General features: G+C 60.9%; 100 protein-coding genes, 2 tRNA genes and 2 pseudogenes (2 of these 104 only partly in view). 62 read left to right on the forward strand and 42 right to left on the reverse strand.

Annotation, left to right across the window (positions count from 1 at the left end):
• The 15 genes from hscA to BFQ00_RS25435 all read left to right on the forward strand — a co-directional run.
• On the forward strand, positions 1-1,537 hold the 3' portion of the coding sequence (gene hscA / locus BFQ00_RS25365; protein ID WP_065935091.1) for a Fe-S protein assembly chaperone HscA. Its footprint begins 326 nt before the window's first position; only the last 1,537 of its 1,863 coding nucleotides appear in the window; the start codon falls outside the window, past its left edge; the stop codon is at positions 1,535-1,537.
• Positions 1,538-1,540: 3 nt separating this feature from the next.
• Entirely contained in the window at positions 1,541-1,882 is a 342-nt protein-coding gene (fdx, locus tag BFQ00_RS25370) for an ISC system 2Fe-2S type ferredoxin (RefSeq protein WP_057723961.1), read from the forward strand.
• A 14-nt stretch (positions 1,883-1,896) separates the two neighbouring features.
• Positions 1,897-2,097 (forward strand): Fe-S cluster assembly protein IscX, encoded by a 201-nt coding sequence (gene iscX, locus BFQ00_RS25375; RefSeq protein WP_003238461.1) that lies wholly within the window; start codon positions 1,897-1,899, stop codon positions 2,095-2,097.
• A 92-nt stretch (positions 2,098-2,189) separates the two neighbouring features.
• Complete coding sequence (gene ndk / locus BFQ00_RS25380) at positions 2,190-2,615, forward strand: nucleoside-diphosphate kinase (protein ID WP_003175956.1); 426 nt, start codon at positions 2,190-2,192, stop codon at positions 2,613-2,615.
• A 29-nt stretch (positions 2,616-2,644) separates the two neighbouring features.
• Positions 2,645-3,793 carry a 23S rRNA (adenine(2503)-C(2))-methyltransferase RlmN gene (rlmN, locus tag BFQ00_RS25385; protein WP_065887481.1) on the forward strand — a complete coding sequence of 383 codons (1,149 nt, stop codon included), beginning with the start codon at positions 2,645-2,647 and terminating at the stop codon, positions 3,791-3,793.
• Positions 3,794-3,805: 12 nt separating this feature from the next.
• The gene (gene pilW, locus BFQ00_RS25390; protein WP_065935092.1) at positions 3,806-4,564 is read left to right on the forward strand and encodes a type IV pilus biogenesis/stability protein PilW; all 759 of its coding nucleotides are present in this window, start codon (positions 3,806-3,808) and stop codon (positions 4,562-4,564) included.
• Positions 4,564-5,544 carry a RodZ domain-containing protein gene (locus BFQ00_RS25395; RefSeq protein WP_065935093.1) on the forward strand — a complete coding sequence of 327 codons (981 nt, stop codon included), beginning with the start codon at positions 4,564-4,566 and terminating at the stop codon, positions 5,542-5,544. Before pilW ends, BFQ00_RS25395 begins: the two co-directional genes overlap by 1 nt.
• Before the next feature lie 2 nt (positions 5,545-5,546).
• The gene (ispG, locus tag BFQ00_RS25400) at positions 5,547-6,656 is read left to right on the forward strand and encodes a flavodoxin-dependent (E)-4-hydroxy-3-methylbut-2-enyl-diphosphate synthase (protein ID WP_003175952.1); all 1,110 of its coding nucleotides are present in this window, start codon (positions 5,547-5,549) and stop codon (positions 6,654-6,656) included.
• Between the two features lie 23 nt (positions 6,657-6,679).
• Positions 6,680-7,969, forward strand: a complete 1,290-nt coding sequence (hisS, locus tag BFQ00_RS25405) for a histidine--tRNA ligase (protein WP_065935094.1) — start codon at positions 6,680-6,682, stop codon at positions 7,967-7,969.
• Between the two features lie 41 nt (positions 7,970-8,010).
• A complete protein-coding gene (locus BFQ00_RS25410) occupies positions 8,011-8,652 on the forward strand; it encodes a YfgM family protein (RefSeq protein ID WP_065935095.1) in 642 nt (213 codons plus the stop codon).
• Positions 8,645-9,796, forward strand: coding sequence for an outer membrane protein assembly factor BamB (bamB, locus tag BFQ00_RS25415; RefSeq protein WP_057723954.1), 1,152 nt, complete (start codon positions 8,645-8,647; stop codon positions 9,794-9,796). Before BFQ00_RS25410 ends, bamB begins: the two co-directional genes overlap by 8 nt.
• A 60-nt stretch (positions 9,797-9,856) precedes the next feature.
• The gene (locus BFQ00_RS29725; protein ID WP_165386114.1) at positions 9,857-10,063 is read left to right on the forward strand and encodes a hypothetical protein; all 207 of its coding nucleotides are present in this window, start codon (positions 9,857-9,859) and stop codon (positions 10,061-10,063) included.
• Positions 10,051-11,520 carry a ribosome biogenesis GTPase Der gene (der, locus tag BFQ00_RS25425; protein ID WP_057723953.1) on the forward strand — a complete coding sequence of 490 codons (1,470 nt, stop codon included), beginning with the start codon at positions 10,051-10,053 and terminating at the stop codon, positions 11,518-11,520. Before BFQ00_RS29725 ends, der begins: the two co-directional genes overlap by 13 nt.
• Before the next feature lie 135 nt (positions 11,521-11,655).
• Positions 11,656-12,804: a pyridoxal phosphate-dependent aminotransferase gene (locus BFQ00_RS25430; protein WP_065935096.1), complete on the forward strand. Its 1,149-nt coding sequence runs from the start codon at positions 11,656-11,658 to the stop codon at positions 12,802-12,804.
• Positions 12,792-13,583 (forward strand): amidohydrolase, encoded by a 792-nt coding sequence (locus tag BFQ00_RS25435; protein WP_065891512.1) that lies wholly within the window; start codon positions 12,792-12,794, stop codon positions 13,581-13,583. The genes BFQ00_RS25430 and BFQ00_RS25435 overlap by 13 nt, the downstream gene beginning before the upstream one ends.
• A 160-nt stretch (positions 13,584-13,743) precedes the next feature.
• On the opposite strand, the gene leuA is transcribed toward BFQ00_RS25435, so the two are convergent.
• From leuA to xseA, 3 genes are all read right to left on the reverse strand, one after another.
• A complete protein-coding gene (gene leuA / locus BFQ00_RS25440) occupies positions 13,744-15,423 on the reverse strand; it encodes a 2-isopropylmalate synthase (RefSeq protein ID WP_065935097.1) in 1,680 nt (559 codons plus the stop codon).
• A gap of 321 nt (positions 15,424-15,744) precedes the next feature.
• Entirely contained in the window at positions 15,745-16,566 is an 822-nt protein-coding gene (locus BFQ00_RS25445) for a M23 family metallopeptidase (RefSeq protein WP_065887491.1), read from the reverse strand.
• 3 nt (positions 16,567-16,569) lie between these two features.
• Positions 16,570-17,949, reverse strand: a complete 1,380-nt coding sequence (xseA, locus tag BFQ00_RS25450) for an exodeoxyribonuclease VII large subunit (protein ID WP_065935246.1) — start codon at positions 17,947-17,949, stop codon at positions 16,570-16,572.
• Between the two features lie 123 nt (positions 17,950-18,072).
• Here xseA and BFQ00_RS25455 point away from each other — a divergent pair, with 123 nt between their 5' ends.
• The 4 genes from BFQ00_RS25455 (at position 18,073) to guaA (ending at position 22,878) form a co-directional block, all read left to right on the forward strand.
• Entirely contained in the window at positions 18,073-18,840 is a 768-nt protein-coding gene (locus BFQ00_RS25455) for a sulfite exporter TauE/SafE family protein (protein WP_065935098.1), read from the forward strand.
• Positions 18,841-18,983: 143 nt separating this feature from the next.
• Positions 18,984-19,532 (forward strand): sugar ABC transporter ATPase, encoded by a 549-nt coding sequence (locus BFQ00_RS25460; RefSeq protein WP_065887493.1) that lies wholly within the window; start codon positions 18,984-18,986, stop codon positions 19,530-19,532.
• 217 nt (positions 19,533-19,749) lie between these two features.
• Positions 19,750-21,219: an IMP dehydrogenase gene (guaB, locus tag BFQ00_RS25465; RefSeq protein ID WP_057723945.1), complete on the forward strand. Its 1,470-nt coding sequence runs from the start codon at positions 19,750-19,752 to the stop codon at positions 21,217-21,219.
• 81 nt (positions 21,220-21,300) lie between these two features.
• Positions 21,301-22,878, forward strand: a complete 1,578-nt coding sequence (guaA, locus tag BFQ00_RS25470) for a glutamine-hydrolyzing GMP synthase (protein WP_065887494.1) — start codon at positions 21,301-21,303, stop codon at positions 22,876-22,878.
• Positions 22,879-23,267: 389 nt separating this feature from the next.
• Here guaA and BFQ00_RS30210 read toward each other — a convergent pair whose 3' ends face one another.
• On the reverse strand, positions 23,268-23,489 hold the full coding sequence (locus BFQ00_RS30210; protein ID WP_242527068.1) for a hypothetical protein: 222 nt from the start codon (positions 23,487-23,489) through the stop codon (positions 23,268-23,270).
• On the opposite strand from BFQ00_RS30210, the pseudogene BFQ00_RS30570 reads away from it, so the two are divergent.
• From BFQ00_RS30570 to BFQ00_RS25485, 4 genes and pseudogenes are all read left to right on the forward strand, one after another.
• Positions 23,490-24,377, forward strand: a pseudogene (locus BFQ00_RS30570) (cache domain-containing protein); the annotation flags it as partial.
• 87 nt (positions 24,378-24,464) lie between these two features.
• Positions 24,465-25,232, forward strand: coding sequence for a methyl-accepting chemotaxis protein (locus tag BFQ00_RS30575; protein WP_370671680.1), 768 nt, complete (start codon positions 24,465-24,467; stop codon positions 25,230-25,232).
• Between the two features lie 463 nt (positions 25,233-25,695).
• Positions 25,696-26,676 (forward strand): sterol desaturase family protein, encoded by a 981-nt coding sequence (locus BFQ00_RS25480; protein ID WP_139115008.1) that lies wholly within the window; start codon positions 25,696-25,698, stop codon positions 26,674-26,676.
• An 81-nt stretch (positions 26,677-26,757) separates the two neighbouring features.
• A complete protein-coding gene (locus BFQ00_RS25485) occupies positions 26,758-27,390 on the forward strand; it encodes an NAD(P)H-dependent oxidoreductase (RefSeq protein ID WP_065935100.1) in 633 nt (210 codons plus the stop codon).
• Between the two features lie 140 nt (positions 27,391-27,530).
• Here the strand turns inward: BFQ00_RS25485 and BFQ00_RS25490 are convergent, their stop codons facing one another.
• Positions 27,531-28,835 carry a hypothetical protein gene (locus tag BFQ00_RS25490; protein ID WP_065935101.1) on the reverse strand — a complete coding sequence of 435 codons (1,305 nt, stop codon included), beginning with the start codon at positions 28,833-28,835 and terminating at the stop codon, positions 27,531-27,533.
• Between the two features lie 176 nt (positions 28,836-29,011).
• A complete protein-coding gene (gene treR / locus BFQ00_RS25495; RefSeq protein ID WP_065935102.1) occupies positions 29,012-29,716 on the reverse strand; it encodes a trehalose operon repressor in 705 nt (234 codons plus the stop codon).
• 255 nt (positions 29,717-29,971) lie between these two features.
• Here treR and treP point away from each other — a divergent pair, with 255 nt between their 5' ends.
• The 5 genes from treP (at position 29,972) to BFQ00_RS25520 (ending at position 37,478) form a co-directional block, all read left to right on the forward strand.
• Positions 29,972-31,414: a PTS system trehalose-specific EIIBC component gene (gene treP, locus BFQ00_RS25500; RefSeq protein WP_065935103.1), complete on the forward strand. Its 1,443-nt coding sequence runs from the start codon at positions 29,972-29,974 to the stop codon at positions 31,412-31,414.
• 118 nt (positions 31,415-31,532) lie between these two features.
• On the forward strand, positions 31,533-33,179 hold the full coding sequence (gene treC, locus BFQ00_RS25505; protein WP_065935104.1) for an alpha,alpha-phosphotrehalase: 1,647 nt from the start codon (positions 31,533-31,535) through the stop codon (positions 33,177-33,179).
• Between the two features lie 164 nt (positions 33,180-33,343).
• Complete coding sequence (locus BFQ00_RS25510; protein ID WP_065935105.1) at positions 33,344-34,564, forward strand: maltoporin; 1,221 nt, start codon at positions 33,344-33,346, stop codon at positions 34,562-34,564.
• An 86-nt stretch (positions 34,565-34,650) separates the two neighbouring features.
• Positions 34,651-37,182 carry a phosphoenolpyruvate--protein phosphotransferase gene (ptsP, locus tag BFQ00_RS25515; protein WP_065935106.1) on the forward strand — a complete coding sequence of 844 codons (2,532 nt, stop codon included), beginning with the start codon at positions 34,651-34,653 and terminating at the stop codon, positions 37,180-37,182.
• 2 nt (positions 37,183-37,184) lie between these two features.
• Complete coding sequence (locus BFQ00_RS25520; protein WP_065935107.1) at positions 37,185-37,478, forward strand: PTS transporter subunit EIIB; 294 nt, start codon at positions 37,185-37,187, stop codon at positions 37,476-37,478.
• 130 nt (positions 37,479-37,608) lie between these two features.
• Here the strand turns inward: BFQ00_RS25520 and mltF are convergent, their stop codons facing one another.
• Entirely contained in the window at positions 37,609-39,069 is a 1,461-nt protein-coding gene (gene mltF, locus BFQ00_RS25525; RefSeq protein ID WP_065935108.1) for a membrane-bound lytic murein transglycosylase MltF, read from the reverse strand.
• Positions 39,070-39,355: 286 nt separating this feature from the next.
• Between mltF and purL the strand changes: the two genes are divergently transcribed.
• The 5 genes from purL to BFQ00_RS25550 all read left to right on the forward strand — a co-directional run bounded on the left by purL (position 39,356) and on the right by BFQ00_RS25550 (position 45,738).
• On the forward strand, positions 39,356-43,252 hold the full coding sequence (gene purL, locus BFQ00_RS25530; protein ID WP_065935109.1) for a phosphoribosylformylglycinamidine synthase: 3,897 nt from the start codon (positions 39,356-39,358) through the stop codon (positions 43,250-43,252).
• Between the two features lie 4 nt (positions 43,253-43,256).
• Positions 43,257-43,568, forward strand: a complete 312-nt coding sequence (locus tag BFQ00_RS25535) for an NGG1p interacting factor NIF3 (RefSeq protein ID WP_065887506.1) — start codon at positions 43,257-43,259, stop codon at positions 43,566-43,568.
• Positions 43,569-43,880: 312 nt separating this feature from the next.
• Positions 43,881-44,519: a DUF6036 family nucleotidyltransferase gene (locus tag BFQ00_RS25540; protein ID WP_065887507.1), complete on the forward strand. Its 639-nt coding sequence runs from the start codon at positions 43,881-43,883 to the stop codon at positions 44,517-44,519.
• Positions 44,503-44,949: a hypothetical protein gene (locus BFQ00_RS25545; RefSeq protein ID WP_065935110.1), complete on the forward strand. Its 447-nt coding sequence runs from the start codon at positions 44,503-44,505 to the stop codon at positions 44,947-44,949. The genes BFQ00_RS25540 and BFQ00_RS25545 overlap by 17 nt, the downstream gene beginning before the upstream one ends.
• Positions 44,950-45,474: 525 nt before the next feature.
• Positions 45,475-45,738, forward strand: coding sequence for a DUF6124 family protein (locus tag BFQ00_RS25550; RefSeq protein WP_065935111.1), 264 nt, complete (start codon positions 45,475-45,477; stop codon positions 45,736-45,738).
• A 127-nt stretch (positions 45,739-45,865) separates the two neighbouring features.
• On the opposite strand, the gene nagE is transcribed toward BFQ00_RS25550, so the two are convergent.
• The 7 genes from nagE to BFQ00_RS25585 all read right to left on the reverse strand — a co-directional run bounded on the left by nagE (position 45,866) and on the right by BFQ00_RS25585 (position 54,370).
• Positions 45,866-47,572, reverse strand: a complete 1,707-nt coding sequence (gene nagE, locus BFQ00_RS25555) for an N-acetylglucosamine-specific PTS transporter subunit IIBC (RefSeq protein WP_065935112.1) — start codon at positions 47,570-47,572, stop codon at positions 45,866-45,868.
• Between the two features lie 26 nt (positions 47,573-47,598).
• Positions 47,599-50,109 carry a phosphoenolpyruvate--protein phosphotransferase gene (gene ptsP / locus BFQ00_RS25560; protein ID WP_065935113.1) on the reverse strand — a complete coding sequence of 837 codons (2,511 nt, stop codon included), beginning with the start codon at positions 50,107-50,109 and terminating at the stop codon, positions 47,599-47,601.
• Between the two features lie 30 nt (positions 50,110-50,139).
• Positions 50,140-51,162, reverse strand: coding sequence for an SIS domain-containing protein (locus BFQ00_RS25565; protein WP_130183963.1), 1,023 nt, complete (start codon positions 51,160-51,162; stop codon positions 50,140-50,142).
• Entirely contained in the window at positions 51,143-52,249 is a 1,107-nt protein-coding gene (nagA, locus tag BFQ00_RS25570) for an N-acetylglucosamine-6-phosphate deacetylase (protein WP_065935115.1), read from the reverse strand. The genes BFQ00_RS25565 and nagA overlap by 20 nt, the downstream gene beginning before the upstream one ends.
• A gap of 10 nt (positions 52,250-52,259) precedes the next feature.
• Complete coding sequence (locus BFQ00_RS25575) at positions 52,260-53,018, reverse strand: GntR family transcriptional regulator (protein WP_065887514.1); 759 nt, start codon at positions 53,016-53,018, stop codon at positions 52,260-52,262.
• Positions 53,019-53,280: 262 nt separating this feature from the next.
• Positions 53,281-53,784, reverse strand: coding sequence for a L,D-transpeptidase family protein (locus BFQ00_RS25580; protein WP_065887515.1), 504 nt, complete (start codon positions 53,782-53,784; stop codon positions 53,281-53,283).
• Between the two features lie 37 nt (positions 53,785-53,821).
• The gene (locus BFQ00_RS25585) at positions 53,822-54,370 is read right to left on the reverse strand and encodes an NUDIX hydrolase (protein WP_065896363.1); all 549 of its coding nucleotides are present in this window, start codon (positions 54,368-54,370) and stop codon (positions 53,822-53,824) included.
• A gap of 147 nt (positions 54,371-54,517) precedes the next feature.
• On the opposite strand from BFQ00_RS25585, the gene BFQ00_RS25590 reads away from it, so the two are divergent.
• The 5 genes from BFQ00_RS25590 to purT all read left to right on the forward strand — a co-directional run bounded on the left by BFQ00_RS25590 (position 54,518) and on the right by purT (position 57,738).
• On the forward strand, positions 54,518-55,120 hold the full coding sequence (locus tag BFQ00_RS25590) for a CoA pyrophosphatase (RefSeq protein WP_065887517.1): 603 nt from the start codon (positions 54,518-54,520) through the stop codon (positions 55,118-55,120).
• 36 nt (positions 55,121-55,156) lie between these two features.
• The gene (locus BFQ00_RS25595; protein WP_065891539.1) at positions 55,157-55,681 is read left to right on the forward strand and encodes a gamma carbonic anhydrase family protein; all 525 of its coding nucleotides are present in this window, start codon (positions 55,157-55,159) and stop codon (positions 55,679-55,681) included.
• A complete protein-coding gene (locus tag BFQ00_RS28735; RefSeq protein ID WP_083227433.1) occupies positions 55,678-55,893 on the forward strand; it encodes a DUF1289 domain-containing protein in 216 nt (71 codons plus the stop codon). The genes BFQ00_RS25595 and BFQ00_RS28735 overlap by 4 nt, the downstream gene beginning before the upstream one ends.
• A gap of 125 nt (positions 55,894-56,018) precedes the next feature.
• Positions 56,019-56,486 carry a VUT family protein gene (locus BFQ00_RS25600; protein WP_065887519.1) on the forward strand — a complete coding sequence of 156 codons (468 nt, stop codon included), beginning with the start codon at positions 56,019-56,021 and terminating at the stop codon, positions 56,484-56,486.
• A gap of 70 nt (positions 56,487-56,556) precedes the next feature.
• Entirely contained in the window at positions 56,557-57,738 is a 1,182-nt protein-coding gene (gene purT, locus BFQ00_RS25605; RefSeq protein WP_054918313.1) for a formate-dependent phosphoribosylglycinamide formyltransferase, read from the forward strand.
• 85 nt (positions 57,739-57,823) lie between these two features.
• Here purT and BFQ00_RS25610 read toward each other — a convergent pair whose 3' ends face one another.
• From BFQ00_RS25610 to BFQ00_RS25620, 3 genes are all read right to left on the reverse strand, one after another.
• Positions 57,824-59,134, reverse strand: coding sequence for an MFS transporter (locus BFQ00_RS25610; RefSeq protein ID WP_065896365.1), 1,311 nt, complete (start codon positions 59,132-59,134; stop codon positions 57,824-57,826).
• A 182-nt stretch (positions 59,135-59,316) separates the two neighbouring features.
• On the reverse strand, positions 59,317-60,555 hold the full coding sequence (locus tag BFQ00_RS25615) for a transporter associated domain-containing protein (RefSeq protein WP_065935116.1): 1,239 nt from the start codon (positions 60,553-60,555) through the stop codon (positions 59,317-59,319).
• A gap of 12 nt (positions 60,556-60,567) precedes the next feature.
• Entirely contained in the window at positions 60,568-61,380 is an 813-nt protein-coding gene (locus tag BFQ00_RS25620) for a cytochrome C assembly family protein (protein ID WP_065935117.1), read from the reverse strand.
• 234 nt (positions 61,381-61,614) lie between these two features.
• Here BFQ00_RS25620 and ffh point away from each other — a divergent pair, with 234 nt between their 5' ends.
• From ffh to rplS, 5 genes are all read left to right on the forward strand, one after another.
• Positions 61,615-62,991 carry a signal recognition particle protein gene (ffh, locus tag BFQ00_RS25625; RefSeq protein ID WP_065887523.1) on the forward strand — a complete coding sequence of 459 codons (1,377 nt, stop codon included), beginning with the start codon at positions 61,615-61,617 and terminating at the stop codon, positions 62,989-62,991.
• 251 nt (positions 62,992-63,242) lie between these two features.
• Positions 63,243-63,494, forward strand: coding sequence for a 30S ribosomal protein S16 (gene rpsP, locus BFQ00_RS25630; RefSeq protein ID WP_003238923.1), 252 nt, complete (start codon positions 63,243-63,245; stop codon positions 63,492-63,494).
• 5 nt (positions 63,495-63,499) lie between these two features.
• Entirely contained in the window at positions 63,500-64,036 is a 537-nt protein-coding gene (gene rimM / locus BFQ00_RS25635) for a ribosome maturation factor RimM (protein WP_057723919.1), read from the forward strand.
• On the forward strand, positions 64,018-64,791 hold the full coding sequence (gene trmD / locus BFQ00_RS25640; protein ID WP_170827594.1) for a tRNA (guanosine(37)-N1)-methyltransferase TrmD: 774 nt from the start codon (positions 64,018-64,020) through the stop codon (positions 64,789-64,791). The genes rimM and trmD overlap by 19 nt, the downstream gene beginning before the upstream one ends.
• Before the next feature lie 45 nt (positions 64,792-64,836).
• On the forward strand, positions 64,837-65,187 hold the full coding sequence (gene rplS / locus BFQ00_RS25645; protein WP_003175895.1) for a 50S ribosomal protein L19: 351 nt from the start codon (positions 64,837-64,839) through the stop codon (positions 65,185-65,187).
• Positions 65,188-65,260: 73 nt separating this feature from the next.
• Here the strand turns inward: rplS and BFQ00_RS25650 are convergent, their stop codons facing one another.
• Positions 65,261-67,060 (reverse strand): cation:proton antiporter, encoded by a 1,800-nt coding sequence (locus BFQ00_RS25650; protein ID WP_065935118.1) that lies wholly within the window; start codon positions 67,058-67,060, stop codon positions 65,261-65,263.
• A 108-nt stretch (positions 67,061-67,168) separates the two neighbouring features.
• Between BFQ00_RS25650 and xerD the strand changes: the two genes are divergently transcribed.
• The 4 genes from xerD (at position 67,169) to thrC (ending at position 71,884) form a co-directional block, all read left to right on the forward strand.
• On the forward strand, positions 67,169-68,065 hold the full coding sequence (gene xerD, locus BFQ00_RS25655) for a site-specific tyrosine recombinase XerD (protein WP_065935119.1): 897 nt from the start codon (positions 67,169-67,171) through the stop codon (positions 68,063-68,065).
• A gap of 141 nt (positions 68,066-68,206) precedes the next feature.
• Positions 68,207-68,938 carry a thioredoxin fold domain-containing protein gene (locus BFQ00_RS25660; RefSeq protein ID WP_057723916.1) on the forward strand — a complete coding sequence of 244 codons (732 nt, stop codon included), beginning with the start codon at positions 68,207-68,209 and terminating at the stop codon, positions 68,936-68,938.
• A 128-nt stretch (positions 68,939-69,066) separates the two neighbouring features.
• A complete protein-coding gene (locus tag BFQ00_RS25665; RefSeq protein WP_065935120.1) occupies positions 69,067-70,371 on the forward strand; it encodes a homoserine dehydrogenase in 1,305 nt (434 codons plus the stop codon).
• A 103-nt stretch (positions 70,372-70,474) separates the two neighbouring features.
• Positions 70,475-71,884: a threonine synthase gene (gene thrC, locus BFQ00_RS25670; protein WP_065935121.1), complete on the forward strand. Its 1,410-nt coding sequence runs from the start codon at positions 70,475-70,477 to the stop codon at positions 71,882-71,884.
• Between the two features lie 85 nt (positions 71,885-71,969).
• On the opposite strand, the gene BFQ00_RS25675 is transcribed toward thrC, so the two are convergent.
• Positions 71,970-72,191 (reverse strand): hypothetical protein, encoded by a 222-nt coding sequence (locus BFQ00_RS25675; RefSeq protein WP_065887528.1) that lies wholly within the window; start codon positions 72,189-72,191, stop codon positions 71,970-71,972.
• Between the two features lie 312 nt (positions 72,192-72,503).
• Between BFQ00_RS25675 and BFQ00_RS25680 the strand changes: the two genes are divergently transcribed.
• Positions 72,504-72,788 (forward strand): DUF3509 domain-containing protein, encoded by a 285-nt coding sequence (locus BFQ00_RS25680; RefSeq protein ID WP_065896367.1) that lies wholly within the window; start codon positions 72,504-72,506, stop codon positions 72,786-72,788.
• 184 nt (positions 72,789-72,972) lie between these two features.
• Here BFQ00_RS25680 and BFQ00_RS25685 read toward each other — a convergent pair whose 3' ends face one another.
• Positions 72,973-74,172 carry a CaiB/BaiF CoA transferase family protein gene (locus tag BFQ00_RS25685; RefSeq protein WP_065895130.1) on the reverse strand — a complete coding sequence of 400 codons (1,200 nt, stop codon included), beginning with the start codon at positions 74,170-74,172 and terminating at the stop codon, positions 72,973-72,975.
• Between the two features lie 136 nt (positions 74,173-74,308).
• Here BFQ00_RS25685 and BFQ00_RS25690 point away from each other — a divergent pair, with 136 nt between their 5' ends.
• Both BFQ00_RS25690 and recJ read left to right on the forward strand, forming a co-directional pair.
• Positions 74,309-74,851: a YaeQ family protein gene (locus BFQ00_RS25690; protein ID WP_003238901.1), complete on the forward strand. Its 543-nt coding sequence runs from the start codon at positions 74,309-74,311 to the stop codon at positions 74,849-74,851.
• A gap of 174 nt (positions 74,852-75,025) precedes the next feature.
• Entirely contained in the window at positions 75,026-76,735 is a 1,710-nt protein-coding gene (gene recJ, locus BFQ00_RS25695) for a single-stranded-DNA-specific exonuclease RecJ (protein ID WP_065935122.1), read from the forward strand.
• Positions 76,736-76,887: 152 nt separating this feature from the next.
• On the opposite strand, the gene BFQ00_RS25700 is transcribed toward recJ, so the two are convergent.
• The 4 genes from BFQ00_RS25700 to BFQ00_RS25715 form a co-directional block, all read right to left on the reverse strand.
• The gene (locus BFQ00_RS25700; RefSeq protein WP_065935123.1) at positions 76,888-78,168 is read right to left on the reverse strand and encodes a virulence factor family protein; all 1,281 of its coding nucleotides are present in this window, start codon (positions 78,166-78,168) and stop codon (positions 76,888-76,890) included.
• On the reverse strand, positions 78,168-80,810 hold the full coding sequence (gene mprF, locus BFQ00_RS25705; protein ID WP_065935124.1) for a bifunctional lysylphosphatidylglycerol flippase/synthetase MprF: 2,643 nt from the start codon (positions 80,808-80,810) through the stop codon (positions 78,168-78,170). The genes BFQ00_RS25700 and mprF overlap by 1 nt, the downstream gene beginning before the upstream one ends.
• Positions 80,811-81,089: 279 nt before the next feature.
• A tRNA-Met gene (locus BFQ00_RS25710) sits at positions 81,090-81,166 on the reverse strand.
• A 270-nt stretch (positions 81,167-81,436) separates the two neighbouring features.
• Positions 81,437-81,513: transfer RNA gene (locus tag BFQ00_RS25715), tRNA-Met, on the reverse strand.
• Between the two features lie 278 nt (positions 81,514-81,791).
• Between BFQ00_RS25715 and dinB the strand changes: the two genes are divergently transcribed.
• Positions 81,792-82,850, forward strand: a complete 1,059-nt coding sequence (gene dinB / locus BFQ00_RS25720; protein ID WP_065895127.1) for a DNA polymerase IV — start codon at positions 81,792-81,794, stop codon at positions 82,848-82,850.
• A 129-nt stretch (positions 82,851-82,979) separates the two neighbouring features.
• Here the strand turns inward: dinB and BFQ00_RS25725 are convergent, their stop codons facing one another.
• The 4 genes from BFQ00_RS25725 to BFQ00_RS25740 all read right to left on the reverse strand — a co-directional run bounded on the left by BFQ00_RS25725 (position 82,980) and on the right by BFQ00_RS25740 (position 87,776).
• Positions 82,980-83,933, reverse strand: a complete 954-nt coding sequence (locus BFQ00_RS25725; RefSeq protein WP_065887536.1) for a hypothetical protein — start codon at positions 83,931-83,933, stop codon at positions 82,980-82,982.
• Positions 83,934-83,953: 20 nt separating this feature from the next.
• Positions 83,954-85,669, reverse strand: coding sequence for a proline--tRNA ligase (locus BFQ00_RS25730; RefSeq protein WP_065935125.1), 1,716 nt, complete (start codon positions 85,667-85,669; stop codon positions 83,954-83,956).
• A gap of 216 nt (positions 85,670-85,885) precedes the next feature.
• Positions 85,886-87,418, reverse strand: coding sequence for an AmpG family muropeptide MFS transporter (locus tag BFQ00_RS25735; protein ID WP_065935126.1), 1,533 nt, complete (start codon positions 87,416-87,418; stop codon positions 85,886-85,888).
• A gap of 43 nt (positions 87,419-87,461) precedes the next feature.
• A complete protein-coding gene (locus BFQ00_RS25740) occupies positions 87,462-87,776 on the reverse strand; it encodes an MGMT family protein (protein ID WP_240995416.1) in 315 nt (104 codons plus the stop codon).
• Between the two features lie 192 nt (positions 87,777-87,968).
• On the opposite strand from BFQ00_RS25740, the gene BFQ00_RS25745 reads away from it, so the two are divergent.
• The 5 genes from BFQ00_RS25745 (at position 87,969) to groL (ending at position 92,594) form a co-directional block, all read left to right on the forward strand.
• A complete protein-coding gene (locus BFQ00_RS25745; protein WP_065935127.1) occupies positions 87,969-88,976 on the forward strand; it encodes a DUF481 domain-containing protein in 1,008 nt (335 codons plus the stop codon).
• Positions 88,977-89,078: 102 nt separating this feature from the next.
• Positions 89,079-89,810, forward strand: a complete 732-nt coding sequence (locus BFQ00_RS25750; RefSeq protein ID WP_065935128.1) for a HugZ family pyridoxamine 5'-phosphate oxidase — start codon at positions 89,079-89,081, stop codon at positions 89,808-89,810.
• A 66-nt stretch (positions 89,811-89,876) separates the two neighbouring features.
• Entirely contained in the window at positions 89,877-90,353 is a 477-nt protein-coding gene (locus tag BFQ00_RS25755) for an FxsA family protein (protein WP_065887542.1), read from the forward strand.
• A gap of 248 nt (positions 90,354-90,601) precedes the next feature.
• A complete protein-coding gene (gene groES / locus BFQ00_RS25760) occupies positions 90,602-90,898 on the forward strand; it encodes a co-chaperone GroES (protein ID WP_017846112.1) in 297 nt (98 codons plus the stop codon).
• A gap of 49 nt (positions 90,899-90,947) precedes the next feature.
• Entirely contained in the window at positions 90,948-92,594 is a 1,647-nt protein-coding gene (groL, locus tag BFQ00_RS25765) for a chaperonin GroEL (protein ID WP_065887544.1), read from the forward strand.
• Positions 92,595-92,671: 77 nt separating this feature from the next.
• Here groL and BFQ00_RS25770 read toward each other — a convergent pair whose 3' ends face one another.
• The 4 genes from BFQ00_RS25770 to BFQ00_RS25785 all read right to left on the reverse strand — a co-directional run bounded on the left by BFQ00_RS25770 (position 92,672) and on the right by BFQ00_RS25785 (position 97,265).
• Complete coding sequence (locus BFQ00_RS25770) at positions 92,672-93,172, reverse strand: hypothetical protein (protein WP_065935129.1); 501 nt, start codon at positions 93,170-93,172, stop codon at positions 92,672-92,674.
• 81 nt (positions 93,173-93,253) lie between these two features.
• Positions 93,254-94,552 carry a sensor histidine kinase gene (locus BFQ00_RS25775; protein ID WP_065935130.1) on the reverse strand — a complete coding sequence of 433 codons (1,299 nt, stop codon included), beginning with the start codon at positions 94,550-94,552 and terminating at the stop codon, positions 93,254-93,256.
• Positions 94,542-95,240, reverse strand: a complete 699-nt coding sequence (locus tag BFQ00_RS25780; RefSeq protein ID WP_065887547.1) for a response regulator transcription factor — start codon at positions 95,238-95,240, stop codon at positions 94,542-94,544. Before BFQ00_RS25780 ends, BFQ00_RS25775 begins: the two co-directional genes overlap by 11 nt.
• Positions 95,241-95,315: 75 nt before the next feature.
• Positions 95,316-97,265, reverse strand: coding sequence for an LTA synthase family protein (locus BFQ00_RS25785; RefSeq protein WP_065935131.1), 1,950 nt, complete (start codon positions 97,263-97,265; stop codon positions 95,316-95,318).
• Positions 97,266-97,464: 199 nt separating this feature from the next.
• Between BFQ00_RS25785 and colR the strand changes: the two genes are divergently transcribed.
• From colR to BFQ00_RS25810, 5 genes are all read left to right on the forward strand, one after another.
• Positions 97,465-98,148: a two-component system response regulator ColR gene (colR, locus tag BFQ00_RS25790; RefSeq protein WP_003208587.1), complete on the forward strand. Its 684-nt coding sequence runs from the start codon at positions 97,465-97,467 to the stop codon at positions 98,146-98,148.
• Positions 98,138-99,418 carry a sensor histidine kinase gene (locus tag BFQ00_RS25795; RefSeq protein WP_065887549.1) on the forward strand — a complete coding sequence of 427 codons (1,281 nt, stop codon included), beginning with the start codon at positions 98,138-98,140 and terminating at the stop codon, positions 99,416-99,418. The genes colR and BFQ00_RS25795 overlap by 11 nt, the downstream gene beginning before the upstream one ends.
• 188 nt (positions 99,419-99,606) lie before the next feature.
• The gene (locus tag BFQ00_RS25800) at positions 99,607-100,287 is read left to right on the forward strand and encodes a class I SAM-dependent methyltransferase (RefSeq protein ID WP_065887550.1); all 681 of its coding nucleotides are present in this window, start codon (positions 99,607-99,609) and stop codon (positions 100,285-100,287) included.
• Positions 100,288-100,291: 4 nt separating this feature from the next.
• Positions 100,292-101,011 (forward strand): lipopolysaccharide kinase InaA family protein, encoded by a 720-nt coding sequence (locus BFQ00_RS25805; protein WP_065887551.1) that lies wholly within the window; start codon positions 100,292-100,294, stop codon positions 101,009-101,011.
• On the forward strand, positions 101,008-101,235 hold the full coding sequence (locus BFQ00_RS25810) for a hypothetical protein (RefSeq protein WP_065887552.1): 228 nt from the start codon (positions 101,008-101,010) through the stop codon (positions 101,233-101,235). Before BFQ00_RS25805 ends, BFQ00_RS25810 begins: the two co-directional genes overlap by 4 nt.
• Before the next feature lie 78 nt (positions 101,236-101,313).
• Here BFQ00_RS25810 and BFQ00_RS25815 read toward each other — a convergent pair whose 3' ends face one another.
• From BFQ00_RS25815 to BFQ00_RS25835, 5 genes are all read right to left on the reverse strand, one after another.
• A complete protein-coding gene (locus BFQ00_RS25815; protein ID WP_065935132.1) occupies positions 101,314-104,361 on the reverse strand; it encodes a multidrug efflux RND transporter permease subunit in 3,048 nt (1,015 codons plus the stop codon).
• Positions 104,358-105,515: an efflux RND transporter periplasmic adaptor subunit gene (locus BFQ00_RS25820; protein ID WP_065935247.1), complete on the reverse strand. Its 1,158-nt coding sequence runs from the start codon at positions 105,513-105,515 to the stop codon at positions 104,358-104,360. The genes BFQ00_RS25815 and BFQ00_RS25820 overlap by 4 nt, the downstream gene beginning before the upstream one ends.
• A 258-nt stretch (positions 105,516-105,773) precedes the next feature.
• Positions 105,774-106,874 (reverse strand): DUF1513 domain-containing protein, encoded by a 1,101-nt coding sequence (locus tag BFQ00_RS25825; protein WP_065935248.1) that lies wholly within the window; start codon positions 106,872-106,874, stop codon positions 105,774-105,776.
• 2 nt (positions 106,875-106,876) lie between these two features.
• Positions 106,877-107,941, reverse strand: coding sequence for an imelysin family protein (locus tag BFQ00_RS25830; RefSeq protein WP_065935133.1), 1,065 nt, complete (start codon positions 107,939-107,941; stop codon positions 106,877-106,879).
• A 31-nt stretch (positions 107,942-107,972) separates the two neighbouring features.
• Positions 107,973-109,412, reverse strand: a complete 1,440-nt coding sequence (locus BFQ00_RS25835; RefSeq protein WP_065935134.1) for a di-heme oxidoreductase family protein — start codon at positions 109,410-109,412, stop codon at positions 107,973-107,975.
• A 139-nt stretch (positions 109,413-109,551) separates the two neighbouring features.
• Here BFQ00_RS25835 and BFQ00_RS25840 point away from each other — a divergent pair, with 139 nt between their 5' ends.
• Positions 109,552-110,115, forward strand: coding sequence for an NAD(P)H nitroreductase (locus BFQ00_RS25840; RefSeq protein ID WP_065887556.1), 564 nt, complete (start codon positions 109,552-109,554; stop codon positions 110,113-110,115).
• 123 nt (positions 110,116-110,238) lie between these two features.
• Here BFQ00_RS25840 and BFQ00_RS30580 read toward each other — a convergent pair whose 3' ends face one another.
• From BFQ00_RS30580 to BFQ00_RS25860, 5 genes and pseudogenes are all read right to left on the reverse strand, one after another.
• On the reverse strand, positions 110,239-110,994 hold the full coding sequence (locus tag BFQ00_RS30580; RefSeq protein WP_371914214.1) for a methyl-accepting chemotaxis protein: 756 nt from the start codon (positions 110,992-110,994) through the stop codon (positions 110,239-110,241).
• Positions 110,995-111,096: 102 nt separating this feature from the next.
• Positions 111,097-112,368, reverse strand: a pseudogene (locus BFQ00_RS30585) (HAMP domain-containing protein); the annotation flags it as partial.
• 144 nt (positions 112,369-112,512) lie between these two features.
• A complete protein-coding gene (locus BFQ00_RS25850; protein ID WP_065935136.1) occupies positions 112,513-112,917 on the reverse strand; it encodes a YbaN family protein in 405 nt (134 codons plus the stop codon).
• A gap of 153 nt (positions 112,918-113,070) precedes the next feature.
• Positions 113,071-113,679 carry a biliverdin-producing heme oxygenase gene (locus tag BFQ00_RS25855; RefSeq protein WP_065935137.1) on the reverse strand — a complete coding sequence of 203 codons (609 nt, stop codon included), beginning with the start codon at positions 113,677-113,679 and terminating at the stop codon, positions 113,071-113,073.
• Between the two features lie 136 nt (positions 113,680-113,815).
• Positions 113,816-115,343, reverse strand: partial view of a TonB-dependent receptor gene (locus BFQ00_RS25860; protein WP_065935138.1) — the 3' portion only. The gene runs 1,037 nt beyond the window's last position; 1,528 of the gene's 2,565 nt are visible here — the last part of the coding sequence; its start codon lies beyond the right edge, outside the window; its stop codon occupies positions 113,816-113,818.

The following is a 115,343-nucleotide window of genomic DNA, read 5'->3' on the forward strand; positions in this document are numbered from 1 at the left end:
CGGTGAATCGCATATGCCGTTCATCGACACCGCCCAGGGCCCGAAAAGCCCGGTGGAAGTGTCGGCCGATATCCTCAAGGTGCTGCGCCAGCGTGCGGAAACCACCCTGGGCGGCGAGTTGGTTGGTGCGGTGATCACGGTTCCGGCGTATTTCGACGACGCGCAGCGCCAAGCCACCAAGGATGCGGCAAAGCTCGCCGGCCTGAACGTGTTGCGTTTGCTTAATGAGCCGACCGCTGCCGCCGTGGCTTACGGCCTGGACCAGCACGCCGAAGGCCTGGTCGCCATTTATGATCTGGGCGGCGGCACCTTTGATATTTCGATCCTGCGCCTGACCGGCGGTGTGTTCGAAGTGCTGGCCACCGGTGGCGACAGCGCCCTGGGTGGCGATGACTTCGACCATGCCATCGCGGGCTGGATCATCAGCAGTGCCGGCTTGTCTGCCGACCTGGACCCAGGCGCTCAGCGCAACCTGCTGCAAGCCGCCTGCGCTGCCAAGGAAGCGCTGACGGACGCTGCTACCGTTGAAGTTTCCTACGGTAGCTGGTCGGCCCAGCTGACCCGCGAAGCCTTCGATGCGTTGATCGAACCGATGGTTGCCCGCAGCCTCAAGGCCTGCCGCCGTGCGGTGCGTGATTCCGGTATCGAGCTGGAAGACGTGGGTGCCGTGGTCATGGTCGGCGGTTCCACCCGCGTTCCGCGCGTGCGTGACGCCGTCGCCGAAGCCTTTGGCCGCCAGCCGTTGACTGAAATCGACCCGGACCAGGTGGTCGCTATTGGCGCTGCGATCCAGGCCGATACCCTGGCCGGCAACAAGCGCGATGGCGGCGAACTGCTGCTGCTCGATGTGATTCCGTTGTCCCTGGGCCTGGAAACCATGGGCGGCCTGATGGAGAAAGTGATTCCGCGCAACACCACCATTCCCGTCGCCCGCGCCCAGGATTTCACCACCTACAAAGATGGCCAGACGGCCATGATGATTCATGTGCTGCAAGGCGAGCGCGAGCTGATCAGCGACTGCCGCTCCCTGGCGCGCTTTGAGTTGCGCGGTATCCCGGCGATGGTCGCGGGTGCGGCGAAGATTCGCGTGACCTTCCAGGTCGACGCCGACGGCCTGCTCAGCGTGGCGGCCCGTGAACTGGGCTCGGGCGTCGAGGCCAGTATCCAGGTCAAGCCGTCCTACGGCCTGACTGACGGTGAAATCGCCAAGATGCTCAAGGACTCGTTCCAATATGCCGGCGACGACAAGGTCGCTCGCGTGCTGCGTGAGCAGCAAGTCGATGCCCAGCGCCTGCTCGAAGCGGTGCAGGGCGCCCTGGATGCCGATGGCGAGCGCTTGCTGGATGCCGAGGAACGCATGGTCATCGACCTGCAGATGCAGGAGCTGGCCGAACTGATGAAAGGCACCGATGGCTACGCCATCGAGCAGCAGACCAAGCGTCTGTCGCAAGTGACCGATGCCTTTGCCGCCCGTCGTATGGACCAGTCGGTAAAAGCCGCCCTGGCGGGACGCAACCTGAATGAACTCGAGGATTAACTGATGCCGCAGATCATTTTTCTGCCACACGCCGAGCATTGCCCGGACGGTATGGTCGTGGAGGCTGAGACCGGCAAGTCCATTCTCGAAGTTGCCCATGACAACCACATCGAAATCGAAAGCGCCTGCGGCGGTGTGTGCGCCTGCACCACTTGTCATTGCATCATTCGCGAGGGCTTCAACAGCCTTGAAGAGGCTGATGAGCTGGAAGAGGACTTCCTCGATCGCGCCTGGGGCCTTGAAGCCACTTCGCGTCTAAGCTGTCAGGCAAAGGTCGGCACTGAAGACATCACGGTCGAAATCCCGAAATATTCGCTCAACCATGCGGCCGAAGCGCCGCATTGATTCAAGGAACTGTCATGAGCCTGAAATGGGTTGATGTACAAGAAATCGCTATACAACTTGCTGAAGCTCATCCTGAGGTCAATCCTCTTACGGTGAACTTCGTCAAGCTGCGTAACCTCGTAATGGAACTGCCGGATTTTGACGACATCCCTGATCGGGGTGGCGAAAAGGTCCTGGAGGCGATTCAAGGCCTGTGGATCGAAGAAGCAGACTGAGCCGCCTTATTACGCAGTTAGGCAATACCTGATAACCCGCGTATAATTCGCGGGTTTAATTTTTCGTAAATTACCGTTTCTGGAGTTACACCATGGCTGTTCAACGTACTTTCTCCATCATCAAGCCTGACGCTGTTGCAAAAAACGTCATCGGCGAGATCACCACTCGTTTCGAAAAAGCCGGCCTGAAGGTTGTAGCTTCGAAACTCAAGCAACTGTCCAAGGCTGAAGCTGAAGGCTTCTACGCTGAGCACAGCGCTCGTGGCTTCTTCGGCGACCTGGTTGCCTTCATGATCTCCGGTCCTGTTGTTGTTCAGGTGCTGGAAGGCGAGAACGCTATCGCTCTGAACCGTGAGCTGATGGGCGCTACCAACCCTAAAGAAGCGGCTGCCGGCACTATCCGTGCTGACTTCGCCGAGTCCATCGACGCCAACGCTGTTCACGGTTCGGACTCCGAAGCCGCTGCTGCTCGCGAAATCTCGTACTTTTTCGCTGCTACTGAAGTAACCGCTCGCTAAGCATCGGCTTAAAGAGTGAGGGTGAATCCATGACGACATCGACTGTTAAAACCAACCTGCTGGGTCTGACTCAGCCGGAAATGGAGAAATTCTTCGACTCAATCGGGGAGAAGCGTTTCCGTGCCGGTCAGGTAATGAAGTGGATTCACCACTTTGGCGTCGACGATTTCGACGCCATGACGAACGTCAGCAAGGCCCTGCGCGACAAGCTCAAGGCCATTGCCGAAGTTCGTGGTCCCGAAGTGGTCAGCGAGGACATCTCCAGCGACGGCACCCGCAAGTGGGTGGTGCGTGTGGCGTCCGGCAGCTGCGTCGAGACCGTCTACATTCCCCAGGGCAAGCGCGGCACCTTGTGCGTTTCGTCCCAGGCAGGCTGTGCCCTGGACTGCAGTTTCTGCTCCACCGGCAAGCAAGGCTTCAACAGCAACCTCACCGCCGCCGAAGTGATCGGCCAGGTGTGGATTGCCAACAAATCCTTTGGCAGCGTCCCGGCGACCGTCGACCGTGCCATCACCAACGTGGTGATGATGGGCATGGGTGAGCCGCTGCTGAACTTCGACAACGTGGTTGCGGCCATGCACCTGATGATGGACGACCTGGGCTACGGCATCTCCAAGCGCCGTGTGACCCTGTCGACCTCCGGCGTGGTACCGATGATCGATGAGCTGGCCAAGCACATCGACGTTTCCCTGGCCTTGTCGCTGCACGCACCCAATGACGCATTGCGTAACCAATTGGTGCCGATCAACAAGAAGTATCCGCTTAAGATGCTGCTCGAATCCTGCCAGCGTTATATGGCGACCTTGGGCGAAAAGCGTGTTTTGACCATTGAGTACACCATGCTCAAGGACGTCAACGACAAGGTCGAGCACGCGGTCGAGATGATCGAGTTGCTCAAGAACACCCCGTGCAAGATCAACCTGATTCCGTTCAACCCGTTTCCCCATTCTGGCTACGAGCGGCCGAGCAACAACGCCATCCGCCGTTTCCAGGATCAACTGCACCAGGCCGGCTACAACGTCACCGTGCGCACTACGCGCGGTGAAGACATCGACGCCGCCTGTGGCCAACTTGTAGGGCAGGTGATGGACCGCACCCGCCGCAGCGAGCGTTATATCGCCGGACGCGAACTGAACGCCGCCGACGATTTGCCGCTGATTGCTGTAAATCGAATCTGAGAGAGGACCTCTATGCCCTTGCGCCTTGCGCTGCTTTTGCTTGTTACCGGTCTCGCGGCCGGTTGTGTTTCATCGGGCCATGATAGCCCTTTGCAAACCGACGAGGGGCGTGAAGCGGCGCGAGTGGCGTATGTGCAACTGGGTCTGGGCTATCTGCAACAAGGCATGAGCGAGCAGGCCAAGGTGCCATTGAAGAAGGCCCTGGAGCTGGATGCCGACGATGCGGATGCCAATGCCGCGCTGGCGCTGGTCTTCCAGGCTCAGGCTGAGCCCGAGTTGGCTGATCGGTATTTCACCACGGCACTGGCTTCCCGTCCTGGCGACGCGCGGTTGCTGAACAACTACGGTAGCTTCCTGTTCGAGCAGAAACATTATGAACAGGCGGCCGCTTATTTCCGCCAGGCCAGCACTGACACCCTTTATCCCCAGCGTTCGCGCATCTTCGAGAACCTTGGGGTGACGTCGATACACCTGGGACAGCGCGAACTGGCGCGCCAGCAACTCGAAAAAGCTTTGCACCTGAACGCTCGCCAGCCACGTGCTTTGCTTGAAATGGCTGAGTTGTCCTACGAAGACAGGCATTATGTGCCGGCACGTGACTATTACGAGCGTTTTAGCCTGCTCAGCGGGCAGAATGCACGTAGTCTATTGCTCGGTGTGCGGCTGGCGACGGTTCATGAAGAACGCGACACGGCCGCACGTTTTGGCCAGCAACTCGAACGACTCTATCCCGGTACGCCGGAATATCAGCAATACCTGTCGGAGCAATGATGAAAGCCGCGCACCCGGAAGTTGTAGCAGCTAATCGCGTAAACCCAGGCGACACCTTGCGTGAGGCCCGCGAAAGCAATGGTTGGTCGCTGGCGCAAGTGGCCCTCAAGCTCAATTTGACCAGCACCTCCCTGGCCAACCTGGAAGCTGGCGCATTCGACAAGCTGCCCGGGCACACGTTTGCCCGCGGCTATATCCGCGCTTATGCCAAGTTGCTGGGTATCGACCAGACCGCACTGGTCCAGCAATTCGACCAGTTCACCGGCACCGACTCCCAGGGCAGCAATGTGCATGGCCTCGGTCGTATTGAAGAGCCGACCCGGGTGTCCCACACGATCCTGCGCATTGTCAGCCTGTTGCTGCTGATTGCCGTGATCGGGGGTGGCTTCGTCTGGTGGCAGGACCAGACTTCCCAGCGCAATAAAGACCTGACCAGCAACGCGCTGGAGCACGTCGAAGTCGAGAGCGCCGACGGCACCACCCAGATTCATCCGCTGGATGAGCCGGAAGACCAGGCGGTCGTCGAAGGGCAAGTCACGCCGGAAGCGCCTGCCACCGCTGAACAACCAACTCCGCAAGCCGACAGCGCACCTGCAGCGACTGCAACCGTACCCGCGCCGGCTCCCGCAGCGCCGGTGGCCCAGGCTCCCGCAGCGACCGCTCCGGCCCAGGCTCCAGCGCCTGCGGCACCGGCTGCGCCTGCCATTTCGCCGCCCACCACCCCCGCGTTGATCGCCGGTGACGGGCGCGTACAGATCACCTTCGTCGCTGACTGCTGGACGCAAGTCAGCGACGGTAATGGCAAAGTGCTGTTTAGCGGTCTGAAGCGTAAGGGAGATACTCTTGACCAGGGCGGCAAGCCTCCTTTGACGCTGCGTCTGGGCTATGCCCGTGGCGCGCAAGTGGCCTACAACGGCCAGCCTGTGGACGTAGCGCCGTTCACCAGTGGCGAGACCGCTCGCCTCAAGTTGGGACAATAGTCATGCACGGCGAATCTCCAATCAAACGTCGCGTATCGCGCAAGATCTGGGTCGGCTCGGTGCCGGTGGGCGGCGATGCCCCCATTGCGGTGCAGAGCATGACCAACAGCGACACCAATGACGTGGCCGCCACCGTCGCCCAGATCAATCGTCTGGAAGCGGCCGGCGTGGACATCGTGCGCGTGTCCGTACCGGACATGGACGCTGCCGAAGCCTTCGGCCGTATCAAGCAATTGGTCAAGGTGCCGCTGGTTGCCGATATCCACTTCGACTACAAGATCGCGTTGCGCGTAGCCGAACTGGGTGTGGACTGCCTGCGGATCAACCCGGGCAACATCGGTCGTGAAGACCGTGTGCGCGCCGTGGTCGATGCGGCCCGTGATCGCGGTATTCCCATCCGCATCGGGGTCAACGCCGGTTCGCTGGAAAAAGACCTGCAAAAGAAATACGGCGAGCCTACCCCGGCGGCGCTGGTGGAGTCGGCATTGCGCCACGTTGAACACCTGGAGCGCCTGAATTTCCAGGACTTCAAGGTCAGCGTAAAGGCGTCCGACGTGTTCATGGCCGTAGAAGCCTATCGCCTGCTGGCCAAGGAAATCGTGCAGCCGCTGCACCTGGGCATCACTGAAGCGGGCGGTTTACGCTCAGGCACAGTGAAATCTGCGGTGGGTCTCGGTATGCTGCTCGCCGAAGGGATTGGCGATACTATCCGCATCTCCCTGGCGGCAGACCCCGTAGAGGAAGTGAAGGTCGGCTACGACATTCTCAAATCCCTGCGTTTGCGTTCCCGTGGCATCAATTTCATTGCCTGCCCGAGCTGCTCGCGGCAGAACTTCGACGTGGTGAAAACCATGAACGATCTGGAGTTGCGTCTCGAAGACCTGCTGGTGCCGCTGGATGTCGCGGTGATCGGTTGCGTGGTCAACGGACCGGGCGAGGCCAAGGAGGCACACGTGGGCTTGACCGGCGGTACACCGAACCTGATTTACATCGACGGCAAACCGTCGCAGAAATTGACGAATGACAATCTGGTGGATGAGCTGGAAAAGCTGATCCGCGAGAAAGCGGCCGAGAAGGTCGCCGCTGACGCAGCGCTGATCGCTCGCGGCTGATTGAACGAATTTAAGGATTTGATGTGAGCAAGTCTCTGCAAGCCATTCGTGGCATGAACGACATCCTGCCGGAGCAGACGCCACTGTGGCGCTATTTCGAGAGCACGGTCGCGCGTCTGCTGGATAACTACGGTTACAAGCAGATCCGTATGCCGATCGTCGAGTTCACCGAGCTGTTCAAGCGCTCCATCGGTGAAGTGACCGACATCGTCGAAAAAGAGATGTACACCTTTGAAGACCGTAACGGCGACTCCCTGACCCTGCGTCCGGAAGGCACTGCGGCCTGCGTTCGCGCTGTGCTGGAGCATGGCATCACCGGTGGCGGCCAGACCCAGAAACTGTGGTACATCGGCCCGATGTTCCGCCACGAGCGTCCGCAGAAAGGTCGCTATCGCCAGTTTCACCAGATCGGTTGCGAAGTCTTCAACCTGGACGGTCCGGACATCGATGCCGAGCTGATCGTCCTGACCTGGCGCCTGTGGGGCCAGTTGGGCATCCGCGACGCGGTCAAGCTCGAACTCAACAGCCTGGGCACCAGCGAGTCCCGCGGACGCTATCGCGAAGCCCTGGTCGAGTACCTGTCTGCCCACCTGGACAAGCTGGACGAAGACAGCCAGCGCCGCCTGAAGACCAACCCGTTGCGCGTGCTTGATACCAAGAACGCCGACACCCAGGCCGTACTGGTCGACGCGCCGAAAATGGCCGACTACCTGGATGACGAATCGCGCACGCACTTCGAGGGCCTCAAGGCTCGCCTGGATGCGGCGGGTATTCCGTATGTGATCAACCCCAAGCTGGTGCGCGGCCTCGATTACTACAGCAAGACCGTGTTCGAGTGGGTCACCGACAAACTCGGCGCCCAGGGTACGGTGTGTGCCGGTGGTCGTTACGACGGCCTGGTCGAGCAAATGGGTGGCAAGCCGACCACGGGCGTAGGTTTCGCCATGGGCATCGAGCGGCTGATCCTGTTGCTCGAGACCCTTGAGCAAGTGCCACAAGAGATTTCCCGCCAGGTGGACGTGTATCTTTGCGCTTTTGGCGAGGCCGCCGAACTGGCTGCCCTGGCCTTGAGCGAACAGGTGCGTGACCAACTGCCGAACCTGCGTCTGCAAATCAATGCCGGCGCCGGTAGCTTCAAGAGCCAGTTCAAGAAGGCTGACAAGAGCGGCGCGTTGTATGCGCTGATCCTCGGCGATGACGAATTGGCCCAGCAAGTGGTAGGTTTCAAACCCCTGCGTGGCCAGGGCGAACAACAGAACATTGCCTTTGATGCGCTCGCTGCGCACCTGGCCACCTGCGTTGTGCAGGGTTGAAGCTGTCGAACAGCCGAATTTAGCGATTAAGGAGTATTGGGGTGTCGAGTACTGATGATGAGCAACTGGCCGAGTTCAAGGACTGGTGGCAGCGTAACGGCAAGCCCCTGGTAACTGGCGGTCTGCTGGCTTTAGTGGTGGTGTTCGGCTGGCAAGCCTGGACCAAGTATCAGGCCAACCAGTCCCAGGGCGCCTCGATCGTTTACCAGCAATTGCTGGAAACTACCCTGACGCCGGACGGCAAGCCGGACCCTGCACGAGTGGCAGACCTGGCCGGCAAGCTGAAGAACGAATTTGGCGGTACGACCTACGCCCAGTACGGTAGCCTGTTCGTCGCGAAAGTCGCGGTCGACACCGGCAAGCTGGATGAGGCAGCCACTGAGCTCAAGGCCATCGCCGACAAACCGACCAACCCGACCCTGGGTGAAATCGCACGTCAACGCCTGGCACAGGTATTGGCGGCACAGAACAAGGCTGACGAAGCACTCAAACTGCTCGACGGCGATGCTGACAAGGCATTTGTAGCCACTCGCGAAGAGCTCAAGGGCGACCTGTTGGTCCAATTGGGTCGTACCGACGAAGCCAATGCTGCGTACCAAAAAGCCAAGGCGGCGCTGTCTGATGAAGCGGCGGTCGGTGGCTTACAAATCAAGCTGGACGACTTGGCCAAAGGGGATGCGTGACGTGATCCGTTGGAAACATGCAGCATTGCTGGCTCTGGCCGTTCTGGCCGCGGGTTGCAGCAGCAACAGTAAAAAAGAACTGCCGCCTGCGGAGCTGACCAGCTTCAAGGAAGAAGTGGTCCTGCAAAAGCAGTGGAGCCGCTCCATCGGTGATGGTCAGGGCGAAACCTACAACATGCTGGTACCGGCAATCGACGGTGACAACATTGTGGCCGCTGATGTAACCGGCATTGTGACCTCCCTGGATCGCATGACCGGCGACGTGAAGTGGAAGAAAGACCTTGAACTGCCTGTCTCCGGCGCCGTTGGCGTGGGTTACGGCATGGTCATGCTCGGCACGCTCAAAGGCGAAGTCGTGGCGCTGGACTCCGGCACCGGTGAAGAGAAATGGCGCGCCCGCGTGACCAGTGAAGTGCTCGCACCGCCTGCCACCAACGGCGATATCGTCGTGGTGCAGACCCAGGATGATCGTGTGATCGGTCTGGACGCCAGCACCGGCGAACAGCGCTGGTTGTACGACAGCACCCCGGCGGTGTTGACCCTGCGCGGTACCAGTGGTCCGATTGTGACCAACAATCTGGCCGTTGCCGGGCTGTCCACCGGTAAAGTGGTGGCCCTGAATACCCAGAACGGCGTCCCGGCCTGGGAAACCCGTGTGGCTATCCCGCAAGGTCGTTCCGAGTTGGATCGCGTTGTGGACATCGACGGCGGCTTGTTGCTGTCCGGCGAGACCCTCTACGTCGCTACTTACCAGGGCCGTGTCGCGGCACTGGACCTGCAGAGCGGCCGGGTCAACTGGCAACGTGATGCGTCCAGCTACGCCGGTGTCGCCCAAGGGTTTGGCAGCGTCTACGTAAGCCTGGCGTCCGGCACCGTTGAAAGTGTCGACGAGCGTTCCACCACTGCGCTGTGGAGCAACGACTCCCTGGCTCGCCGCCAACTGTCGGCACCGGAAGTCTTCTCCAGCTACGTAGCGGTCGGTGACTTCGAAGGCTACCTGCACCTGCTGAGCCAGGTGGACGGTCGCTTCGTGGGTCGCGAGCGTATCGACAGCGACGGCTTGCGTGCGCGTCCGCTGGTGGTGGGTAACATGCTGTATGTGTATGGCAACAGCGGCAAGCTGGAAGCCCTGACCATCAAGTAAGAATCATGCTTGGGGTAACCCCCAGGCGGCCTTGCCTCAATGCTGTTTGTAGGAGCGAGCTTGCTCGCGAAGGACGTCAACGCTAACGCGGGTTTTCTGGATAAACGCGGCGTCCTCTGGTTTTTCGCGAGCAAGCTCGCTCCTGCAGTATTCAGTGTCGAGCAGGGCATGTGGCATTCAAATGCCGCCCCGAGCACCAGCCGCTGCCTTGCAGCGGCTTTTGTATTTTCTGAAATAACGAAGTGGAGAGCCGCATGGTTCCCGTAATCGCCCTGGTGGGCCGACCTAACGTCGGCAAGTCCACCTTGTTCAACCGCCTGACCAGGACTCGCGACGCCATCGTCGGCGACTTGTCCGGTCTGACCCGTGATCGCCAATACGGTGAGGCAAAGTGGCAAGGGCGCTCCTACATTATTGTCGACACCGGTGGTATCTCCGGTGACGAACATGGCATGGACGAAAAAATGGCCGAGCAGTCGCTGCTGGCCATTGAAGAAGCCGATGTCGTGTTGTTCCTGGTGGACGCCCGCGCGGGCTACACCGCTGCCGACCAGATGATTGGCGAGCACCTGCGCAAGCGCAACAAGCGTTCCTATCTGGTCGCGAACAAGATCGATAACATCGATCCTGAAGCGGCCCGCGCCGAATTCAGCCCGATGGGCCTGGGCGACGCGATCCCGGTTGCCGGCGCCCACGGTCGCGGCATCACGCAGATGCTCGAAATTGCCCTCAGCACCTTTCCCAAGGATGACGATGAGGAAGAAGAGGGTGAGGAGGAGATCGTCGCCGAAGGCGAGGAAGCCAAGCGCATTCCTGGCCCGAGCGAAAAAGACGGTATCAAGATCGCCATCATCGGCCGCCCGAACGTCGGCAAGTCGACCCTGGTCAACCGCATGCTCGGTGAAGACCGGGTAATCGTCTATGACGAACCCGGCACCACCCGCGACAGCATCTACATCCCGTTCGAGCGCAACGAGGAAAAGTACACGCTGATCGACACCGCCGGTGTGCGCAAGCGCGGCAAGATCCACGAAGAAGTCGAAAAATTCTCCGTGGTCAAAACCCTGCAAGCGATCAAAGACGCCAACGTGGTGATCTTCGTGATGGACGCCCGCGAAGGCGTGGTGGACCACGACCTGAACCTTCTGGGCTTTGCCCTGGAAGCCGGTCGCGCCCTGGTGATCGCGATCAACAAGTGGGACGGCATGACGCCGAGCGAGCGCGATTTCGTCAAGATCGAGCTGCAGCGTCGCCTGTTCTTCGTTGAGTTCGCCGATATCCACTTCATCTCGGCGCTGCATGGCACCGGCGTGGGCAACCTCTACGCCTCGGTACAGAACTCGTTCAAGTCCGCGGTCACGCGCTGGCCGACCAACCGCCTTACCCAGATCCTGGAAGACGCGGTGGGCGAGCACGCGCCGCCGATGGTCAACAACCGCCGCATCAAACTGCGTTACGCCCACTTGGGTGGTGCCAACCCGCCGATTATCGTGATTCACGGTAACCAGATCGAGAAGGTGCCCAAGTCCTATGTGCGTTACCTGGAAAACACCTACCGCCGTGTCTTGAAGCTGGTCGGCACGCCGATCCGTATCGAGTTCAAGGGTGGCGAGAACCCATACGAAGGCAACAAGAACACATTGACCGACCGTCAGGTGAACAAGAAGCGTCGTTTGATGACTCACCACAAGAAAGCCGACAAGAAGCGCCGCGACAAGAAATAACCGCAGCTTCACGTTGTAAGCTGCAAGCTGCAAGAGAGGGCGCCGTTGGCGCCCTTTTTTGTGCGCGGCGGTTTGCCCCTTGACCCGCTTGCAGCTTGCAGCTTAAAACTTGCAGCTCACCCGAAGGGGGCTCCCATGATCACCAGCAAGCTGCCGAACGTCGGCACGACCATTTTCACCAGCATGTCGCAGTTGGCGGCCGACACCGGCGCAATCAACCTGTCCCAGGGTTTTCCCGACTTCAACGGCCCTCAGGATTTGCTCGACGCCGTCGGTCGGCACATCGCCAGCGGCCATAACCAATACGCACCGATGAGCGGCTTGCCCGCGCTGCGTCAGCAGGTGGCGGCAAAAATCGCCCGCAGCTACGGTGTCAGCGTCGATGCCGACCGTGAAGTCACCATCACGCCCGGCGCCACCCAAGGCATTTTCTGCGCGATCCAGGCGGTCATCCGCAACGGCGACGAAGTGATCATCTTCGACCCTTGCTACGACAGCTACGCACCCTCGGTGGAGCTGGCCGGCGGGCGCTGCGTGCATCTGCAGTTGGGCTTGCAGGATTTCAGCCTGGATCTGGAGCGTATCAAGGCCGCACTGTCGCCGCGCACGCGCATGATTGTGCTCAATACCCCGCACAACCCCAGTGGCGCGCTGGTCAGCCGTGAGGAGCTGGACCAGTTGGCCGAGCTGATTCGCGGACGCGATATCTACCTGCTCAGCGATGAAGTGTACGAACACCTGGTGTTCGACGATGTGCCCCACGTCAGCGTGCTGGCCCATGAGGAGCTGTACTCGCGCGCGTTTGTGGTCAGCTCGTTCGGCAAGACGTATCACGTCACGGGCTGGAAGACCGGCTATGTGGTTGCACCGCCGGCCCTCACTGCCGAGCTGCGCAAAGTGCATCAATACGTCAGCTTCTGTGGCGTGACGCCGTTGCAGTACGCGCTGGCCGATTTCATGGCTGAGCACCCGGAGCACGTGGATGCGCTGCCGGCGTTCTATCAAGCCAAGCGCGATCTGTTCTGCCAGTTGCTGGCGCCGTCGCGGTTCAGCTTCAGCCCGTCGGCGGGGACTTACTTTCAACTGGTGGATTATTCCCGGATCCGCCCGGACCTGGATGATGTCGCCATGTCCGAATGGATGACGCGCGAACACGGCGTGGCGTCGATTCCGATCTCGGTGTTTTACCGCGACCCACCCCAAGGCCAGCGCCTGGTGCGCCTGTGCTTTGCCAAACGCGAGGAGACGCTGCAACAAGCGGCGGAAAAACTATGCGCGATTTGAGTGCCTTGCCGAACCTGAACATTGCCCTGATCCAGACCACCCTGGCCTGGCACGACCGCCAGGCCAATCTTGAGCACTTCGAGCTGCTGCTGGAGCAAGCCAACGGCGCCGACCTGATGGTATTGCCGGAGATGTTCACCACGGGTTTCTCCATGGAATCGGCCGCCCTGGCCGAGCGGGAAAACGGCCCGACTCAGCGTTGGCTGCAAACCCAGGCGGCGAAATACAACGCTGTGATCACCGGCAGTGTGATCATCCAGGCGGCCGACGGCAGCCACCGTAACCGCCTGCTCTGGGCGCGCCCCGACGGTGAGGTGTTGCATTACGATAAACGCCACCTGTTTCGCATGGCCGGCGAACACGACCACTACACGCCCGGCGAGCGCCAGGTGCAGTTCGAGTTGAAGGGCTGGCGTATCCGCCCGCTGATTTGCTACGACCTGCGCTTCCCGGTGTGGAGTCGCGATGCCCAGGACACCGACTTGCTGCTGTACACCGCCAATTGGCCGGGCGCGCGGCGCCAGCACTGGAACCGCTTGTTGCCGGCCCGGGCCATCGAGAATTTGTGTTATGTGGCGGCGGTGAATCGAGTCGGCACGGACGGCAAGGGCTTTGCCTACACCGGCGACAGCCAGGTGCTGGATTTCCAGGGCGAGACATTGCTGAGCGCGGGAGAAGCGGATGGGGTATTCCAGGTGATTCTGGATGCAGCGGAGTTGGCGGCGTATCGCACCAAATTCCCGGCGAATCTGGATGCCGATAGTTTTCAGTTTGTCTGACAGACCGCTATCGGGGGCAAGCCCCCTCCCACATTTGGAATGCATTCCCCTGTGGGAGGGGGCTTGCCCCCGATGAGGCCATCAGCACCACCACCCTAGCCCAAAGTAAAAAGGCCCCTGGATTCTCACCCAGGGGCCTTTTGCATGGCGCCGATAAAGCTTACGCCGCCTTCGCTTCCTGCTGGCTCAACGAGCGGTTCAGCGCACTGAACAGCGCCTTGAAGCTTGCCGTGGTGATGTTTTCATCAATCCCCACGCCATGCACCGGACGCTCGCCGTTCACGCGCAGCTCGATGTAGGCCGCCGCCTTGGCGTTGGTGCCCGCGCCAATCGCGTGTTCGTTGTAATCCATGATCTCCACACCGATCGGCAAGCCGGCCACCAGTGCCTCCAGCGCGCCGTTGCCTTTGCCTTTCCAGTGCAGATTGGTTTCGCCCTGGCCCTTGCCGGAGACTTCCACTTCCACATAGCTGTTGCCGTTTTCTTCCTGCAGGCGGTGGCTGACCAGCGCATACGGAGTGTTGGCTTGCAGGTATTCACGCTGCAGCAACGCGTAGATCTGCGGTGCGGTCATCTCCAGTCCCACGCGGTCGGTCTCGGCCTGTACCACCTGGCTGAATTCGATCTGCATGCGGCGCGGCAAGCTGATGTCGTATTCCTGTTCCAGCAGGTAGGCGATGCCGCCCTTTCCCGACTGGCTGTTCACCCGGATCACTGCCTCGTAGCTGCGACCGATGTCGGCCGGGTCGATCGGCAAGTACGGCACTTCCCACAGAGCATCGTCTTTCTGCTGGGAGAAACCCTTGCGGATCGCGTCCTGGTGCGAGCCGGAGAACGCGGTGTGCACCAGGTCGCCGACATACGGATGACGCGGATGCACCTGGATCTGGTTGCACTCTTCGACGACTTTGCGCACGCCGTCGATGTCGGAGAAGTCCAGTTGCGGGTCGAGGCCCTGGGTGTACATGTTCAGTGCCACGGTGACCAGGTCGACGTTACCGGTGCGCTCGCCGTTGCCGAACAGGCAGCCTTCGACACGGTCGGCGCCGGCCATCAGGCCCAGTTCGGTGGCGGCCACGCCGGTGCCACGGTCGTTGTGGGTGTGCAGGCTGATGATCACGCTGTCACGGCGGTTGATGTGGCGACCGAACCACTCGATCTGGTCGGCATAGATATTCGGCGTGGCGCATTCAACCGTGGCCGGCAGGTTGAGGATCATCTTGTGCTCGGGCGTCGGGTTCCACACCTCGATCACTGCGTCACAGACTTCCTTGGCAAACTCCAGCTCCGTGGCGCTGAAGGTTTCCGGCGAATATTCGAAGGTCCACTGGGTCTCGGGCTGCTGCGCGGCGTATTTGACGAACAGCTTGGCGGCGTTGACCGCGATGGCCTTGATGCCGTCCTTGTCCTGGTTGAACACAATGCGGCGGAACGACGGCGACGTGGCATTGTACAAATGCACGATGGCCTTTTTGGCGCCGCGCAGGGATTCGAAGGTGCGCGCGATCAAGTCTTCACGGCCCTGGGTCAGCACCTGGATGGTGGTGTACTCGGGGATGTGGTTGTCTTCGATCAGGGTGCGCACGAAATCAAAATCGGTTTGCGATGCGGCCGGGAAGGAGGCTTCGATTTCCTTCACACCCACGGCAACCAGAGTCTTCCAGAAACGCAGCTTTTTCGCCGCGTCCATCGGTTCGATCAGCGACTGGTTGCCATCACGCAGGTCGGAGCTGCACCAGATCGGCGCGCTGGTGATGGTTTTCGAAGGCCAGGTGCGGTCCGGGATATCGATGGTCGGGAACGCGCGGTACTTCGAAGACGGGTCTTTGAGCATGCTCATCGCAAAATCCTTTGTTGGAGGGCCGAGAAGAGGCGGCCTGCCGAATCACTATTATTGGGGACGACGCTTGGGGCGAGGCAGATCGATTCAGCCTGGCAGTCGTGCGCTGACGAGGCACAGACTGCGGTGCTGGCGGCGCTGAATGAGGGTGTGAGAGGTTTTCATAAGCTCAACCCTAACCGCCGGGGTGAAAGATGGCAAGCAGTCGAAAAAAATTGAGATAAGTTCTGCTATTTGTGCAGGAATAGCGATTTTATGGCTGGATAAACAACTATATCTGAATTTAATTGCGCGACCTTTATCGGGTGCGCAATTGAATGATCAGGGTTGGAAAGCACCGATGAAGATCGCCGGGTCAACCCGCGCATCGTTCAGGCTGACGTTCCAGTGCATATGCGGCCCGGTTGCCCGGCCCGTCGAGCCCACCTTGCCCACGACCGCGCCGCGCGCCAGTTGGTCACCGACGTTCACGTCAATCTTCGACATATGGCAGAACATGCTGATAAAGCCCTGGCCATGGTCGACGAACACGGTGTTGCCGTTGAAGAAGTAGTTACCGGTCAGGATCACCTTGCCCGCCGCCGGCGTCTTGATCGGCGTGCCCGCGCCCACGGCAAAGTCCAGGCCCGAATGGGGATTGCGCTCCTCGCCATTGAAGAAACGTCTTACCCCAAACTTGCTCGACAGCGGCCCGTTGACCGGCTTGTCCAGCAGCAGGTTGCTCGGTGTGTTCGGGCTGAAACTGCGGTAGGCCTTGAGCTGCACGGCCAGTTCGCCCTCGATGCGCTTGAGTTGCGCCGGTTCCGGGTTGACCTGGCTTTTGTTCTTCAAGGTGATGCGTTGCTCGGGGTATTTCTTGAAGCCCACCACGAACGGCAGTTGGCGCCCGCCACTGGTGATGCGTTCGGTGCCCGGCTTGACCGTCAACGGGATACCCACAATCGCCAGCCAGGTGTTTTGTTCCTTCACCACCAGCACCGGCCTGTTCAGGTAGGTGGCCTTGGGGGCGGTCGCCGCCGTGCCCAGGTCCACGACAGCGACGCCACCGGGCACCGGCTTGTTCAGCAGGCGGGTGATGTAGCTGTCGGCGTGGGCATTGAAGGTCAGGCAAACGAGCATCAACAAGCTGAGAAAGCGTGGCATCGGTCAATCCAGGAGAGAAAGGGTAACGGGGGTCAGGTGGTTGTCTTCCACCCGCACCTGCAGTTGGCCTTCACCGAGGCGTGCGGTCAGGCGCTGGCCGGTGTGGGTTTGCGCGGCGCTGCGAATCGCCTGGCCGCGCTCGTCGAGCAGGATGCTGTAGCCACGGCCCAGGGTGGCCAGCGGGCTGACCACATGCAGCGTCTGCACCTGGCTTTGCAGTTGCAGGCGCCTTGCCTTGAGGCCTTCGCGCATGGCGCGGGGCAGGCGCTCGGCGAGGCTGTCCAGGCGCTGGCGCAGCAAGGCCAGTTGACGCCCCGGATGTTGGCCGGCGAGGCGGGTTTCCAGGCGAATCAGGCGTTCGCGACGGGTATTGAGGCTGCGCTCGAACGCGCGGCGCAGGCGCATGTCCAGGTCATCCAGGCGCTGGGCCTGCTGGCGCAGGCGTTCGCCAGGATGGCGCAGGCGTCGGGCCATGCCCTCCAGGCGCAAGCGATCATGGCGCAGGCGGTTGTGCATCAACAGCACCAGGCGGCGCTGCAGGTTTTCGACCTGGCGCACCAGGTGACTGGCGTCCGGTGCCAGCAGTTCAGCGGCAGCGGAGGGGGTAGGGGCGCGCATGTCCGCCACGAAGTCGCTGATCGATACATCGGTTTCATGGCCGACCGCGCTGACGATGGGCGTGACGCAGGCGTCCACCGCCCGGGCCACGGCTTCTTCGTTGAAGCACCAGAGGTCTTCCAGCGAGCCGCCGCCACGTGCCAGGATCAGCGCGTCGAAGCCGCGTGCGTCGGCCAGCTTCAGCGCACGCACAATCTGTGCGATGGCTTCGCGGCCCTGTACGGCGGTCGGGATCAAGGTCAATTCAATGTTCGGCGCGCGGCGGCGGAACACGCTGATGATGTCGCGAATCACCGCGCCGGTCGGCGAACTGATAATACCGATGCGCCGAGGATGCGCGGGCAAGGGCACCTTGCGCTCGGCACTGAACAGGCCTTCGGCGCTGAGCTTTTCCTTCAAGGCATCGAAGGCCAGGCGCAACGCGCCATCACCGGCAGGCTCCACGGTGTCGAGGATCAACTGGTAGTCGCCACGGCCCTCGAACAGCGAGACCTTGCCGCGCACCTTCACCGCCAGGCCGTCCTTCAACGCCTGGCGTACCCGCGCGGCGTTGTTGCGAAACAGCGCGCAACGCACCTGGGCGCCGCTGTCCTTGAGGGTGAAATACACGTGGCCCGAAGCCGGGCGGGCGAGGTTGGAGATCTCGCCTTCCACCCAGATATTGGTGAACACGTCTTCCAGCAACACCCGCGCGCGGCCGTTGAGCTGGCTGACAGTCAGGACTTCGCGGTCCAGGCCCAGTCGGGCAAAAGGATCTTTAATCATGGGCGGCAGTTTATAGGCATTCGGGTCAGGTTTGACAGAACTGCTCCACCCGCGTGCGTCTTCGTGCTGGCGCAATGCTCACGGATGACTAAAGTGTCGGCATTCTCTTTCAAGGAATTACCCATGAGTGCGGTTGAGCTGATGAGCCAGTGGTCATTCGGCACAGTTGAGTGGCTGGTGATCGGCCTCGGTATCGTCGTGGCCTATATCGTTTTCGGTATTGCCGGCTTTGGGACGGCGCTGGTGGCAGGACCTGTGCTTATTCTGTTCATGCCGTTGTCGAAGATCATTCCGCTGCTGGTGTTGCTGGATTTTGTCGCCGCCTTTGGTGGCCTGCTGCAGACACGTCGGGATGTCAGCAAGCCGGAATTGCTGCGGCTGCTGCCGTGCATGGCCATCGGTTGCACCTTGGGTGTGGTGTTTTTGCTCAATCTGCATTCGGATCTGTTGCTGTTGTTGATGGGGTTGTTTATCAGTGCCTACGCGGTCTATAGCCTGGCGGTAAAGGTTCGGCCCGCGCAGTTGGCGGCGGGTTGGTCGATTCCCATGGGCACGGTCGGCGGCTTGTTTGGCGCGCTGTTTGGCAGTGGCGGCTTTTTATATGCGATTTACCTGAACAGCCGCCTGTCCAAGGAGGCGGCGCGGGCCACCCAGAGTGCGTTGATCAGTTGCAGCACGGTGGTGCGCCTGAGCCTGTTTTTGATTGCCGGGGTGTATGCCGATTTGCCGCTGCTGCTGTTGGCGCTGTGCCTGTTGCCTGCAATGGCGCTGGGCTTGTGGTGCGGGCGCAGGCTGACGATGCGCATGTCCCGCGAGGCGTTTGTGCGGTTGGTGACGTGGTTGGTGCTGGCCAGTGGGATTGCGTTGATTGGGCGGTATTTGAGTACTTGACCTGATTTCTTCAGGGATTAAGCTGCCAGCCTTTAGAGCGCCATCGGGGGCAAGCCCCCTCCCTCCTTTGAAGGTATCCACAATTCAAAATGTGGGAGGGGGCTTGCCCCCGATGGCGTCAGCAGCCACACCGCAGGACTCCCATGAATTCCCAAAGCATCCTTGTCCCGAAAATCTCCACCTTGCCCGTCCACGAACCCCGCGCCCGGGCAATCGTGCGCTGGCTGGTGCGCAAGAACATCATCAAGGAGGAACTGACCACCTGCGGGCGCACCGGCAACCGCATGGCCTACGCCCTGGCCGACGGCGCCCGCGCGGTGGTGCTGCACCCGCAAGCGCTGCCGTTCAACGAGCCGGTCAATGGCCTGGAAATCATCTACAAGCGCTGCATCTACACGCCGGCCAAGGGCTTTCTCGAAGAAGCCGGCTGCCCGGAGTGCCTGAAGGAAGTCGGCGAAGCGCTGTTCGAAAGCCTGGAAGACTGGATGCCCGGCCACACCGATAACTTCACCTGCCCGCTGTGCGGGCATGAAGACGACATCAATGGCTTTCTGTTCCTGCAGGAATGCGGGTTTTCCAACCTGGGGTTTATCTTCAACAATTGGGCGGAGGCGGGGTTCAAGCAAAGCTTTATCGATGAGTTTGCCGATTGGCTCGATCAAAAAATGAGTTGGGTCAAAGTCGAACTGTAGGAGCGAGCTTGCTCGCGAAAATCGTCAACGATAACGCGGGTTGCCTGGTTTTACGCGGTGCCCTGGCGTTCTTCGCGAGCAAGCTCGCTCCTACAGGAAGGCAGCGGGTTTTCTCCATCTATCAGTATTACCAAGTTTGTCAGAGTTTTACATTGAGCCCGACAGGGTGCATGTATATAATGGCGCGCTTCCATTTTCCCGCTCGGGAGCCCCCGCGATGCTGCGTATCAGCCAAGAAGCTCTGACATTCGACGACATTCTCCTAGTGCCCGGTTATTCCGAGGTGCTCCCTAACGAAGTCAGTCTCAAGACCCGCCTAACCCGTGGCATCGAGCTGAATATACCCCTGGTTTCCGCTGCCATGGACACCGTCACCGAAGCCCGTCTGGCCATCGCCATGGCTCAGGAAGGCGGCATCGGCATCATCCACAAGAACATGACCATCGAGCAGCAAGCTGCCGAAGTGCGCAAGGTCAAGCGTTACGAAGCCGGTGTGGTGAAAGATCCCATCACCATCGAAGCCGACGCCACCGTGCGTGACCTGTTCGAACTGACCCGCCTGCACAACATCTCCGGCGTTCCGGTATTGCATGATGGCGACCTGGTCGGCATCGTCACTTCCCGTGACGTGCGTTTCGAGAACCGTCTTGAAGTCACCGTCCGTGAAGTGATGACGCCTAAAGAGCGTCTGGTCACTGTCCGCGAAGGTGCCGACAAGAATGATGTGCGCGAATTGCTGCATAAAAACCGCATCGAGCGCGTACTGATCGTCGACGACAAATTTGCTCTCAAAGGCATGATGACCGTCAACGATATCGAAAAAGCCAAGGCTTACCCGCTGGCCAGCAAGGATGACCAGGGTCGTCTGCGCGTCGGCGCTGCGGTCGGTACCGGTAAAGACACCGGTGACCGCGTTTCGGCGCTGGTCGCCGCCGGGGTTGACGTGGTGGTGGTCGACACCGCTCATGGTCACTCCAAAGGCGTGATCGACCGCGTGCGCTGGGTCAAGCAGAACTTCCCTGACGTCCAGGTGATCGGCGGCAACATCGCCACCGGCGCTGCCGCAAAGGCCCTGGCCGAAGCGGGTGCTGACGCGGTCAAGGTCGGTATCGGCCCTGGCTCGATCTGCACCACGCGTATCGTCGCCGGTGTGGGCGTGCCGCAGATCAGCGCCATCGCCAATGTTGCCGCTGCCCTTGAAGGCACTGGCGTTCCGTTGATCGCCGACGGCGGCATCCGTTTTTCCGGTGACCTGTCCAAGGCCATCGTGGCCGGTGCTTCCTGCGTGATGATGGGCTCGATGTTCGCCGGTACTGAAGAAGCACCGGGCGAGATCGAACTGTTCCAGGGCCGCTCCTACAAGGCTTACCGCGGCATGGGTTCGCTGGGCGCCATGTCCCAGGCGCAAGGTTCTTCCGATCGTTACTTCCAGGACTCCTCGGCAGGCGCCGAGAAGCTCGTCCCGGAAGGCATCGAAGGCCGTGTGCCATACAAAGGCACCCTGAGCGCGATCATCCATCAACTGATGGGCGGCCTGCGTTCCTCGATGGGCTACACCGGCAGCGCCGACATCGAAGAAATGCGCACCAAGCCAGAGTTCGTACGGATCACCGGCGCCGGCATGGCTGAATCCCATGTCCACGACGTGCAGATCACCAAGGAAGCGCCAAACTACCGCGTAGGTTGAGGCTTCCAGCAAAACGTTAAGTAACCGGGGCTGTTCTTTCAGCCCCGAGTTGTTTCTGATTCATTAGACGAGACTGACTTCATGGCCCTCGACATTCACGCCCACCGCATCCTGATCCTCGATTTCGGTTCCCAGTACACCCAACTGATCGCCCGCCGCGTGCGTGAAATCGGCGTGTACTGCGAACTGCACCCGTTCGACATGGATGACGAAGCGATCCGCGAATTCGCACCGAAAGGCGTCATCCTCGCCGGTGGCCCCGAGTCCGTGCACGAAGCCAACAGCCCGCGCTGCCCGCAAGCGGTCTTCGACCTGGGCGTGCCGGTCTTCGGTATCTGCTACGGCATGCAGACCATGGCCGAGCAACTGGGCGGCAAGGTTGAAGGTTCCGAGCTGCGTGAATTCGGGTATGCGCGCGTCGACGTGGTCGGCAAGAGCCGCCTGCTGGACGGCATCGAAGACCACATCGACGCCGACGGCCTGTTCGGCCTCGACGTGTGGATGAGCCACGGTGACAAGGTCACCAAAATGCCGCAGGACTTCCACATCCTGGCCAGCACCCCGAGCTGCCCGATTGCCGGCATGTTCAGCGACGAGCGTCGTTACTACGGCGTGCAGTTCCACCCGGAAGTGACCCACACCAAGCAAGGCGGGCGCATCCTGTCGCGCTTCATCCTCGACATCTGCGAGTGTGAAGCCCTGTGGACCCCGTCGAAAATTGCTGAAGACGCCATCGCCAACGTCCGCGCCCAGGTTGGCACAGACAACGTGTTGCTCGGCCTGTCCGGCGGCGTTGACTCCTCCGTGGTCGCCGCGCTGTTGCATAAAGCCATTGGCGACCAACTGACCTGCGTCTTCGTTGACAACGGCCTGCTGCGCCTGCACGAAGGCGAGCAGGTGATGGCCATGTTCGCCGAGAACATGGGCGTCAAGGTGATCCGCGCCAACGCCGAGGACCAGTTCCTCAACAACCTGGCCGGCGAGTCCGACCCGGAGAAGAAGCGCAAGATCATCGGCCGCACCTTTATCGACGTCTTCGATGCCCAGTCCAACAAACTGGACAACATCAAATACCTCGCCCAGGGCACCATCTACCCCGACGTGATCGAGTCGGCCGGCGCCAAGAGCGGCAAGGCCCACGTGATCAAGTCCCACCACAACGTGGGTGGCCTGCCTGAGGAAATGAACCTCAAACTGGTCGAGCCGCTGCGCGAACTGTTCAAGGACGAAGTCCGCCGTCTGGGCCTGGAACTCGGCCTGCCGTACGACATGGTCTACCGCCACCCATTCCCGGGCCCGGGCCTGGGCGTGCGGATCCTCGGCGAAGTGAAGAAGGAATACGCCGACCTGCTGCGCCGCGCCGACCACATCTTCATCGAAGAACTGCGCAAGGCCGACTGGTACCACAAGGTCAGCCAGGCGTTCGTGGTATTCCAGCCGGTGAAATCCGTAGGCGTCGTAGGCGATGGCCGTCGTTACGCGTGGGTCGTTGCACTGCGTGCCGTAGAGACTATCGACTTCATGACGGCGCGTTGGGCGCACCTGCCGTACGAACTGCTGGAAACGGTCAGCGGCCGTATCATCAATGAAATCGAAGGTATTTCGCGCGTTACTTACGACGTGTCGAGCAAGCCGCCGGCGACGATTGAGTGGGAATGATTGGACGTCCGGTATTGACCGGCACCATCTAGCAAGAAATGCCCTGAAGCCCGCGTAATTGCGGGCTTTTGGCTTTTTGGGTCTGGCAAATTCTGGCAGCTTTGCGCATCGCCATCCCTTGTGTCCTTTTGCCGATGGATTATCAGCGACCTGTCTCTCGCTCCGTCAACAAACGTCTGCACACGCCCTGGTCGTTATTCACTATGCAGTCGTTTGTCCTCGTAATCATTTGAGGGCAGCGACATCTGCAGGGCTCACAGCCACTTCTATTAAGCGCTACGTTCCAAACGGCATTCGCGTAGATGACTGTAAAGATTGCGCGACGCAGGCCGATATCGCTTTTGCGGCGACTCGCGTCCAGCAGGTTTGCTCCGGGTGCGTTATCTCACTTATTTCAGGTAGTGATCTGCAAAATGAAAATAAAAAACAAGCTCGTCCTGGCTTTTGTACTCGTCGCGTTCATCCCCGTAAGTCTGGTGGCCGTGATCTCTGTACTCAATACCCGGTCCGAAGCGGTCAGCCAGTTCATGGATGGCAGCACCCGAGAAATACGCCAGATCGACGGTAATATCCGGCAGTTTTTTGATGGTACGCAACAAAACGTCGATCAAATGGCTACAGACCCTTTCTACACATCAGTCGCCAGCCTAAAGCACTACGAGGCTGCTGATGCAGCCAGTCAGCCGCTGCCTGCAGCAGCCCGGCAAGTCATCGATGCGTTTGCCCGGTATGGCGCGACGCATCCGGCCGCGGCAATCCTGTCCATTGGCCTGGAAGACGGCAGTTACGCGAAATGGCCGGATGACCCTCAGTTGTCGAAATACGACCCGCGTACGCGCCCGTGGTACAAGGCCGCCATGGCCAGCCCCGGTAAGGCGGTAAGGACCGCGGCGTATTACTACGAAAAGGATGCGGTAGCGCTGGTTGGTAGCGCCAGGGCCATGCTCGATGAAGCAGGCAAGGCCAAGGGTGTGTTTGTGGTAAGTGTATCGCTGACCAACCTCACCGAACTGGTCAAAAGCATCAAGCTCGGTGAAAGCGGCTATGTGATGCTCATCGAAGACGGCACGGTACTGGTCGATCCGCGTGATGCCGGGCACAGCTTCAAGCAGCTCAAGGATCTGGGTGAGCCTTACGCCAAACTGGCCGCCACTGCGCAAGGTTCAACCGAAGTGGAAATCAACGGCGTCCGGTACATGGCAAACGTGTGGACATCGCCGGGTCTGGGCTGGCGTTACGTGGGGTTGATTGAGTACAGCGAAGTCATGGCCGAGGCCACACGCATGACCTACGTGACGGTTGCGATCGTGGTGGTGCTGGTGCTGCTTTTCGCACTGCTGGCGGCGGCTTTCGCCAAGGTTATCGTCAAGCCCATCGGCCAGGTCAGCACCGGGCTGCAGTCGATTGCCGAGGGTGAGGGCGACCTGCGCCGTGATCTTGATGTGCAGGGCAAAGACGAAACCGCCGAGCTGGCAGGCTGGTTCAACAAGTTTCTCGCCGCAATACGCCAGTTGATCCAGAGCATCGGCGCGGCATCGACCAACCTGCAGGATGCTTCGCGTGTGAACAGCGAAGTGGCCACTAACATGAACCAGGCGGCTGGGCGCCAGCGTGAGGCGGTGGAGTTGGTGTCCACGGCGTTCAATGAAATGGTCGCCACTGCTAATGAAGTGGCGCGCTCGTGCAGCGCTGCGGCCAATTCCGCCGAGAGTGGCCATCATCGTGTCGCCGAAGGTAAAGAGCAGATTGAGTTGACCACCGACAACGTCAATCGCCTGGGGCGTCGCCTGACCGAATCTTCACAGGCCATGGTGGAGCTGGAGGAGGGTAGTCGCAGTATCAACCAGATTCTGGGCACCATCCGCGCCATCGCCGAGCAGACCAACTTGCTGGCACTGAACGCGGCAATCGAAGCGGCACGGGCCGGTGACCAGGGGCGAGGGTTCGCGGTGGTCGCGGATGAAGTTCGAGCGCTGGCCAAGCGTACCTCGGATTCCACTGGGGAAATCGATCAGTTGCTCAGCGCGCTCGGTAGCAAGACTCAGGAAGTGTCGCAGAAGATGGAAAGTTGCCTGGAGCTGTCACGCGCCAGCGTTTCCTCCATTGGAAACGCACGTGAAAGCTTTGAAGGCATCCAGCTGTCGGTGAATGAAATCCGGGATCAGAACCTGCAGATATCCGCCGCCGCCGAAGAGCAACATAGCGTGGCCGAAGACATCAACAAGCATATCCAGCAGATCTACGACGAGGCGCAACTGGTCGAGAGCCTCGCCAGTTCTGCGCAGGAAGACTCGGGTCGGCTTTCGCATCTGTCCAATGAGCTGAACGGGCTGGTAGGGCGCTTCAAGTCGTAAGTACGTGAGGGCGGGAGGCACTGACTAGCGTGCAGCTCTAGATTCGCAGTTGCGCCGGAAGTCGTTTAACCAATGCCAGTCAGTTATCACTGACTGGCATTTTTTTGGATAGAAATCTGCGAAGCAAGAGCCGTTGTTTTCAATAAACGACGTTCCAATCAGTGCCCGAACGTACCCCGGGCGGCTGACACGCCTGGCCACGGGGAAATCAGTCCACCCGCATGCCCTAAGACTATCTAACTGATTCAAATACGTTTTTAGCGAAACCTGCGCTGAAAATAACCTGTTACGTACCGTTAATTAACCGTTAACCAACTTATCCTGGGCATTAAGTCATGGGCAGTATCCATATAGCCCGGTGCAACAGAAATCCCGACCGGGCCTGCACGGAGAGTTAAAGATAAAGCGAGGCTATCCATGGCCTCAAAACAATAACAAAAGAATAAATGGCGAGGTACTTACGATGACGATGCATGACATTTGGGAATCAATTGTCGCGTTCTATGAACCGACTCTGGAAATAATGAGTTTGTGGGCCTGGGGTCTTCCTCTGTTCGTCTCAGTGCTTGCGGTGATGTTCATCATCTCGCAAAAGTGGCAGAGCCCCCTGACCATCCGCTCTCTGGCCAATGCAGCCTTTCCCAGGGAGCAATACGACAACCCCTCATCTCGCGTGGATATGTGGAACGGTATCATCCTGTTGATGCTCGGTTTTCCCCTGGTAGGCGTCTTCGCCGTCAATGGCATCGCCATTGCTGACAATGTCGGCGCGTATTTCACCGCTGAATTCGGCGTCCGAACCCCCTTGATGACGTCAACCTGGCTGATCATCTCCGTTCAGTTTCTGACCTATTTCCTCAGTGTCGACTTCGTCGGGTATTGGATACATCGCTGGTGCCATACCAACGCACTGATGTGGCATCTTCACAAACCTCACCATACCGCCGAGACACTGACGCCCTGGACGCTATTTCGCCAGCACCCCATCGAGTTCTTTGGCCTCAATATCATCCCGGCGGTGGTCGGCGGGGCCTTCACCGGCCTGGTGCTTTATGCGACGGGCAGCCAAATCCACCCAGGCATGGTGGTTGCCGTTACCACAATGGCCTACATCTGCTTCTTCGTTATCGATGTGTTTTCTCACGTCCATCTGCCGATCTCCTACGGGTGGATGAACCGCATCGTTTTGGCCCCTGTCATGCACAACCTCCACCACAGTATGGAACCCCATCACTGGGACAAGAACAATGCAGTCGTACTGACACTCTGGGACTGGATGTTCGGAACGCTCTACTTGCCCAAGAAGGGCGAAAGCTGGCGCTGGGGGTGTAACGACGAAGAGTATGGTGACAACAATCCGCACAATACCCTGAAGGGCTTCTATATCGATCCTTTCAAAACCCTCTGGCGTCACGTGAAGGACGGACAAAGCCCGAATCCGTGATGGGTTCGGAGCACTCGGGAAGCACCCAGGGTTTACAGCACACCAGGCAATCGCAGGCTCAATTGCGTTAAGGGAATCATCATGGCATTGAAAGACACGCTTCATTGGCGCTATGCAACCAAAAGCTACAACGACGACAAGGTCGCGCAAGAAAAAATTGATTCGATCCTGGAGGCCATACGCCTGGCCCCCAGCAGTTCGGGCCTGCAGCCTTTCAAGGTGTTAATCATCACTAACCCCGAGTTGAAGGCGCAATTGCAGCCGATCTGCGCCAACCAACAGCAAATTTCCACCTCGTCACACTTGTTGATTTTTGCAGCCTGGGATGAGTACACACCTGAGCGGATCAATGCATTTTTTGAATACAGCAACGGGATACGTAACTTGCCTGCCAGTGTCACCGATGATTACCGGTTATCGCTGCTCGATTCTTTTGGCAGCATGAGCAAGGAGCAGCAGTATGTTCATGCGTCCAAACAGTGCTACATCGCCTTGGGATTCGCGTTGGTAGCGGCAGCTGAACTGGGCGTGGATGCCACACCCATGGAAGGCTTCGACAACCAGGCAGTGAACGCGCTGCTGAAGCTTCCCGAGCAGGGGTTGAACAGTTCCGTTCTCTTGGCTCTGGGCTACCGGGATACTGAAAGCGATTGGCTGGTAAAACTCGAAAAGGTCCGGCGCGACAAGGCACATATGTTCGTCGAGATTGCGTAGGGCCTACTCCGGATAATTTCCAACAACACAGGTTGTAATCAGCAGGGCAGATAAAATGTGCCTGCATGCCGGTTCAGGCGCCGTTTCCGAGACCCCATGCAGGCCATGCACGTTGCGCAAGGCATTCCCACACTCAGCTTCTACTGAACGGCCTCGTCTGCCTTGCCGGGGCTTGGTATGGCCTTGTCACTGGCAGGCGGCGCCCGTCTTGTACGCCACATCTGACCGACGTCCAGCGGGCGTGCGATCAGCAGCTCTGCCGATACACTCGACGGACCAAATGTGCGCACCTCATACATCGCTTCGAAGGCGTCGCTATTGCCTAGCACGGTCTTCAAGCGACTCAGCTCGGCACTGTCCGATGCAATTTTCGCGGCCTCAATCAGTGCCGGGTCCATAATGCCGGCAACGACGACGATGTGATTGCCTGCGGGTCCCGGAAAGCGAGCAAGGTACGCATAATCACGACGCATGATTCTGTCAGTGGAGGGCTCGGCCCAATCAGATTGAAATTTATCCCCGGTCGCTAGATCCACAAGGGTATCGCCGCTGGCCGACAGCGAAAATCCGGAGAGATCAAAAAACGGCTCCTGCAGATCACCGAGCGTGTCGAGTAAACCCACATAGACAATATCGTGATCACTCAGCATCTCATTGGTGAAACGTGAGGTTGTCACATTCTTGATCAGGCTCGAATTTCCGGACCTGGTTGCGACCATGACGGGCATCACCGAAACCAGCGCTGATGCGAGCCCACTCGGCAAGTGATAGGCATTCATGTCGACATACTTTTGGCCGGGCACCGGCATCCGCTGTTTGTACTTATTGAGGTCCTCGCTGGAAGCGATGGTGGAATCAGCGACCATACGCAGAATGGAACCGTCAGCGCCTTGCTCACCGAATACATAAAAATCACCGGAAACGATGAGTAGCGGCGCCAGATTGTTCGCGATACCACTCCAGAGCGTGCTGTCGATCCGCGAATCACCGGGTGATTTGCCTGCCAACCAGAGCCAGCACAGTGCGTTGAGCGTGAGGAAAAGCGCCGCGCCGGCTAAATACCGCCAATCAAGGAGGCGTCGGCGCACAGGGTCGGCGTATTTGTCTTGCTCTTCGGGCACAACGACGACCAGACGATATTCACCACGCGGAAGGATAAGCCGCTCGCCACGCTCATCGACGGGCGCCGCATCGAGTTTTTTTCGCAACCGATGAATATGCACGCGAACCGTTGCATCAGCCGCGAGATCCACGCTGGCGGATCGACCAAACACGACGAGTGCAATCTCGATTTCTTTGGTTGCGGTCGCCGTCAGTGATCGTTTGAGGAGAAACTCGAAAAGACGAATGATCTGTTGCGATTTACCGAGCGCGCCACTCTTCAAGAGTCTGTGCGCGTGCGCTGTGAGCCGATCTACCTGGTCAACTTCCTGCGACTTGTCCATTTCACACCCTGACTGCGCTCGTCGCCATTGAGGATAAGGCGATGAGCTCGACCTAAGCATAGGCGGCAGGTCGTCCGCATCTGTATCCCAAATTGGCACTTGGCCAAGCGCACAACCATTGGCGTTCCTAAAAAGATATCGGCGCAAACTGGGTCAGCGGGTTTCCCGGCTTACGCTTACCGCCGCGCAATATCCGAAAAGTAGAACTTGTCCAACGTATGCCGCGACTCGGTGTACTCGAACTGCCGCCCGTCCTGCAAAAACGTCTGGTTACTCACCACGATCACATGGCTTTGCCCGTCAAGGTCCAGGTGCGCCTGGTCGTCCTTGCTGCGCGGCAGGGCTTCGATGGTGCGCTGGGCATAGCTGATCTGCAGCTGCAGCGTCTGCTCGATAAACGCGTAGATCGACTGCTCGGCAATCGAGCGGTCCAGGCCGGGGATCAGGTCGGCGACGAAGTGGTTGATGTCCAGGATCACCCGTTTGCCGCCAATGCGCCGTACCCGCTTGATCCGGGTGATCAGCGTGCCGGGTTCAGCCTCGATGTGCTGTTGCAATGAGCCTTCCAGCGGCACGTGGGTGAACTCGACCACTTCGGTGTGTATGTCATCGCCCAGGTCGGCGTGGGTTTCATGGAAGCTCACGATGCCACCCAGTTGAAACTCGATCGGGTTCGGCGACAACACAAAGGTGCCTTTGCCGTGGATCTTCTGCGCGAAACCGCGTTCCTGCAACTGCTCGATCGCTCGACGCACCGTGCCCCGGCTGGCCTGGTAGCTGTCCATCAGTTCGGTTTCGGAGGGAAGGCGCGTGCCGCGCTGCAGGCGTTCGGTGGTGATGCTGGCAAGCAGATCGGTATAGATCTGGTTGTATTTGCTCATGGGATGGCTCGATGCCCGGCTCTATGAAGGTGAACGGCGCTTTCAAGGCAGGAACCTTAGTGGCACCTGTGGGGTTTGTCCATTCGCCACTGATGCGGGGGGTGGAAATGTCTGACGGACCATTTGCAAAAGTTAAACAAAATTGTAACTCGTATAGACGAGTTGTTGATTTCACTCGTACAGACGAGTAATTTGCCCTCTCGGCGTGCTGCCAATGACTGCCACCCATAAAAACAATCACAGTGGAAAACGAGCATGAGCCACGACTATTCGATGATTGCCCACGAGATTCTCGAGAACCTCGGGGGGCGCGACAACCTTGAGCAAGCTGCCCACTGCGTGACGCGCCTGCGCCTGGCGCTCAAGGACCCCAGCCTGGTCAACAGCAGTGCATTGAACCAGGTCGACCTGGTCAAGGGATCGTTCTTCACCGGCGGTTTGTTCCAGGTGGTGATCGGCCCCGGCGAAGTGGAAAAGGTCTACGCCGCCTTGCGCGACGTCACGGGGCTGGCGGCATCGACCATCGCCGATGTGAAGCGCAAGGGCGCCGACAAGACCAACCCCATGCAGCGCCTGGTGCGGGTGTTCTCCGACGTGTTCATGCCGATCCTGCCGGCGCTGATCATTGCCGGCCTGCTCATGGGCATCAACAACCTGATGGGCGCCAAGGGCATGTTCATCGAGGGCCAGACGCTGCTGGAGGCGTATCCGAACCTGGATGGCCTGTGGAGCCTGATCAACCTGATGGCCAACACCTCGTTCGTGTTCCTGCCGGCACTGGTGGGCTGGTCGGCGGCCAAGCGTTTTGGCGGCAGTGAAATTCTCGGCATCGTGCTGGGCCTGATGCTGGTTCACCCGGACCTGCTCAACGCCTGGAACTACGGCAAGGCAGTCGCCGGCCTCGACGGCCAGAGCCTGCCGTACTTCGATATTCTTGGCTGGTTCCAGATCGAGAAAGTGGGCTACCAGGGGCAGATCCTGCCAATCCTGATGGCGGCCTACGTCATGAGCGTGATCGAAAAATGGCTGCGGGCACGGGTGCCCAACGCCATCCAGCTGCTCGTGGTGCCTATCACCACCATCGTTGTGACCGGCGTGCTGGCCTTGGCCATTATTGGCCCGGTCACCCGGCACCTGGGCATCCTGATTACCGAGGGTGTGGTGACGTTGTTCGACCTGGCACCGATGGTCGGCGGCGCGATTTTCGGCCTGCTCTATGCCCCACTGGTCATCACCGGCATGCACCACATGTTCCTCGCCGTGGACCTGCAGTTGATCTCGACCCAGGGCGGCACTTTTATCTGGCCGATGATCGTCATGTCCAACCTGGCCCAGGGCAGCGCCGCACTGGCTGTGTTCTACATGAGCCGCAATGCGCGGGACAAGAGCATGGCGTCGACGTCGGCGATTTCCGCCTACTTCGGTATCACTGAGCCGGCGATGTTCGGCGTGAACCTGCGTTTCAAGTTCCCATTCTATGCCGCGCTGCTGGGCTCGGCGCTGGGCAGCATTTTCCTGTCGCTGAACAAGGTGCAGGCGTCGGCCATCGGCGTCGGTGGCCTGCCTGGATTTATCTCGATCGTGCCGAGCGCCATTGCGATGTTTGTGATCGGCATGGCGGTGGCGATTGTCGTGCCCTTTGTTGTGACCTGTGTGTTGAGCATGAAGATTGTTCGGCCTGGTTATCGGGTCGCCTGATCAATCGCCATCGGGGGCAAGCCCCCTCCCACATTTGAAATACATTCCACTGTGGGAGGGGGCTTGCCCCCGATGAGGCCCCCAAGGCAAGCAAAAAACTCTACTGAAGGAACCCACCATGCAAACCTGGCAACACTCGGTGATCTACCAGATCTACCCCAAAAGCTTCCACAGCCACGCGGGTAACGCCACCGGTGACCTGCTGGGCATCGTCGACAAGCTCGACTACCTGCAATGGCTGGGCATCGATTGCCTGTGGGTCACGCCGTTCCTGCGCTCACCGCAGCGCGACAACGGCTACGACATCAGCGACTACTACGCCATCGATCCCAGCTACGGGACCATGGCCGATTGCGACCTGTTGATCAGCGAAGCGGCCAAGCGCGGTATCAGGTTGATGCTCGATATCGTGGTCAACCACACCTCCGTCGAGCATGAGTGGTTTCGGCAGGCGCGCAGCAGCCTCGACAATCCCTACCGCGACTTCTACATCTGGCGCGACCAGCCCAACAGCTGGGAATCCAAGTTCGGCGGCTCGGCCTGGGAATACGAGGCGCAAACCGGCCAGTACTACCTGCACCTGTTCGACCACACCCAGGCCGACCTCAACTGGGACAACCCCAGGGTGCGCGCCGAAGTCTTCAAGATGATGCGCTTCTGGCGTGACAAGGGCGTGGGCGGCTTTCGCCTGGATGTGATCAACCTGATCTCCAAGCCCGCGGATTTCCCCGACGACCACACCGATGGCCGGCGCTTCTACACCGACGGCCCCAACGTGCACGACTACCTGCAGCAAATGCACCGCGAAGTCTTCGAGGGCCATGACCTGATCAATGTCGGCGAAATGTCCTCCACCAGCCTGGAGCACTGCATTCGCTACTCCAATCCGGCGTCGAAAGAACTGTCGATGACCTTCAATTTTCATCACCTGAAAGTCGATTATCCGAACCTGCAGAAGTGGGTGGAGGCCGAGTTCGATTTCCTGCAACTCAAGCAGATCTTCTCCGACTGGCAGTCGGGCATGCAGGCCGGTGGCGGCTGGAACGCGCTGTTCTGGTGTAACCACGACCAGCCCCGGGTGGTCTCGCGGTTTGGCGATGACGGCGTCCATCGCGTGGTGTCGGCCAAGATGCTCGCCACCGCACTGCACTTGCTCCAGGGCACGCCGTATGTGTACCAGGGCGAAGAGCTGGGCATGACCAATCCGGGCTTCGACAGGATCGACCAATACCGTGATGTGGAGACCCTGAATATCTTTCGCCTCAAGCGTAATGCCGGTGAATCCGAGGCGTCGAGCATGGCCGCGATCATGCAGAAGTCTCGCGACAACGGCCGCACGCCGATGCAGTGGAACAGTCAGCCCGGCGCCGGTTTCAGCAGCGGCGAGCCGTGGATCGGCATCCCGGCCAATGCGGCGCAGATCAACGTCGAGCGCCAACGGGATGATCCTGACTCGGTGCTGCATCACTACCGCGCGCTGATCGCCTTGCGCCGCCGTGAACCCCTGATCCAGGAAGGCATTTACCGCGAACTGCTGCAAGGCCATCCCCAGGTCTGGGCGTACCTGCGCGAAGGCCGGGGCGAGCGCTTGCTGGTGGTCAACAACTTCTACGGCACGCCATGTGAAATCCAGTTGCCCGACCCAGTCATCAACGCAGCGAGCGAGCAACGCCTGCTGATCACCAACTACCCCGACTGCCCGGTGCGGACCGGCGCGGTGGCGCTGCGCCCTTACGAATCGTTTGTGCTGCACCTGACTGGTTGAAATACCGCCTGTAGGAGCGAGCTTGCTCGCGAAGATCGTCAACGATAACGCGCCCTCCCAGGTGCAGCGCGGAGCCTGGAAGTGCTTCGCAAGCAAGCCCGCTCCTACAGGCGATCGCGTCACGCAAGACAGTAAGAAAAACAATAAAAATATCGGAGTGCTTTATGAAAACAACAATAAAGCTGGGCCTCGTTGCATCCTGCCTGAGCCTGCCCTTTGGCGCTCAAGCCCTGGAGTTTGGCGGTTACCTGCGCAGCGGCGCCGGCACCTCTACCGGCAGCGGCAAGCAGCAGTGCTTCCAATTGCCGGGCGCGCAAACCAAATACCGCCTGGGCAACGAATGCGAGCAGTACGGCGAACTTGAGTTGCGCCAGGACCTGCTGACCTTCGACGATGGCTCGGTGCTCAGCGTCGATGCCATGGCGTCGCTCTATAACAAGTACGACCGCGCCCTCAAATTCCAGGGCGAGGACAACGGCTCTGCGCGTATGCCGCAGATGTATGCGCAATGGTCCAACCTGCCCAGCCTCAATGGCGGTTCGCTGTGGGCCGGGCGGCGTTACTACAAGCGTAACGACATCCATATCTCCGACTTCTACTACTGGAACCAGAGCGCCACCGGTGGCGGGATCGAGGATGTGTTGATCGGCGGCTTGAAATACAGCTACGCGCTGTCACGCAAAGACAACCTCTACCAGAAGGAATACGCCACCCGGCATGACTTCAACGTGGCCGGCTTCAACACCAACCCTGGCGGCGAACTGGAGCTTGGCTTGAGCTACATCCAAAAGGCTGGCGGGCGTGACACCAACAGCGGCTGGGCGTTGACCGCGCAGCATGTGCAAAGCGCGTTCCTGGGCGGCAAGAACAAATTCGCGTTGCAGTATGGCGAAGGCCCTGGCACCGGCCTGGGCTACACCGGCAATACGCGGTTGGACAACAGCAGCAAAAGCTACCGTGCCGTGGAGTTTTTCGACTGGCAACTGACGCCGCGTTTTGGCGGGCAGGTGCAGGCGGTGTACCAGAAAGATGTGCGTACCGGGCGTCAGGACCTGAACTGGCTGTCGCTCGGCGTGCGCCCGGCGTATGCCATCAGCGAGCAATTCAAACTGGTCACCGAGCTGGGGCACGATCAGGTCGAGGCCACGGGCGGTACGCGCAAGCTGAGCAAATTCACCTTCGCGCCGACCTGGTCGCCCAAGGGCCCGGAATTCTGGGCACGGCCGGAAGTGCGCTTGTACTACACCTATGCCACTTGGAACCAGGCGGCCAAGCGCGCGGCGAATGAGCTGGCGGCAGGTTCGGCGTTGTCCGACACCGGTGCCTACGGCACAGCGCGGCATGGGTCGAACATGGGCGTGCAGGTTGAATACTGGTGGAAATGACTCGTACTGATGGGGGAGGGGGCACGCCTCCTCCCACATTTGATCTTCGTTTCCCATGAATTTAAAGAACAACAACAGGTGAAGCCATGAACCCCTCTCAACCCCTGGAACTGCTGGCACCCCTGTCCGGAATGCTGCTGGCGCTGGATCAGGTACCGGACCCGGTATTTTCCAGCCGCATGATCGGTGATGGTGTGTGCATCGATCCCACCTCGCAGACCCTCTGTGCACCGCTCGCCGGAGTGATCAGCAATATCCAGGACAGCGGCCATGCGGTCAGCGTCACCGACGACAACGGCGTACAGGTGCTGATGCATATCGGCCTGGACACCGTGAGCCTGGCGGGCAAGGGCTTTACGCGCCTGGTCGAAGAGGGCCAGCGGGTGACGGCCGGCCAGGCGTTGATCGAGTTCGACGCGGACTATGTGGCGCTCAATGCGCGCAGTCTGTTGACCTTGATGCTGGTGGTCAGTGGCGAGCCGTTTGTGGTGCTGGCGGCGCAGGGCGACATGCTTGAGGAGGGCCGGCCGGTGCTGCGACTATCGCCCGGCGAGGCAGCGGCGGACGCGAATGAGCAGCAGGGCTCGGCGCTGTTCTCCAAACCGCTGACCTTGCTCAATGCCCACGGCTTGCACGCTCGCCCTGCGGCGGTGCTGGCCCAGGCGGCCAAAGGCTTCAGCTCGAGCATCTACCTGCACAAGCAGACCCGGAGCGCCAACGCCAAGTCGTTGGTGGCGATCATGGCGCTGCAAACCGTGCAGGGCGATACCTTGCAGGTGAGCGCGGCGGGGGAGGACGCGCAGGCTGCGATCCGAGCGTTAACGGCGTTGTTGGCCGAGGGGTGTGGCGAAACGGTGGTGGCTCCGACCGAGCCGGTCGAACCTGTCGCGCCGGTGTCGTCGGCCACGCTGCTGCGCGGCGTATGCGCATCACCGGGCTCGGCGTTCGGCCAGGTGGTCCAGGTGGCTGAACCTGAACTGGTAGTTAATGAAGCCGGTGCAGGCGAAGCCACCGAGCGCGATGCATTGACGCGTGGCCTGCTGGCGGCCAACGAGGCGTTGCAACGCTTGCAGGCCGGCGCCGCCGGCAGTGCCCAGGCCGATATCTTCCGCGCCCATCAGGAGCTGCTTGAAGACCCGACGCTGCTTGAGCAGGCCCACCTGTTGCTGGCGAAGGGCAAAAGCGCAGCATTCGCCTGGAACAGCGCCACCGCCGCCACGGCTAAATTGTTCCAGGGCCTGGGCAATACGTTGCTCGCCGAGCGTGCGGCAGACCTGTCCGACGTCGGCCGGCGCGTGCTTGAACTGATCCTGGGTGTCGAGGATCGTGCCTGGGCGCTGCCGGATCAGGCGATCCTGATCGCCGAGCAACTGACCCCCTCGCAAACGGCGAATCTCGATACCCGCAAGGTGATGGGATTTGTCACGGTGGGCGGCGGCGCTACCAGTCACGTCGCAATCCTCGCCCGTGCGCTGGGCATGCCCGCCCTCTGCGGTGCGCCTGCTGACATATTGGCGTTGGCCGAGGGTACGCACGTGTTGCTTGACGCCGACAAGGGCGAACTGCACCTGGCGCCGGATCAGGTCGATATCGACCACTTGCAGGCGGCCCGTGAACGGCAGGGGTTGCGACGTCAGCGCGAAATGGCCGAGGCCGCCCAGGCTGCCGTCACCCGCGACGGCCGTCACATCGACGTCACGGCCAACGTCGCCTCGTTGCAGGAAGTGGAGCAGTCCCTGGCCCTGGGCGGCGAGGGCGTCGGTCTGCTGCGTTCGGAATTCCTCTACCTGGACCGCAACCGCGCGCCCAGCCCCGCCGAGCAGGCCGGCACCTATCGTGCGATTGCCCGTGCCCTGGGCACCGAGCGCAATCTGGTGGTGCGCACCCTGGATGTCGGCGGCGACAAACCGCTGGCCTATGTACCGATGGAAGCCGAAACCAACCCCTTCCTGGGCTTGCGCGGTATTCGCCTGTGCCTGGAGCGCCCGGAACTGTTGCGCGAACAGTTTCGCGCAATCCTTGCCTGCGCCGGGCTGGCGCGGCTGCACATCATGTTGCCGATGGTCAGCCTGCTCTCGGAACTGCACCTGGCGCGCAAGGTGCTCGAGGAGGAGGCGCGGGCACTCGGGCTCAGTGAGTTGCCAAAGCTGGGCATCATGATTGAAGTGCCGTCCGCCGCGTTGATGGCGGATGTGTTCGCGCCCCATGTGGATTTCTTTTCCATTGGCACCAATGACCTGACCCAATACACCCTGGCCATGGACCGCGACCACCCACGCCTGGCCAGCCAGGCCGACAGCTTTCACCCGGCGGTGCTGCGCCTGATCGCTGCCACGGTCAAGGCCGCCCATGCCCATGGCAAGTGGGTAGGCGTCTGCGGTGCGCTGGCCTCCGAAACCCTGGCGGTGCCGGTGCTGATCGGGCTGGGTGTGGATGAACTGTCGGTCAGCGTGCCGTTGATCCCGAGCATCAAGGCCACCGTGCGTGAACTGGACCTGGCCGACTGCCAGATCATCGCCCGGCAAGTGCTGGGCCTGGAAGAAGCCGGCCAGGTGCGTGAGGCCTTGCGCCTTTACCACGCCGCCACCGTTGAAACCTCATCTGTCGTGGAGCATTGAGCATGTTCGAGAAATTGCAGCAGGCGTTCTGGAAAGCCCTGACGCCGGATCTGATTGCGGAAACGGTCGCGGCGCCGGCGGGGGAGAGCCTGTTACCGGTCGATGTGTTGAGTGCATTGGGCGGCGAGGCCAACCTCACGTCGCAACAACGCGTGGCGTTGACGCGGGTGCGGGTGCAGTTGAAAGAGGCGGGGCGGTTGGATGAGGCTGCGCTGAAGGCGGCGGGCGTACCGGGCGTGATGGTGTTGACGGGAGGCGTCGTCCATCTACTCACCGGCCTCCAAGCCAAATCCTAGCGCAGATCCAAATGTGGGAGGGGGCTTGCCCCCGATGGCGGTATGTCAGTCAATCCATCCCGTGACTGACACTCCCTCATCGGGGGCAAGCCCCCTCCCACATTGCTCTATGGTGTCTGGAGCATTGGGTTTATAACTGCGGGGTCTCTTCCGGCGGCTTGGTCTTGTCCACACCCGGCACATGCAGGTTGCCTTCCACCACCTGGTTACCTTCCAGCTGCGGCTGGGTCACCCAGGTCAGAATGTCGTAGTAGCGCCGGATGTTCGCCACAAAATGCACCGGCTCGCCGCCCCGGGCATAACCGTAGCGGGTCTTGCTGTACCACTGCTTCTGCGACAGGCGCGGCAGCATTTTCTTCACGTCCAGCCATTTATTCGGGTTCAGGCCTTCCTTCTTGGCCAGAAGGCGCGCGTCGTCCAGGTGACCGGTGCCGACGTTGTAGGCGGCGAGGGCAAACCAGGTACGGTCGGGCTCGGCGATCTTGTCGTCCAGCTCGTCCTTGATCTTGGCCAGGTACTTGGCGCCGCCCATGATGCTTTGTTTGGCATCCAGGCGGTTGGACACGCCCATCGCCTGGGCGGTGTTCTGGGTCAGCATCATCAGGCCGCGCACGCCGGTCTTGGACGTCACCGCCGGCTGCCACAGCGATTCCTGGTAGCCGATGGCCGCCAATAGGCGCCAATCGACCTTTTCTTCCTTGGCGTAGGCGCGAAAGTGCTTCTCGTACTTGGGCAGGCGCTGTTGCAAATGCTGGGCGAAGGTATAGGCGCCGACATAGCCCAGTACATCGACGTGCCCGTAATAGCGATCTTTCAGACGCTGCAGGGTGCCGTTCTTCTCGACCTTGTCCAGGTAGCTGTTGATCTCGTTGAGCAGGCTGTTGTCGATGCCGGCGGCCACGGCCCAGCTCTGGTTGCTGGCATTGCCGAGGTCGAATGCGACCCGCACGTTGGGGAAGTACACCTGGTTCATGGCGACTTCATTGGAGTCCACCAGGGTCAGGTCGATTTGTCCTTCGTCGACCATGCGTAGCAAGTCGACTACTTCAACGGCGTCGGACTCTTCGTATTCAATCGCAGGATTCTGCTTTTTAAGCGCCGCCAACTGCTCGGCGTGGGTGCTGCCCTTGAGCACCATGATCTTCTTGCCGACCAGGTCCGCCGCATTGGTCGGCCGTGACTGGCCGTTGCGGTAGATGATCTGCGGCGTGACTTCGAGGTACGGGTGGGAAAAACGCACCTGTTGCTGGCGCTGCTCGCTGCTGACCAGTCCGGCAGCGGCGAGCACCGGACCGTTGGGCTTGCCCAGCTGGCCGAACAGGTCATCGAGGTTGTCGGCGGTTTCGATCTCCAGCTTGACGCCCAGGTCATCGGCAAAGCGCTTGACCAGTTCGTATTCGAAACCGGTTTCACCGTTGCGGTCCTGGAAATACGTAGCGGGGCTGTTCCGGGTAACCACCCGCAATACGCCATCCTCCTTGATTCGCTCGAGCGTGCTGGGCTTATCAACACAGGCGCTGAGCATCAGGAAGATTCCGGTTGCGATGAGCCATTTGGCGCATCGCGGGCGCAAAGCAGTTGGGGAGAACATCTGCGCAGTATACGCAAACGGCCCACGGCGCCATATCTCGACAGCGGCACACTTGTCTGCTAGTCGCTGCAAAACTGTGCTGTATCCCGCAGAAACGTGGCCTGGCGCGTGATTGTGACGGTTAAAATATCTGCGCCCGAGGCCATGGATTGTCCCTGGGCACCGCGCAAACCGTGCCAACTGACGTTCGGCAGCGGCCAGCGGTAGCGTTTCGGGTGCCGTGGGCGAAGGTTTACGCTAGAATGCACGGCCTCAAAGCACACCCCTTCCCGAGGCTGTCCCGAAGATGTTGATCCTGCGCGGCGCTCCTGCCCTTTCTGCCTTTCGCCACAGCAAACTCCTTGAACAACTGAGCCAGAAGGTTCCAGCGGTTACAGGCCTGTATGCTGAATTTGCTCACTTCGCCGACGTAACCGGCGTCTTGACCGCCGACGAACAGCAAGTGCTCGCACGCCTTCTGAAGTACGGCCCAAGCGTTCCCGTCCAAGAGCCGACCGGCCGCTTGTTCCTGGTTCTGCCGCGGTTCGGCACCATCTCGCCGTGGTCGAGCAAGGCCAGCGACATCGCCCGCAACTGCGGCCTGGATAAAATCCAGCGCCTGGAGCGTGGTATCGCGTTCTACGTGGCCGGCCAGTTCAGCGACGCCGACGCCGAGCTGATCGCCAGCAGCCTGCACGACCGCATGACCCAGATCATCGTCAGCCAGCTGGAACAGGCCGCCGGCCTGTTCAGCCACGCCGAGCCCAAGCCGCTCACTGCGATTGACGTGCTTGGCGGTGGCCGCGCCGCCCTCGAGAAGGCCAACACCGAACTGGGCCTGGCCCTGGCCGAAGACGAGATCGACTACCTGGTCAACGCCTTCAACGGCTTGAAGCGCAACCCCCACGACATCGAACTGATGATGTTCGCCCAGGCCAACTCCGAGCATTGCCGTCACAAGATCTTCAACGCCAGTTGGGACATCGACGGCCAGAGCCAGGAAAAAAGCCTGTTCGGCATGATCAAGAACACCTACGTGATGCACAGCGAAGGCGTTCTGTCGGCTTATAAGGACAACGCCTCGGTGATCGTCGGCTCCGTCGCCGGCCGCTTCTTCCCGGACCCGGAAACCCGCCAGTACGGCGCGGTGCAGGAGCCGGTGCACATCCTGATGAAGGTTGAAACCCACAACCACCCTACCGCGATTGCCCCGTTCCCGGGCGCAGCCACCGGTTCGGGTGGCGAAATTCGCGATGAAGGCGCAACCGGCCGTGGCGCCAAGCCCAAGGCGGGCCTCACCGGTTTCACCGTATCGAACCTGCAGATCCCCGGCTTCGAACAGCCGTGGGAAGTGCCGTACGGCAAGCCCGAGCGTATCGTCACCGCGCTGGACATCATGATCGAAGGCCCGCTGGGCGGCGCTGCGTTCAACAACGAATTCGGTCGTCCGGCGCTGACCGGTTATTTCCGTACCTTCGAACAGTCCATCACCACCCCCCGTGGCGATGAAGTGCGCGGCTACCACAAGCCGATCATGTTGGCCGGCGGCATGGGCAACATCCGTGAAGAACACGTCAAGAAAGGCGAGATTCTGGTCGGCTCCAAGCTGATCGTGCTCGGCGGCCCGGCCATGCTGATCGGCCTGGGCGGCGGCGCAGCGTCCTCCATGGCCACCGGCACCAGTTCGGCGGACCTGGACTTCGCTTCGGTACAGCGCGAAAACCCCGAGATGGAACGCCGCTGCCAGGAAGTCATCGACCGTTGCTGGCAGTTGGGCGACAAGAACCCGATCAGCTTCATCCACGACGTCGGTGCTGGCGGTTTGTCCAACGCCTTCCCGGAACTGGTCAACGATGGCGAGCGTGGTGGCCGTTTCGAACTGCGCAATATTCCAAACGACGAGCCGGGCATGGCCCCGCACGAAATCTGGAGCAATGAATCCCAGGAACGCTACGTGCTGGCCGTCGGCCCTGAAGATTTTGCGCGCTTCCAGGCCATCTGCGAACGTGAGCGCTGCCCGTTTGCCGTGGTCGGCGAAGCCACCGCCGAGCCGCAGCTTACTGTTACAGATAGCCACTTCGGCAACAGCCCGGTGGACATGCCACTCGAAGTGCTGCTGGGCAAAGCCCCGCGCATGCACCGTTCCGCCGTGCGTGAAGCCGAGCTGGGCGATGATTTCGACCCAAGCCCCCTTGAGCTGGCCGACAGCATCGAGCGCGTGCTGCACCACCCCGCCGTGGCGAGCAAAAGCTTTTTGATCACCATCGGCGACCGCACCATCACTGGTCTGGTTGCCCGTGACCAAATGGTCGGCCCGTGGCAGGTTCCGGTGGCCGACGTCGCCGTCACCGCCACCAGCTTCGACGTGTACACCGGTGAAGCCATGGCCATGGGCGAGCGCACGCCGCTGGCCCTGCTGGACGCTCCGGCGTCGGGCCGCATGGCCATTGGTGAAACCCTGACCAACATCGCCGCGTCGCGCATCGGCAAGCTGTCCGACATCAAACTGTCGGCCAACTGGATGTCCGCTGCCGGTCACCCGGGTGAAGATGCGCGCCTGTACGACACGGTTAAAGCGGTCGGCATGGAGCTGTGCCCCGAGCTGGGTATTACCATTCCGGTGGGCAAGGACTCCATGTCCATGTCCACCCGTTGGAACGAAGACGGCACCGACAAGAGCGTCACCTCGCCACTGTCGTTGATCGTGACCGGTTTCGCGCCGGTCACCGACATCCGCCAGACCCTGACCCCGCAACTGCGCATGGACAAGGGCACCACCGATCTGATCCTGATCGACCTGGGCCGTGGCCAGAACCGCATGGGCGCCTCGATCCTGGCGCAGACTCACGGCAAGCTCGGCAAACACGCGCCGGATGTCGACGACGCTGAAGACCTCAAGGCCTTCTTCGCCGTGATCCAGGGCCTGAATGCCGACGGTCACCTGCTGGCTTACCACGACCGTTCCGACGGTGGCTTGCTGACCAGCGTCGTAGAAATGGCCTTCGCCGGTCACTGCGGCCTGAACATCGTGCTCGACAGCGTTGCCGAGGATGCCGCCGAGATCAACGGCATCCTGTTCAACGAAGAGTTGGGTGCGGTGATCCAAGTGCGCCAGGACGCTACCCCGGACGTGCTCGCACAGTTCAGCGCTGCCGGTCTTGCCGAATGCGTGGCGGTGATTGGCCAGCCGATCAACAACGGCGAAGTCACTATCTCGTTCAATGGCGACACGGTTTTTACCGGTCAGCGCCGCTTGCTGCAGCGCCAGTGGGCCGAGACCAGCTACCAGGTCCAGCGCCTGCGCGACAACGTCGACTGCGCCGAGCAGGAATTCGACGCGATCCTGGAAGAAGACAACCCGGGCCTGAGCACCATGCTCAGCTTCGACGTCAACCAGGACATCGCCGCGCCCTACATCAAGAAGGGTATTCGCCCACAGGTTGCCGTGCTGCGTGAGCAGGGCGTCAATGGCCAGGTGGAAATGGCGGCGGCGTTCGACCGTGCCGGGTTCAATGCGATCGACGTGCACATGAGCGATATCCTCGCCGGTCGCGTTGACCTCAATGAGTTCAAAGGTCTTGTAGCCTGCGGCGGTTTCTCCTACGGCGACGTACTGGGTGCCGGTGAAGGCTGGGCCAAGTCGGCGCTGTTCAACAGCCGCGCCCGCGATGCGTTCCAGGGTTTCTTCGAACGTAACGACAGCTTCACCCTGGGCGTGTGCAACGGTTGCCAGATGATGTCCAACCTCAGCGAACTGATCCCGGGCAGCGAGTTCTGGCCGCACTTTGTGCGTAACCGTTCCGAGCAGTTCGAAGCTCGCGTGGCCATGGTCCAGGTGCAGGAATCCAACTCGATCTTCCTGCAGGGCATGGCCGGTTCGCGCATGCCGATCGCTATCGCCCACGGCGAAGGCCATGCCGAGTTCGCCAGCGAAGAAGCGCTGCTCGAAGCCGACCTGTCCGGCACTGTGGCCCTGCGTTTTGTCGACAACCACGGCAAGGTCACCGAGAGCTACCCGGCCAACCCGAACGGCTCGCCGCGCGGCATCACCGGCCTCACAAGCCGCGACGGTCGCGTCACCATCATGATGCCGCACCCGGAGCGCGTATTCCGCGCCGTGCAGAACTCGTGGCGCCCGGAAGAGTGGAACGAAGACGGCGCCTGGATGCGCATGTTCCGCAACGCTCGCGTGTGGGTGAACTAAGGCGGTGTACAAGCTCGCGTTCTTCGTACCCGACAGCCACGTGGAGACGGTGAAAACCGCCGTCTTCGCAGCCGGCGGCGGGCGCATCGGCGACTACGACAGCTGCGCCTGGCAAGTGCTGGGCCAGGGCCAATTCCGCGCGTTGGACGGGAGTCAGCCGTTTATCGGGCAAGTGGGCCAGGTTGAAGTGGTTGAGGAGTGGAAGGTTGAGCTGGTGGTGGCGGATGCGTTGATTGTGGCTGTTGTGGCTGCGTTGAAACTGAGCCATCCGTATGAGACACCGGCGTATGAGGTGTGGCAGTTGGCGGATTTTTGATTCGCACGCTGCATAAACAAGACACCCGCTGGGCCAGTTTGGTCGGCGGGTTTTTTGTTTCCTTTCAAGGCCTCATCGGGGGCAAGCCCCCTCCCACATTCAACTGCATTCCAACGATGAAACTCGGTCAACTGGGGGAGGGGACTTGCCCCGATGGCGTCCGCCCAGGCGCCTCAGACATTTCCGACAAGCCTTTCAGGTTGTCCCTCGGAACCTGTCTCAATAGCCTTCTTCGGTCGCTGTTAGTTCAGTGATCGGGATTTGAACTCAAAGCCCGCCCCGTAACCTTGTATTCGGGTTTTACAGTCAGTGATGGAATTGCCAGATACCGTTGTTCCGCGCCTCAATACAGATAGCGCACTAGGACAAGCCTTGGTTTCAATGTTCAGATCCATTGAAATGGAGTTGACGCTTGAAGGTGCCAAGCCTGGCGCGGTCAAGGTCATTGTCTTTGGTGGTTGTGCTGTCCACCTATATACGCACCATCGTATTTCCACGGATGTGGATGCGGAGATCTATTGTGCGAATTTTCGAGACAAACTGCGTTTACAGACACTGTTGGCAGAGTTTCCGGAACAGTTTTTCGATGAGCAGTCCGGCCGTGTGATGGAGCTGAACTATGACCTCCAATACAACACTAGCTTTGGTCCGCTTCACGAAGACTACTGGGAGCGAAGTATTCCCCTGGAAGAATTTCCTCTTGAGTCTGCACTGAATCTTCATATAGCCGCGCCTATCGACATTGCAATTTCCAAACTGGGCAGAGCCACTGATCAGGATGTAGATGACATCATGGCTTTGCTCAGGGCGGGCTTTATAGTGACCGCTGAGCTCCGTCAGCTGGCATTGCAGGCAATTGATATGTATGTTGGCAACAAAGAGCCACCCAGGTCCATACTGACCAATATCTTGCACGATTATCTGGAGACTGCAGATGGCGAAGCCTTTTAACGGTCCAGTCCTTTCTTGCGCCTTGGACACACTGGTCAAAAGCCCCTTGAATCAGGCTGATGATGCTGCCTTGGTCAGTGCAGCGAAAGCTGTGTGGTATTCCGATACGAATCTTGTGGGCGAGGTGAGGGCGTTCATTCAGGAGCACTCCAGTGAGGTAGAGCTTCGTCGCGCAGGCTATTTGCTTGAGCGCTTCACACGCTTTTCGTGTGCGACCGATAGTCGGGTAAAGGAAGCGTTGAAGGCGCTTGAACTGTTTTCAGCTTCCAGGCAATACGTGAAACCCCAAGGCGCTGTCGCGTTGCGCAGTCGTCGTGACGAACTGGCAATGTCCTGGGGATTAAGTGAGGGTCTGGGTTTGAAGGTTCAGACCTTGATGCCTTTTCAGACCCGTCACTATGAAGCCGAACAGCGTGCGGCGTCTGCCTAGGTATAGATAGCTATCAAAGAACTCGGCTTAGGCCTAATACCGTTCAGTTAAGCGTATATCGCCCTCTGTAGGAGCGAGCTTGCTCGCGAAAAGCGTCAACGATAACGCGTGCTTCCTGAATGAACGCGGCGCCTGTGAGTTTTTCGCGAGCAAGCTCGCTCCTACAAAATGCCTTAACTGAAAGGCATTACGGCTGAGGCCGAGTTTTTGCTGTCTGCGATATCTTCAGCGTTAGGAGATTTCCGACACGTCTTTCAGGTTGTCCCTCGGAACTCGCACAACTAACCTTCGCCAGTCGCTGCCAATTCAGCGACCGGGACTGCAAGCCCGCCGAAATAATATTAGAAGCTCGGAAGCGCCGCTATAATCGTGGCGCTTTTCATGGTCATCGTTTTCTGGTGGCTGTGCGCGGGAGACCTTTGGGTCTGCCGAGGTGCTTCTGACTCGGTCTTGCAGGCCCGCGCACAGCTGCCACCCATCATCTGCAAGTGATGCTGGCAGCTCCTATTTTTCAGGAGTTTTACCATGATCAAAGACAGCCCAAATCCCCCATCTGATTCTCTGCCCACCGACCAAATCTTCACCGTCCTGACCCACCTGAACAGCGAAACCCTGCTCGCCAACGCCTCTCAAGACCTGGCATCCGTGCAGGCACTGGCGGGTCATCTGGCTTTTGATGTCGACGGTCCGCAGCGTGATGCAGTGCTGGGGATTCATCGGATGGTGGAGGGAATTCAGTTGATGGTGGATCGAGTACTGGATTTAGTTGAGGTGCCTGAGCAGAAGTAATCAGGCGCCTGTGAGGGCCAATCGGGGGCAAGCCCCCTCCCACATTTTGATCGGTGCCGGACTTGGCAATGCGGTCAAGTGTGGGAGGGGGCTTGCTCCCGATGAGTCCAGAACAACCACTACAGCTCTAAACCCTGGCGCCGACCACACGGCCACTGACCAGCCGCTCCAACGCCTCACCCAACCCGGACGCCTTGTCACCAATCAACAAGTGCCAAACACCGCTCTCAAGCTGACTCACACCCTGGCAACCGAGCGCAGTGAGCTGAGCTTCAGACAACCCCGAATCATCGCCCAACTCCACCCGCAACCGAGTCATCGCTACCGCTTCCAGTTGGCGCACATTCTCTCGGCCACCCAGCGCATTCAGCCATTGCTCGGCCTCTTGCACATTCACCGTCAGGGGCTTATCCACAGGTGCTACCGCTAAAGGCGCTGCAGCAACAAACCCCGGCATCGCCAAGCGGATTTCATCAGCAATGCTATCGGCCATCGGCCCAACCACCACCTGCAAACTCCCGCCGTTACCCGGGCGCACTACGGCCATGGCGCCCAGTGCTTTCAGTTCAGCATCCACCGCCTTGTTGCGATCCACCATGTCCAACCGCAGCCGCGTGGTGCATGCACCCACACTCAGCAAATTCTCTGCACCACCCAGCGCCTGGATATATGCCGTCGCACGCTGGTTATCACTCATCGCTTCAGCCTGCACCACCTGGATATCTTCCCGGCCCGGCGTCTTGAGGTTGAAGCGGCGAATGCAGTAGTTGAACACCGTGTAGTAGATCACCGAGTAGGCCAGGCCTACCGGGACCACCAGCCAGCCGTTGGTGGACTTGCCCCAGCCCAGCACCATGTCGATAAACCCACCGGAGAAGGTAAAACCGAGGTGGATATTGAGCAGGTTGGTCACGGCCATCGACAGGCCGGTGAGCAGTGCATGCAGCAAGTACAGGAACGGCGCCAGGAACATGAATGCAAATTCAATCGGTTCAGTCACCCCGGTCAGGAACGAGGTCAGCGCCATGGACAGAAAAATCCCGCCCATCACTTTACGGCGCTCCGGCAGCGCATTGCGGTACATCGCCAGGCATGCAGCCGGCAGGCCGAACAGCATCACCGGGAACATGCCGGTCATGAATTGACCGCCTTTGGGGTCGCCGGCAAAGTAGCGGGTCAGGTCGCCGGTCACCACCGCGCCGGTTGCTGGGTCGGTAAACGTGCCGAACACGAACCACGCCATATTGTTGAGGATATGGTGCAAGCCTGTGACGATCAGCAGGCGGTTGAACACGCCAAACACGAACGCACCCAGGCTGCCGCTTTCCATCAGCAATACGCCGAAGCTGTTGATGCCGTGCTGGATCGGCGGCCAGATCAGGCCGAAGATCACGCCCAGGCCCACCGCCGAGAAGCCGGTGACAATCGGCACAAACCGTCGCCCGCCAAAGAACGCCAGGTACTCCGGCAGCTTGATGTCCTTGAAGCGGTTATACAGCCCGCCCGCCATCAGGCCACTGGCGATACCGGCGAGCATGCCCATGTTGATGGTGGTATCCATCACCTTGAGGGTCGAGATCATCACCAGGTAGCCAATCGCCCCGGCCAGGCCGGCGGTGCCATTGTTGTCGCGGGCAAAGCCCACGGCGATGCCGATGGCGAAGATCAGCGCCAGGTTGGCGAAGATCGCCTGCCCGGCATCGTGCATCACCGCGATGTTGAGCAAGTCGGTGTCGCCCAGGCGCAGCAGCAGGCCGGCGATTGGCAGGATCGCAATCGGCAGCATCAGGGCGCGGCCCAGGCGTTGCAGGCCTTCGATAAAGTGTTGGTACATGGCGTGTCTCCCTATTCTTGTTGTTTTCAGCTCAGCGGCCAGTGGTGTTGACAGGCGTGGCGAACGGCCTTGGCACTGCTCAGGTCGAGCAGCTCAAGGCTCAGTTGCCGGCATTGCGCCGCGTCCAGGTGGCGGACGCGGTCCTTGATTTCTCCGATCTGCGGCGGGCTTACCGACAGCTCGCTGACGCCCAGGCCGACCAGTACCGGCGTGGCCAGTGGGTCGGACGCCAGGGCGCCACACACACCGACCCAACGCCCGTGTTTCGCCGCACCGGCGCAGGTCTGGGCGATCAGCCGCAGCAAGGCAGGGTGCAGCGCATCAACGCGGGCGGCCAAGCCTGCGTGGTCGCGATCCATCGCCAGGGTGTACTGGGACAGGTCATTGGTGCCGATGGATAAAAAGTCCGCGTGTTCGGCCAGCTGTTCAGCCATCAGCGCGGCGGCGGGCACTTCGATCATCACGCCCAGTTCCGGGCGCTGCGTCAGCTCCAGCTCCACGCACAGTTCATCCAGGCGCTGGCGAATCTGCAGCAGTTCATCCACCTCGCTGACCATCGGCAACAGGATGCGGCAACGCGCCAGCGGCGAGACTTGCAACAGGGCGCGCAGTTGCTGGTCGAGCAGTTCCGGGCGCACCTGGGCCATGCGAATACCGCGCAGGCCCAATACCGGATTGGCTTCGACAGGCAGCGGCAGGTAGTCGAGCTGCTTGTCGCCGCCCACGTCGATGGTGCGAATGATCACGGATTTGTCGCCCATGGCATCCAGCACGGCCTGATAGGCCTGGCGCTGTTCCTGTTCATCCGGCGCGGTGCGGCGGTCGACGAAGAGGAATTCGGTGCGCAGCAGGCCGACGCCATCGGCGCCGTTGTCAAACGCCACTTGGGCTTCGGCGCTGGAGGCGACATTCGCCGCGACTTCAACCGTCACGCCGTCGGTGGTGAGTGCCGGTTGCCGGGCTTGGGCCTGTTGCTGCTGGCGTCGCAATTTCTGTGTTTCGCGAATCTGGTGAACTTCGGCGTGGCGCGCTTCGCTGGGGGCCAGTTCCAGGCGGCCGTTGGCGGCATCGAGCACCACCCGTTGGCCTTGGGGTACGTCGAGCACTTCATTGCCCAGGGCGACGAGACACGGCAGGCCTTTGCCCCGGGCCAAAATCGCCACATGGGAGGTCGCACCGCCTTCGGCCATGCAGATGCCCGCGGCCTGTTGCGCGCTCAGTTGCAGCAAGTCCGAAGGCGTCAGCTCATGGGCACTGACAATCGCCCCCGCCGGCAATTCGAAATGCCAGGCTTCACCCAGCAACGCACGCAGCACCCGTTGTTGAAGGTCTCGCAGGTCATTGGCGCGCTCGGCAAACAGTGGTTTGCCCAACGCCAGCAGCACGGCGCATTGGGCCTGGATCGCATCACGCCAGGCGTGGGTGGCGGCGCTCCCTTGTTCGATGGCAGCGGTGGCTGCGTCGAGTAATGCCGGGTCTTCCAGCAGGGCGAGGTGGGCGGCAAAGATCTCTTCTTCTTCGACGTTCTTGCGTTGGCGCGCCTGGTCCAGCGTATTGCGGATTTCGCCGCGCACTTGCTGAAGGGCGGCATCCAGGCGTTGCAGTTGTTCGTCGACGCTATGATTGCCGGTGTCTTGCGGCAGTTCGATGCCCGTGAGGCGGAACAATGGCCCACATACCAGACCGGGTGCCGCGCATACGCCTTGCAGCACATTGGCTTCGGTATTCGCCCGGCGTGGTGTGGCAACGACCGGCGCGTGATGCTCCTCGTGGATCGCCACGGACAGCGCGGCGACCAATGCCTGTAACGCCGCCTCGCCATCCTCGCCACGGCAGGTCACCCGTACCTCGTCACCTTCGCCAATACCCAGCCCCATCAGGCCGATCAGGCTGTCGCAAGCCGCGGTCCTATCACCGAAGTGCAGCTGCGATTGGCTGCTGAAGCCCTGGGCAGTCTTGCGGATCAGCGCGGCAGGGCGCGCATGCAAGCCGCCACGGTGGGTGATGCGCACCGTGGCGCTCACTTGCGCGACCGAGTTATCCACAGCGGTTTGAACCGGTGCGGACGTACGCAGGGCAATGCGCACCAGCGCTTCACCGACCTTCACTGTCTTGCTCGCAATCGGTTGCAGCTCGAAGCGCTCACTGTTGGTCAGGATGATCAGGCTCACCAGGCTTTTGCACTGGCGCGCTATGCGGTCCAGATCAAATTGCACCAACGGCTGACCCTCGCTCACCCGTGCGCCATCCTTCACCAGCAAGGCAAAGCCTTCGCCATTGAGCTCCACGGTGTCGATACCCACGTGCATCAGCACTTCAGCACCGTTGTCGGCGCGGATGGTCAATGCATGACCGGTGCGGGCGACATGGATGATCACGCCGTCACAGGGCGCGTGCAGACAGTCGTTCAACGGGTCGATGGCAATACCGTCGCCCATGGCGCCGCTGGCGAATACTTCGTCGGGGACGCTGTCCAGGGCCAGCACCGGCCCACTCAAGGGGGCGCTGAGGGTCAGTCGATTATTATTGTTGGACATGGGCACGGTACTCATCAGGAAAACGCCGCTTCAGTGGGTGCGGGTGACTTTGCTCAGGTGGCGCGGCTGGTCCGGGTCCATGCCCCGTGCCTCAGCCAGGCCTGCGGCCATCACGTAGAAACTCTGGATCGCCAGGATCGGGTCCAGGCTCGGGTGTTCGGCGCGGCTCAGGGTCAGGTCGCGTTCGGCGATATCGTCGGGCGCGGCCAGCAGCACGCGGGCACCGCGTTGGCGCATATCGGCGGCCAGGCTCAGCAAGCCGGCCTGCTCGGCGCCGCGTGGGGCGAACACCAGCAGCGGGTAGTGTTCGTCGATCAAGGCCATCGGCCCGTGGCGCACTTCGGCGCTGCTGAAGGCCTCGGCCTGGATCGCCGAGGTCTCCTTGAGTTTGAGCGCGGCTTCCTGGGCGATGGCGAAACCGGCGCCACGGCCGATTACCATCAAGCGCTGGCTGCCTTTGAGGGCATCGACGGCCAGGCGCCAATCCTGCCTGGCGGCGTCGCGCAGGCCATCGGGCAGCGCCTGGCAGGCTTGCAGCAGATCGGTTTCCTGGTTCCAGTGGCCGATCAACTGCGCGCTGGCGCTGAGGGTGGCGATAAAACTCTTGGTCGCGGCCACGCTGAGTTCCGGCCCGGCGCACAGCGGCACATGAAACTCACACGCGGCTTCCAGCGGCGAGTCTTCGGCATTCACCAGCGAAATGCTCAAGGCCCCGCGTTTGCGCAACAGGCGCAGGCTGTTGACCAAATCCGGGCTCTGCCCCGACTGGGAGAACCCGAACGCCACTTGGCCGCTGACTTTCATTGGCGCCTGCAACAGGGTCACCACCGACATCGGCAACGACGCCACTGGAATGCCCACATGCTGCATGGCCAGGTAGGCGAAGTAGCTGGCGGCATGGTCCGAGCTGCCACGGGCAATGGTCATCGCCACTTGCGGCGGCTGGCGGCGCAGGCGAGCGGCGACTTCCGCCAGCAGCGGGTCCAGGCGTTGCAGTTGTGCGGCGACGGCGTCGCAGGAGGCCAGGGCCTCTTCAAGCATTTTTGAAGTCAATGGCTTCTCCTTCGACCATTACGTCGGTGAGTGTCAGGGAGCGGTCCAGGCGCACGCAGTCGGCATAGCTGCCCGGTTGCAGGCGGCCGCGCTCTTCCAGGCCCAGGTAGTCCGCAGGAAATTGCGACAGGCGTTGTGAGGCTTCGCTGATGGGCAGGCCGATTTTCACCAGGTTGCGCAGCGCCTGGTCCATGGTCAGGGTGCTGCCGGCCAGGGTGCCGTCGGCCAGGCGCACGCCGCCCAGGCATTTGGTCACGGTGTGGCTGCCCAGCTTGTATTCGCCATCGGGCATGCCGGCGGCGGCGGTGGAGTCGGTGACGCAATACAGGCACGGGATCGAACGCAGCGCCACGCGCATGGCGCCGGGGTGGACGTGAAGCAAATCCGGAATCAATTCGGCGTATTGGGCATGGGCCAGCGCGGCGCCGACGATGCCTGGCTCGCGGTGATGCAGCGGGCTCATGGCGTTGTACAAATGGGTGAAGCTGGTGGCGCCGGCGGCGAGGGCGGCGACGCCTTCTTCATAGCTGCCCAGGGTATGGCCGATCTGCATGCGCACGCCGCGCTCGCTGAGGGCGCGGATCAGGCCGTCGTGGCCGGCGATTTCCGGGGCGATGGTGATCACCCGGATCGGTGCCAGGCGCAGGTAGGCTTCGACTTCGGCCATCAAGGCGGTGTGGGCGAAGTTGGGTTGGGCGCCGAGTTTGCCCGGATTGATGTAAGGGCCCTCCAGGTGCACGCCCAGGACCCGGGCGCTGCCCGTCGGACGTTGTTCACAGAACTTGCCGAGCTCACCGAGCACTTTGGTGATTTCTTCCACCGGCGCCGTCATGGTGGTGGCCAGTAGCGAGGTGGTGCCAAACCGCACGTGGGTACGGGTGATGGTCTCGAAGGTGTGCGCACCTTCCATGATGTCCGCACCGCCGCCGCCATGCACATGCAGGTCGATAAAGCCCGGCAGCAGGTAGGGCAGTTCGTTGTCGGCCGGGTCGCACGGTGTGCCTTCAATGGCAACCACCTTGCCGTGCTCGTGCACCAGGCGGCCGCGCATCCAGCCGCTGGGCGTGAGGATATTGTCTTCTGACATGGGCAGTTCTCTAGATTCGCAGTTCGGCGGAGTAGTCATGACGACGCAGCTCTACGACAAAGTCGTAGTAGTCGTTGCGGCAGTAGGTGTCTGTGATTTCAATCGGCGTGTTGTCGGCGGTGTAGCCCACGCGGGTCATCAGCAGCATGGCGGTGCCGGGGGCGAGGCCCACCAGCCTGGCGAACTCGTCCGACGCATTGATTGCCTGGATATGCTGCAGGGCGCGCACGACGGGCTTGCCGACGCCTTCCAGGTATTCGTACAGCGAGTTGCCGATGGCTTGCGGCTGGGGCAGCACCGAGGCGGGCAGGGTGGTCATTTCAATCGCCATCACCGTGTCATCGGCTTTGCGCAGACGCTTGAGGCGCGCCACTTTGTCGGTAGGCGACAGGCACAGGCGGATCAGCTCTTCGTGGGTTGGCGGGGTGATGTCGCGTTCCAGCCATTGGGACGTGGGTACAAAGCCTTTGAGCCGCAACATTTCGCTGAACCCCGACAGGCGCGACAACGGTTGTTCCAGGCGCGGCGTGATAAAGGTGCCGGAACCCTGGCTGCGGCGGATCAGGCCCTGGGCAAGCAACACTTCCAGCGCTTTACGGGCAGTGACCCGCGAGATGCTCAACTGCTCGCTGAGGGCGCGTTCGGAGGGCAGGGCCTGCTCGGATTTCCACTGGCCGGCATGGATCGCCGTTTCCAGGCTGCGGGCCAGTTGCAGGTACAGCGGCGTGGATTGCTTGTCGTCGGGGCGCAGTGCCAGGATGGGATTCATCTGTCAGGTTTTCGATGCGTTATTGGAGTGTTGTCGCCCGGTAATGGCCGGAAATTAATACCACTTAAATACCATGTCAATGCCACCAAAACGGTGCGCGCCTCGGTTTCACGGCCTGTTAACGGTGCGTGGTATCAAGTGGTATTAGAGAGGTCTTTGTTGCGCGCGCAAACGCACGGCGCGCGGGATGAATTGGTATTCACCGGCAGCGCGCTGCTCGGGGCAGGAAATATCTTCGAATTATTTTACGGGCGGTGGCGGATCAGGGCCGAATCTCGATCAAGGTGCCGTCCTTGACCAGGCTCCAGACTTCGCGCATGTCCACATTGCGCATGCCGATGCAGCCGTCGGTCCAGTCCAGGGTGTGGAACCACTGTTCCGGGTAGTCTTCGGTGTCGGGCGTGCCATGGATCATGATCATGCTGCCCGGTTTCACCCCTTCGCGGCGCGCGCGGGCGGCGTCGCTGATATTGGGGTAGGAGATGTGCATGGCCAGGTTGAACCGTTCGCTGGTCTTGCGCCAGTCGATCCAGTAAAAGCCTTCAGGCGTGCGACGGTCGCCCTCGATCAGTTTGTGGCCTTTCGGGTTTTTACCCAGGGATATGCGATAGGTCTTGAGGGGCTTGCCGTCGTTGATCAGCTGCAACTGGTGGGCGGATTTGAGCACCAGGACCTTTTCGACCGGTTTGCCGCCGAGGGTTTGCACCGTGGAGGCCGAGGACAGGGCAGCGAACGACAGGCAGATCAGAGCAAGCAACCAACGCATTGAAACGATTTCCCTTTGGCGACGAGTGGCCGGCTTGTTATTGGGCGGGCTTGGACTGGGGCGGCACGGACTCGCTGCGCACCGGGAACAGCTGTTGCGCACGATCAGCGAAGAAGCATTCTAAGGTACGCCCGACCGTGCGGAAAGCCAGCTCGGACCAAGGGATGTCGGCCTCGGCGAACAGCTTCACTTCCAGGCTTTCGATGCCTGCGGCAAAGTCCAGGTCGGCCAGCTCGGCGCGATAGAAAATATGCACCTGATTGATGTGCGGCACGTTGATCAAGGTATAGAGGCTCAGGTCGCGCACGCGGGCGCAGGCTTCTTCCAGGGTCTCGCGCATGGCGGCCTGTTCCACGGTTTCGCCGTTTTCCATGAAGCCTGCGGGCAGGGTCCAGTAACCCAGGCGCGGCTCGATGGCGCGACGGCACAGCAGCACTTTGTCGCCCCATACCGGCACGGTACCGGCGACGATATTGGGATTCTGGTAATGAATGGTCGAGCAGTGATCGCACACATAGCGCAGGCGCGCGTCGCCTTCGGGAATGCGTTGGGTGACCGGTTTGCCGCACTGGCTGCAGAAATTCATGCTGGGGTTCCTGGAGAGTGGGCACATCTTGGCTTGGTGCCAGGCGTTCCTGCAAGTTGTCGTTTCGCGACACCCCGGTGGTTTTGGGCTTGGGCGCCTGCGCGCTTTGGTGCATGATGCAAGGTAGCCAACAGACCGAGATGACTCATGCTGGACGAGCTACTTCGCCGGGTAAGCAACCACACCCCCCATACCCTGGAGACCGACGGGCGTTTCCCCGAGGCCGCGGTGCTGGTGCCGATTACCCGCAGTGACGAACCCGAGCTGATCCTGACCCTGCGCGCCAGTGGCCTGTCGACCCATGGCGGCGAAGTGGCCTTTCCCGGCGGGCGCCGTGACCCCGAAGACCCGGACCTGATCTTTACCGCCCTGCGCGAAGCCGAAGAAGAAATCGGCCTGCCGCCGGGTCTGGTCGAGGTCATTGGCCCATTGAGCCCGTTGATCTCCCTGCACGGCATCCGTGTAACGCCCTATGTGGGCGTGGTCCCTGATTACGTCGAGTACCTGGCCAACGACGCCGAAATTGCCGCTGTCTTCAGCGTGCCCCTGGACTTTTTCCGCCAGGACCCACGCGAGCACACCCACCGCATCGACTATCAGGGTCGCAGTTGGTATGTGCCAAGCTACAGGTTCGGCGAATACAAGATCTGGGGCCTGACGGCAATCATGATCGTCGAGCTGATCAACCTGCTCTACGACGACGCCAAGATCAGCCTGCATCAGCCACCCAAGAGCTTCATCAATATCTGAGCCATCGTTTGAATGGCAACGCCGTGAGGGAAAACCATGAAATACCGCCTGGGCGATGCCCGCGTCGAGACGCATCCCAACAGTTGGGTAGCCCCCAATGCCACGCTGGTGGGCAAGGTCAAGCTGGAGGAGGGCGCCAACGTCTGGTTCAACGCGGTATTGCGTGGCGACAACGAACTGATCCTGATCGGCAGGAACAGCAACGTGCAGGATGGCAGCGTGATGCACACCGACATGGGCTACCCGCTGACCCTCGGCACCGGCGTGACCATCGGCCACAACGCCATGCTGCACGGCTGCACCGTCGATGATTACAGCCTGATCGGCATCAACGCGGTGATCCTCAATGGCGCGAAGATTGGCAAGCACTGCATCATCGGCGCCAATTCGCTGATCGGCGAAGGCAAGGAAATTCCCGATGGCTCGCTGGTGATGGGGTCGCCCGGCAAGGTGGTACGTGAGCTGACCGAAGCGCAGAAACGCATGCTCGAAGCCAGTGCCGCGCACTATGTGCACAACGCGCAGCGGTATGCGCGTGATCTGGTCGAGCAGGAACAATGAGTGCGGTTGAACGGCCTGTTGCTTCGCCTTGTGTGAGTATTTGCGCACTGGATGATGACGATATCTGTACTGGTTGCCAGCGTACCGTGGACGAGATTACGCGTTGGAGCCGCATGGACAATGCCGAACGCCGGCTGGTGTTGGGGTTGTGTCATGAGCGGGCGGTGGCGGGTGGGTTAGTGTTTATGGTTTCTGGTAAATCCGGCGCCTGACTGCTGCCCCCCCTGTAGGAGCGAGCTTGCTCGCGAAAAACCCAAGAACACCGCGTATAGTCAGATTCCCCGCGTCATCGTTAACGTTTTTCGCGAGCAAGCTCGCTCCTACAGGTTTTCGCCCCATGCTCTTCCTGATCGCCTATATCAGCAGCGTCGTGCTGATCAACTTCGCCTTTTCCACCGCCCCGCACCTGGACGTGATCTGGTCCGCCTGGGGTGGCCTGGTCTTCATTCTGCGCGACATGGTGCAAACCCGCTTCGGCCACGGTGCGATTATCGCCATGCTGGCGGCGCTGGTGTTGTCGTATATCACGTCGGACCCGTCCATCGCCCTGGCCAGCGCCACGGCGTTCGCGGTGTCCGAATGCATCGACTGGCTGGTGTTCAGCATCACCCGGCGCCCATTGCACGATCGCCTGTGGATCAGTTCGGCGCTGAGCATTCCCCTGGATACCTTTATCTTCTTCGGCCTGATCGGCGCGCTGACGCCGGCGGTGGCGGGCACGGCGCTGGTGTCGAAGTTCGCCGGGGTGACCGTGGTGTGGCTGGTCATGGCCTGGCGCATCCGCCGGCGCGCGGTTGCTAACTGAGGCCAATTTTTACAGTTCATGTAAAATGCCGGCCTTTCTCCCCCATGATCCGCTCCCCTGAGGACCTGAGATGACCCGAATCGGAACTCCATTGTCGCCAACCGCGACCCGCGTTTTGCTGTGTGGCTGCGGTGAGCTGGGCAAGGAAGTGGTAATCGAGCTGCAACGCCTGGGCGTTGAAGTGATTGCCGTGGATCGCTACGCCAACGCGCCCGCCATGCAGGTGGCGCACCGCAGCCACGTGATCAACATGCTCGACGGCGCCGCCTTGCGCGCCGTCATCGAGGCGGAGAAGCCGCACTTCATCGTGCCGGAAATCGAAGCCATCGCCACCGCTACCCTGGTGGAACTGGAAGCCGAAGGCTTCACCGTGATCCCGACCGCGCGCGCCACCTCGCTGACCATGAACCGTGAGGGCATCCGTCGTCTGGCCGCCGAAGAGCTGGACCTGCCGACCTCGCCTTACCACTTCGCCGACACGTTCGAAGACTACAGCAAGGCCGTGCAGGACCTGGGTTTCCCGTGTGTGGTCAAGCCGGTGATGAGTTCGTCGGGCAAGGGCCAGAGCCTGCTGCGCAGCGCGGACGATGTGCAGAAAGCCTGGGACTACGCCCAGGAAGGCGGTCGCGCCGGTAAAGGTCGGGTGATCATCGAAGGCTTTATCGACTTCGACTACGAAATCACCCTGCTGACCGTGCGCCATATCGGCGGCACCACCTTCTGCGCGCCGGTCGGCCATCGTCAGGAGAAGGGCGACTACCAGGAATCCTGGCAGCCCCAGGCCATGAGCCCGATTGCGCTGGCCGAGTCCGAGCGCGTCGCCAAGGCGGTGACCGAAGCCTTGGGCGGGCGTGGTCTGTTTGGCGTGGAATTGTTCATCAAGGGCGATCAGGTGTGGTTCAGCGAAGTCTCGCCGCGCCCCCATGACACGGGCCTGGTGACCCTGATTTCCCAGGACCTGTCGCAGTTTGCCCTGCACGCCCGCGCCATCCTCGGCCTGCCGATTCCATTGATCCGCCAGTTCGGGCCTTCGGCTTCGGCGGTGATCCTGGTGGAAGGGCAGTCGACCCAGACCGCATTCGCCAACCTGGGCGCCGCGTTGAGCGAGCCGGATACGGCGTTGCGTCTGTTTGGCAAGCCAGAGGTGAACGGCCAGCGCCGCATGGGCGTGGCGCTGGCGCGGGATGAGTCGATTGAGGCTGCTCGTGCCAAGGCGACCCGGGCTTCCCAGGCTGTGGTTGTAGAACTCTAAAAGCATCGGGGGCAAGCCCCCTCCCACACTTGAATGCGTTCACAAATCAAAATGTGGGAGGGGGCTTGCCCCCGATAGCGGTCTATCAGGCGACCTTGTTCAAATCATTATCCCGCGTCTCTTTCAGGCACAGCACGGCAATCAAGCTCAGCAACGCTGCCGCCGACACATACCCACCCACATAACTCAGCCCGCCCATCGCCACCAGCTTGGTCGCGAAGAACGGTGCCGCCGACGCGCCCACGATCCCACCCAGGTTATACGCCGCTGAAGCGCCGGTATAACGCACGCGGGTCGGGAACAGTTCCGGCAGCAGCGCACCCATCGGCGCGAAGGTTATGCCCATCAGGAACAGTTCCAGCGCCAGGAACAACGCCACGGCCCAGGTCGAACCGTGGGTCAGCAGCGGCTCCATGGTAAAGCCCGACAGTATCGCCAGGATCGCGCCGACGATCAGCACCGGCTTGCGTCCGTAGCGGTCGCTGGCCAGCGCCGCCAACGGCGTCGCCAGGCCCATGAACAGCACCGCGAAGCACAACAGGCCGAGGAAGGTTTCACGGCTGTAGCCGAGGGTCGACACCCCGTAACTCAGGGAAAACGCCGTGGTGATATAGAACAGCGCATAACACACCACCATCGACGCGGCGCCCAGCAGCACCGGCAACCAGTGTTGGCTGAACAGCTCCACCAATGGCACCTTCACCGGTTTTTCATGGGCCACGGCGTTGGCGAACACGGGCGTCTCGTGCAGCTTGAGCCGTGCGTACAGGCCCACCATCACCAGTGCCGCGCTGAGGATGAACGGAATGCGCCAGCCCCAGCTGCGGAACTGCTCGTCGTTCAGGCTCATGGCCAAAATCAGGAACAAACCATTGGCCGCCAAAAAGCCAATCGACGGGCCCAGTTGCGGGAACATGCCGAACCAGGCGCGTTTGCCTTTGGGCGCGTTCTCGGTCGCCAGCAAGGCCGCGCCGCCCCATTCCCCGCCCAGGCCCAAGCCTTGGCCGAAGCGCAATACACACAACAGGATCGGTGCCCAGGCGCCAATGCTGTCGTAGCCGGGCAGCAAGCCGATCAGGGTAGTACACACGCCCATCAGCAGCAGCGAGGCCACCAGCGTCGACTTGCGACCGATGCGGTCGCCAAAGTGGCCGAACAGCGCCGAGCCCAGCGGGCGGGCGATAAACGCGATGCCGAAGGTCAGAAACGACGCCAGCATCTGCGCGGTGCCGGACGTCTGCGGGAAGAACACCGGGCCGATCACCAGCGCGGCAGCGGTGGCGTAGATATAGAAGTCGTAGAACTCGATGGCGGTGCCGACGATGCTCGCGGTCGCCACGCGAGCCGTCGAGTTGGTCGGGGCAGCGGTGGTGGCCTCGTTATAGGGGGTGCTCATGGCGGTAATCCCTGACGTTCATTGCGCGTTTGGACGCGGATTATTATTGGTCGTACACCCGTGGATCAGGGTTGTGCGCGGAGCGGCTTGGGTAAGCCGCAGGGATTATAGGAAGGGGTTTGGAGTTACAACAAGTGGCTGAAGTAACACAGATCCAATGTGGGAGGGGGCTTATCAGAAAGTCAGGCGGCGACGGGCACATGGCTGGTATGCCAGATCAGCACCTTGCTTACCCGGTTGTCCTCGGTCTCGAGGATTTCCAGGCGATAGCGGCCAATCTTCAGGCATACCGCGCAGTCCGGAATGGTCTCCAGCGCCTCGGTGACCAGGCCGTTGAGGGTCTTGGGGCCGTCGCTGGGCAGGTGCCAGCCCAGGCTTTTGTTCAGTTCGCGGATCGAAGCCGCGCCGTCGATGATGTAGCGGCCATCGGGCTGGGCTTCGATGTGCGGGTTATCCACCGTCTGATCGCTTTCGAATTCGCCGACGATTTCTTCCAGGATATCTTCCAGGGTGACGATGCCCAATACTTCGCCGTACTCGTCCACCACCATGCCCAGGCGGCGCTGTTGCTTGTGGAAATTCAGCAGTTGCAGCTGCAACGGCGTGCTTTCCGGTACGAAGTAGGGTTCGTGGCAGGCGGCCAGCAGCGCTTCCTTGGTCAGGCTGGCGTCGGCCAGCAGGTGCTGGATCTGCCGTGTGTTGAGCACCGCTTCGACCTGGTTGATGTCGCTGTGGAACACCGGCAACCGCGTGCGCTGGGAAGTGCGCAGTTGCTCGATGATGTCCTCGATCGCGTCATCCAGGTTGATGCCGTCCACTTCGCTGCGCGGCACCAGGATGTCATTGACGGTGATGTTGTCCAGGGCATGGATGCCAGGCATGCCGGGCATAGGCTCTTCGTCGGCATCAGGGTGTGGTTCGTCGTGGTGGTCGGACGAAGGCTCGTCGCTGTTTCTCACCACGCCGGCCTTGCGCGCGAACGGGCGCAGCAGCATCAGGCTGATGCCATTGAGCAGCCAGGCAACGGGATACAGGATTTTCAGCGGCACCCCCAGCAGCGCATTGCCGAAACCCAGTATGGCGTGCGGATAGCGGGTAGCCAGGGCGCGGGGCAGGTAGTCGGCGAGGATCAGCAGCAATGCGCAGGCGATCAACCCGCCGAGCCATGGCCCGTTCTGCGCCCAGGCATGGATCGCCAGCAGCGTGCAGAGGATGACCACGGCTGCGCGGCTCAAGCTGTTGCACAGGATCAGGCTGTGGCGCGGGAAGCTCAGGCGTGCCGCAGCCTTGTCACCCTGGCGTGTGCCGGGGCGCAGGGCCAGCAGGTGTTGTTGCGCGGCTTCGATGGCGGTAAACAGTGCCGCCCATAAAAGCAGCAGGGCAATTACGGCGAGCATCGGCCCAAGGGGCAAGTTGTCCATGATCGCCGCTCGTCAGATATGCAGGATGTATTCGCGAACCAGCTTGCTGCCGAAATAGGCCAGCATCAGCAGGCAGAAACCGGCCAGGGTCCAGCGGATGGCTTTGTGCCCGCGCCAGCCGAGGCGGTTGCGACCCCACAGCAATACGCTGAACACGATCCAGGCCAGGCAGGCGAGCAAGGTCTTGTGCACCAGGTGCTGGGCGAACAGGTTCTCGACGAACAGCCAGCCGGAGATCAGCGACAGCGACAACAACGTCCAGCCGGCCCACAGGAACCCGAACAACAGGCTTTCCATGGTTTGCAGCGGCGGGAAGTTCTTGATCAGCCCGGACGGGTGCTTGTGCTTGAGCTGGTGGTCTTGCAGCAGTACCAGCAGCGATTGGAACACCGCGATGGTGAACATGCCGTAGGCGAGGATCGACAACAGGATATGCGCGAGGATGCCCGGCTCTTCATCGATCACCTGTACGGTGCCGGTGGGGGCGAATTGCGCCAGCAGCACCGTGAGCACGCCCAGCGGGAACAGCAGCACGAGCAGGTTCTCGACCGGAATCCGGTAGCACGCCAGCAGCGTCAGTGCGATCACGGCGGCGGCGATCAGGCTGGCGGCGCTGAAAAAATCCAGGCCCAGGCCGACCGGGGTCATCAGGTGCGTAAACAGACTGGCGGCATGAGCCAGCAGGGCGAGGACGCCAAAGCCTGCCAGCAGACGTTTGTCCGCTTTGGCGCCTTGGGCCAGACGAGTGCCCTGATAGAGGGTCGCAGCGGCATACAAGAGGGCGGCGGCGAGGCTGGGTAGCAAACTGGGTGACAAGGGGAGCATAAATCCTGATAGACAAGCCCGAAAGGCGCTGAGTTTGGCACACACCTGCGCCGCACGAAAGACTCCCCCGCCAGACAGCGGGTGTGCACGGGCGCAGTCTTCGCTATAATCCGCGACCTGCCCACGCCGCAGGCTCGCCGAGCGCTATGTTTAATAGCGATTTACCACAGCCTGGGCCGCCATTACCTCGGTCTACCAATGCATTTCGTTGAATAGGGCCTGAAAGGATCGCGCATGTTTGAAAACCTGACTGACCGTCTCTCGCAGACGCTGCGCCATGTAACCGGCAAGGCCAAGCTGACCGAGGACAATATTAAAGACACCCTGCGTGAAGTGCGCATGGCGTTGCTGGAAGCCGACGTGGCCTTGCCGGTGGTGAAGGATTTCGTCAACTCGGTCAGGGAACGCGCGGTCGGCACCGAAGTGTCGCGCAGCCTGACCCCGGGCCAGGCCTTCGTGAAGATCGTCCAGGCCGAACTCGAAAGCCTGATGGGCGCAGCCAACGAAGACCTGAACCTCAGCGCCGTGCCTCCGGCCGTTGTGCTGATGGCCGGTCTGCAAGGTGCGGGCAAGACCACCACCGCCGGCAAGCTGGCGCGCTTCCTCAAAGAGCGCAAGAAGAAGTCGGTGATGGTGGTGTCGGCCGACGTTTACCGTCCGGCGGCCATCAAGCAGTTGGAAATGCTCGCGGGCGAAGTGGGCGTGACGTTCTTCCCGTCGGACCTGAGCCAGAAGCCGGTCGACATTGCCAATGCGGCGATTAAAGAAGCCAAGCTGAAATTCATCGACGTGGTCATCGTCGACACCGCCGGTCGCCTGCACATCGATGAAGAGATGATGGGCGAGATCAAGGCGCTGCATGCCGCGATCAACCCGGTCGAGACGCTGTTCGTGGTCGACGCCATGACCGGCCAGGATGCGGCCAACACCGCCAAGGCCTTCGGTGACGCGCTGCCGCTGACCGGCGTGATCCTCACCAAGGTCGACGGCGACGCCCGTGGCGGTGCCGCGCTGTCGGTACGTGCTATCACCGGCAAGCCGATCAAGTTCATCGGCATGGGCGAGAAGAGCGACGCGCTCGAGCCGTTCCACCCCGAGCGTATTGCCTCGCGCATCCTCGGCATGGGCGACGTGCTCAGCCTGATCGAGCAGGCCGAAGCCACGCTCGACAAGGACAAGGCCGACAAACTGGCGAAAAAGCTGAAGAAGGGCAAGGGCTTCGACCTTGAAGACTTCCGCGATCAGCTGCAACAGATGAAGAACATGGGTGGCCTTGGCGGGCTGATGGACAAGCTGCCGAACATCGGCGGCGTGAACCTGGCGCAAATGGGCAACGCCCAGGGCGCGGCAGAGAAGCAGTTCAAGCAGATGGAAGCCATCATCAACTCCATGACCCCGGCCGAGCGCCGCGACCCTGAGCTGATCAGCGGTTCGCGCAAACGCCGGATCGCCATGGGTTCCGGCACTCAGGTGCAGGACATCGGTCGCTTGATCAAGCAGCACAAGCAGATGCAGAAGATGATGAAGAAATTCTCCGCCAAGGGCGGCATGGCCAAGATGATGCGCGGCATGGGCGGTATGTTGCCCGGCGGCGGCATGCCCAAGATGTAAAGAATTCGAGCGCAGGCGCTGCTTGCGCTCCGACCCGCAGGGATGCGGGATCTCCAGCAAACCCGCCATTGGCGGGCGCTGACCTGCCGTTTTAACCGACGGCTCTATAGCAGATCTGAATGGCACGCGGGTAGGCGCCGGAAAAAGACATTTGCAAAAGTCCGGATATTCCTTAGAATATGCGGCCTTTCGGGCACCTATGCCCGCTGTGCATTTAGATTTGCAGCACCGACTACAGGAACGATGTTCACATGCTAACAATCCGTCTTGCCCTTGGCGGCTCCAAAAAGCGCCCGTTTTACCACTTGACCGTAACTGACAGCCGCAACCCACGTGACGGCTCTCACAAGGAACAAGTTGGCTTCTTCAACCCGATCGCTCGCGGTCAGGAAGTTCGTCTGTCCGTGAACCAAGAGCGCGTAGCCTACTGGCTGAGCGTTGGTGCACAGCCATCCGAGCGTGTTGCCAAGCTGTTGAAAGACTCGGCTAAGGCCGCAGCCTGAGCAATATGAACGCGACGCCAACTGTTGCTGATGATTTGATCGTTATCGGCAAGATTTACTCTGTTCATGGCGTTCGCGGCGAAGTGAAGGTGTATTCCTTTACTGATCCGACTGAAAACCTGTTGCAGTACAAAACCTGGACGCTCAAGCGCGAAGGCAGCGTGAAACAGGTCGAGCTGGTCAGTGGACGCGGGAGCGACAAGTTCCTGGTCGCAAAGCTCAAGGGTCTTGATGATCGTGAAGAAGCTCGTCTTCTGGCTGGTTATGAGATCTGCGTGCCGCGCAACCTGTTCCCTGAATTGACCGACGGCGAGTACTACTGGTACCAGCTGGAAGGTCTGAAGGTTATTGATCAACTCGGGCAACTGCTCGGGAAAATCGATCATCTTCTGGAAACCGGCGCCAATGATGTAATGGTGGTCAAGCCTTGCGCTGGCAGCCTGGATGATCGCGAACGCCTGTTGCCCTATACCGGGCAGTGCGTGTTGGCCGTCGACCTCGCAGCGGGCGAGATGAAGGTGGAATGGGACGCGGACTTCTAGGCGTGGCTAATTTGCGCATTGAAGTGATCAGTTTGTTTCCCGAGATGTTCTCCGCCATCAGCGAGTACGGCATCACCAGTCGGGCGGTGAAACAGGGGCTGTTGCAGCTTACCTGTTGGAACCCGCGAGACTACACGACGGATCGACATCACACTGTGGACGATCGCCCATTTGGCGGTGGCCCGGGCATGGTGATGAAGATCAAGCCCCTGGAAGACGCGTTGGCCCAGGCCAAGGCAGCCGCCGGGGAGAAGGCGAAGGTAATTTACCTGTCCCCTCAAGGCCGTCAGCTGAAACAGGCTGCGGTAGGCGAACTGGCGAATGAGGAGGCACTGATCCTGATTGCCGGTCGCTATGAAGGCATTGACGAGCGTTTTATTGAAGCTCATGTCGATGAAGAGTGGTCGATTGGGGACTATGTCCTGTCTGGCGGCGAGCTGCCGGCGATGGTCCTGATAGATGCGGTTACACGACTGCTGCCTGGAGCTTTAGGGCATGCGGACTCCGCGGAGGAAGATTCCTTCACGGATGGTTTGCTGGATTGCCCGCACTACACCCGTCCGGAGGTGTATGCGGATCAGCGTGTTCCCGACGTATTGCTAAGTGGCAATCACGCACACATCCGGCGTTGGCGTTTACAGCAGTCCCTTGGTCGGACCTATGAACGACGCGCCGATCTTCTGGAAAGCCGCTCGCTTTCTGGAGAAGAGAAGAAGCTGCTCGAGGAATACATCCTCGCGCGGGACGATAGTTAACAACGTATCGATGGTAGGTCCATTGACTTACCTTAGGAGCACAGCATGACTAACAAAATCATCCTTGCACTCGAAGCAGAGCAGATGACCAAAGAGATCCCTACCTTTGCCCCGGGCGACACCATTGTCGTTCAGGTGAAAGTGAAGGAAGGCGACCGTTCGCGTCTGCAAGCGTTCGAAGGCGTGGTAATCGCCAAGCGTAACCGTGGTGTGAACAGTGCTTTCACTGTTCGTAAAATCTCCAACGGTGTTGGCGTAGAGCGTACTTTCCAGACCTACAGCCCGCAAATCGACAGCATGGCTGTGAAACGTCGCGGTGACGTACGCAAAGCCAAGCTGTACTACCTGCGTGACCTGTCCGGTAAAGCAGCTCGCATCAAGGAAAAACTGGCTTAAGTCCAGCTTCCCGATGCAGAAAAAAGCAGCCTGCGGGCTGCTTTTTTGTGCCTGCGATTTGTGCCGTGCGCCCTCAGGCCTGACCAGGCTGAATGACTGCCAGTAATGTCCATCCCGCCAGCGGTTTCATATCGCTCTCTGGTGTGACCACATGCACCCAGCCGCTGTTGTCGCGGGCAAACAGCAGCGTCGCCCGTTCCCCATGCAGTGCCTGATAGTCGCTCCAGCCAAACCCATCGGTCAGTTGCGTGGTATACAGCTCGGCGCCTTGCCCCAGCAGGCTGGCGAGCTTGGTGTAGCTCAGCGGCTGGCTGCCCAGCAAGTGCCCACGGTGCTCGCCGCTGGCCCGGTGCTTGTCGGTGCGACGGCTTTCCTGGCTGTTGGCCAAGGCGAACAGGCGATGCCCGAAATCATGACGAAAGCGCATGGTGGCCAGGGTATTCAATTCGCCGGAAGGGGACAGCGCGAGCAAATGCCCGAGACCGACCAGGTCCAGATGGGACTCGGCATGCTGTGATGCCGGGTTGCCGAAGTAGGTCGGCAGCCCTTCCATGCGGCTGGCGCGAATGTTTTCCCAGCTTGAATCGGTCAGCAGCACTCGGCTGCCCAACTGTTGCAGGGCTTTGCCGAGGATGCGGGCCGGGGCATTCGCGCCGACGATCAGAAAGCCGCTTGGCGCGGGCTCGGCCACTTTCAGCAAGCGCGCCAGAGGACGCGCAGTCGCGCTTTGCAGCACCACCGTGCCGATAATCACCGCAAACGTCAGCGGCACCAGCAACAACGCACCTTCGTGGCCGGCTTCATCCAGGCGAATTGCAAAAATCGCCGACACCGCTGCGGCCACAATCCCGCGCGGCGCGATCCAGGCCAGCAGTGCGCGTTCGCGCCAGCTCAGTTTCGAGCCGACGGTCGACACAGCAACGTTCAGCGGGCGCGCAATGAACTGAATGATCAGCAGCAGAATCAGCACAAACGGCCCCAGGGCGATCAGTGCGTTCAGGTCCAGGCGCGCCGCCAGCAGGATAAACAAGCCGGAAATCAGCAGAACGCTGAGGTTCTCCTTGAAGTGCAGGATGTGCCGCACGTCCACGCCCTTCATGTTGGCCATCCACATGCCCATCAGCGTCACCGCCAGCAGGCCGGACTCATGCATCACCTCATTGGAGGCGATGAAGACTCCCAGTACCGCCGCCAGGGTGGCCAGGTTGTGCAGGTATTCCGGCAACCACTGGCGGCGCATCACCAGGCCCAGCACCCAGCCGCCGGCAATCCCGAACAGGCTGCCGCACAGGATGACGCCGCCAAAGGTCAGCAGGCTGTGACTCAAGCCATCGCCCGAGGCGCTGGCGATGATAAAGCTGTAGACCACCACGGCCAGCAGCGCACCGATAGGGTCGATGACGATGCCTTCCCAGCGCAGGATATTGGCGATGGACGCTTTCGGGCGCACCACGCGCAACATCGGCACGATGACGGTCGGGCCTGTGACCAGCGTCAGGGTGCCGAACAGCAGTGCCAGCATCCAGTCGAAACCCAACAGCCAGTGGGTTGCCAGGGTAATCACCGCCCAGGTCGTCAGTGCGCCAAGGGTCACCAGTCGGTGAACCACGCTGCCGATTTCCTTCCACTCCGACAGATGCAGCGTCAGGCTGCCCTCAAACAGGATCAATGCCACGGCCAGCGACACCAATGGCATCAGCAACGGGCCGAACATTTCCTGCGGGTCGAGCCAGCCAAGTACCGGCCCTGCCAGGATTCCGCTCAATAACAGAAACAGAATCGCCGGCAATTTCAGGCGCCAGGCCAGCCATTGGCAGCCGAGCGCGGCCACACCGATACCGCCGAAAGCCAACAAGATCTGTTGTTCGTTCATTAAAGCTTCCTGTTCCTAGAAGTAGCGGGCTATGAAAGACTAGTGGCCCTTGCCACAGTTCACTAAATAAAAGGGCGCCGAGCCCCGTGCCGCGTCGCTTGAGTAACCATGCCCGCCATTGACCACCCCCTGATCGACCGCTTCCTTGACGCCCTTTGGTTGGAAAAAGGCCTCTCCGACAACACGCGCCAGGCTTACCGCAGCGACCTGGCCCTGTTCAACGGGTGGCTGCAGGAGAAAAACCTGGAGTTGATCAATGCCCGGCGCGAGCTGATCCTCGATCACTTGGCCTGGCGCCTCGAGCAACAGTACAAGCCGCGATCCACCGCGAGATTTCTCTCCGGTGTGCGTGGCTTTTATCGCTACTTGTTGCGTGAAAAGCTCATAGCAGTCGATCCAACTCTACAAGTGGATATGCCGCAATTAGGTAGGCCTCTTCCTAAATCCTTGTCGGAAGCTGACGTGGAGGCTCTGTTGGCCGCGCCGGATCTCAGTGAGGCCATCGGCCAGCGCGACCGCGCCATGCTGGAAGTGCTCTACGCCTGCGGCCTGCGGGTCACCGAGCTGATCAGCCTGACCCTGGAGCAGGTCAACCTGCGCCAGGGCGTGTTGCGGGTGATGGGCAAGGGCAGCAAGGAACGCCTGGTGCCGATGGGCGAGGAGGCGATTGTGTGGGTCGAGCGTTACCTGCGCGATGCGCGTCACGAACTGCTCGGTGGCCGTCCCAGCGATGTGCTGTTCCCCAGCCTGCGCGGCGAGCAGATGACCCGCCAGACCTTCTGGCACCGGATCAAGCACCAGGCCAAAGTGGCCGGGATCGGCAAGTCCCTGTCGCCGCATACCTTGCGTCATGCGTTCGCCACCCACTTGCTCAACCATGGCGCGGATCTGCGCGTGGTACAGATGCTGCTCGGCCACAGCGACTTGTCCACCACCCAGATCTACACCCATGTGGCACGGGCGCGCTTGCAGGAGATGCACGCCAGGCACCATCCACGCGGCTGAAAAATCCCGATTTTTCCGGCTGCGGGCTGCCCTGCGGCCCAACTGTGGTAGGCTTTGTCGGTTCGCAAAGGCGACGGTCCACACCCCGGTTTCCAATCGGCGTGGCGGCCCCCGTCCCTGCATCTGCCTTCAGGAGTTACCATGCGCTTGACCCAGATTATTGCCGCCGCAGCCATTGCGTTGGTTTCCACCTTTGCCGTCGCCGACGATGCGGCCGAGCAGGCCATTCGCAAGAGCCTGGTCAACCTGCAACTCGATACCCCCATCGAAAGTATCAGCGCCAGCCCCATGGCCGGTCTGTACGAAGTCAAGCTCAAGGGCAGCCGCGTGCTGTACGCCAGTGCCGACGGCCAGTACATCGTTCAGGGCTACCTGTTCCAGCTCAAGGACGGCAAACCGGTCAACCTGACCGAGAAAGCCGAGCGCCTCGGCGTGTCCAAGCTGATCAACGGTATTCCGGTGGCTGAGACCGTGGTGTACCCGGCCATTGGTGAAACCAAGACCCACATCACCGTGTTCACCGACACCACCTGCCCGTACTGCCACAAGCTGCACGCCGAAGTGCCGGCGCTGAACAAGCTCGGTGTGGAAGTGCGCTACGTCGCGTTCCCGCGCCAGGGCCTCGGTTCGCCGGGTGATGAGCAGTTGCAGGCGGTCTGGTGCTCGGCCGACAAGAAGGCGGCCATGGACAAGATGGTCGATGGCAAGGAAATCAAGGCGGCCAAATGCGCCAATCCGGTTTCCAAGCAGTTCGCCCTGGGCCAGTCCATCGGTGTGAACGGCACACCGGCCATCGTTTTGGCCGACGGCCAGGTGATTCCGGGCTACCAGCCGGCACCACAAGTTGCCAAACTGGCACTGGGTGCCAAGTAAGCATTAATCGTCGAGCCTTTGACGAGCATGGTCCGCCGAACCGTCGGCGGGTCATTAATTGAGAGCCGCAGTTGTGCGGCGGTGTTCCACGGCCGACCTCGCGTCGGCCGTTTCATGGGGAGTTTTCAGTGAAACCGGTCAAAGTAGGCATCTGTGGGTTAGGGACCGTCGGTGGCGGCACCTTCAACGTACTTCAGCGTAACGCCGAAGAAATTTCCCGCCGTGCAGGGCGCGAGATTGAAGTGGCGCAGATCGCCACGCGTTCGCCAAAGCCTCAGTTCGAAACGACCGGTATTGCGATTACCAACGATGTGTTCGCCGTGGCCACCAACCCTGAGATCGATATTGTCATCGAGCTGGTAGGCGGCTACACCGTGGCCCGCGAGCTGGTGCTCAAGGCCATCGAGAACGGCAAGCACGTGGTCACCGCCAACAAGGCGCTGATCGCCGTGCACGGTAACGAAATCTTCGCCAAGGCCCGTGAGAAGGGCGTGATCGTGGCGTTCGAAGCCGCCGTGGCCGGCGGCATCCCGGTGATCAAGGCGATTCGTGAAGGCCTGTCCGCCAACCGCATCAACTGGGTGGCCGGCATCATCAACGGCACCGGTAACTTCATCCTGACCGAAATGCGCGAAAAGGGCCGCACCTTCGAAGACGTGCTGGCTGAAGCCCAGGCCCTGGGTTATGCCGAAGCCGACCCGACCTTTGACGTGGAAGGTATCGATGCGGCGCACAAGCTGACCATCCTGGCGTCCATCGCCTTTGGCATCCCGCTGCAGTTCGACAAGGCCTACACCGAAGGCATCACCAAACTGACCACCGCCGACGTGAACTACGCCGAAGCCCTGGGCTACCGCATCAAGCACCTCGGTGTGGCGCGCAGCACCCCGGCCGGTATCGAATTGCGTGTGCACCCGACACTGATCCCCGCCGACCGCCTGATCGCCAACGTCAATGGCGTGATGAACGCGGTGATGGTCAACGGTGACGCCGCCGGTTCCACCCTGTTCTACGGCGCCGGTGCAGGGATGGAGCCGACCGCTTCGTCGGTAATCGCCGACCTGGTGGACGTGGTTCGCGCCATGACCAGCGACCCGGAAAACCGCGTGCCGCACCTGGCCTTCCAGCCGGATTCGCTGTCGGCCCACCCGATCCTGCCGATCGAAGCCTGCGAAAGTGCCTACTACCTGCGCATCCAGGCCCAGGATCATCCCGGCGTGCTGGCCCAGGTGGCGAGCATCCTGTCGGAGCGCGGGATCAACATCGAGTCGATCATGCAGAAGGAAGTCGAGGAGCAGAACGGCCAGGTGCCGATGATCCTGCTGACCCACCGCGTGCTCGAGCAGCATATCAACGATGCCATTCGGGCTCTTGAAGCGCTCCAGGGCGTGGTAGGGCCGGTGGTCCGTATCCGCGTCGAACATTTGAATTAATTCAGCTGCAAGCGGTTAGCTGCAAGCTGCAAGTGAAAGCCGATTCGCTCTAACTTGCCGCTTGTAACTTGAAGCTTGAAGCCCAAACCGAAGGTTTGCCCCTATGCGCTATATCAGCACCCGCGGCCAGGCACCGGCCCTGAATTTCGAAGACGTTCTGCTGGCGGGCCTTGCCACTGACGGCGGCCTGTACGTGCCGGAAAACCTGCCACGCTTCACCCAGGAAGAAATCGCTTCCTGGGCCGGCCTGCCGTACCACGAGCTGGCGTTCCGGGTGATGCGCCCGTTCGTCACCGGCAGCATCCCGGACGCGGATTTCAAGAAGATCCTGGAAGAGACGTACGGCGTGTTTTCCCACAGCGCCATTGCGCCCCTGCGCCAGTTGAACGGCAACGAGTGGGTGCTTGAGCTGTTCCACGGCCCGACCCTGGCGTTCAAGGACTTTGCCCTGCAATTGCTGGGTCGCCTGCTCGACTACGTGCTGGAAAAACGCGGCGAGCGCGTAGTGATCATCGGCGCTACCTCCGGCGATACCGGTTCGGCGGCCATTGAAGGCTGCAAGCACTGCGAAAACGTCGACATCTTCATCCTGCACCCGCACAAGCGCGTCTCGGAGGTGCAGCGTCGCCAGATGACCACCATTTTCGGTGAGAACATCCACAACATCGCCATCGAAGGCAACTTCGATGACTGCCAGGAAATGGTCAAGAACAGCTTCGCCGACCAGAGTTTCCTCAAGGGCACGCGACTGGTGGCGGTGAACTCGATCAACTGGGCGCGGATCATGGCCCAGATCGTCTACTACTTCCACGCCTCCCTGCAGTTGGGCGGCCCGGTGCGCTCGGTGTCGTTCTCGGTGCCGACCGGCAACTTCGGCGACATCTTCGCCGGCTACCTGGCGCGCAACATGGGCCTGCCGATCAATCAGTTGATCGTCGCGACCAATCGCAACGACATCCTGCACCGCTTCATGAGCGGCAATCAGTACGTCAAGGAAACCCTGCACGCCACGCTGTCGCCGTCCATGGACATCATGGTCTCGTCGAACTTCGAACGCCTGCTGTTCGACATGCACGGGCGCAATGGCGCAGCGTTGGCCGAACTGATGAGCAGTTTCAAGCAAGGTGGCGGTTTCAGCGTCGAGCAGGAGCGCTGGACCGAAACCCGCAAGCTGTTCGACTCCCTGGCCGTGGACGATGCGCAGACCTGCGAAACCATCGCCGAGGTCTACGCCCAGACCGGCGAGCTGCTTGACCCGCACACGGCCATCGGCGTGAAGGCCGCCCGCGAATGCCGTCGCAGCCTGGATATCCCCATGGTGATCCTTGGCACTGCGCACCCGGTCAAATTCCCCGAGGCAGTGGAAAAGGCCGGTGTTGGCAAGGCGCTGGAACTGCCGCAGCACCTGGCTGATCTGTTCGAGCGTGAAGAGCGTTGCACGGTGTTGGCTAACGACCTGAAAGCGGTGCAGGCGTTTGTCAGCCAGCATGGCAATCGGGGCAAGCCGCTGTAAGGCATACCGCGTAGACAAAAACGCCGCTTTCCCTTCCCAGGGGCAGCGGCGTTTTTTGTTTGTGGCAGGCCCGGAAACACGGTGTTTATTGGAGCAATTTAATAGCCACCCCAGTGATTGAAGCAATTGTTGCGACCACGGCCATTGCTACGCCCATGGGGTACCAGAAAGTTTCGCAATTTATCTTCAGTGATTCCGACTTGAGCTTGTCCTGCTCAGCCTGCATACGTGATATTTCGGCATAGATGCGCCGTACATCGGCATGCATCTTCTCCATCGACGCTTGCTGTTCATTCTGTTCCAACATCATCTTCATCCTTCGCAATAAGGGCCTTATGACATGCACTCTGCCTGCACGGCGGAGTGATCAGCGCTCACCGAGTATAGGATTCACTTTTGGCCTGCGCGCCCGGCGCACCCCAAAACCGCAACCCATTGCGTAAGCAGCTATGTGCCTCCGTTTTTTACCTGTCATGTTGCAAGCGCATGCTGGATACGTCATCCCCGCACAACCCTTGAAAGACGAAAAAGCGAACTTTCCTACGTTACGACCAGTCACTTAGGAGAGATGCAGCACCCGTTGAAACGATTGTTCCCGAACTATTGAGTGGTGATCGAGATGGAAAGTATCAGCCTGTTGCTCGAAGAAGCACTGAGCCCTTATCTGGTTACGCTGACCACCTCTGGTGTGCAGGGCGAATGCCTGGTGACCGTGAAGAACCCCGGTGGCGCCATCATGGTCGAGCGCGAAGTCAACCGCGCTCAGTTGACCGACAAACGCGCGCTGGTGGATGTGGTGGATTGCCTGCTGCGTGATTTGAAAATCGCTGAAGGTCGACTCGAGCCCTCGGTCATTGCAGCCCTGCGAAACGCCGCCATGACACGAACTCCGGTCTGCGCATGAAGAATTATTTATCCTTCGAAACTTCCTACAACACGGCCGGTCAGAGTTTGTAACAGCAAGAGCAAACATTGTGCTCCGGTGTTTGTGGCTTGTTGTACTGGTCTTTGTAGATCACGTTTAACCCCGAGTTGTCTCCCCACTCCTCGGGGTTTCTTTTTGCCTGGAATTTGGCACGGCGACGCGCTCAGATCGCGCCATCCGCACGCAAGCGGGCGATGGCCGCCGCGTCATAGCCCAGGGCGTTGAGCAGCACACCGTTGTGCTCGCCCAATTGCGGACCCACCCATTCACAGCTGCCTGGCGTATCCGACAGCTTGGGCACGATGCCGGGCATCTTGAAATCCTTGCCGCCCGGCAGTTGCGCGCTGAGGAACATCTCCCGGGCCAGGAATTGCGGGTCGCCCAGCATGTCCTCGGCACTGTAGATGCGGCTGGCGGGCACTTGGGCCTGGTTCAACTGCGCCATGACCTGCTCTAGCGGCAAAGCGTTGACCCAGCGATCGATCACCCCGTACAGCTCATCGCGGCGGCTGTCACGCCCGTCATTGCTGGCAAGCGCCGGGTCGTTCGCCAGGTCGTCGCGGCCGATGGCGGCCATGAAGCGCTTGAAGATCGCATCGCCGTTGGCGCCAATCTGCACATGTTTGCCGTCGGCGCTGGTGTGGATCGAGGAGGGCGTAATACCGGGCATGATATTGCCGGTGCGTTCGCGAATGAAGCCGAACACATCGAACTCGGGAATCATGCTTTCCATCATGGCGAAGATGGCTTCGTACAGCGCCACGTCGACCACCTGGCCGAGGCCGCCGTTGACTTCACGATGACGCAGGGCCATCAGCGCGCCGATCACCGCCCACAGCGCGGCAATCGAGTCACCGATGGAAATCCCGGTGCGCACGGGCGGGCGGTCTTCGAAGCCGGTGATGTAGCGCAGGCCGCCCATGGACTCGCCCACCGCGCCAAACCCCGGCTGGTCTTTCATCGGCCCGGTCTGGCCGAAGCCGGAAAGGCGCACCATCACCAGCCTTGGGTTCAGTGCGTGCAGGGTTTCCCAGCCCAGGCCGAGTTTTTCCAGTACGCCGGGGCGGAAGTTTTCGATCAGGATGTCGGCGTCGGCGAGCAATTGCTTGAGGATCGCCAGGCCATCCGGGTGCTTGAGGTTGAGGGTCAGCGACTGCTTGTTGCGCGCCTGCACGAACCACCACAGCGAGGTGCCTTCATACAGTTTGCGCCATTTGCGCAGGGGGTCGCCGCCGTCCGGGGATTCGACCTTGATCACTTCGGCGCCGAACTCGGCGCAGATACGTGAGGCAAACGGGCCGGCAATCAGGGTGCCGAGTTCGATGACTTTCAGGCCGGCAAGCGGTTTGGCATTAAGCGACATGGGGATCCTTGAGCGCGCGGGACGGTGACGTACTGCTTTTTAACATAGGCGGGCAGCCTGGATGCAGCGCAGTATTCGTTGATTGGCCTCGCCATCGGTTAGACTGGCCGTCTTTCCCTGTCTCCAGAGCCCGTTCATGGCCCAGCCGTCCACGACCTACAAATTCGAACTCAACCTCACCGACCTTGACCGTTCGGTGTACGAGAGCGTTAAACAGACCATCGCCCGCCACCCTTCGGAAACCGAAGAACGCATGACCGTGCGCCTGCTGGCCTACGCCCTCTGGTACAACGAGCAGTTGGCGTTCGGCCGTGGCTTGTCGGATGTCGACGAGCCGGCCCTGTGGGAAAAGAGCCTGGATGATCGGGTGTTGCACTGGATCGAAGTCGGCCAGCCGGATGCAGACCGCCTGACCTGGTGCTCGCGTCGCACCGAACGCACCAGCCTGCTGGCATACGGCAGCCTGCGGGTGTGGGAAGGCAAGGTGGTGCCGGTGGCGAATAACCTCAAGAACGTGCACATCGCTGCCGTGCCGCAGGAGATTCTGGAGGTGCTGGCCAAGGACATGCCGCGCGTGATCAAGTGGGATGTGATGATCAGCGAAGGCACGATCTTCGTCACCGATGACCGTGGCCAGCATGAAGTGCAACTGCAATGGCTCGTCGGCGAGCGCGGTTGAAAATGTGGGAGGGGGCTTGCCCCCGATAGCGGTGGATCAGCTACAGATAAGCTGGCTGATAGATCGCTATCGGGGGCAAGTCGAATCGTCGCACCGCCCCTCCCACATTTGATCTTTGTTGAATTTTGAATTGTTGTTTATCCGTTGAATCAGTAGAGAAGTCATCACCCCCGTATGCGTATCGATCCCCGTCCCTTGCCCGCCGTCCTGCCATTCCTTGGTGAATTGCCACCGCTGCTGACCCGTCTCTACGCCGCGCGCGGGGTGCAATCGGAAGCCGAGCTGGACAAGAGCCTGGCGCGGTTGATTCCCTATCAGCAGCTCAAGGGCATCGATGCCGCCGTCGACCTGCTGGTGACCGCGCTGGAGCAGCGCCAGCGGATCCTGATCGTCGGTGACTTCGACGCCGACGGCGCCACCGCCAGCACCGTAGGCACACTGGGCCTGCGTTTGCTCGGTGCGGCGCATGTTGATTACCTGGTGCCCAACCGTTTCGAATACGGCTACGGCCTGACGCCGGAGATCGTTGAGGTGGCGCTGCAGCGCGAGCCGCAGTTGCTGATCACGGTGGACAACGGCATCTCCAGCGTCGAGGGCGTGGCGGCGGCGAAGGCGGCGGGGCTGAAGGTGCTGGTGACCGATCACCACTTGCCGGGCGACGAACTGCCGGCGGCGGACGCGATCGTCAACCCAAACCAGCCAGGCTGTACGTTCCCCAGCAAGGCACTGGCCGGTGTGGGCGTGATCTTCTACGTACTGATGGCCCTGCGCGCGCGTTTGCGCAGCCTCGGCTGGTATGACAACAGCCCGCAGCCGAACATGGGTGAACTGCTCGACCTGGTGGCCCTGGGCAGCGTCGCCGACGTGGTGCCGCTGGACGCCAACAACCGCATCCTGGTGCATCAAGGGTTGGAGCGTATCCGCGCCGGTCGCGCACGGCCGGGGATCAAGGCGATCCTCGAAGTGGCCAAGCGCGACCATGCCCGCATCACCTCCACCGACCTGGGCTTCATTCTCGGCCCACGGCTCAATGCGGCCGGGCGCCTGGACGATATGAGCCTGGGCATCGAATGCCTGCTGACCACCGATGTTGCCGCGGCGCGGGAAATGGCCGCACAACTGGACGGCATGAACCAGGACCGCAAATCCATCGAGCAGGGCATGCAGCGCGAAGCCCTGGCTCAACTCAAGGATTTGCCGGTGGAGTCAATGCCGTACGGTTTGTGCCTGTTCGACCCGGAGTGGCACCAGGGGGTGATCGGGATTCTGGCGTCGCGCATGAAAGAGCGTTATTTCCGTCCCACCATCGCGTTTGCCGATGCCGGTGATGGCATGCTCAAAGGCTCCGGGCGGTCGGTACAAGGCTTTCATATCCGTGACGCGCTGGCGGTGGTTGCCAGCCAGCACCCCAACCTGATTGCCAAATACGGCGGCCACGCGATGGCGGCGGGCCTGACCCTGCCCGAAGCGAATTTCCCCTTGTTCGCCGAGGCTTTCGATGCCGAAGTGCGTCGGCAACTGCGCGAAGAAGACCTCACCGGACGCCTGCTCTCCGATGGCACCCTGGCGGTGGAAGAGTTTCATCTGGAACTGGCCCGCGCGCTGCGCCATGCCGGCCCTTGGGGGCAGCACTTTCCCGAGCCGTTGTTTCACGGTGTGTTTCAGCTGGTGGAACAGCGGGTAGTGGGCGAGCGGCACTTGAAGGTGGTACTCAAGAGCGAGTGCGGGGCGGTGAAGCTTGATGGCATTGCGTTTGGGGTAGACCGTGAAATCTGGCCGAACCCGACCGTGCGCTGGGTGGAGTTGGCCTACAAGCTGGATGTGAACGAGTTTCGTGGGAATGAGACAGTGCAGTTGATGATTGCGCATATCGAGCCGCGTTAGATCCAGCTGACAATGCAATACAACTGTGGGAGGGGGCTTGCCCCCGATGGCAGACTGTCAGTCAATGATGTAGTGACTGATCCACCGCTATCGGGGGCAAGTCGAATCGTCGCACCGCCCCTCCCACATTTAGTTTTGTGTGCAGCCTGGGATTACTCCGCTTTGGCCTGGTGTTTCACAATGATATCCACCAACCGCTTGGCCAGCGCCGGGTAGTTCTCATCGAAGTGATGCCCACCGGGCAGCTTCATGGCTTCGCCCACGGCAGTCTTGTCCGTGCAGCCACTCTCGTCGACTTCTTCCGCACCATAGATGCACACCACTTTCTCGGGGGGCAGCTTGGCCATTTCCGGGCCGGTCGCGGCTTCCTTGCCGGCGTTGCCCAGCCAGCCTTCCACTTCAATTTCGAAGCTGCCGGTGCGGGCGAAGGCCAGCAGGATGATCGCGTCGACCCGTTGCTGTTCGTTTGCCGGCATACGGTTGTAGATAGCCGGCAGGACGTCGGCGCCGAACGAGTAACCGGTCAGCACGAAGCGCTTGGTGCCCCATTTCTGCCGGTAGTGCTGCATCAGTTCGGTCAGGTCCTTGGCGCTTTGTTCCGGGGTTTTGTGCTGCCAGTAGTAGCGCAGGGTGTCGATGCCGACCACCGGGTAGCCGATCTTAGCCATTTCGCCGGCCACGTCACGGTCCAGGTCACGCCAGCCGCCGTCACCGGAGAGGAACAGGGTCACGGTGTCTTTGGCCTGGCCGGCCGGCACTTCCACTACAGGAATCGCCAGGCCGCCGTTGTCCGAACCTACCAGTTGCTTGCGCAGCTCGTTGTTCAGCACTTGGGGGTAATGAATGTCGTAGTCGCTGATGCTGGTGGTGGCGCGCGGTGTGTCACGTACGAAGCTGGCGCTTTCATCGTCAGGGTTGTCATTCCAGGCCACCAGCCAGTTGCCATGGGCGGCGGTTTTCGGCAGTGGGTCGTTGCAGCCTTCCTGTTTCAGGGCGAAGCCGACGGAAATGGCGTTGGCCTTGTCGTCGCTCTGTGTGGCCAGCCAGCGCCAGGCGAGCGCCGCGCCAGGGCCGATGCCGCTGACCAGGGTCGCCGGGCCTTTAAGCTGGGCCAGGGCGCTTTGCAGCGCTTGCTCCTGCAGCTTGCAGTCATCCTTGGGCAGGATCACCTGAACGAGCTGCGCCGAGCCACCCTGGCTGAGGGCGATCAGTTGGCTGTCGGTCAGGGTTGCGTCGGCCATCACGGCCACTGCCACGCGGGCCTTTACCGTGCCGGCAGGGCTTACGCGGGTCATCACCGAGCCATCGGCCTGGGGCATCTGCTCCAGGGTCGGCTGTGGGGCGGGGCGGTTCCAGTACCAGTAACCGCCGCCCAGGACCAGCGCGAGCAGCACTACAACAGCCAATACATACCGCCAGGAGCGTCGAATCATCAGCGTTTCACCAATCCAGTCAAGCCGCCCGCGATCAGGGCGGCGGTATCGGCCAGTGCCACCAGCGGATCAAGTCCTGCGGGCACGGCCATGTAACGGGGTTCCCAGTCAGGCTGGAACTTGTCTTTGAAGCGGCGCAAACCTTGGAAGTTATACAGTTGCTCGCCACGGCGGAACACCATCGAGCCCAAGCGTTGGGTCAGTGGTGCGCCACGCCGGGGTTGCAGGCCCGACAACGGCACCATGCCGAGGCTGAAGCGTGCGTAGCCGTGGTTCTTATAATGTTGAATCAGGCCGACCATCATGAATTCCATGGTCAGCTTCGGTGCGTCCGGGTGGGCGCGCATCAGGTCGAGACTGGCCAGGTCATGGTTGTACGTCTCGAGTAGGTTGGCGAAGGCCACCGGGCGCCCTTCGAAGCGAATGATCGCGATACGGAAGTGTTTGAGGTAGTCGTCGCTGAAGCGGCCCAGGGAGAAGCCTTTTTCGCGCACATTCTTACCGGTAAGCCAAGCGTCCGAGATAACTTTTAATTCATCCATCGGCGCCGTGCCCGGCTCGCAGATCTCCAGGGACAGACCGTCGCGGGTGCCGCGGTTCCAGGTGTAGCGCAAATCCTTCATCTCTTTGCCCTTGGCTTCCAGGTCAAAGCGTTTCAGGTCGACGCGGGCTTCTTCGCCCAGCTTGATCGCGGTGAGTCCGATATCCATGTAGTACGGCAGGTTCTCGGCACGCACTTGATAGAACACCGGCCGTGCGTGGTGAATGTCGCACAGGTCGCGGAACTGCCAGATCATCTCGGCGCGCGGCTGGGTCGGGCCGATCGGATCATACAAGGCCACCAGGCTGCGCCCGCGCCGGGCATACATCAGGAAGGCTTCGTCATTGGGGTGGAACAGCAATGCCTTGTCGCCGGTCAGCGCCAGGCCGCCGTCGGGTTGGGACGAGGCCATCAGGATTTTGGAGGCGCGTTCGAGTTCGTCCGGGGTCGGCAGATGGATGACCGGGCGCGCGGTACGCAGCAGCCAGGTCAGCGATACGATCACCAGCAGGACAGCGGCGCCCAGCAACGAACGCAGGCCGCGCGGGGCGTTGGCGTCGAGGGTGAACTGCCACCACAGTTGGTGACTGTAGGGCACGTCCTGGTAGGCGAACAGCAGCAGCCAGATCGACGCGCCAAGCACGCACACGCTGGCCACCAGGTACAGCGGCGAGAAGGGCAGTTCGGTCAAGCGGCTGGCGCGGTAGAACGAGCGTCGGAAGATCGCCAGCAGCACGGCAGTCATGGTCATCAGACTGGCTTCTTCCCAGTCGAAGCCCTTGAGCAGCGAGAGCAGGGCGCCTACCAGCAGCAGCACCATGGTCAGCATCCAGGCCGCCGACAAACGTCGACGCAAGCCTTGGGCCAGCAACAGGCACAGCACGCCGATCAGGCTGGCGCCGAAGTGCGACGCGTCAATCAGGCGGTGGGGAATCAGGAAGCCGATGTTTTCCAGGCGTGAATCGATCTCCGGCGTGGCGCCGGAAAACAGCAGGACCACGCCGGACAAAAAAACCAGTACGGCCAGCACCGGTGCCGCAAGGCCGGAGGCGACGCGCAGGCTCTGCTGGGTCTGGAACAGGCGCTGGGCCTCGTTGACCAGCAGGAAGATACAGGCGATCAACAGTGGCAATACCACGTAGATCATCCGGTACAGCAGCAGGGCGGCGGCCAGTGGCGCAGCGCCGAGTTTGTCGGCGAAGGCCGCCAGCAGGATCGCTTCGAACACCCCCACGCCACCCGGTACATGGCTGAGCACGCCGGCGGCGAGGGCCAGCAGGTACACCAGCAGGAACGGGCCGAAGGGCGGCGCTTCCGGCAGCAACATATACAGGACCGTGGCGGCGGCGGCGACATCCAGTGCGGTGATGATCAACTGCAGGAACGTCAAGCGACGGCCCGGCAGGCGCAGGGTGCGGCGCCCGGCCTTGACCAGCAGGTTATCCGGGTAGGGTTGTTCCGGCAGGCGGCGGCGATAAATACCGATACACAACATGGCCGACAACAGCAGCACGGCACCGGCAACACCGCCGAGCAGGCTTTGCGACAAATGCAGGTAGGTCGAGGCCGCCGGCAGGTTACTCAGCGTGGCCAAAGCGGCCAGGGGCGGGAGCGCGCAGCCCAGCGCAAGGCTGGCGAACACGGTCATGTGCGCGACTTCCGAAGCACCGATGCCGTGGCGTGCATATAGACGGTAGCGCACCGAGCCGCCCGAGAGCATCGACAAGCCAATGGCGTTGCCGATGGCAAAAGCGGTGAAGCCCCCCAGTGCCAGGGTCTTGGCGGGCAGTTTCACGCCGGCATAACGTGCGCCGGAGAATTCATAGCCCAACAGAATGATGAAACCGGCCACCGCCGCCGCAAATGCGCCGATCAAGGCAGGCTTGGGCACTTCCAGGATCGAGTCGTGGAGGGCGTAGAGATCGAGCTCCAACAACAGATGTCGGCAGGCGATCAGGGCAATGGCAAACAGCAGCAAGGTCACGGCCAGGCCGATGGGCTGACGGTATTTGCTCAACAGATCCAGCCAACGCAAACGGGTGGGAGGGATCGGTTGTTCCGCTGTGACAGTGTCTTGTGGTTCAGACGAGTTGGCGCGCATCAATCACCTCGTGGATTGTGCGCGACAGGATGGGGGTATCCAGCCAAGTTACCAATCCCTATGGACAAAATAATTACAAATATTAACGCGGATCACCGAGTGCGGCGACTGCGGCCATTGGTCGTAGAGGGTAGCGCTTGAGCATAGCGCATAGCGTGCAATGAGATGGACTCTGCAAACCGTCTACGGTTTCATGAAAGATGCCATGCCATTGTTTCAGAAGAACTTTTTCACCGGATACAAAAAAGGCCACTCTTTCGAGTAGCCTTTTTTGATGTTTGGTTGCGGGAGCCGGATTTGAACCGACGACCTTCGGGTTATGAGCCCGACGAGCTACCAGACTGCTCCATCCCGCGTCTGTGGGCGGCATTCTACAGTCCAGCGCCGAGGTGTCAACCGTTAATGCGGCAATGGCTCAAATAAGTGGGTTTTATTCAAAATCAAGGCCTTGGCACCGCCCATTGTAGGAGCGAGCTTGCTCGCGAAGAGCCTCAACGATAACGCAGCGCTTCAGTAGCCAGCGGTGTCTTGAGTTTTTCGCGAGCAAGCTCGCTCCTACAAGGGGGTGGGGTAAAAACAGGCGCGCACAAAAAAGGCCACTCTTTCGAGTAGCCTTTTTTGATGTTTGGTTGCGGGAGCCGGATTTGAACCGACGACCTTCGGGTTATGAGCCCGACGAGCTACCAGACTGCTCCATCCCGCGTCTGTGTGTCGGCATTCTACAGAGGAACGCGAGTGTGTCAACCCTAAAATCGAACAAAAGCGCTTGTGGTTCAATTGGTTAGCTCTCCAAGGCAGGTGTCGAAAGGGCGCCGGGCCAGTCAGGCCAGGGCTTCCAGCTCTATTGGAAGGTTGAATTCGATTGAGAAAACCAATTCATCTGAGATATTTCCTACCGCTCGGACGGAAGATTCAAACTACTGGTGCTATATACAGGGGTGAATGCGATACTGGCCACCCGTTGGTTCACACCCCGTTTATATGACGCAGCGCAAAATCATCCACGTCGACTGTGATTGCTTCTACGCCGCCATCGAGATGCGCGATGACCCGAGCCTGGCGCAAAAGCCCCTGGCTGTCGGTGGCTCGGCGGACCGGCGCGGGGTGATCGCTACGTGCAATTACGAAGCGCGGGCTTACGGGGTGCGCTCGGCGATGTCATCGCGTCACGCATTGAAGCTGTGCCCGGACCTGACGATCGTCAAGCCGCGTATGGATGCCTATAAAGAAGCGTCGAAGGAAATCCAGACGATCTTTCGCGACTACACCGACCTGATCGAGCCGTTGTCGCTGGATGAAGCCTACCTCGACGTCTCCGACAGCCCGCACTTTGGCGGCAGTGCCACGCGCATCGCCCAGGACATTCGCCGGCGTGTGTCCAATCAGTTGCACATCACCGTGTCCGCCGGCGTTGCGCCCAACAAGTTTCTGGCCAAGATCGCCAGCGACTGGAAGAAACCCAACGGCCTGTTTGTGATTACCCCGGACCAGGTCGAAGAGTTCGTCTCGCAGTTGCGGGTGAGTAAATTGCACGGTGTGGGCAAGGTCACCGCCGACAAGCTGGCGCGCCTGGGCATTGAGGATTGCCTGCAACTGCGCGAGTGGAACAAGCTGGCGCTGGTGCGCGAATTCGGCAGTTTCGGTGAGCGTCTCTGGAGTCTTGCCCGTGGGATCGATGACCGCGTGGTGCAGAACGACAGCCGGCGGCAATCCATCAGTGTGGAAAATACCTACGATGTGGACCTGCCGGATCTTTCAAGCTGCCTGGCCAAGCTGCCCGAGTTGCTGGAAACCCTGGCGGGGCGCATGGCGCGTATCGACAGCAGCTACCGGGCAGGCAAGCCGTTCGTGAAGGTCAAGTTTCATGACTTTACCCAGACCACTCTGGAGCAGGCCGGGGCGGGGCGGGATCTGGAGAGTTATGAGCAGCTGATGACCCAGGCATTTAACCGTGGGGGTAAGCCGGTGCGGTTGTTGGGGATTGGGGTGAGGTTGCTGGATTTGAGCAGTGGTAACGAACAGCTCGAGTTTTCCTGGTAGAACCGAGGGTGCCCCTGTAGGAGCGAGCTTGCTCGCGAAAAACGTCAACGATAACGCGTGTTTCCTGGAAGAACGCGGTGCCTGTGAGTTTTTCGCGAGCAAGCTCGCTCCTACAAAAACAGCCTGGGATCAGCGCGCGCCGGGATCTGCGACGAGTCGCCCCGCATCCTTGGCCAGTGCCTGCAAAAACTCCTGCTGCAATTCCGGATCGTTGCGCGTCAGTTCAATCAGGCTTTGCTCCAGTTCGCTGGCTTCTTCTTCCAGGCCCAGCTCCGAGAGGCGCTTGACCCGGTGCACCCACTGGTTGACTTCGTCGTCTTCCAAATCGTCATAGATCAGGCCATGGGCTTCCAGCAATTTGCCGCGCAGGGTGTTGCTGACCGCCAGGGTCGAATCCGTGTGCACATCGTCCTGGCCGTCTTCCACGCTGATCTTCAAGGTGGTGATGCGGTTCAGGTCCTGCTCGGCAAACGGACTGTCCAACAGGTTCAGGCGCAGCACGCCGTCGCGGTCGGTGGTCAGCTCATGGGTTTGTTTGCCGGCGGTGACCTGTACCGGGCGTTCGCTCCAGGGCAGGCTCGAATATTCCAGGCGCTTGTCACGCTGCACTTCATCGATAGCCGCGAGGTTCTGTTGCGCACGACCGTGGGATTGCACGTTCATGAACGGGTTGATGCCGTCCACGCCGTAGCTCAGCCAATCGCGCGTCATGCTGGCAGGCAGGTTGCCGAGGGCGAAGATATTCGCCACATTGGCGCCCGCGCCGGCCACCAAGGCAACGGCACCCAGTGGCATCTCATAGAGTTTGCGCCAGGGCTGGTAGGGCGTGTAGCGGTCGTAACGCCGTGTGACTTCGAATTCGGTGACCTCGAACGTCTTCTGTTCGTGAATCCGAACCCGGCGTTGCGGCAGTTCCAGCACTTTGGGCTCGCCGACATCAATCTGCAGGCTGTGGTCGAGCAACTTGCGCTCGACCCGCTCCTCGTGCTCACTGCGTTGCGACATCTGGTTGGCGCAGCCGCTGACCAGCAGGGCGCCGCACAAGGCGGCGCCCCCCAGGGCTCTGGTGTTTCGCTTGAACATGACTTCTCTTGATCTGGTTTTCAGCGACGAATACGCGCCTGAAGGAAAGACAGCACGTCAGCCACCGGCAACGGTTGGGCCTCGGCTTCGGTCCGGCTCTTGTATTCCAGATTGCCATCGGCCAGGCCGCGGTCACTGACCACGATCCGGTGCGGGATGCCAATCAGCTCCATGTCGGCGAACTTGATGCCCGGGCTGGTTTTCTTGTCCCGGTCATCAAGCAGCACTTCAAAACCGGCGGCCGTCAGTTCGGCATACAGTTTGTCGGTGGCTTCGCGTACTTGCTCGGTTTCATAGCGCAACGGCACCAGCGCCACCTGGAACGGCGCCAGGGCGTCGCTCCAGATGATGCCTTTCTCGTCGTTGTTCTGCTCGATGGCGGCGGCGACCACACGGGAAACGCCAATGCCGTAGCAGCCCATGTCCAGGGTGATCGGCTTGCCGTTCTCGCCCAGCACTTCGCACTTCATCGCCTTGCTGTACTTGTTGCCCAGCTGGAAGATGTGCCCGACTTCGATGCCGCGCTTGATCTCCAGGGTGCCCTTGCCATCCGGGCTCGGGTCGCCGGCCACGACGTTACGCAGGTCGGCCACGGTCGGCACCGGCAGGTCGCGCTCCCAGTTCACACCGAAGTAGTGCTTGTCGTCGATGTTGGCGCCGATAGCGAAGTCGCTCATCAGCTCGACCGAACGGTCGATGATGATCGGCAGCGGCAGGTTCAGCGGGCCCAGGGAGCCGGCGCCGGCGCCAATGGCGTCGCGCAGTTCGGCATCGCTGGCCATGACCAGCGGGCTGGCCACGCCAGGTTGCTGGGCCGCCTTGATTTCGTTGAGCTCGTGGTCGCCACGGATCACCAGGGCGATCAGCTTGCCTTCTTCTTCGGCGTGCACGATCAGGGTCTTGATGGTCTTTTCAATCGGCAGATTGAATTTCTCCACCAGGGCCGCGATGGTCTTGGTGTCCGGGGTATCGACCAGGCGCAGCTCTTCAGCCGGGGCTGGGCGCGAGGTTTCCCGCGGTACGGCTTCGGCTTTTTCGACGTTCGCCGCGTAGTCCGAAACATTGCTGAACGCAATGTCGTCTTCGCCGGATTCGGCCAGCACGTGGAACTCGTGGGAGCCGGCACCGCCGATGGAGCCGTTGTCCGCTTCAACCGGGCGGAATTTCAGGCCCAGGCGCGTGAAGATATTGCAGTAGGCCTGGTGCATGCGGTCGTAGGTCGCCTGCAACGACGCCTGGTCGGCGTGGAACGAATAGGCGTCCTTCATGATGAATTCACGGCCGCGCATCAAGCCGAAGCGTGGGCGGATTTCATCACGGAATTTGGTCTGGATCTGATACAGGTTCAGCGGCAGTTGTTTATAGCTGCTCAACTCGTTGCGCATCAGGTCGGTGATGACTTCTTCGTGGGTCGGGCCGGCGCAGAAATCGCGGCCATGACGGTCCTTGAAGCGCAGCAGCTCGGGGCCGTACTCTTCCCAACGTCCGGATTCCTGCCACAGTTCAGCCGGTTGGGTGCTCGGCATCAACACTTCCAGAGAGCCGGCGGCGTTCATTTCTTCACGAACGATGGCTTCGACCTTGCGCATCACCTTCAAGCCCATGGGCAGCCAGGTGTACAGGCCCGAGGCCAGTTTGCGGATCATGCCGGCGCGCAGCATCAACTGATGGCTGATCACAACCGCGTCGGAAGGCGTTTCTTTCTGTGTGGCGAGCAAATATTGACTGGTACGCATGGTAGGCCGTTGTCGGTTGCTTGGACTTGAAATGACTTGGGATTGTACGGGCGGTTGCCGCTGGAGTACAGGCGTGACGTCGCGGGGGATCTGACTGGCTGTGGGAGATCCAATGTGGGAGGGGGCTTGCCCCCGATAGCGGTGTGTCAACTGCAAGATACTCAGCTGTTCCACCGCCATCGGGGGCAAGCCCCCTCCCACATTGACCGAGGCGTGTCAGTCTTCGACGGGGGGATTCAGCCGAATCCGCCGGTTTTCCTGGAACCAGTGCAGCGCAATCAGGAACAGCGTCGGCACCCCCATCAGGCAGGTGATCATGAAGAAGTTGTGATAGCCGAACTTCTCCACCATCACCCCCGAATACCCGCCGATCAGGCGCGGCAGCAACAGCATGATCGAGCTGAGCAGGGCGTATTGGGTGGCGGAGAACTTGAGGTTGGTCAGGCTCGACAGGTAAGCGACGAACGCCGATGTGGCCAGACCCGAGCTGAAGTTATCCAGGGAAATGGTGACGATCAGCATCTGCAGGTCGGGGCCCATGTCGGCGAGCATCACGAACAACAGATTGGTGCCGGCCGAGGCCACGCCGCCGATGAACAGGATCGGCAGGATCCCGAACCGCACGATCAACAGGCCACCCATGCCGGCGCCGACCAGGGTCATGATCAGGCCGAAGATCTTGCTGACCCCGGCGATCTGGTCCTTGGTAAAACCCTGGTCGATATAGAACACGTTGGCCATCACGCCCATGACCGTATCGGACATGCGGTAGGTGGCGATCAAGCCGAGCAGCAGCAACGCTTGCCAGCGGTAGCGCAGGATGAAGTCGTTGACCGGCGTCAGCACCGGCGCCAGGCCACGTCGGCCCATGGCGGAGAGACACATTGCAGTCAACAGGATATAGAGGATGGCGCGCAGGAACGCGCGGTCTTCCATCAGCAATTCCCACAGGCTCACGCCCTGGAACAGCACGCTGGCGAAGTCAGTGTTGTACAGCTGGGTAAACATCGCCGGCACCGACACCAGCAGCACGATCAGCACGAACACCGACACCAGCTGATGCGCGAAGCTGTAGCGCCCGGCCTGCAACTGGGTGCGCAGCGGCACGTTGGGTTCGCGCATGAACAGCGTGGTGAGCAGCGCCGGGACCATCAGCACGCCGAACAGCACATAGGTGCCGGTCCAGGCCGAATGTTTATAGTTGAAACCGGTGGAGCCGAAGCCCTCGGCAAAGAACAGCGCACCGGCCGTGGCGAGCAGGGCGGCGATGCGATAACCGGACATATAACTGGCGGCCAGCGCCGCCTGGCGGCTGTCGTCGGCGATTTCCAGGCGATAGGCATCGACGGCGATGTCCTGGGTGGCCGACGCGAAGGCCACGACGACGGCAATGGCGATCAGCCAGGACAAGTGTTTTTGCGGGTCACAAAAGCCCATGCCGATCAATCCGAGGATCACCAGCGACTGGGCGAGCACCAGCCAGGAACGTCGGCGCCCGAGTTTTCCGAGCAACGGCAGGCGCCATTGGTCGAGCAGCGGCGACCAGACCCATTTGAAGGCGTAGGCCAGCCCGATCAGGCTGGCATAACCGATGGTCTCGCGGGCAACGCCGGCTTCGCGCAGCCACACCGACAGCGTCGAGAACACCAACATATAAGGCAGGCCGGCAGCGAAACCGAGCAACAACAGCACTAACGTCGAGGGGCTGGCATAGGCGGCGAGCGCGGCGCGCCAGGTTTTACGGGGCATGGGCTGGAGTCTGCCTCAGATTTGCGGAAACAAAGCGCGCACTCTAACCGCTGTGCTCTACCGGACGCCAGCCATGGCGCTGAATATCAACACGATTGTTCAGGATAGTGACGCCTTCGCTGCGTAAACGCGCACGTTGCTCGTCACCGGATGCACTGCCCGGCGGCAGACTTATCCGACCACCGGCACCCAGCACACGGTGCCAGGGCAATCGGGTATCGGCGGGAAGCTGGCTCAAGGTGCGCCCGACCCAGCGCGCGGCGCGGCCCAGGCCTGCCAGGTGCGCCAACTCGCCATAACTGACCACGCAACCTGGCGGTACTTGCGCCAGCGTCAGGTAAAGCGCGGTGCGGCGCATGTCGGCGGGGCTTTGCGGGGTGTCGGCGGGTTCATTCACTGTGAGGCTATCCGTTTGGAACGTCGGTGTTTTGTAAGAAACGTCTGTAAACTTGCCGTTGAGAATTGAACTCAATATAAATAGTTGAGTCAGTTCAGGCTATCTAACACGATAGCGTCTTCTTTTCGCCAACCCCGAGCCCCGTATCCGCTTATGTTGTCCAGAACCCTGCTGTGCCTTGCTGTCCTCAGTGCTTCCACGCCCTTGCTCGCCGATACCGTCTGGTTGAAGAACGGTGACCGCCTGACCGGCAAGATCAAAGTCTTCGACGGCGGCAAGCTGCTGATCCAGACCAGCTACGGCGGGGCGATCCCGGTGGACTGGAAGCAGGTGAAAACCCTGGAGAGTGATCAGGAGTTGCTGGTCAAGCAGGACGCCTATGCCGGTGAAAAGGCCAAGTCCCTCAAGCCTGCAGAGGATGGCAAAGTCGTGCTGGCCAATGGCGAAGCGCCCAAGACCGTGGAGTTGGCCAGCATCCAGCAGATCCTCAAGCCCAAGCCTGTGATCGAAGACCTGGTCTGGAAGGGCAACGTCGACCTGGCGCTGGACTACAAGCGCGCCGACAAAGACACCAACGACTACGACATCGACTTCAAGACCTCGGCTCGTCACGGCCAGTGGCGCCACACGGGCAAGGGCGAATACAACCGCGAGTTCCAGGACGACGTCACCACCACCGACAACTGGGCCCTGGAATACGACCTGGACCGCTTCTTCACCGAGCACTGGTTCTGGCAGGGCCGCCTGACCTACAAGCGCGACAAGATCGAAGACCTGGCACGCCAACGCACCGTCGGTACGGGCCCTGGTTATCAGTTCTGGGACGATGAACTGGGCGCGTTCTCCCTGGGCTCGCTGGTCAACCGCACCGATTACGAATACGCCGATGGCGGCAAGGACAACTTCTACTCCCTGGCCATGAAGTGGAACTACAACCGCTACCTGATAGGCAAGACCGTTGAGTTCTTCACCAACGGCGAGGTGGGCAAGCCGCTGGACGGTCCGGCCGAGTATTCCCTGGATGCCGAGATGGGCCTGCGCTACAAAGTCACTGAATGGGCGTCGCTCAATCTCAAGGCTGAGCGCGATGTCATCAGCGGCGACTCCGACAGCAGCTTGAGCAAGACCCGCTACACCGCAGGCTTTGGCGTGGCCTGGTAAAGCGGCATCGAGCACTCTGGCAACCTGCGCGGATATTGATTACCTTGTGTTGAGATCCATTCCCATATGCCATGGGCGGCGGGACAACCCAGGAGTCATACATTGAGCGCGCACGTTGCCAGGAACGCCCGAGAGCTGTTGCTCAAGGAATACCGTGGGGCCTTGGCCACACTGTCCAAAGCCATGCCCGGTTTTCCCTTCGGTTCGGTCGTGCCGTACTGCCTCGACGCACACGGCCAGCCGCTGATCCTGATCAGTCGCATCGCCCAGCACACGCACAATTTGCAGAAGGACCCCAAGTGTTCGTTACTGGTCGGGGAGCGCGAAGCCGATGATGTGCAGGCCGTCGGGCGCCTGACCTACCTGGCTGAAGCCCACAAGCTGGAAGACGCCGCCAGCATCGAAGCCGCTGCCGAGCGCTACTACCGCTACTTCCCTGACTCGGCCAATTACCACCAGGCCCACGATTTCGATTTCTGGGTGCTCAAGCCGGTGCGCCACCGTTATATCGGTGGGTTTGGCGCGATCCACTGGGTCGATCAACTGACCCTGGCCAATCCGTTCGCCGGCAAGGCCGAGCGCAGCATGATCGAACACATGAACAGCGATCACGCCAAGGCCATCGCCCATTATGTCGACCTCGCCGGTTTGCCGACGACCGAGCCTGCGCAACTGGCCGGCATCGACAGCGAAGGCATGCACCTGCGCATTGGCCAGTCCCTGCACTGGTTGCCGTTTGCCGAGTCTTGCAACACGCCGACACAAGTACGCGAAGCCCTGGTTTCATTGGCTCACGCCCAGACCTGGCCGAAAAAATCAGACATTAGCGCTTGAATTCACGAAAAGGCGACGTCATCTAGGGTGAACTAGCAAGGCATTCTTGCGTTGAGGAACCATTTGATGCGCCCTTTTTTGTTGCTTTTTCTATTGTTCCCGGTGCTGGAGCTGTTCGTATTCGTTCAAGTCAGCGGTGCGATCGGATTTTTTCCGGCACTGTTACTGATCATTCTCGGCTCGATGCTCGGCGTGCTGGTGCTGCGCGTCGCCGGCCTGGCGACCGCCCTGCGCGCCCGTGAAAGCCTGAACCGCGGTGAGCTGCCCGCCCAGACCATGCTCGAAGGCCTGATGATGGCCCTGGCCGGTGGCCTGTTGATCCTGCCGGGCTTTATCAGCGACGTGGTCGGTCTGGTGATGCTGCTGCCGGTTACGCGCAAACTGCTGGCCGGCAAGATGCGCCAGCGTGCCGAAGAAGCGGCCGTGCGCCAGCGCGCGTTTGCCGACGACCTGCAACCCCGTGGCGGCCCGGCCCCGCGCCAGCCTCTGGGGCGAGAAGGTGATGTGATCGAAGGCGAATTCGAACACCGCGACAGTAAATAACCGCTTCACCGGCACGGCATCTTCGGGTGCCGTGTTGCCTTCTTCCCTGAGCAAAACACAAAAAAATTCATTCGCTGCCCCTTGTAATAAGCCTGGCCGCCCTTATGTAACGGTCACCGCAAGGTTTCTGGTGGTGACACTAGACAGACTTCCGCGGTTCGCCCTGCGAGCCGCGACCGGCACCGCCGGAATTTAACCCGCCGGAATTGATACCGGCCGATGAAACATACAATTAGGAGAGATCGACAATGAGCAAGCTTCGTCCTCTGCACGACCGCGTCGTCATCCGTCGCAGCGAAGAAGAAAAGAAAACCGCCGGTGGGATCGTCCTGCCAGGTTCGGCTGCTGAAAAAGCCAACCACGGCGTGATCGTCGCTGCTGGCCCAGGCAAGACCCTGGAAAACGGTGAAGTACGTGCGCTGGCCGTGAAAGTGGGTGACAAGGTTGTTTTCGGCCCTTACTCCGGCAGCAACACTGTGAAAGTCGACGGCGAAGACCTGCTGGTAATGGCTGAGAACGAAATTCTCGCTGTACTGGAAGGCTGATTCCCCGCTCATTTTCCCGTTACTACAAAGTATTTAAGGAATATCGATCATGGCTGCTAAAGAAGTTAAATTCGGCGATTCCGCCCGCAAGAAAATGCTCACCGGTGTCAACGTCCTGGCTGATGCAGTAAAAGCGACCCTGGGCCCGAAAGGCCGTAACGTGATCATCGAGAAGAGCTTCGGCGCTCCGACCATCACCAAGGACGGCGTTTCCGTAGCCAAGGAAATCGAGCTCGAAGACCGTTTCGAAAACATGGGCGCGCAGCTGGTCAAAGACGTTGCCTCCCGTGCCAACGATGACGCCGGCGACGGCACCACCACCGCGACCGTGCTGGCCCAGGCCATCGTCAACGAAGGCTACAAAGCCGTCGCTGCCGGCATGAACCCGATGGACCTCAAGCGCGGCATCGACAAGGCGACCATCGCCATCGTTGCCGAGCTGAAAAACCTGTCCAAGCCATGCGCTGACACCAAGGCTATCGCTCAGGTAGGCACCATCTCCGCCAACTCCGACAGCTCCATCGGCGACATCATTGCCGAAGCCATGGAAAAAGTCGGTAAAGAAGGCGTGATCACCGTTGAAGAAGGCTCGGGCCTGGAAAACGAACTGTCGGTTGTAGAAGGCATGCAGTTCGACCGTGGCTACCTGTCCCCGTACTTCGTCAACAAGCCGGACACCATGGTTGCCGAGCTGGACAGCCCGCTGATCCTGCTGGTCGACAAAAAGATCTCCAACATCCGCGAAATGCTGCCAGTGCTGGAAGCCGTTGCCAAAGCCGGTCGCCCACTGCTGATCGTTTCCGAAGACGTTGAAGGCGAAGCCCTGGCGACCCTGGTTGTGAACAACATGCGTGGCATCGTCAAAGTCGCAGCCGTCAAGGCTCCAGGCTTCGGCGACCGTCGCAAGGCCATGCTGCAGGACATCGCCGTATTGACCGGCGGTACCGTCATCTCCGAAGAGATCGGCCTGAGCCTGGAAAGCGCCACCCTGGAAAACCTGGGTAGCGCCAAGCGCGTGACCATCTCCAAGGAAAACACCATCATCGTTGACGGTGCTGGCGTTGAAGGCGACATCGAATCGCGTATCGCCCAGATCCGTGCCCAAGTGGCCGAGACGTCCTCGGACTACGACCGTGAAAAACTGCAAGAGCGTCTGGCCAAGCTGTCCGGCGGCGTTGCAGTGATCAAGGTTGGCGCCGGTTCCGAAGTTGAAATGAAAGAGAAGAAGGCCCGCGTTGAAGACGCCCTGCACGCAACCCGTGCAGCCGTTGAAGAAGGCGTGGTACCTGGCGGTGGCGTTGCGCTGATCCGTGCTCTGGAAGCCCTGACCAATCTGACCGGCGACAACGCTGACCAGAACGTCGGTATCGCTGTACTGCGCCGCGCCGTTGAAGCACCGCTGCGCCAGATCGCTGCCAACTCCGGCGACGAGCCAAGCGTTGTGGTCAACGAAGTCAAGAACGGCAAGGGTAACTACGGTTACAACGCTGCGACTGGCGTCTACGGCGACATGATCGAAATGGGCATCCTGGATCCAACCAAGGTGACTCGTTCCGCGCTGCAGGCAGCTGCTTCCATCGGCGGTCTGATCCTGACCACCGAAGCGGCCATTGCCGACAAGCCAAAGGCTGAAGGCGCAGGTGGTGGCGGTATGCCAGACATGGGCGGCATGGGTGGCATGGGCGGCATGATGTAAGCCAGCCTTACCCGGCTACTGAAAAACCCCGCCTGCAGTGATGCAGGCGGGGTTTTTTATGGCGCAGGTTTTATCATTCAGCCCATGGCACGCCGTCGCAGCAGCTTCTTGAGTATCATCCCCCGCGCGAACATCAACGGCGCGCGCAACACATATGCCATGGTGCCGTGCGCAGCAGCTTCAGACAGTGGCTGATATTCAGGCAGGTGCGTGGGCTTTTTTTGAAGCGCCGGGCTTTGCCGCTCCCAATGCCCGGACATGACGACCATGCCCAGCAGTTTGAGGGCATTGGCATAATAATCATGGGACCTCAACGAGCGGCGTTGCAGGTTGTCCCAGATGTTATTCAACCAAGGTTGATTATCAGGGCTGATCATCGCGCTGACGCCCGGTGCGGCGATGAACACTGGATCGTCAGGGGCTTCGTCAAGTGGTCTGCCATCTACCCGGTAGCCGCTGTTGAACGCCGCCGGTGGCGTCACCGCAGTCTTGGCAGAAGCGCAACGGGGTAAAACCGCGCCCGTCACGAGGCACAGCGACAGCATCAGGGCAAGCGCGGATTTCTTGGTGAAACACATGAAAGGGCTCTCCGACCTGGTTCAGGCGCAGAGGTTACAAGCTATCGCAAAGCTCTACTGTCACCGGCTGTAACGTCCGGGTCATTGCGGGCGCAGCGGCAGGACCAGGCTCACGCGTGCGCCGCCCAGCGGGCTGCGAGTCACTGACAGTTCACCGCGCAGCCACTGGGTGGCGCGTTTTGCCAGCGCAAGACCGAGGCCGAAGCCGCCGGGTTCATCGCCGCCCATGGCCAGCCGGACAAAGGGTTCGAAGATTTTTTCACGGTTTTCCGCGACCACGCCCGGGCCGTCGTCATCGACATGCAGTACCAGATGATGCGGGTCGTGGTACGCCGCACTGACACGCACCTGATCGCGAGCGTAGGTGATGGCATTGCTCAGCAGGTTGCGCACAATCAGATGCAACAAGGCGCGGTCACCGATCAGCTCCAGGTGCAATGGCTCGATTTCCAGGCTCAGCCGACGATGGTGCCCGTCAAGCAGGGCAAACTCCTGATGCAACCAGTCACGGATGGGGATCGGCTCATAGTGCAGGTCGCTCGGCGCCCCGGCCATCCGCGCAAAGGCCAGGCTGGCGCGAACCAGGGCCTCGAGTTCCTCGACATCAATTTGCAGGCGTTTCTCCAGGCGGTTGCGCGTGGCGGCGTCTTCACTCTTGCCGAGCAAGGTCAAGGCGAAGCGCATGCGCGCCAGTGGCGTGCGCAGTTCGTGGGACACGGCCTGGGAGACTTCGCGATGGCGCTCGCCCATGGCGGTGATGTGTTGCGCATGCTGTTGCAGGGTGTGCAGCAACGGCGTCCATTCCTTGCCCATGGCCGGCAGCAGGGCATTGGGCGTATGGGCCAGTTCACCCAGGCAGCCATTGAGCGTATCAAGGTCGAGGCTGCGCTGGCGGCGTGTGCGCAGGCTGATCCAGAGCAGCAACACTAAAGGCAGGGCTGCGATGCAGGCCGTCACCCAATATATCGGAAATGTCAGCAGGTCCTTGACCTCGGCGGTGCCCCATAGCGGGCCGAATTGGATGGCTGTCTCGTCGTCGAAGGGGAAGTAAGTCATGTCTTCATCGCTGTTTTGCGCGGGTTGCTGATGCTTCAACATGATCAGCGCTTCCGGTGGCAGCTCGACATCCTTCAGCTTTATCAGGGCCACCGGGTATTGGAAGCGTTCGCGCAGCGTCTGCATGCGCGCCTCGCGTTGATCGGCAGGCAAGGTTTTGAGTTGTTCCGCCACCAGGTAGCCTGGCCCCGCCATCAAGCGCAAAAAGCTGTACTCACCCACATACACGGCGGTATTGGCACACAGCCATAACAGATAAAAGGTCAAGCCGGCCCAGCCTGCTCCGGCCACCAGTGCCATCCAGGGTTTGAACTTACTCGACATGTCGACCGCCCTGAGGAATTTCGACAAACAGATAGCCTTGTGCGGTGATGGTTTGGATGGTCACGGGGCACGCCAGGCTCATGAGCTTTTTACGCAAGCGCGAAACGCGCATATCGACAGAGCGATTGAGCCCGTCGTACTCCAGGCCGCGCAGGCTTTGAAGCAGTTTCTCCCGTGTGAGCAACACGCCGCTGTGCCGGGCGAAAATCGCGAGCAGTTCGAACTCGGCGACCGAGAACTGCAAGGGCTGCTCGTCGAGCCAGGCGAAATGGCTATTGAGCTCCAGTCGAAAACTGTGCCACTGATAAAACGCCCGAGGCGCCTGCGGGTGGCGGCGCAGTAACGAGCGGATTCTGGCCAGCAGCAGGAGCGGGTCGACCGGCTTGACCACATAGTCGTCCGCCCCGGCATTGAACCCGGTCAATTGCTCGGCGTTTTCATCCAGCGAGGTCATCATCAGGATCAAGCCGCAATACTGGGCGCGGATCTGCCGGCACAGGGAGAAACCGTCAAGGCCGGGCAACATCACGTCCAGAATCAATAATGCCGGCTGCTCGTCGACAATGCGTTGCGCCGCGCGGTCACCACGGTGTTCCACCGCAACGGTAAAACCTTCCGCGCGCAGGAACTCGGCCGTCAATGCGGCCAATGGGCGATCATCTTCGATCAACAGGAGGGTGTCGGACATGAGCGGGCGTCGTTGCAGGAAAGGACGCAAGTGTTACGCCCTTGCCTGGCGCCAGGCAAGGGCTGCGTAGGGCCGTCAGCGTGTGCTGATGGCCGGCGTCGTATCCTTGGGCGCTTTCCAGCTCAACAGCTGCTGCTTGTACCCATAACTGGCCGCTTGGTAGTAGGTGATCGCCCGTTGGATCAACGGGTCGTCGCTGCCGACGCGCAGTTCCTGGCTCTCGCCCAGCGCCTGGTCATGGCGACGCAGGCCCTTGCGTGGGCTGAGGATGGCGAGGTTGGTGCCGTCAAACAGACCCAGATGTTGGTAATTGCCGAGCACTACGCGCGGTGGTAGCGGGTTGTCCTGCAACAGATTGCGGCCGAAGAAGGTCGATTCGTAGCTCAGGTTGATCAATCCCAACAACGTCGGCGCCAGGTCGATCTGGCTGGCCAGTTGCGCGGTTTCCCGGGCCTCGATCAGCTTCGGCGCATAGATAAACAGGGGGATCTGGTAGTTGGCGATGGGCAGGTCTTCCTTGCCTGCGCTGCCGGCCGTGTGGTCGGCGACGAACACGAAGATGGTGTTATCGAACCAGGGCTTCTGGCGCGCAGCGTCGAGGAATTGACCGATGGCGTAATCGGTGTACTTCACCGCGCCGTCGCGGCCGTTGCCGGATTTGATATCGATGCGCCCGTCCGGGTAGGTGTAGGGGCGATGGTTGGAGGTGGTCATCAACTGCAACAGGAACGGCTGCTGGCGGGCGTAATCGGCATCGGCCAGTGTCAGGGTCTGTCGGTAGAGATCTTCGTCGGCCATGCCCCAGGCGTTTTTAAACGAAATTTGCGACTCGGGCACGCTGCTCTGGTCCACCACGCGATAACCGTTGCCACTGAAAAACGCGTTCATGTTGTCGAAGTAACCGCGTCCGCCGTAGACAAACACGCTGTCGTAGCCAACGGCGCCGAGCTGCTGCCCCAGGCTGGCGAAACCGCTTTCGCGGCCGATGCGCTTGACGATAGAGCGCCCGGGCGTAGGTGGAATCGCCAGGGTAATGGCTTCCAGGCCACGGTCGGTACGGGTGCCGGTGGCGTAGAAGTTATTGAAGTACAGGCTCTGTTGGCGCAGCGCATCGAGGTTGGGCGTGAGATTGCGCTCGTCACCGTTGCTGCCCATGTATTTGGCACTGAAGCTCTCGATAGTGACCAACACGATATTGGGTTTGCGCAGCGTGCCGGGGTGGGTGATGGCGCGACGGATGTCGAGTGGGTCCTGGCCGATGAAGCGGGCGTTGGGTTCACTGAGTTCGGCGCGCAATTGCTTGGCGACAACGTCAGTTGGCAGGCTTTTGTAGAACTGGGTGTAGTCCAGTTCGTTGTTACGAAACGCGGCAAAGAACTGATAGGGGCCATTGCTGGCCAGTTCGTTGTTGTAGGCGTTGCCGCCCTGGGTGCGCGGGTGGTCCTGGCTGATCAATTGCAGGCTGATGCCGGCGACTGCCAGCAAGGCCAGGGCATTCACCAGGCGGCCACGCATTGCCGGTAACGGCGCGGCCATCGCGGCGTTGAAGGGCCTGCGCAGGGCCACGCTCAGGATCAGTGCGAGCATTGCCAGCAGACTGAGCAGCTTACCGATCGGGTAGGACTCCAGCAGGTTGTTCAAGACCTCGTCGGAGTACACCAGGTAATCAACGGCGATGAAGTTGAAGCGCACGCCGAACTCATCCCAGAACAGCCATTCAGCCACCGCAGTGAACAGCATCGCAAACAGGCTTGCGCTGAGCAGCGCTTGCAGGAACCAGCGATGCCCGCGGCGACGCCACAGCGCGGGTGGGCACAGCAACACGTACAGTCCCAGCGGCAATGCCGCATAAGCCAGAAACCCCAGGTCGTAGAGCAAACCCACGCCAAATACCGGCAGCAGGTTGCCGCCGACTTCATTCAGGTGAGTCACGAGCAGCACGCTGCGGGTGAGCAGGAAAATAACCAGCCAGGTACCGGTTACCAACAACAGATAGCGCATAGGCGCTGTTTTGGGGAATCCCATGTGCAACTTCCTTTTATCGATGGGAGCGATGTTCACGCTGACGCTGTCGTCGGCGTGTGAAGCGATAGTGAAAAACTCGTTCAGCCGGCTAATCAGTTGAAAACCTTTATCGACCGGCCCGGCAGGCCTATCCCTGAACTGCACTTGGCCTTAAGCTGCGCGAGCCAACACGGCTGTTACCGCGTACGGAGCACTGCCCATGCGAATTTTATTGGTTGAAGACAACCGCGATATTCTGGCCAACCTGGCCGATTACCTGGGGCTCAAAGGCTACACAGTGGATTGTGCCCAGGACGGCCTGTCGGGCCTGCACCTGGCGGCAACCGAGCATTACGACTTGATCGTGCTCGACATCATGCTGCCGGGCATCGATGGCTACACCCTGTGCAAACGCCTGCGCGAAGATGCACGCCGCGACACACCGGTGATCATGCTGACCGCCCGTGACCAGTTGGACGACCGGCTGCAGGGCTTCAAGTCCGGCGCCGATGACTACCTGCTCAAGCCGTTCGCCTTGTCGGAGCTGGCCGCTCGCATCGAAGCGGTGCTGCGCCGTGCCCAGGGGGGTGGACGTCGTGCCCTGCAAGTGGGCGACCTCAATTATGACCTGGATACGCTGGAGGTGACCCGCGAAGGGCGCCTGCTCAAACTCAACCCGGTCGGCCTGAAGTTGCTGGCGGTGTTGATGCAGAAAAGCCCCCACGTATTGCGCCGGGAAATCCTCGAAGAAGCCTTGTGGGGTGATGATTGCCCGGACAGCGACAGCCTGCGCAGCCACGTCCACCAACTGCGCCAAGTGATCGACAAACCTTTCGCCAAGCCGTTGCTGCAAACGGTACACGGTGTGGGTTATCGCCTGGCCGAGGGCCGTGATGGAGTTTAAGCAAAGCCTTGCCCAGCGGATCATCATCGCCTTTGCCTTGATGAGTGCGTTGGTCGCGGGGGCCTTCGCCATGGGCATTGTCGCGACCGTGCACCTGGTGGAAGAGAAGTTGATTTCGGCGGGCCTGGGCGGCGACCTGCAACGTCTGCTGTTGATGGACAGCATGGAAGACTGGCGACATCGGCCCGAGCCTGACCAGTTGTTCTATTTCAGCGGCGGCCCCGGCGATTTCGAGTTGCCCAAGGATTTGCGGCATCTGGACCCGGGCTTTCATGAGGTATTTCGCGAGTCGCTGTCCTACCACGCCATGGTCGAAGTGATCGACGGCCGACGCTATGTGCTGCTGCAGGACCAAAGCGATTTCGAAGAACGCGAGCGGGTACTGTTTGCCGTGGTGCTGGTGGGTTTCGTGCTCAGCCTGGCACTGGCGGTGTTCCTGGGTTGGGTGCTGGCGCGCAAGGTGATGGCGCCGGTGGTGCGCCTGGCCCGCCAGGTGCGCCATCGCGACCAGTTGCTGGGGCTTGCGCCACCGTTGGCACCGGACTACGCGGCCGACGAAGTGGGCGAATTGGCCGTGGCGTTCGACGCCACCCTGGGCCGCTTGCGCCAGGCGCTGTCTCGCGAACAGTTGTTTACCAGCGATGTCAGCCATGAATTGCGTACACCCTTGATGGTGTTGGCCAGTTCCTGCGAATTGCTGCTGGAGAATCCGGCCATCGATCAACGCGGGCGCAACCAGGTCCAGCGCATCGCCCGGGCCTGTGAAGAGATGCGCGAACTGGTACAGACTTTCCTGATGCTGGCCCGCGCCAAGCATGACGATGCCGCCATGTCGGCCCAGGTCAACCTGACCCAGGTCGCCGAGGACCTGCTCGGCATCTGGCGCGGGCCCATCGAGCAAAAGGGCCTTGAGTTGATCTACTGCCCGGGCGACCCGCTGGAGACACGCTACAACACAACGTTCCTGCATGCGGTGATGGGCAATCTGTTGCGCAATGCACTGCATTACACCGAGCAAGGGTTTATCCGCCTGACCCTGGAACCGAGCGGCTTTGTGGTGGAGGACACCGGTGTGGGCATCCCGGAAGACAAGCGTGAAGCGATGTTCGAGCCGTTCGTGCGTGGCAGCGAGAAGCGCGGCGAGGGTCTGGGACTGGGCTTGTCGCTGGTGCAGCGTATCTGTGAGAGCCAGGGATGGAGCGTGACCCTGAGCACCATGGAGCCCAACGGCTGCCGTTTTCATGTCGAACTGGGCCAAGTCAAAACCTGACCGATCAGTCTGTCATTTTGCTGCTGCACGACGCCTGCTTTTCGGCGAAGATGGCCCGATGCTACTGAATGTTTCTGTAAAGTCTTGAAATGTATGGGATTGGACAGGACAAGTTTTTCACAACGAGTTGACCTGTTGATCACAGTTCGCTGCTTAGGGTTGTAGGCATCAGTTACCGGAGACGTAAGATGCCTTCCCCGATCAAGTTGGAATTCTCAGAAAAGTACGACGATCAACATGCGCGGCAATATTTGCTCAAGCACCAGGACAATCTGGCTCGCCGGTTGTCCCACAAGCGCGATGAGCAACTGGCGCGCGGTGCGCTGGCCATGGCCGGTGAACCGGGCCTGGTGCTGGACCTGCCGTGTGGTGCCGGGCGCTTTTGGCCATTGCTGGCCGAGAAACCCAATCGTGTGATCATCGGGGCCGACAATTCGGCGTCGATGTTGAAGGTCGCCACGGTGGCCCAACCGGCGGAAGTCGTCAAACGGGTACGCCCTTTGCAGACATCTGCCTTTGATATCGATTTGCCAGATAACTCGGTCGACAGTATTTTCTGCATGCGTTTGATGCACCACATCGGTGACCCGGCGCACAGGATGACAATACTTCGGGAGTTTCAGCGGGTTAGCCGTGACAGTGTGATTATCTCGCTGTGGGTCGATGGCAATTTCAAGGCCTGGAAACGCAGGCGCGCCGAGGTACGGCGTCGTAAGAAAGGTGAGCAGGAAGGTTACCAAAACCGGTTTGTGTTACCGGCTGCTACTGTCGAGGCAGAATTCGAGCAGGCCGGTTTCCGGGTTCAGGAATCCCTGGACTTCATGCCGCTCTACGCCATGTGGCGAGTCTATGTATTGCGCAAGAGGTAACAGGATGGCAGTTGAGTGCGTAGTCGGCAGTCATATAGCTCCCGAAGAACGATTTGATTTTTTCTGGCGTCAGCAGGGCGAGTGGGTGGAAGAACCCAATCGTCGGCGTGGCGGTGAAAGTGGCGTACAGCGGGTGATCAGTCCCAATGGGCGATTGCTCTATTGCAAACGCCAGACTGGCCATATCTACCGCAGTTGGTTGCATCCGTTTGGACGTCCGACCGTACTGCGCGAGCGTGATGCCCTCAAGGGCCTGCGCCTGCTGGATGTACGCGTGCCGGAGTTGGTGTTCTGCGAGGCGCGACGCGACCCGCAGCATCAATGGAAAGCGTTGCTGGTCACCGCGTCGCTGGACGGTTTCGACGAGATCGAAAACTGGTACGCCGCCGGTGGCCGTGAGCAATACGGCGAGGCGGTCCACGAGCGCTTGCTCGAGGAATTGGCCGGTACCCTGGCGCGCATGCACAAAGGCCGCTGGCAGCACGGTTGCCTGTATATCAAGCACATCTTCGTTCGGGTAACCGGCGAGGGCGATGGGGTGAACGTTGAAGTGGCGCTGCTGGACTTTGAAAAATGCCGCCAGCGTTTGACCGCTTATCGGGCCGCCTCCCATGACATGCTGCAATTGCGCCGCCATTCGTCGTGGAACGATACCGACTGGAAAAAACTCAGCTACTTTTACGAGACGGCGTTTGGCAGCGCTATCAAGGGTTTAACCAGATGAAGCTAGAAATAGCACGAGGTTTGTTCCTGGTCGGGGCGTTGGCGGTTACGGCCCTGGCCCTGGCTGCATGGGAACAGCCTCGCACACAGGTACTCAGTGCGACGCAAGGCGGCGGGCAATGCCTGCTGCCACGTGTGGCAAAGGTCAGTGTGGCGGCCAAACCCGATCATGAGTTGCTGTTATTCATGTTCGGGATGTCTCAAGCGATGAGGCCGCAGAGTTGAAACGATTAAAACCCCCACAAAAGGGCTTCGCGATGCGAGGCCTTTTTTTATGGCGCCCTGTTTCAGAACCAGGCAGCGCTATCGGGTCAGTGCCCTCGCTGTGTTGTCCGCTTTGGTCAGCGTCGTATACACCGTGGGCAGGACGAATAGGGTGAACAGGGTGCCGATCGACATGCCGGTGGCGATCACCATGCCGATATCGAACCGACTGACCGAGCCCGCGCCGCTGGAGAAAATCAGCGGTACGACGCCCATTACGGTGGCCAGCGTGGTCATCAGAATCGGCCGCAGACGGGTCGCGGCAGCTTGTTCGACCGCAGCCCGCGCGGACAGGCCTTGTTGCTTGCGCAGTTGATTGGCGAACTCGACGATCAGGATGCCGTGTTTGCTGATCAGGCCGATTAACGTGACCAGGCCGATCTGCGTGTAGATATTCAGGGTGGACCAACCCAGAAACAGCGCGATCAATGCGCCGCACACCGACAGCGGCACGGTCAGCAGTATTACCAGTGAATCACGCAGGCTTTCAAACTGCGCCGCCAGCACCAGGCCGATGATGGCCAGTGCCAGGCCGAACGTGCCCCATAGCGCATTGCCCTCCTGCACGAACTGGCGCGTAGCGTTGCTGTAATCGAAGCTGTAATCCGCTGGTGCCTCGTCCTGGGCAATGGTTTGCAAGGTCTGCAATGCGTCGCTCATGCCGACAATCGGAAAGGCCGACACGGTGACCGAATTGAGTTGCTGGAACTGATTCAACCGCTGGGGACGAACCTGCGGGCTGGAGACGGTGATCAGCGTCGACAAGGGCAGCAATTGGCCCTTGGCGTTCTTTACCGCGTACTGGCTCAGCCATTGGGGGTTGTCCCGGTAGTTGCGCTCGACCTGGGCTATCACTTTGTAGAGATGCCCGTCGATACTGAATCGGTTGATTTGCGCCTCAGCCAGGAGAGTGGTGAGGGTCAGGTCCAGGTCCTCCATGGACACGCCCATCTGGGCGGCCTTGGTCCGGTCAATGTCGACCATGACTTCCGGGCGGTCGAAGGCCAGGTCGATATCCACATAGGCAAACTTCCCCGAGTCGATCGCTCGTTGCTTGATGCGCTCGGCCACGTCCATCATCGAACTGTGGTCCTGCTGGGAACTGATGACAAAGCCGAAGGGCAGCCCTTCACCGGTCCCCGGCAGGGAGGGCAAATTGAATGCGAAGACTTGCAGGCCGGGGTTGCTGTCGAGTTTTTCACGTACGTCGGTCAGGACTTGCATTTGTGTGCGCTCACGTTCCTCCCAGGGTTTGAGCAGGAAGCCGCCGACGCCTGAATGTAATCCGTCCAGGCCGTTGATCTGGAAGGATGAATGATATTCGGGCACGGTATTGAACGGTTCGATAAAGTCCTGGGTGTAGCGATTCAGGTAGGCCAGGTTCGTTGCCTGGGGCGCGCTGGACAGGATGAAAATCAGGCCTTTGTCCTCGTCGGGCGCCAACTCCGAGAGGGTGAACGTGAGCATGGCGGGTATCAGGCAGAGCACGAGCGCGGCGAAAACCAATACCACCGACCGCGCTCGCATGATCTGGCGCAGGCGCCGTCGATAGCGTTTTTTCAGGGCATTGAAAAAACGCTCCAGAGCCAGCGACAGGCCCGTTGGCTGTTCTTCAGGCCGCAGTAAAATGGCGCACATCATCGGTGACAGCGTCAACGCCACGATCCCGGAAATCACCACAGCGCCGGCCAGGGTCAGGGCAAACTCCTTGAACAGCGCCCCGGTCAAACCCTGCATGAAGCCGATAGGCGCAAAAACCGCAGCCAGCGTGATGGTCATGGACACCACCGGAACGCATACCTCTCTTGCCCCCTTGATGGCGGCCTCAAGTGGCGATTTGCCTTTTTCGATGTGCCGGTGGATGTTTTCCATCATCACGATGGCGTCGTCGACCACCAGGCCGATAGCCAGGACCATGGCCAGCAGCGTCAGCACGTTGATGGAATAGCCCAGCAGTTGCATGAGGAACAAAGTGCCAAGCAGCGACAGTGGAATGGTGATGACTGGAATGATCACTGAGCGCAACGAACCCAGGAACAAAAACACCACCAACACCACAATCAGCAAGGCTTCCGTCAGGCTGGACAGCACCTGTTCGATCGAAGCGTTGATATACAGCGTCGAATCGTAGGCGATATCCGAGTGCAGGTCGGGTGGCGCCTGCGTCTGCAATTGGGGCATCAGTTCGCGAACACGCTTGCCCAACTCCAGGGGGTTGGCATCGGGTGTGGCTTGAATACTGATATAGACCGCCGGGGTGCCATTGAAGGTGCTGAAACTGTCGTAGTTTTGCGAGCCCAGCTCAACGCGCGCCACGTCCCCCAGGCGCACCTGGTTGTCGCCCTCGGTTTTCACTGGAATGGCACTGAACCCCTCGACCGATTGGAGTTCGGTGTGGGTGGTCGCGCTGGTGACGACATATTCGCCGGTAAGGTCCCCCGCGACAGGTTGTACGTTGTAGCGTTTGATTGCCTGGGTTATGTCACTGGCGCCCAGACCAAACCCGGCGAGTTTTATCGGGTCGAGCCACAGGCGCATGGCGAAGCTCTGGCTGCCGATAATCTGCGCTTGCGCCATGCCCGGCAGTGTCACCAACCGAGGCTGGACCACCCGCTGCAGATAGTCGGTGATCTGCGCGTTGTTCATGGTTTTGCTGGAAAAGCTCAGGTACATCAGCGCGGTACTGTCCACTGCAACTTTGCTCAATACCGGATCTTCGATGCCGCTGGGCAACTGGTTCCTGACTTCATTGGACTTGGCCAGCAGTTCGGTGAACAGGCGGTCGCTGTCGGCGCCGACCCGACTGTAGATGGAGATGAATGAAATATTCTGACGGCTGGACGAGGTCATATAGTCGATGCCTTGTGCGCTGGCCAGGCTCTGTTGCAAGGGCTGGGTGACGTAACTCTGGATGGTTTGCGCACTCAGTCCCGGTGCGACCGTGGTGACCGTAACCAGTGCGTTTTCCATCTGTGGAAACTGGCGCAGTTGCAGTTTTTCGTAGGCCTGGCATCCAAGCAGCACGATCAGCAGGCTGACGACCACGGCCAGCACCGGGCGACGAATGAACAGGTCGGTGAAGGTCATTGCGCACCCTCCTGATGAGGCATCGGCAGCGTCCCCTCCGGCTGGCTTCGGTCGATACTGATACGCACAGGAGTGCCGTGTTTGAGTTTGAGCTGGCCGGCAGTGACCACCTGTTCGCCCTTGTGCAGCCCCTTGGAAACCACCACCAGGCCATTGCGCCGTTCGCCTGTTTCGACCAGGCGCTGCTCGGCGATCAGTTGCGGCGTATCGCCGGCATCGGAGGCGTGCGGCTCGCCGTGGTTACTGGGTGTTATTACGAAAATGTACTGTCCATAAGGACTGAAGGCGATCGCACTTTCCTGGATCACGGTGTGTGCAGTCGGTTCGTCCAGCAGCACCCGCAGATGGGCGAACATTCCCGGCAACAGCTCATCGCGCGGGTTGGGCAGCGTTGCGCGCACCAACACGTTTCGCGTGCTGTCATCGACAAGCGGGTTGATGGCACTCACCTTGGCGAGGCTGAAGCTGCCGGGGCGTGCCGAGATTTCAACCTGAACCGACTGCCCCTTCCTGATCAGTTGAACGGCTTGCTCGGGCACATAAAAGTCAACGTAAAGCTGGCGTGTGTCCTGCAGACTGGCGATAACCTGGGTACTTTGCAGGTAATCGCCCGCATTGACCTGGCGAATGCCAATGGTGCCGGTGAAGGGCGCGACGATGCGCTTTTTTTCCAGCGCCGCAGTGCGCTGTGCCACGACGGCGGTGTTGCGATTGAGTTCAGCGCCGAGCCGGTCGAACTCGCCTTTGGAGATGGCGCTGATTTCCACCAGTTTGCGGCCGCGCTCAAAGTTCTGAAGGGCCAGGCGCTGGTCGGCCTTTGCCACGTCCAATTCGGCCTGCTCGGTCTGGTACTCAAGCTGCAGCAGGGGCTGCCCGGCCTCGACCCTTTGCCCTGACTCAAAGTGCAGCTGTGTCACGACACCGGGCACCTCAGCCCTCAGGTCGATACCTTGCAATGCCTTGAGCGTGCCCGCCGCCGGCATCTGGCGCTGCCAGGGTATTTCAAAGGCACTGGACGTCGCCACGCTGACCGGTGGTTTTGGCCCATGCAAAAGCTGCAACTGTTGATAAATCCAGTGCGCCTTGTAGCCGGCGAGCATCAGGACGACGGACAGAACGAGGCTGAGCATGATAATCATCCGGCGGCCCGGCATGGTCATAGTGGGGGTCCTTGTGAAACCTGTGCAGGTTGAACGAAGCGCGAGCACGCAAGAGCAGGCGGCGCTGCACTGAGCGCCGCAGTCTTGATCAGGACGGGGACGGGGTTAAGGAGTGGTTTCGCAAGTTATTGTGAGAACACTGTTCCCCTGGTGAGAGACAGTTCCACAGGTTGCGTAGGAGATGTGCCAAACGGCTGTCGGCGGATAGGCTCCCGGGCGTCAGCGCAGGAGCGTTGCGATCAAGATGGGGGGTTACGTCATGAGATGCAGGTGGTTGTCCCACAACCCTGCCGGCAGGGTCAGCGGGGTCGCCACCGGCTGTTTCTGACGGCAATCGTAGAAGCGGCAGCGCCCCTGGCCCGAGGTCACGACAAAGCCGTCCGCCACCGCGCCCACGCCGGCACAGTCCGGCAATGGCCCGTCCAGGCGCAACTCGCCGCTGTCCATGTCCCAGATAAAGAAGCGATTGCCACGTGGCGCCGTCAGCGCTACCAGGCGCAGCTCGCTGTGCACCGCAACGCTGGCGGTGTAGTGCCCCATCGCCTGCCACTGCGCATCGGCCACCGGGAACGCCATGAACGGCTGCCCCGGGCGCTTGATCGCGAGTAATTCGGAACGCTCCTGGGACGGTCCCATGAACTGTTGCCCGGTGAGGATGGTGCCATCGCTGGCGATCCCCATATGGCGCACGCTGTTCATCTGCTGGCCCAGGGTTTCCTTGCTGATCAGGCCGCCGTCGCGGTGCATCAGCACCAGGCTCGGCTCCATGGCGTTGAGGTTCATCTCCACGCGGCTTTCGGCTTCGGTGCGGATGCCGCCGTTGGCCACCACCAGGGTTTCGCCATCGGGCATCCAGGACACCTGGTGCGGGCCGATGCCGTGGGTGGAGATCTCGCCGCTGTACACCAGCCGCTCGCCTTCGAACTTGTACACACCCAACAGGCCACGGCCGGGGTCGGAGGTGTCGTTTTCGGTGGCATACAGCCAATCGCCGCTCTTGTGGATCACCGCGTGACCATAGAAGTGACGATTGGCGTTCGAGGTGATGGTTTGCAACAGCGCGCCGTCACGCAGGTCGATCAGGTAACTCTCGGTGCCCGGACGGCGGGCGACAAACAACGCAATGGGCAGCGTCGGGTGGTTGATGATGTCGTGGCAGCGCTGGCCGACCTGGGTGGCGAACACCTGCTTGCCGTCCAGGCGATAACCAACGGCGTAGTGCCTGCCGTCCGCATCATCGCGCGCCGACAGCAGCAGCGGGCGCTTGTCCTTGTGCTTGAACAGCGTCCAGCCGCCCAAGGTGAGGGCGCTGAGCAGTACGCTGCCAACCGCCAAAGCCTGTCGCCTGAGCATCATCAGTCACCGTCGTTGGCGTTGAAGCCCAGCTGGATGCCCAGCGCCTTGGCCAGCTCGCCTTCGTGCAGGCGATGGACCACGTTGAGGCTGTCGTAGAGGTCGTTGAGTTGCTGGCGCCCGGCGTCGTCGTTCAACAGTTCGTTGAGGGTGCGCTGGTTGCTGGCAAACAGTTTGAGGGACGCGGCATAGGCGGCGTCGATCTTGTCGGCCAGAGCTTTCTGGTCCGCCGGCAGCAGACCGCGCAGGCCCTTGTTGTCAACGCCCACCCAGACGGTCTGGGCCGCCGCGAGGCTGGCTTCCAGGCTCTGCAGGGACGACTGGCTGCGCCATGCATCGGCCTGGAACGGTTGCGGGATGCCCTTGGTCTGGCGGCCCATCGGCGTGCCGAGTTTTTTCTTCAGGGTATCCAGGGCGGTGACTTGCACGCGCAGCAGATCCGCGATGGCTTCGTGGGAATCGGCGTAGCGCTGGTTGGGGAACTTGGTCATCTGTGCAAGCATGCCGTCGGTGCTGTTCCAGCTGGCCAGGATTTCTTCGGCCAGGGCTTTCTGGCGTTCGCCGATGGCCATCAGCAGCGGGCAGTAACGGGCTTTCTGCGCCGGGTCGGCGACGTCGGGCTTGGCGTCGTAGAGGATATATTCGTAGGCCGACAGGCCTTGCACCACCACGCTGGATTTGGCGAGGGCGGCCGCATCGATCCGCGGCTGGGCGCTGACCAGTTGCTCGACCTGGCGACCCACCAGGTTTTTCTTGTCCGGCCAGAACTGGATCTGCCAGGCGCGGTTGCCCTCGGCCAGCGGGCCGATCAGCAGCGGTTGCAACTCGGCCCAGGCTTTTTGCGCGTGGAGGAAGTCGGCGCGGGCGGTGTCCAGGCTCTCTTGATCCTGGCAATAGGCCAGGGCGCTGACGGCCAGTTGGCGGTCGGCTTCAACCCAACGGCTGTAAGTCGGCAGGATGACTTGCTTGGCGATGGCCGCCGAGGTCACCGCTTGCGGGTCCTGGGGCGAGCAGGCGCCGAGGGCAAGGGCGGCCAGGCTGGTGAACAACAACTTGGGACGGAACATGTCGAGCTCCCTTCTGTAATTGGGGCAAAGCTTATAGAGAATTCAGGAACGCCAGCAACGCGGCGCGCTGCTCGGCGTTGAATGACAACACATGCTGCTGCGCCGCTTGCGCCTCGCCGCCATGCCAGAGCACGGCTTCGAGCAGGTTGCGGGCGCGGCCGTCATGCAGAAACTGGGTGTGACCACTCACGGTTTGCGTCAGGCCGATGCCCCACAACGGCGGGGTACGCCAGTCGCGGCCACCGGCCTTGAATTCGGTACGGTTATCGGCGAGGCCTTCGCCCATGTCGTGCAGCAGCAAGTCGCTGTAGGGGCGGATCACCTGATTGGCCAGTTCGGGTTCGGAGGCGTTGGCCGCCGTGGTGAACGTTGGCTTGTGACAGCCCTGGCAGCCGGCCTGGAAGAACAGGTTCTTGCCGGCCAGCACCTGCGGCGCATCGACGTCGCGGCGCAGCGGCACGGCGAGGTTACGCGTATAGAACAGCACCAGGCGCAGGATGTTGTCGCTGACTTCCGGCTCGCCCTCGGGGCCGTTGCCGTTGGGTGCCTGTTTGCAGGCCGCCTGGGCGTCGGTGCAGTCATCGAAGGGTCTCAGGGACGTGGTGAGGCCCATATCACCTGAAAATGCGTGAACATTTTGTTGATTGAGGTTGGGTTGCCCGGCTTTCCAGCCAAAGCGCCCTAAAACAGTCTTTTGTTCGGCGTCATCCCACACTTGATTCGCCCGGCCGACGATGGCTTCACGGTCGGCGGTTTTCGGCTCGGTGTTGCGCAGGATGTCGGCGTCGCTGATGGCTTCGAGCAAACCCAGGCCAATCATCGGCGGCGCGATGCGCGCAGAAAAGCGCGTGTCGGGGTGCATCGGGCCATAGCCAAGCTGGGTGATCTGCAGTTCCGGCTTGCGCAGCTCGACCACCGTACCGTCCTTGAACCTTAAGTTGACCGGCGTGTAGTCGACGCGCACCTTGCCCTCCGGCGCCACGCCCGGCACCGCCATGTCCTGCAGTTGGCCGCCGTACACCGGCTCGGGCACCACGCCAAGCTGTTCGATGAGTTTGGCGTAAGGCGCCAGCTCTGTAGCGGGCGGGGAGATGGACAGGCGCACCAGCATCGAGACCGCATTGGGCGCATCGGCCAGCGGTGGGTGGCCCCGGCCGTCCTTGATATGACAGTTCTGGCAGGCGTTGGTATTGAACAGCGGGCCCAGGCCGTCGCGCGCAGTGGTGGTCGAGGGCGCGATCACCCAGGGGCTGCGAAAGAAACTGTTGCCGACGCTGAAGTCCAGGCGGCGGGTAGGCGCCAGGTTGGCCGAGGGCAGGGAGAACGCGTTCTGGTCGCGCTTGTTCACGGTCGCCGCGCCGCCGGCCCGCGCTTCACCCGGCTCAGCCTGGGTGAACCTGGGGGCGTCGTCGCAGGCAGTCAGGCCCAGGGCCATCAATGCTGCGCACAGGCGTAGTAGCGAACGGAACATCGAGTTTCCTGAACGAAGGCGAAAAATCCGGTGGCAAAGTCTAACAGGGCAGGGCAGTTTGAATAAGAGCAATTATCGTTTGGTGGCGGCCCGATGCATTCCGCTAGAATGACCGTACATTTTTTTCTGGAGGTGGCCAATGCAGGCTCTCGACGCTTTGCTCAACCGTGTTTCCGTGCCGCGTTTGCTGGAACCGGCACCGACCCAGGAGCAGCGCGATGTGCTGTTCGCCGCCGCCATGCGCGCGCCCGACCACGGCCAGTTGCGCCCGTGGCGTTTCCTCACCGTGGAAGGCCCGGCCCGTGAGCGCATGGGCACGTTGCTGGCCGAAGCGGCGCGTTTGCAGGATGCCGACGCCCCGCAAGCCGCCATCGACAAGGCCCAGAACGGCCCGTTGCGAGCGCCGCTGGTGGTGGTGGTGATTGCGCGCCTGCAGGAGCATTTCAAGGTGCCGAAGTCCGAACAATTGCTGGCCGCCGCCTGTGCGGCTCATGGCATTCTGCTGGCGGCGTATGCGCAAGGGATTGGCGCGGTGTGGCGCACCGGTGAGTTGTCCTATTCGGCCCATGTGGCCAAAGGGCTGGGGCTGAGCGCAGATGAAGAAGTGATCGGCTTCCTGTACCTGGGCACGCCGCAAAACCCGCCGCGCACCGCGCCGAAGGAGGATGTGGCGGCGTTCGTCCAGGCCTGGACCGGTCTTTAAGCGGTACACGGTCAACATGTGGGAGGGGGCTTGCCCCCGATGCGGTGTGTCAGCCACCCATTTATTGACTGATACACCGCTATCGGGGGCAAGCCCTCTCCCACATTGGACCTGCCCTGTTTCTTATACCCTGAACTGATCCATCAACTTCATCTGCTGGCTGGCCAGGGCGTTGAGCTGGCTGCTGATGGCCGCCGACTCGGTGGCCTGGCCGGTGAGGGTTTCGGTCACGGTGCGGATCGCCGAGACGTTGCGATTGACCTCTTCGGCCACCGCGCTCTGCTCTTCGGCGGCACTGGCGATCTGCAGGTTCATGTCGCTGATCACCGTCACAGCATCGCTGATCTTGCCCAAGGCCTTCACTGCTTCGTGGATCTGCCCGGCATTGCTTTGCGCCTGATGCTGGCTGGAATGCATGGTCGCCACCACGCCGCGGGTGCCGGTCTGAATGCGTTCGATCACCAGGCGAATCTGTTCCACCGAATCCTGGGTACGTTTGGCCAGGTTGCGCACCTCGTCGGCCACGACTGCAAAGCCTCGCCCGCTTTCCCCGGCGCGTGCGGCTTCAATCGCGGCGTTCAAGGCCAGCAGATTGGTCTGCTCGGCAATGCTGCGGATCACTTCCAGCACGGAGCCGATCTGCTCGCTGTTCACCGCCAGGGCTTCCACTTCCGCCACGGCCTTGCTGACTTCTTCGGCGAGGGTGGTGATGTCGTGGGTGCTTTGCTCAATGATCGACGTGCCTTCACGGGCTGCCTGGTCCGCCTCGCGTGCCGCGTTGGCGGCGCTGGATGCGCTGTTGGCCACCTCATGGGCGGTGGCGCTCATTTCATTGGACGCGGTGGCCACCTGATCGATTTCGCGGAACTGCACCTGCATGCCTTCACTGGTCTGACGGGCGATCGCCGAAGACTGATCGGCCGTGACCCGCGCTTCGGTGATGCTTTGCTTGATCTGGGCGATGGTCGGTTGCAGCTTGTCGAGGAAGCGGTTGAACCAACTGACCAGTTCGCCCAGTTCATCTTTCTTCGTGTAGGTCAGGCGCTGTGTCAGGTCGCCGTCACCACTGGCGATGCCCTTGAGCATGGCCGCCACCCCATTGATGGGCCGGGTCACGCCGGTGGCGGTCAGCCAGATCAGCAGCAAACCGAACAGCGCGGCGGCGGCTCCGACGAGCAGGGCCTTGAGGGTGCCGCTGGCCTGGGCCTTGTCGAGAAAGTCCTGCAGCTTGATCGAGTCGGCAAGCAGCACCTTTTTGGGCAGGTCGATGACCACACCCCACGTTGCGGCCTCGGCAATCGGCTTGACCGGGTAGACGGCCCGGATCACATCATCCTGTTGAAGAATCTCACGGCGGCCACTGGCCAACAGTTGCATGACCTCCTTACCCTCGACGCTCAACACATCGCCGATGTTCTTGCCGATCTTGTCCGGCTGGCCGCTGTAGGCTGCCAGCAAGCCGCTGCTGGCGACCATCTGCAGGTGCCCCGCGCCGTCGAACAGCTCGTGCTGGGCGGCGTCGGCCGAGGCTTGCAGGGCGTTGAGCGCAATATCGATACCGACAATGCCGAGCACCTTGCCGTCTATCAGCAAGGGCAGGGAAATGCTGGTCATCAACATGGGTTTGCCCGCCACGTTGTCTTCATACGGGTCCAGCAGGCAGGTGCCGCGTCTTTCCCGCTGGCAGATGTCGCCGGCTGTACCGCTGAGGGTGGTAGAGGTCTTGACCAGGTCCGCTTCCGCCATCACCGAGTTCGCGCCTGCACCGCCGGTGCGGGTCCAGTAAATGGAGAAGCGTCCGGCGTCGTTGGACCCGCGGGCGGTGTCGTTGATGAAGTCGCTGTCCTTGCCGTCCAGGGCGTTGGGGTCGAAGGATAGCCACACGCCCAGGACCTTGGTATTGCGTTCGAAGGTGGTCTTGGTGCTCTGGTTGAGCGCTTCGCGCAAGGTCGCTGCGTCGATCGAGTGTCGGGTGCCCATGGTGTGCAGGTCCTTGACCTGGTCGGCGAGGGCGGTGACGGCCATCAGGCTTTCGCTGAAGGTTTTTTGCACGTACGCGGCCTGTTCGGCGGCCTTCGTCTGCAGCAGGTCCTGCACGCTGGCAGTGAGCGTCCGCGAGCTCGACGCGCTGATCAGTTTGTGGTTCTGGTTGGTTTCGTAGAGGTTGATACCGACTATCAGTGCAATTACGCCCAATAGGCAAAGACCGGACAACAGCACGATTTTCAATCGGATGGAGACTGCGTTGAACATGGCGTTTACTCGCGTTTTTACTTATTAGAATGCAAGCGGACAAGCAGAGCCGATTACTCACTCGTATGGCCAAGTCCATTTGACGCTACCTGCACTATCGGCACGGGTGGGGTATTCATGAGATAAATCGAAGAGCGGTGGCGTTTACGGGGGCGTGGAGGCCAAGCGTTCGGGGCGCGACCAGATCCACAGATTGCCCAGGCTCATCCCGGCAATCGCCAGGTAGATCGGCCAGCCATGGTCGAGCATCACCAGCATCAGGACGGCGCACAGCAGCATGCTCACGGTGGCGCTGACTTTGGCCCGGCGCGCGATGATCTTGCCATTGCGCCAGTTGAACAGGATCGGCCCGAACAGACGGTGGTTTTCCAGCCAGGCGCTCAGGCGCGGTGAGCTTTTGGTCGCGGCCCAGGCGGCCAGCAGGATGAATTCGGTGGTGGGCAAACCCGGTATGACAATCGCCACCAGGCCGATCCCCAGGCTGGCGTAGGCCAGCAGGCCGTAGAGGATCTGCGCGATCCTGGAGGTGGATTGGGTTTTGCCGGTCATAGGTACGATGATCACAAAATCAATGTGAAATGCGTTCCAACTGTGGGAGGGGGCTTGCCCCCGATAGCGGTGTATCAGTCAATCAGTTCTTTGCTGACACAGCGCATCGGGGGCAAGCCCCCTCCCACAGTTGATTGCATTTCAATCAGTAGGTCAGGCCAGTTCAGGGGCCGTAGCGTACGCCTGTTCCAGCAATACGGTGAAGCGTACAAACGCATCGATGGCGCCTTTTTCCACCGAGGCTTCTTCTTCGGCGCTGAACTGCAGGCCGTCGAGGATGCGCGTGAAGCGTTTCCAGCCCTCGGCGCGACCGCCCGCCGGTTCGCCCAGGTGGCGGGCGCCGAAGGTCTCGCTCAGGCCCAGGCCCACGGCCCGTTTGATCAGGAAGGCGGCGCCCAGTTTGGAGCCCTCGGAGACGAACAGCCAGCCCAGGGCCTGGGCCTTGTCCGGGTTGCTCACGGCACCGGCAACCGGCGCCGGTACGGCGGTGTCGAGGTCGCCCAGATCAAGCCTGGCCGCTTCGGCGCGGCAGCGCTCGGCCAGGTCCGGGATGATCCGGTTCAGTTCGGCATCGTTGTACAGCGCGACCAGCTCCGATTGGAACAGGTACTGCGCCACCACGAAGCGGGCGAAGTTGGCCTGGGTCTCAAACGGGGCGTGCGCCTTGACCAGTGCGTCGAGCTTGGTGTGCGGCTCATGGGTGATCTGGTTCAGGCGCTGGGAGCGCAGGGCTGGACGTTCTGCGGTAGGAGATGCGGTCATGAAAAAATCCTTGAGGGGGGTAGCGCCTTGTGGCTCTAAAGAGAGCGGTTATCAACTAGACGAACAGGGAGACGCGGCACAGTAAAAAATCCTCACCTCGCCGCACGATCATCGCGGCGAGGTGCGGCAGGTCTCGTCAGATGTCCCAGATCAGGTTGATCGCAAAGTTGCGTCCCGGCTGGGTCAGCCGATCAAGGTTGGCCGGGCCGGTCACTGCGGCTTCGCCGACGCTGTCGTAGCTGCGCACGTCATCCCAGTTCCAGTACTTCTTGTCGGTGAGGTTGTAGATGCCGCCGTTGACGGTCACGTCGTTGGTGACCTTGTAGTAGGCGGTCAGATCAAGAATGCCGAAGCCCGGCGTCTTGAACGGGCCGCTGGTGTCACCGTCGGGGGCGTGGAAGGTGCTGCTGTCGACGCGATCCTGTTTCTTGACCAGGGTCCAGCTCACCAGGCCGCCGTAGTTGTCCTGGTCGTAGCCCAGGCCGAAGACGCCCTTGAGCGGGTTGACGCTGTTGAGCGGCTCGCCGTTGTCGTTGTTGCGGCCACGGGCGTAGGAGATCGCGCCTTGGGTGTACAGGCCTTGCGGCGCGCCGAATGCATCCAGGTTCAGGCGGCCCTTGGCTTCGGCGCCCTTGACGGTGGCGCGTTTGATATTCACGGCCTTGAACTGTTCGACGGTACCGCCGACCACTGCGTTGTCTTCGTCGATGAAGTCGCGGTACTTGTTGTAGAACACGGCGATCTCGAACGAGCCTTCGTCGAACTTGCCGCGCAGCCCGGTTTCGATGCCCTTGCTGGTTTCCGGCTTGAGGTCGGGGTTGGGCTGCACGGTGTAGCCCAGGTTGAGGTTTTCGAAGCGGCCATACAGCGCTTTGGCGGACGGGGTGCGGAAACCCTCGGCGTACTGGCCGAACCAGGTGTATTGATCGGTCAGGGCATAGGTCAGGCCGAACTTGGGCGTGACGCGGTGCCAGGTTTTGTCCTTGCCGTCGACCGTGTCCGCTCCGGTGGGGTTCACGGTGCTGAGGAATTCCTCGGTCAGCTTGGGTTTGAGCCGGGTGTAGTCGTAGCGCACGGCGGGCAGGAAGGTCCACTTGTCCCAGGTGATCTGGTCCTGGGCGAACAGCGAATAGGTGTTGATGGTCGGGTCGGGGAAGTCGCTGGATTTCTTCACGCTGTCGCTGGCCATCGGGCTGGGCGCGCCGATGGCGGTGCAGCCGCTGCCGACCGCCAGGCAGGTGGCGCCGCCTTCACGGGAGCCGGTGACTTTCTGCTGCTTGAGGGTGGTGCCGTAGGTCACCTGGTGATCGGTGTCGCCGAGGCTGAAGGCCTTGTCCAGCTGTGCATCGAAGACCCACTGTTTTTCTTCGTACAGCGTGTCGCGGGTGCGCAAGACACGGCGGCCGGACTGATAGATTTCGGCGGTCGTCTGGTCGGTCTTGGCGATCTGGTAATTGAGGCTGGTCTTGATGCGGTCGGCGACCGGCGACTCGAGGGCGAAGCTGTTTTCCAGGCCGAAGCGTTCGCGGGTAATGGTGTCGTTGCCGCGACGGTCACGGTACAGATTGAAACCACGGCCACCAATGAACGGGCCGCCTACCGCATTCTTGAGGTTGACGTCGCGATCATCCTTGTATTTTTCGTAGGTCAGGCCCAGGCGGTTG

Source organism: Pseudomonas sp. 28 E 9, from assembly GCF_900004785.1.
Taxonomy (GTDB): Bacteria; Pseudomonadota; Gammaproteobacteria; order Pseudomonadales; family Pseudomonadaceae; genus Aquipseudomonas; species Aquipseudomonas orientalis_A.

Coding starts and splice junctions, on each gene's coding strand:
- fdx (WP_057723961.1), top strand. CDS start 1,541: ATGCCGCAGATCATTTTTCTGCCACACGCCGAGCATTGCCCGGACGGT.
- iscX (WP_003238461.1), top strand. CDS start 1,897: ATGAGCCTGAAATGGGTTGATGTACAAGAAATCGCTATACAACTTGCT.
- ndk (WP_003175956.1), top strand. CDS start 2,190: ATGGCTGTTCAACGTACTTTCTCCATCATCAAGCCTGACGCTGTTGCA.
- rlmN (WP_065887481.1), top strand. CDS start 2,645: ATGACGACATCGACTGTTAAAACCAACCTGCTGGGTCTGACTCAGCCG.
- pilW (WP_065935092.1), top strand. CDS start 3,806: ATGCCCTTGCGCCTTGCGCTGCTTTTGCTTGTTACCGGTCTCGCGGCC.
- BFQ00_RS25395 (WP_065935093.1), top strand. CDS start 4,564: ATGAAAGCCGCGCACCCGGAAGTTGTAGCAGCTAATCGCGTAAACCCA.
- ispG (WP_003175952.1), top strand. CDS start 5,547: ATGCACGGCGAATCTCCAATCAAACGTCGCGTATCGCGCAAGATCTGG.
- bamB (WP_057723954.1), top strand. CDS start 8,645: ATGCGTGACGTGATCCGTTGGAAACATGCAGCATTGCTGGCTCTGGCC.
- der (WP_057723953.1), top strand. CDS start 10,051: ATGGTTCCCGTAATCGCCCTGGTGGGCCGACCTAACGTCGGCAAGTCC.
- BFQ00_RS25430 (WP_065935096.1), top strand. CDS start 11,656: ATGATCACCAGCAAGCTGCCGAACGTCGGCACGACCATTTTCACCAGC.
- BFQ00_RS25435 (WP_065891512.1), top strand. CDS start 12,792: ATGCGCGATTTGAGTGCCTTGCCGAACCTGAACATTGCCCTGATCCAG.
- leuA (WP_065935097.1), bottom strand. CDS start 15,423: ATGAGCATGCTCAAAGACCCGTCTTCGAAGTACCGCGCGTTCCCGACC.
- BFQ00_RS25445 (WP_065887491.1), bottom strand. CDS start 16,566: ATGCCACGCTTTCTCAGCTTGTTGATGCTCGTTTGCCTGACCTTCAAT.
- xseA (WP_065935246.1), bottom strand. CDS start 17,949: ATGATTAAAGATCCTTTTGCCCGACTGGGCCTGGACCGCGAAGTCCTG.
- BFQ00_RS25455 (WP_065935098.1), top strand. CDS start 18,073: ATGAGTGCGGTTGAGCTGATGAGCCAGTGGTCATTCGGCACAGTTGAG.
- BFQ00_RS25460 (WP_065887493.1), top strand. CDS start 18,984: ATGAATTCCCAAAGCATCCTTGTCCCGAAAATCTCCACCTTGCCCGTC.
- guaB (WP_057723945.1), top strand. CDS start 19,750: ATGCTGCGTATCAGCCAAGAAGCTCTGACATTCGACGACATTCTCCTA.
- guaA (WP_065887494.1), top strand. CDS start 21,301: ATGGCCCTCGACATTCACGCCCACCGCATCCTGATCCTCGATTTCGGT.
- BFQ00_RS30575 (WP_370671680.1), top strand. CDS start 24,465: ATGAACCAGGCGGCTGGGCGCCAGCGTGAGGCGGTGGAGTTGGTGTCC.
- BFQ00_RS25480 (WP_139115008.1), top strand. CDS start 25,696: ATGACGATGCATGACATTTGGGAATCAATTGTCGCGTTCTATGAACCG.
- BFQ00_RS25485 (WP_065935100.1), top strand. CDS start 26,758: ATGGCATTGAAAGACACGCTTCATTGGCGCTATGCAACCAAAAGCTAC.
- BFQ00_RS25490 (WP_065935101.1), bottom strand. CDS start 28,835: ATGGACAAGTCGCAGGAAGTTGACCAGGTAGATCGGCTCACAGCGCAC.
- treR (WP_065935102.1), bottom strand. CDS start 29,716: ATGAGCAAATACAACCAGATCTATACCGATCTGCTTGCCAGCATCACC.
- treP (WP_065935103.1), top strand. CDS start 29,972: ATGAGCCACGACTATTCGATGATTGCCCACGAGATTCTCGAGAACCTC.
- treC (WP_065935104.1), top strand. CDS start 31,533: ATGCAAACCTGGCAACACTCGGTGATCTACCAGATCTACCCCAAAAGC.
- BFQ00_RS25510 (WP_065935105.1), top strand. CDS start 33,344: ATGAAAACAACAATAAAGCTGGGCCTCGTTGCATCCTGCCTGAGCCTG.
- ptsP (WP_065935106.1), top strand. CDS start 34,651: ATGAACCCCTCTCAACCCCTGGAACTGCTGGCACCCCTGTCCGGAATG.
- BFQ00_RS25520 (WP_065935107.1), top strand. CDS start 37,185: ATGTTCGAGAAATTGCAGCAGGCGTTCTGGAAAGCCCTGACGCCGGAT.
- mltF (WP_065935108.1), bottom strand. CDS start 39,069: ATGTTCTCCCCAACTGCTTTGCGCCCGCGATGCGCCAAATGGCTCATC.
- purL (WP_065935109.1), top strand. CDS start 39,356: ATGTTGATCCTGCGCGGCGCTCCTGCCCTTTCTGCCTTTCGCCACAGC.
- BFQ00_RS25540 (WP_065887507.1), top strand. CDS start 43,881: ATGGAATTGCCAGATACCGTTGTTCCGCGCCTCAATACAGATAGCGCA.
- BFQ00_RS25545 (WP_065935110.1), top strand. CDS start 44,503: ATGGCGAAGCCTTTTAACGGTCCAGTCCTTTCTTGCGCCTTGGACACA.
- BFQ00_RS25550 (WP_065935111.1), top strand. CDS start 45,475: ATGATCAAAGACAGCCCAAATCCCCCATCTGATTCTCTGCCCACCGAC.
- nagE (WP_065935112.1), bottom strand. CDS start 47,572: ATGTACCAACACTTTATCGAAGGCCTGCAACGCCTGGGCCGCGCCCTG.
- ptsP (WP_065935113.1), bottom strand. CDS start 50,109: ATGTCCAACAATAATAATCGACTGACCCTCAGCGCCCCCTTGAGTGGG.
- nagA (WP_065935115.1), bottom strand. CDS start 52,249: ATGTCAGAAGACAATATCCTCACGCCCAGCGGCTGGATGCGCGGCCGC.
- BFQ00_RS25575 (WP_065887514.1), bottom strand. CDS start 53,018: ATGAATCCCATCCTGGCACTGCGCCCCGACGACAAGCAATCCACGCCG.
- BFQ00_RS25580 (WP_065887515.1), bottom strand. CDS start 53,784: ATGCGTTGGTTGCTTGCTCTGATCTGCCTGTCGTTCGCTGCCCTGTCC.
- BFQ00_RS25585 (WP_065896363.1), bottom strand. CDS start 54,370: ATGAATTTCTGCAGCCAGTGCGGCAAACCGGTCACCCAACGCATTCCC.
- BFQ00_RS25590 (WP_065887517.1), top strand. CDS start 54,518: ATGCTGGACGAGCTACTTCGCCGGGTAAGCAACCACACCCCCCATACC.
- BFQ00_RS25595 (WP_065891539.1), top strand. CDS start 55,157: ATGAAATACCGCCTGGGCGATGCCCGCGTCGAGACGCATCCCAACAGT.
- BFQ00_RS28735 (WP_083227433.1), top strand. CDS start 55,678: ATGAGTGCGGTTGAACGGCCTGTTGCTTCGCCTTGTGTGAGTATTTGC.
- BFQ00_RS25600 (WP_065887519.1), top strand. CDS start 56,019: ATGCTCTTCCTGATCGCCTATATCAGCAGCGTCGTGCTGATCAACTTC.
- purT (WP_054918313.1), top strand. CDS start 56,557: ATGACCCGAATCGGAACTCCATTGTCGCCAACCGCGACCCGCGTTTTG.
- BFQ00_RS25610 (WP_065896365.1), bottom strand. CDS start 59,134: ATGAGCACCCCCTATAACGAGGCCACCACCGCTGCCCCGACCAACTCG.
- BFQ00_RS25615 (WP_065935116.1), bottom strand. CDS start 60,555: ATGGACAACTTGCCCCTTGGGCCGATGCTCGCCGTAATTGCCCTGCTG.
- BFQ00_RS25620 (WP_065935117.1), bottom strand. CDS start 61,380: ATGCTCCCCTTGTCACCCAGTTTGCTACCCAGCCTCGCCGCCGCCCTC.
- ffh (WP_065887523.1), top strand. CDS start 61,615: ATGTTTGAAAACCTGACTGACCGTCTCTCGCAGACGCTGCGCCATGTA.
- rpsP (WP_003238923.1), top strand. CDS start 63,243: ATGCTAACAATCCGTCTTGCCCTTGGCGGCTCCAAAAAGCGCCCGTTT.
- rimM (WP_057723919.1), top strand. CDS start 63,500: ATGAACGCGACGCCAACTGTTGCTGATGATTTGATCGTTATCGGCAAG.
- trmD (WP_170827594.1), top strand. CDS start 64,018: ATGGGACGCGGACTTCTAGGCGTGGCTAATTTGCGCATTGAAGTGATC.
- rplS (WP_003175895.1), top strand. CDS start 64,837: ATGACTAACAAAATCATCCTTGCACTCGAAGCAGAGCAGATGACCAAA.
- BFQ00_RS25650 (WP_065935118.1), bottom strand. CDS start 67,060: ATGAACGAACAACAGATCTTGTTGGCTTTCGGCGGTATCGGTGTGGCC.
- xerD (WP_065935119.1), top strand. CDS start 67,169: ATGCCCGCCATTGACCACCCCCTGATCGACCGCTTCCTTGACGCCCTT.
- BFQ00_RS25660 (WP_057723916.1), top strand. CDS start 68,207: ATGCGCTTGACCCAGATTATTGCCGCCGCAGCCATTGCGTTGGTTTCC.
- thrC (WP_065935121.1), top strand. CDS start 70,475: ATGCGCTATATCAGCACCCGCGGCCAGGCACCGGCCCTGAATTTCGAA.
- BFQ00_RS25675 (WP_065887528.1), bottom strand. CDS start 72,191: ATGTTGGAACAGAATGAACAGCAAGCGTCGATGGAGAAGATGCATGCC.
- BFQ00_RS25680 (WP_065896367.1), top strand. CDS start 72,504: ATGGAAAGTATCAGCCTGTTGCTCGAAGAAGCACTGAGCCCTTATCTG.
- BFQ00_RS25685 (WP_065895130.1), bottom strand. CDS start 74,172: ATGTCGCTTAATGCCAAACCGCTTGCCGGCCTGAAAGTCATCGAACTC.
- BFQ00_RS25690 (WP_003238901.1), top strand. CDS start 74,309: ATGGCCCAGCCGTCCACGACCTACAAATTCGAACTCAACCTCACCGAC.
- recJ (WP_065935122.1), top strand. CDS start 75,026: ATGCGTATCGATCCCCGTCCCTTGCCCGCCGTCCTGCCATTCCTTGGT.
- BFQ00_RS25700 (WP_065935123.1), bottom strand. CDS start 78,168: ATGATTCGACGCTCCTGGCGGTATGTATTGGCTGTTGTAGTGCTGCTC.
- mprF (WP_065935124.1), bottom strand. CDS start 80,810: ATGCGCGCCAACTCGTCTGAACCACAAGACACTGTCACAGCGGAACAA.
- dinB (WP_065895127.1), top strand. CDS start 81,792: ATGACGCAGCGCAAAATCATCCACGTCGACTGTGATTGCTTCTACGCC.
- BFQ00_RS25725 (WP_065887536.1), bottom strand. CDS start 83,933: ATGTTCAAGCGAAACACCAGAGCCCTGGGGGGCGCCGCCTTGTGCGGC.
- BFQ00_RS25730 (WP_065935125.1), bottom strand. CDS start 85,669: ATGCGTACCAGTCAATATTTGCTCGCCACACAGAAAGAAACGCCTTCC.
- BFQ00_RS25735 (WP_065935126.1), bottom strand. CDS start 87,418: ATGCCCCGTAAAACCTGGCGCGCCGCGCTCGCCGCCTATGCCAGCCCC.
- BFQ00_RS25740 (WP_240995416.1), bottom strand. CDS start 87,776: ATGCGCCGCACCGCGCTTTACCTGACGCTGGCGCAAGTACCGCCAGGT.
- BFQ00_RS25745 (WP_065935127.1), top strand. CDS start 87,969: ATGTTGTCCAGAACCCTGCTGTGCCTTGCTGTCCTCAGTGCTTCCACG.
- BFQ00_RS25755 (WP_065887542.1), top strand. CDS start 89,877: ATGCGCCCTTTTTTGTTGCTTTTTCTATTGTTCCCGGTGCTGGAGCTG.
- groES (WP_017846112.1), top strand. CDS start 90,602: ATGAGCAAGCTTCGTCCTCTGCACGACCGCGTCGTCATCCGTCGCAGC.
- groL (WP_065887544.1), top strand. CDS start 90,948: ATGGCTGCTAAAGAAGTTAAATTCGGCGATTCCGCCCGCAAGAAAATG.
- BFQ00_RS25770 (WP_065935129.1), bottom strand. CDS start 93,172: ATGTGTTTCACCAAGAAATCCGCGCTTGCCCTGATGCTGTCGCTGTGC.
- BFQ00_RS25775 (WP_065935130.1), bottom strand. CDS start 94,552: ATGTCGAGTAAGTTCAAACCCTGGATGGCACTGGTGGCCGGAGCAGGC.
- BFQ00_RS25780 (WP_065887547.1), bottom strand. CDS start 95,240: ATGTCCGACACCCTCCTGTTGATCGAAGATGATCGCCCATTGGCCGCA.
- BFQ00_RS25785 (WP_065935131.1), bottom strand. CDS start 97,265: ATGGGATTCCCCAAAACAGCGCCTATGCGCTATCTGTTGTTGGTAACC.
- colR (WP_003208587.1), top strand. CDS start 97,465: ATGCGAATTTTATTGGTTGAAGACAACCGCGATATTCTGGCCAACCTG.
- BFQ00_RS25795 (WP_065887549.1), top strand. CDS start 98,138: ATGGAGTTTAAGCAAAGCCTTGCCCAGCGGATCATCATCGCCTTTGCC.
- BFQ00_RS25800 (WP_065887550.1), top strand. CDS start 99,607: ATGCCTTCCCCGATCAAGTTGGAATTCTCAGAAAAGTACGACGATCAA.
- BFQ00_RS25805 (WP_065887551.1), top strand. CDS start 100,292: ATGGCAGTTGAGTGCGTAGTCGGCAGTCATATAGCTCCCGAAGAACGA.
- BFQ00_RS25810 (WP_065887552.1), top strand. CDS start 101,008: ATGAAGCTAGAAATAGCACGAGGTTTGTTCCTGGTCGGGGCGTTGGCG.
- BFQ00_RS25815 (WP_065935132.1), bottom strand. CDS start 104,361: ATGACCTTCACCGACCTGTTCATTCGTCGCCCGGTGCTGGCCGTGGTC.
- BFQ00_RS25820 (WP_065935247.1), bottom strand. CDS start 105,515: ATGCCGGGCCGCCGGATGATTATCATGCTCAGCCTCGTTCTGTCCGTC.
- BFQ00_RS25825 (WP_065935248.1), bottom strand. CDS start 106,874: ATGCTCAGGCGACAGGCTTTGGCGGTTGGCAGCGTACTGCTCAGCGCC.
- BFQ00_RS25830 (WP_065935133.1), bottom strand. CDS start 107,941: ATGTTCCGTCCCAAGTTGTTGTTCACCAGCCTGGCCGCCCTTGCCCTC.
- BFQ00_RS25835 (WP_065935134.1), bottom strand. CDS start 109,412: ATGTTCCGTTCGCTACTACGCCTGTGCGCAGCATTGATGGCCCTGGGC.
- BFQ00_RS25840 (WP_065887556.1), top strand. CDS start 109,552: ATGCAGGCTCTCGACGCTTTGCTCAACCGTGTTTCCGTGCCGCGTTTG.
- BFQ00_RS30580 (WP_371914214.1), bottom strand. CDS start 110,994: ATGCAGGTGCAGTTCCGCGAAATCGATCAGGTGGCCACCGCGTCCAAT.
- BFQ00_RS25850 (WP_065935136.1), bottom strand. CDS start 112,917: ATGACCGGCAAAACCCAATCCACCTCCAGGATCGCGCAGATCCTCTAC.
- BFQ00_RS25855 (WP_065935137.1), bottom strand. CDS start 113,679: ATGACCGCATCTCCTACCGCAGAACGTCCAGCCCTGCGCTCCCAGCGC.